Genomic DNA, 112,166 nt, shown 5'->3' on the forward strand with positions numbered 1-112,166 from the left:
GCGGCGGTGGTACCGGGGACGCCCAAACCCGCGGCGAGCGTGGGCAGCAGGTCGGCGAGCGAGCCGGTGCCGTAGGCGGGCAGGGGGGCGGAGGAGAGGGGGAGGGGCTCCGGGTCGGTGTCCCAGACTGCGGGAGGGGCGGGCGCGGGGCGCCCTCGGTCATGGGCGGCGGGGGGAGACGGGTGGGACATCAGCGGGCGGTGTCCGCGGTCGCCTCGGAGAGGGCCTGGGCGAACGTGAGGGCCTGGCGTACCGTCTCCGGGCCGTCGCCGGCCTCGCTGACGCGCAGGCTCAGGTCGTCGGCCGTCGAGCTGCCCGTGTAGCCGTGGTCGGCCTCGCAGTTGGGGTCGCCGCAGGCGGCCGGCTCCAGGTCGAGGCGGGCGACGGCGCCCCAGCCGATGGTGAGCACGATCTCGCGCGGCAGCGTGCCCGGCTTGTACGACTCCGGGTTGGCGACCACGCGGCTGACCACGATCGACGAGATCCGGCCGAGCTTGACCGACTCCGTGGACGTGGTGGCGTACGGCGTCGGGGAGGTGGTGTCCGCGGCCTGCTCGTCGGTGTGGCTGACGATGAAGCGGTTGTCGGTGAGGACGAGCACGGTGACATGCCGCCGTACCTCGTTCTGGTCGAACGTCGTCTCCTGGTGGACCAGGTACGACCGGACGGGCTCGCCGCCCACGGCGGCCTCCACCGCCTCGGCCACGAGAGCCGGGTAGTAGCCGCTGCGTTCGATCGCCGCCCGCAGCCCCTGGGTCGTCGTACTGGTCTTGGCCATGACGCCCATCCTACGGGGGACCGCCGACTGCCCGGCACCGCTCAGTACGCGGGGAGCGTACGTGGGCCGAGGTCGTCCCGCGCGGGCGGCGGGGCCAGGCGCACGGAGGCGCCCAGGACGCTGACCCCGCGCGGGGCGACGACCACCGGTTCCAGGGTGACCGCGACCACCTCGGGGTGATCGTCGACCAGTCGCGAGAGTCGCACCATCAGCTCCTCCAGCGCGGGGGTGTCGACCGGTGCGGAACCACGCCAGCCGAACAGGAGCGGCGCCGTCCGGATCGATCGCACCAGGGAGGCCGCGTCCCGGTCGGTGACCGGAATCAGCCGGTGCGCCATGTCGCCGAGCAGCTGGGAGGCGGCCCCGGCGAGACCGAAGGACAGCACGGCTCCGGCGGCGGGGTCGATGACCGCGCGTACGACGGTGTCGACTCCGCGCGGGGCCATCCGCTGCACCACCGGGCGCAGCTCCTCCGGGTCGCCGAACAGCTCCGTCAACTCGGCGTACGCCCGCCGCAGTTGTTCCTCGTCGGCGAGGTCCAGGCGGACACCGCCCAGGTCGGCGCGGTGCCGCAGATGGGGTGCGGTCGCCTTGAGGGCCACGGGGTAGCCGAGGGTGCGCGCGGCGTCGGCGGCGGCGTCGGGGCCGGGGGCGGGGAGGGCGCGGTGGACCTCGACGCCGTAGGCGCCGAGCAGGTCGCAGGTCTCGTCGGTGCCGAGGGTGAGGCCCTGCCCGCGCGCGAGCAGCCCGTCGATGAGGGCGGCGGCGCCCCGCTCGTCGATGTTCTCGTACTCCGGCACCTTGCCGGGGTCGGCGGCCTCGCGCCGCCACTGCCCGTACGCGACGGCCTGCGCGAGGGCGCGTACGGCACGCTCGGCGGCGGGGTAGGCGGGGATGAGGTGAGCGCCGTCGGGGGGTGGCTGGGGCGTCACGGAGGTGGGATTCGTCCGGGGCCGCGGCGACGGGGCGGGCGCGGAAGCGGGGCCCGTCCGGGATCGCGGTGCCGTCGCGGAAGCGGGGCCCGGCTCGGGCAGCGGCGCCGGGGCTGCCCGGTCCCGCGGTTGCGGTGCCGTGCTCGTCGCCGCCGACAGCGCCTCCGCGAGGCCGCCGAGTTCCACGTGGACCACGAGGACGGGCTTGGACGGGGTCGCGGCGGCGGCCGAGCGCAGGGCCTTGGCCAGGGCCGCGTCGCCGACCGAGGTCTCCCCCACCGCCGGGATCGCGGTCACGACGACCGCGTCGCTCGTGTCGTCGGCGAGCGCGTGCGAGAGCGCCGCGTGGAAGTCCGCGGCGGAGGCGGCGGTGGTGAGGTCCAGCGGGCGGTGCGGACGCAGCCCCTCGGCGAGGCAGGCGTCGTAGGTGAGCAGGCCCAGGGACTCGGAGTTGCCGAGGATCGCCACCCGGGGTCCGGCCGGCAGGGGCTGGCGGGCGAGCAGCAGGCCCGCGTCGACGAGCTCGGTGATGGTGTCCACGCGGATCACGCCCGCCTGCCGCAGCAGCGCGGACACGGTGGCGTGCGGCAGCCGCGTCGCCCGTACGGCATGCCCGCTGGGCCCCGCCCCATGGCGTGCGCCCTGGACCACGACCAGCGGCTTCGCCGCCGCGGTCCGGCGGGCGAGGCGGGTGAACTTGCGGGGGTTGCCGATGGACTCCAGGTACATCAGGGCGACGTCCGTGTCGGGGTCCTCGTACCAGTACTGCAGGACGTCGTTGCCGGAGACGTCGGCCCGGTTGCCGGAGGAGACGAAGGTGGACACGCCGGTGACGCCGGTGACGCCGCCGCCGCGCCGGTGCAGCCGGGACAGCAGGGCGACACCGATGGCGCCGGACTGGGCGAACAGCCCGATCCGGCCTGGGCGGGGCATCTCCGGGGCGAGCGAGGCGTTCAGGCGTATGTCCGGGGAGGTGTTGATGACGCCGAACGCGTTCGGTCCGATGATCCGCATTCCGTACGAGCGGGCCTGCCGTACGAGGGCACGCTGGCGTTCGCGGCCCTCGGGGCCGGACTCGGCGTAGCCGGCGGAGACGACGACGAGCCCCTGCACCCCGTGCTCACCGCACTCGGTGACGATCCCGGGGACCTGCTCCGCGGGCACCGCGACGACCGCGAGGTCGACCGGCCCGTCGATCTCCCGCACCGAGCGGTACGCGGCCACCCCGCCGAGCTCCTTCTCCCCCTCGCCCAGCGCGCGGTTCACGGCGTGGAGCCGGCCCGTGAACCCGGTGTCCCGCAGGTTGTCGAGGACGCTGCGGCCCACGCCGCCCGGGGTGCGGCCGGCGCCGACGACGGCGACCGATCCGGGGGCGAGCAGCCGCTGCACCGAGCGCGCCTCGGCGCGCTGTTCCCGTGCGCGCTGCACGGCCACGGAGCGGTCGGTGGGTTCGAGGCCGAACTCCAGGCGCACGACGCCGTCCTCGAAGCTGCGCTTCTGGGTGTAGCCGGCGTCGGTGAACACCTTGATCATCTTGTTGTTGGCGGGCAGCACCTCGGCCGCGAACCGGCGGATGCCGCGCTCGCGCGCGACGGCTCCGATGTGTTCGAGCAGGGCGGAGGCGACGCCGCGGCCCTGGTGGGCGTCCTGTACGAGGAAGGCGACCTCGGCCTCGTCGGCGGGCGCGGACGCGGGAGCCCCGTCGGCGCCGATCCGGTCGTAGCGTACGGTGGCGATGAACTCGCCGCCGATGGTGGCCGCGAGTCCCACCCGGTCCACGAAGTCGTGGTGCGTGAAGCGGTGGACGTCCTTGGCGGACAGACGTGGGTAGGGCGCGAAGAAGCGGTAGTACTTCGACTCGTCCGACACCTGCTCGTAGAAGCTGACCAGGCGCTCGGCGTCATCGACGGTGATGGGGCGGATGCGCGCGGTGCCGCCGTCACGCAGCACCACGTCGGCCTCCCAGTGGGCGGGGTACTCATGCCGGTCCGACGAGGTCTGCATGGGGCCCAGAGTACGGCTCGCGTACGACAACGGCGCGAGGCAGTCTGTGGAGGACGTCAGCCGGACCGAGGCCGCGGTCCGGCTGTGATCCGGAGCGGGAGCGATGCCGTTCCGGCCCTGCCCAGGGCATGCTTCACGATGTGGGAAACTGGTCTAGACAACCCTGAACACCGAAGGGCAGCAACACATGGCTGAGCGCCGCGTCAACGTCGGCTGGGCCGAGGGTCTCCACGCCCGCCCCGCCTCCATCTTCGTCCGAGCCGCCACGGCCGCAGGCGTCCCGGTGACGATCGCCAAGGCCGGGGGCGACCCCGTCAACGCGGCCTCCATGCTGGCCGTCCTGGGCCTGGGCGCCCAGGGCGGCGAGGAGATCGTCCTCGCCTCCGACGCCGAGGGTGCCGACGCCGCCCTGGACCGTCTGGCGAAGCTGGTCTCCGAGGGCCTCGAGGAACTCCCCGAGACCGTCTGAGTGACGCGTCGGCGCGGGAACGTTCTTTTACCGGACACGCGCCCACCATATCGAAAGGCCCGCCCCGACCATCGGGCGGGCCTTTTGTATTTCTCATTTCCGGGCAGCGCTGATAAGCCCCCGCGAATAACTCCTCTTTGTATACGGCAGCCGTGTTAATTCCGGAGACTCGGCATGTTTACGGGATGTTGCGGGTTCCTCACACGCTCCGTGCGGCCGGCCCGGTCGGTGCCGGCGCCGAGGCCGGGGCCGGGACGCAGCCGGTGTCCGGCGTTCGCGCGCTCGGTGTGCAGCGCGGTGACGGCCCGCGCGCGGTCGCCGTCGCCGCGCGCCACGGCGTCCACGATCGCGCCGTGCTCCGCCCAGTACTCGACCGGGTCCGGCGGGCCCTCGGCGGCGTACATCCAGGCGATCTTGTGCCGCAGCTGGGTCAGTGTCGAGGTCAGGGCCGGGCTGCCGGTGGCCTGGGCGAGTGTCTCGTGGAACCAGCCGCTCAGGGAGCGCAGATCGTCGCTGTTGCCCTGACGGGCGCGCTCCTGCCCCAGCCGGACCAGGCCGCGCAGCACCTTCAGATGGGCGTCGGTCCGCCGCTGGGCCGCGCGGGCCGCGCCGAGCGGTTCGAGGAGCATCCGCATCTCCAGCAGATCGGCGGCCTCCTGCGCCCCGGGTTCCGCGACACACGCGCCCGCGTGCCGCCGGGTCACCACGAACCCCTCGGCCTCCAGCGTGCGCAGCGCCTCCCGGACGGGGACGCGGGAGACGCCGTACCGGCGGGCGAGGACCTCCTCGGTGAGCCGGGCCCCGCGCTCGTGGACACCCGCGACGATGTCGTCCCGGATCGCCGTGCACACCGAGTGCGCGGGAATACGCATGACGAACCTCCGGCTCAATCCCCGTGAAACGTCGCCGATTGACGTGTGTTCCGCGACTCTATTGCAATCGGCGGGAATTTCCGACGGAGAGCCGGAATCCATGCCTGTTTTTTGGACAGGCATTCCCTGGAAATCACCGATGCCCCGGCTCGGGGAGCCGGGGCATCGGGAGGCGGTACGGGTCAGAGGCCGACGCCGTGCGCGCGGAGGTAGGCGACGGGGTCGAGGTCGGAGCCGTACTCGGCGGTCGTACGGGCCTCGAAGTGCAGGTGCGCGCCCGTGACGTTGCCGGTCGCGCCGGAGAGGCCGATCTGCTGCCCGGCGGTGACCTGCTGGCCCACCGAGACACCGATGGACGACAGATGCCCGTACTGGGTGTACGTGCCGTCGTTCATCCTGATGACGACCTGGTTGCCGTACGAGCCGCCCCAGCCGGCCTCGACGACGGTGCCGATGCCGACCGACTGGACGGGTGTACCGGTCGCGGCGTGGAAGTCGACCCCGGTGTGGCTGCCGGAGGACCAGACGGCGCCGCCGGTCTTGTAGCCGGTCGAGACGTACGAGCCGGGAATCGGGGAGACGAAGGTGTTGAGGCGGACGCGCTCGGCCTCCCGCGCGGCACGCTCCTTCTCCGCGCGGGCCTCCGCGGCCGCCTTGGCGGCCTTCTCGCGGGCCTGCTCCTCCGCGGCCTTGCGCGCGGCGGCCTCGGCCGCCTCGCGTGCGGCCTCGTGCTGGGCGGCCGCCTGGGCGTCGATCCGGTCGGCGACCTCGTCGCCGAGGATGACGACGGGCGTGAGACCGGTCTGTGCGGCAGCGGGTTCGGCGGCCAGTGCGGGGGCCGCGAGGGACCCGATGACGCCGGTGCCGGTGAGTGCCGCGACGCCCGCCGCGCGGACGGTGCCGCGCTGCGTGCCGCGGATACGGCGGTGCTTGCCCGGGGCGCGAGTGAACGCCATGTACAGGCTGGTCCTTTCCTTCCCTCTCGCCTACCGGGTTAGCTGACGGGTTCGGAGCAGGAAGGTCTCCTACGGACCCCCTCGCGACACACGCGGGCGTCCGATTCACCCCAGGGACTGCGATGGGTCCCCGGCTCCCCTGGCTCGCGCCTTGGGGGGACTCGGCGATGACTGTCCGGTGCCGCGGATGCGGCGCACTGCCCGACGAACAGCCCGCATGACGCTAAGCGGGCCGTCTCCCGATCCTCAAACGAATCCCGGTTTTTGTAGCGCATCCCACAGACCAGACGGGCAACTTCCGTACCGATTCGGGCAAAAGGGGGCCCTGGTGACCTTCGAGTCATCAGGGCCCCCGCGCGCGACCGCGCCGTTCGCTACTCGGCGGACACGACCGTGACTTCACCGATGCCGAGGGCCTCGACGGGCGCCTTGATCTGCGCCGCGTCGCCGACGAGGATCGTCACCAGGCGGTCCACCGGGAAGGCGTTCACGACGGCCGCGGTGGCCTCCACGGTGCCGGTGGCCGCCAACTGCCGGTACAGGTCGGCCTGGTAGTGGTCGGGCAGATGCTGCTCGACCTGGTCGGCCAGGGTGCTCGCGACGGCCGCGGCGGTCTCGTACTTGAGCGGCGCCACACCCACGAGGTTCTGCACGGCGACATCACGCTCGTCGTCCGTCAGCCCGTCAGCGGCGAGCGTGCGCAGCACCGTCCACAGGTCCTCGAGGGCCGGGCCGGTGTTCGGGGTGTCCACGGAGCCGCTGATGGCCAGCATCGCCGCGCCGGTGCCGTCCGGGGCGGACCGCATGACCTGCCCGAACGACCGGACGCCGTAGGTGTATCCCTTCTCCTCGCGCAGCACGCGGTCCAGGCGGGAGGTGAGGGTGCCGCCGAGGCAGTACGTGCCGAGCACCTGCGCGGGCCACACGCGGTCGTGCCGGTCGGCGCCGATCCGGCCGATCAGCAACTGCGTCTGGACGGCGCCGGGGCGGTCCACGATCACGACGCGCCCGGTGTCGTCGGCGACCACCGGCGGCACGGGCCGCGGCTCGGCAGTGGAGCCGGTCCAGGAGCCGAGGGTGTCGCCGAGCAGCGCGTCCAGGTCGATGCCCGTGAGGTCGCCGACGACCACGGCGGTGGCCGTGGCGGGGCGGACGTGCTTCTCGTAGAAGGCGCGTACGGCCGCGGAGTCGATGCCCTCGACCGTGTCCTCGGTGCCCTGGCGCGGGCGCGACATGCGCGCACTCGCCGGGAACAGCTCCTTGGAGAGCTCCTTCGCGGCGCGGCGGGAGGGGTTCGCCAGCTCGTGCGGGATCTCGTCGAGACGGTTGCGGACCAGCCGCTCGACCTCGCTGTCGGCGAACGCCGGTGCCCTGAGCGCGTCGGCGAGCAGGCCGAGTCCCTTGGTGAGCCGGGAGGCCGGGACCTCCAGGCTGAGGCGGACGCCGGGGTGGTCGGCGTGCGCGTCCAGGGTGGCGCCGCAGCGCTCCAGTTCGGCGGCGAACTCCTCGGCGGAGTGCTTGTCGGTGCCCTCGGAGAAGGCCCGCGCCATGATCGTGGCGACACCGTCGAGACCGGCCGGCTCGGCCTCCAGGGGCGCGTCGAGGAGTACCTCCACGGCGACGACCTGCTGGCCGGGGCGGTGGCAGCGCAGTACGGTCAGGCCGTTGTCGAGGCGGCCGCGCTCGGGGGCCGGGAAGGCCCAGGGCTTGGCGTCGCCCGGCTGCGGCTGCGGGTGGAAGTCCATCGTGGCGAGCTCGGTCACTTCGCCGCCTCCTCGTTCTCGTCGGTGCCGGTTGCGGCGGCTTCCCCGGTGTCCTCTGCCTCGGCCGTGACGGGCTCATAGACCAGCACCGCGCGGTTGTCGGGGCGCAGACGGGCCTTGGCGACCTCCTGCACCTCCTCCGCCGTGACCTCCAGGACGCGCTGTACGGCGGTCAGGGCGAGCTGGGGGTCGCCGAACAGGACCGCGTACCGGCACAGTTCGTCGGCGCGGCCCGCGACCGTGCCGAGCCGGTCGAGCCACTCGCGCTCCAGCTGCGCCTGCGCGCGCTCCATCTCCTCCGCCGTGGGGCCCTGTTCCGCGAACCGGGCGAGCTCCTCGTCGATGGCGGCCTCGATGACCGGCACCTCCACGTCACCGGACGTCTTCACGTCCAGCCAGCCCAGGGAGGGTGCCCCGGCCAGCCGCAGCAGGCCGAAGCCGGCCGCCACGGCCGTACGGTCGCGCCGTACGAGCCGGTTGTAGAGACGCGAGGACTCGCCGCCGCCGAGGACGGTGAGCGCCAGGTCGACGGCGTCGCACGCGCGCGTGCCGTCCTCGGGCAGCCGGTAGGCGGCCATCAGCGCCCGCGCGGGGACCTCCTCCTCCACGACCTCGCGCAGCTGGCCGCCCATGACCTCCGGCAGCGCGCCGTCACGCGGGGCTGCCTTGCCGTCGTGGCCCGGGATGGAGCCGAAGTACTTCTCGACCCACGCGAGCGTCTGCTCCGGGTCGATGTCGCCGACCACGGACAGCACCGCGTTGTTCGGCGCGTAGTACGTGCGGAAGAACTGGCGGGCGTCCTCCAGGGTGGCCGCGTCCAGGTCCGCCATCGAGCCGATGGGCGTGTGGTGGTAAGGGTGGCCCTCCGGGTAGGCGAGGGCGGTCAGCTTCTCGAACGCCGTGCCGTAGGGCACGTTGTCGTAGCGCTGGCGGCGCTCGTTCTTGACGACGTCCCGCTGGTTCTCCATGGACTCGTCGTCCAGGGCGGTCAGCAGGGAGCCCATGCGGTCGGCCTCCAGCCAGAGGGCGAGCTCCAGCTGGTGGGCGGGCATGGTCTCGAAGTAGTTGGTGCGCTCGAAGCTGGTGGTGCCGTTGAGGGAGCCGCCGGCGCCCTGGACCAGCTCGAAGTGACCGTTGCCCTTCACCTGGGCGGAGCCCTGGAACATCAGGTGCTCGAAAAGGTGAGCCAGGCCCGTACGCCCCTTGACTTCGTGGCGCGAACCCACGTCGTACCAGAGGCACACCGCGGCGACCGGGGTCAGGTGGTCCTCGGACAGCACCACGCGCAGGCCGTTGGCCAGGCGGTGCTCGGTCGCTTTCAGGCCGCCGGAGCCTGCCTGGGCTGTGGCCGTGTGACCCATGGGCATGTACGTCCCTTCGATCGCGGAGACGGTCGTCGACCCCGCCGTTTCTACCGGTCCTGCCACTGTATGCAAGCGCGCCGACCCCCGACGAAGTTCCCACCACCCCCGAACTACGCCGAGAGCGAGACCACCCACCCACTCCACGGACACCCCCCTCCGCCCTCCCGCACACACCCGAGCGCCACACCGCCCCCGCTCCCGCGCACACCCGGGCGCCACACCCCTCCGCTCCCGCGCACACCCAGGCGCCACACCCCCTCCGCTCCCGCGGACACCCAGGCGCCACACCCCACCACTCCCGCACACACCCGGGCGCCACACCGCCTCCGCTCCCGCGGGCAGTCGTGCCGCTGGGGCGGCACGGGTGGGCGCGACGGCACCCCGCAAGCGCCGGGCCGCGCGACCAGCCCCCGCCCAGCCACCACCCCGGGCCACAAGCCCAGCCCCGCCCCGCCCGCCCCGCGAGCGGGCGCGACGGCACCCCGCAAGCGCCGGGCCGCGCGACCGGCCCCCGCCCCCGGGACCGCACCCCCCGCCCCGCCCGTCCACCCCCACGCGCCCCCGCCCGAAAACGCCCCGTACCCTTCCCACCCCAGCACCCCCTCAACCAGGTCCTGGTCCCACCTGTCAGTGCGACAGTCCACAATGGTCCGCGTCAGATCCCGTCCACACGCTTCAGCAAGGAGCCGGCAGCGATGGCCCGCCGCAGCACGAAGACCCCGCCGCCCGACGACTCGTACGAGGAGAAGATCCTCGACATCGACGTCGTCGACGAGATGCAGGGCTCCTTCCTCGAGTACGCGTACTCGGTCATCTACTCCCGCGCCCTGCCGGACGCGCGCGACGGCCTCAAGCCGGTGCACCGCCGCATCGTCTACCAGATGAACGAGATGGGCCTGCGCCCCGAACGCGGCTACGTGAAGTGCGCCCGCGTCGTCGGCGAGGTCATGGGCAAGCTGCACCCCCACGGCGACGCGTCGATCTACGACGCCCTGGTCCGCATGGCCCAGCCCTTCTCGATGCGCGTCCCCCTCGTCGACGGCCACGGCAACTTCGGCTCGCTGGGCAACGACGACCCGCCCGCGGCCATGCGGTACACCGAGTGCCGGATGGCCGAGGCCACCAGCCTGATGACCGAGTCCATCGACGAGGACACGGTCGACTTCGCGCCCAACTACGACGGCCAGGAGCAGGAACCGGTCGCGCTGCCCGCCGCGTTCCCGAACCTCCTGGTGAACGGCGCGTCGGGCATCGCCGTCGGCATGGCCACCAACATGCCGCCGCACAACCTGCGTGAGGTCGTCGCGGCCGCCCGTCATCTGATCCGGTATCCGAACGCCGACCTCGAAGCCCTGATGAAGCACGTCCCGGGCCCCGACCTGCCCACCGGCGGCCGGATCGTCGGCCTGTCCGGCGTGCGGGACGCGTACGAGACGGGCCGCGGCACGTTCAAGATCCGCGCGACGGTCACCGTGGAGGACGTGACGGCCCGCCGCAAGGGTCTCGTCGTCACCGAGCTGCCGTTCACCGTCGGCCCGGAGAAGGTCATCGGCAAGATCAAGGATCTGGTCGGCTCGAAGAGGCTCCAGGGCATCGCCGACGTGAAGGACCTCACCGACCGCGAGCACGGTCTGCGACTGGTCATCGAGATCAAGAACGGCTTCGTGCCGGAAGCGGTCCTGGAGCAGCTGTACAAGCTGACGCCGATGGAGGAGTCCTTCGGCATCAACAACGTGGCGCTGGTGGACGGCCAGCCGCTCACCCTGGGCCTCAAGGAACTCCTCGAGGTCTACCTCGACCACCGATTCAACGTCGTACGACGCCGTTCGGAGTTCCGCCGCAGCAAGCGGCGCGACCGCTTCCACCTGGTCGAGGGCCTGCTCACGGCCCTGGTGGACATCGACGAGGTCATCCGCCTCATCCGCTCCAGCGAGAACTCCGCGCAGGCGAAGGAACGCCTGATCGAGCGGTTCTCGCTGAGCGACATCCAGACCCAGTACATCCTGGACACGCCCCTGCGCCGCCTCACCAAGTACGACCGTATCGAGCTGGAGTCCGAGAAGGACCGGCTGAACACGGAGATCGAGGAGCTGACCCGGATCCTCGACTCGGACGCGGAGCTGCGCAAGCTGGTCTCCACGGAACTGGCCGCCGTGGCCAAGAAGTTCGGCAACGACCGCCGTACGCTGCTGCTGGAGTCGGGCGGTGCCCCGGCCGCCGTCGTACCGCTGCAGGTGGCGGACGACCCGTGCCGCGTGCTGCTGTCGTCCACGGGTCTGCTGGCCCGTACGGCGGACAACGAGCCGCTCGCCGACGACGGCAAGCGGGTCAAGCACGACGTCATCGTCTCCGCCGTGCCGGCGACGGCCCGTGGCGAGGTCGGCGTCGTCACCTCGGCCGGCCGTCTGCTCCGGCTGAACGTCGTGGACCTGCCGCAGCTGCCGGAGGCGATTCCGACGCCGAACCTGTCGGGCGGGGCGCCGCTGGCCGAGTTCGTGTCCCTGGAGGACGACGAACAGGTGGTGTGCCTGACCACGCTCGACGAGTCGTCCCCCGGCCTGGCGCTCGGCACGGAACAGGGTGTCGTCAAGCGTGTGGTGCCCGACTACCCCTCCAGCAAGGAGGAGCTGGAGGTCATCACGCTCAAGGAGGGCGACCGGATCATCGGGGCGATCGAGCTGCGCACGGGCGAGGAGGACCTCGTCTTCATCAGCGACGACGCACAGCTGCTGCGCTATCCGGCCGCACAGGTCCGCCCGCAGGGCCGCCCGGCGGGCGGTATGACGGGCATCAAGCTGACCGACGGAGCGAAGGTCATCTCGTTCACCGCGGTCGACCCGGCCGCGGACGCGGTGGTGTTCACGGTCGCGGGCTCGCGCGGCACGCTGGACGACTCGGTGCAGACGACGGCCAAGCTGACCCCGTTCGACCAGTATCCGCGCAAGGGCCGGGCCACCGGCGGCGTGCGCTGCCAGCGGTTCCTGAAGGGCGAGGACTGTCTGGCCTTCGCCTGGACGGGCCCGGTCCCGGCCCGTGCCGCCCAGAAGAACGGCACGGCGGTGGGCCTCCCGGAGCCCGACCCGCGCCGCGACGGCTCGGGTGTGTCCCTGCCGAAGACGGTGTGGGTGGTGGCCGGACCGGTCTAGGCCGCCGGGTCCTCCGCCGGGTCCCGCACATAGCGCAGTACGCCCCACATGCCGTGCTCGTCGGCGTGTGGGGCGCCGTCGCTCCCGCACGCCTCCAGCTCCTCGCGCAGCGCCCCCGCGTCGATGCCGGCGCCGATGAGCACGAGCTGCGTGAGCCGCTCCTCACCGGCCGGCCAGGGTTCAGGACAGAACCGCAGGAACCGTCCCACGGCATGGACCGCGTACCGGTTGCGGACGTCGTACGGGCCGAAGTCGACGTACCCCTTGATCCGGTAGAGCCCCTCGGGCCGGCTGTCCAGGAACCGCATCAGCCGCCGCGGGTCCAGCGGACGTCCGGAAACGAAGGAGAGGCTGTCGTAGGCGGCGTGGAGATGCCGGGTGTGGTCGTTCTCGTGGTGATGCAGATCGTCGAACGACAACTGCCCGACGCGCTCCTGGCTCGGCCTGCAGTCGAAGAGGAACTCGGGGTCGACCCGGCCGTGCGTGGCGGAAACGACGGCCGCCCGGTCGACGAGCGAGCGGACCAGGGTCAGCACGCGCGAGGCGTCCGTGACCCGGTCCACCTTGTTGACGACCACGAGATCCGCGAGACCGAGATGCCGGTCGATCTCGGGGTGCCGGGCCCGGGTGGCGTCGAACTCGGCGGCGTCCACGACCTCGACGAGTCCGCCGTACACGATGTCCGGGTGCTCGTTGGCGAGCACCATCCGCACGAGTTCCTGCGGTTCGGCGAGGCCGCTGGCCTCGATGACGATGACGTCGATGCCGGCGGAGGGGCGGGCGAGCCGCTCCAGGTACACGTCGAGTTCACTGCCGTCGACGGCACAGCAGAGACACCCGTTGCCCAGTGACACGGTCGAGTCCCCGAGCGCCCCGGCGACGGCCATGGCGTCGATCTCGATGGCCCCGAAGTCGTTGACGACCGCGCCGATGCGGCTGCCGCCGCTGCGGTGGAGAAGGTGGTTGAGCAGGGTGGTCTTCCCCGATCCGAGGAATCCGGCCAGTATCACGACCGGAATCCGCCGCCCGCCGCTCCGCACCACCACACGACCCCTCTCACCCCTGGGCGTACCCCGGCTCACGTCCGCGCGTACGCGCGGGAAACGACTGACGCACCAGGATACGAGCCATGAGAACGGCGGCGAAGTGAACGATTGTTAGCAGCATCCACGGGGCAGACGTTGGGCAAGGCGCCGGTTTGTGCGACCCTCGCTTCCCTCCGTGCGCCTCCTCTCCGCCTTCCCGCCGATCAGAGCCGCTCGGCACCCTGGAAGGCGGCAAGCGCCGCCCACCGCTCGCCGGTTCCCTACAGTCGACCCGCACCCCGACGACCGGCGGACGGCGGCCTGATCGGGGGTATTTGACATGGCCACACGGAACAGTGGGATACGGGGGCTCGGCTCCGCGGTCGCGGTCTGCCTGGGTATGGCGGCGGGCGCGTGTGCCGCCATGGCGGCGCAGCGACAGGCCCTGACCACGTTCAGCGAGCGTCTGGAGCACCTGGAGAAGGGTGCGGTGACACAGCGGCAGGCCAATCTGGCCATGCAGCAGCGCCAGCACTGGGAACTGCTGAGCAAGGCGATCGACGACCCGGAACTGGCCGAGGTTCTGGACCTCTACGAGGTTCCCCTCACCGCGCAGAAGCGCCGCCAGTATCTGTTCGCCAACGCCCTGTACACGAACCTGCTCTGCTACTACCGCATCGGCAACATGAGCAGGGAGGAGTTCTTCAAGCACGCTCGCGGCATGTTCCAGAGCCCGATCGTCAGGGACTACTGGTACGCGACCGGGCACCAGCGCGCGAGCCTGACGGGAACCGTCGAGGCGGAACTCGGCCAGCTGATCGACGACCTGCTGCTGCAGCTCGACGAAGCCGACACCGACGAGTGGTGGGTCGTCGGGGAACCGCCGCTCGACTCGTGAGTCATGCGTCCGGGATATCCGCTTTCGCCTTGATCAGGGTCTCCCTGGTGATCACGACAATGCGCTCGTAGTCGGCGCGGGCGGCATCCGCGGGCAGTTGGGAATCGAGCGAGTCGGTGACATCCGTACCGATGACGGCGAAGTTGCCGTCCGCCAGCTCAAAGACGTCGGGGCACGTCGCACCGGTGGAACTGCCCCGATGGCGCGGAGCGACACCGAGACGGCGGATGATCTGACTCACTGTTGAATTTCCTCTGCTCTCAAGGCACGAGCGCCTACGCCCGCTGCCGCGCGATGCGCGATCGCATCTTCGCAGGTCCAGCACACACCACAGCGCTCGCAACGCGTGCCGCATTCCTATCACTCAGCGACGTGAGGGCACCCCCGCTCCGAGGAATCATCCGCAAGAGTGAACGCGTAAGCGAAGAATCGATGATCAACCCGGTTCAGAACAATTGTCACCCGCCGGCCCGCCCTCGCGGTACGGGTGGGCCGACATGCCACGCGTGTGCAACTCAGGTTAGGCTCACCTCTGTGAGTACGTGCTCAACCGTCTCCCGCGAGCTCGACGAGCCCATCGCCGGAACCGCGGCCACCGCGAGGACCTGGCTGCTGCTCGAGCAGCCCGGCCCCTGGGGTGCCAGGGCGCTCACCTCCAGCCATCTCGACCCCGCCCTCGGCCGCGCGCTGGAGGCCGCCGCGCAGGGCACCGGGGTGCGGATCGCGCTCATAAGACGGCCCGGGCGGCACGCCGACCGCCGGATGCCCGCCACGCGCCGGGTGTACGTGGCCCACACCGTTCCCGGAAACGTGTGGCTGCACGCCGCCACCACCACCGACCCGGAGCACCTCCTCGGCCTGGACTTCGCCGCCCTCGGCAGGGGCGAACCGGAGTCCTTCGCGACCGCGCTCGGCGGCCGGCCCCACGAGGGCGATCCGCTCGCCCTCGTCTGCACCAACGGCAAACGCGACCGCTGCTGCGCCCTCCTCGGACGTCCCCTGGCTGCCGAGCTCGCCGCCTCCGGGGTCGAGGGCGTCTGGGAGGTCACCCATCTGGGCGGCCACCGCTTCTCCCCCACCGTCCTGTGCCTGCCGTACGGCTACGCGTACGGGCGGGCCGAGGCGCATGCCGTCAAGCAGGTGCTGCACAGCGCCCAGGAGGGCCGCGTCGTCGTCGAGGGATGCCGGGGCGGTTCCGCCTGGGAGCGGCCCGGTCAGGCGGCCGAGCTGGCGGTGCGGCGCGCGGTGGGCGAGTACGCCGCGGAGGCCCTGAGCGTCGTACGGACGGACGGCACGGCGCCCCGCTGGGAGGTGACCGTCGCCCACACGGACGGGCGCCGGTGGCTGGTGGAGGTCGCCCAGGGCGCCTCGCTGCCGCCCCGTCCGGAGAGCTGCGGGTCGGTGCTCGGCTCGCCGGCGCGGATGGATGTCGTGGGCGTGCGCGAGGTGACGATGACGGCGCTGGCGAGCTGACCGGACCCGTCGGGCAGGGGCCGGGAGATCCCCGCCACACCCCTGCGGCACCCCGCGCCACGCCGCGTACGGTCATGGGTATGAGCTCCACTCCCCCCGCACGCCGCCTGCGTCTCGGCCTGCCCCGGCGGGTGTTCTCGCAGGTCCTGCTGATGCAGCTGTCGATCGCCGCGGGCGTCGCCGTACTGGCCACCGGGCTGTTCCTCGCGCCGCTCGGCGACCAGCTGGACGACCAGGCGATGCGCCGCGCGCTCGCGATCGCGCAGACCACCGCCCAGCAGCCGCAGATGGCACAGGACCTGGAGGGCACCGCGCCGTCGCCGGACGGCCCGGTGCAGCGGGAGGCGGAACGGATCCGGAAGGCCACCGGCGCCGAGTACGTCGTGGTGCTGGACCTGCGGGGCGTGCGCTGGTCGCACACCGATCCGGAGCGGATCGGCGGACTGGTGTCGACCGACCCGGGGGAGGCGCTGGCCGGGCAGGACGTCATGGAGATCGACGACGGCACCCTCGGGCGCTCCGCGCGGGGCAAGGTGCCGCTGCGGAACGAGGACGGCGAGATCATCGGCGCGGTCTCGGTCGGCATCGCCTACGACAGCGTCCGGGCCCGGCTGATCCACGCCATCCCGGGACTGTTCGCGTACGCCGGCGGCGCCCTGGCCGTGGGCGCGCTCGCGGCCTGGCTGATCTCCCGGCGCGTGCAGCGGCAGACCCGTGACCTGGCCTTCTCGGACATCGCGGCGCTGCTCGCGGAGCGGGAGGCGATGCTGCACGGGATCCGGGAGGGCGTGGTCGCCCTGGACCGCGACGGCCGTGTCCGGCTGCTGAACGACGAGGCGCAACGGCTGCTGGGGATCGGTGAGGAGGCCGTCGGCCGCTCCCCCGACGCGGCGCTCGGTGCGGGACGTACCGCCGACGTACTGGCCGGGCGGGTGACCGGCACCGATCTGCTCACCGTCCGCGGCCGGCGGGTCCTGGTCGCCAACCGGATGCCGACGGACGACGGCGGCGCCGTGGCCACCCTGCGCGACCGCACGGAGCTGGACCGGCTCGGCCGGGAACTCGACTCCACGCGCGGGCTGATCGACGCGCTGCGCGCCCAGGACCACGAGCACGCGAACCGTATGCACACCCTGCTGGGACTGCTGGAGCTGGAGATGTACGACGACGCGGTGGAGTTCGTCGGCGAGGTCGTCGGTGATCACCGGGCCACGTCGGAGCAGGTGACCGAGAAGATCCGGGATCCGCTGCTCGCGGCGCTGCTGGTGGGCAAGGCGACGGTCGCGGCCGAGCGCGGAGTGGCGCTGTGGGTGTCGGACGGCACCCGGCTGCCGGACCGGCTGATCGACCCCCGGGGGCTCGTCACCGTCGTGGGCAATCTGGTGGACAACGCCCTGGACGCCGTCGCCGGTACGCCGCACGCGCGCGTGGAGGTCGAAGTGCGTACCGAGGGGCGTACGGCGGTGCTCGTGGTGCGCGACACCGGGCCCGGGATCCCGCCGGAACACCACGAGTCGATCTTCACCGAGGGCTGGTCCACCAAGGAGCCGCCGGCCCACCGCGAGCGCGGCATCGGGCTGCCGCTGGTGCGCAGGCTCGCCGAGCGGCAGGGCGGGAGCGCGGAGGTGGGCGAGGCACCGGGCGGGGGCGCGGAGTTCACCGTCGTCCTGCCCGACGCCCTGACGGAGGCGGGCGCGGAGCCCGCGCTCACCGGTGCGCCGGCCGAGGAGGAGTCGCGGTGATCGAGGTCCTGGTCGTGGACGACGACGTGCGGGTCGCGCGGGTCAACGCGGCGTACGTCGCGAAGGTGCCCGGCTTCGTCGTCACCGGGGAGGCGCACAGCGCGGCGGAGGCGCTCGCCCGGCTGGAGGCGGCACCCCGGCCGGATCTCGTCCTCATGGACCACTATCTGCCCGACGAGACGGGGCTCGCGGTGGTGCGGGAGATGCGCCGGCGCGGCCTGCAGACCGATGTGATCATGGTGACGGCGGCGCGGGACGTGTCCACGGTGCAGGCGGCGATGCGGCACGGCGCCCTGCAGTACCTGGTCAAACCGTTCGCCTTCGCCGGGCTGCGCGCCAAGCTGGAGGCGTACGCGGAGCTTCGCCGCACCCTCGACGGCGGCGGCGAGGCGGAGCAGGCGGAGGTGGACCGTATCTTCGGCGCGTTGTCGGTGTCCTCCGAGCCCCAACTGCCCAAGGGGCACTCCCCCACCACCGCCGAACTCGTACGGCGGTCGCTGATGAACGCCGACGGCCCGCTGTCGGCCCAGGAGATCGCCGAACGCACGGGGGTGAGCCGGCAGACCGCCCAGCGCTATCTGAAGCTGCTGGAACGCACGGGACGGGCCACGCTGACCCTGAAGTACGGCGACGCGGGCCGCCCGGAACACCGGTATGTGTGGGCGACCCGCGCCTGAGGCACGGCCCATGGGGGCGGGGGAAGGGAACCGTGCCCTTCCCCCATTACGGATGACGGCGCCGCCCGTCTCCGTCGTGCGCCCGCCAGACGGTGTCCGACGCATGAGCGCATGTGTCGGACACCCCCTGGGCGCTCTACACCGCGCCCGCGCCGGTCAGTGAGCGCACCTCGGTCTCCGCGTGCTTGGCCTCGTCGGGGAGCTCGGGTGAGGTGACCGTGCCCAGCCAGCCGGCCAGGAAGCCCAGCGGGATGGAGACCAGACCGGGGTTCTGCAGCGGGAAGAGCTGGAAGTCGACGCCCGGGAAGAGGGAGGCGGGACTGCCCGACACCACCGGGGAGAGCAGCACCAGCAGCACGGCGGGGACCAGACCCCCGTAGACGGACCATACGGCGCCGCGTGTGGTGAAGCCGCGCCAGAACAGCGAGTACAGCAGCACGGGCAGGTTCGCGGACGCGGCCACGGCGAACGCGAGGCCCACCAGGAACGCCACGTTGAGGTCGCGGGCGAGCAGACCGAGGGCGATCGCGACCAGTCCGACGCCGACCGAGGCGACGCGGGCCACGGCCACCTCACTGCGCGGCTTCCCGCTCCGGCGTCGCAGGGAGACGTACAGGTCGTGTGCGACGGAGGCCGAGGAGGCGAGGGTGATCCCCGCGACCACGGCGAGGATCGTCGCGAACGCCACGGCGGCGACGACCGCGAACAGGATCGTGCCGCCCGTGGAACCGGCGCCGCCGCCCAGGTCGAGGGCGAGCAGCGGAACCGCCGTGTTCCCGGACGCGTTCGACGCGCGTACGGTGTCCGGCCCGATGAGGGCGGCGGCGCCGAAGCCGAGCACGATCGTCATCAGGTAGAAGCCGCCGATGAGTCCGATCGCCCAGACCACCGACCGTCGTGCCGCCCGCGCGGTGGGGACGGTGTAGAAGCGGGACAGGATGTGCGGCAGGCCCGCCGTGCCGAGCACCAGCGCGAGACCGAGGCTGACGAAGTCGAACCGGGCGGTCCAGTCTCCGCCGTAGGCGAGTCCGGGTGCGAGGAACGCGTCGCCGTGGCCGCTGCGTTCGGCCGCGGTGAGGAGCAGGCGGTTGAAGTCGCCGTGGAAGCGCAGCAGGACGAGGACGGTCAGCACGACGGTGCCGCCGAGCAGCAGGACCGCCTTGACGATCTGGATCCAGGTGGTGGCCCTCATCCCACCGAGCGACACGTAGATCACCATGAGTACACCGACGCCGACGACGGTCCAGGCCCGGGTCGCCTCTCCCGTACCGCCGAGCAGCAGCGCGACCAGGCTGCCCGCACCCACCATCTGCGCCACCAGATACAGAACGGACACGGTGACCGAGGACGTTCCCGCCGCGATGCGCACCGGCCGCTCCCGCATGCGCGCCGCGACCACGTCGGCGAGGGTGAAACGGCCGCAGTTGCGCACCAGTTCCGCGACCAGGAACAGGACCACCAGCCAGGCCACCAGGAAGCCGACCGAGTAGAGCATCCCGTCGTAGCCGACGAGGGCGATGAGTCCGGAGATGCCGAGGAAGGAGGCGGCCGACATGTAGTCACCCGCGATGGCAAAACCATTTTCCATCGGGGAGAAGAGCCTGCCGCCCGCGTAGAACTCCTCGGCCGAACCCTGCCGGTGGCGGCTCACCCAGGTCGTGATGCCGAGGGTCACCGCGACGAACGCGGCGAACAGCAGCAGTGCCGCCGTCTGGTGATCACCCGTCATGCCGCGCCGCCTCTCCCGCGCGCGAGTTCCTGGGCGTCCCAGCGCAGTTCCAGCGCCGCCCGGTCCCGGCGCAGCCGCGCATGGCGGACGTAGGCCCAGGTGAGCAGGAACGTGGTCAGGAACTGGCCCAGTCCGGCGAGCAGGCCCAGGTTCACGGCGCCCGCGACGGGCCGGGCCATCAGTCCCGGCGCGGTCGTGGCGGTCACGACGTACGCCACGTACCAGGTGAGGAAGGCCATGACCGCGGGTACCACGAACCGCCGGTACCGGCTGCGCACCTCCTGGAAGGCCGCGCTGCGCTGTACTTCGAGGTAGACGTCGGCGGCGTCCGCGCGCGGGGTCGGTGAGGTCGTCTCCGCCGGGCCGGACGATTCGCCCCAGCCCGAGGCCAGGGCGTCGTACCAGGGATCGTCGTATCTCACGTCCCCCGAATTGCTTTGCTGCATACCCAAGGATGGACAGAACGGGAAGATCCCTGACTCTTCTTCCCGTTCCTCTTCACCCCATCAGGTGATTCGCCCCGCATGCGCCCCGCGGGGGCGCTATGCGTCGATGCGTGAGCGGTCCAGCGTCGCCGCGGAACTGGAGATGAACTCCTTGCGCGGGGCGACGTCGTTGCCCATCAGCAGGTCGAAGACCTGCTCCGCGGCCTCCAGATCGGTGAGGTTGATCCGCCGCAGGGTGCGGTGGCGCGGGTCCATGGTGGTCTCCGCCAGCTGGTCGGCGTCCATCTCGCCGAGACCCTTGTAACGCTGGATCGAGTCCTTGTAGCGGACGTTCTTGCTCTGGAACTCCAGGAGCTTGTCCCGCAGTTCCCGGTCCGAGTACGTGTAGACGTACTTGTCCTGGCCCTTCTTGGGCTGGATCAGCTCGATGCGGTGCAGCGGCGGCACCGCGGCGAACACCCGGCCGGCCTCGACCATGGGCCGCATGTAGCGGTGGAACAGGGTGAGCAGCAGGGTGCGGATGTGGGAGCCGTCGACATCGGCGTCGGTCATCATGATGATCTTGCCGTAGCGGGCCGTGTCGATGTCGAAGGTCCGGCCCGAGCCGGCCCCTATGACCTGGATGATCGCGCCGCACTCGGCGTTCTTCAGCATGTCCGTCACGGACGACTTCTGGACGTTGAGGATCTTGCCGCGGATCGGCAGCAGCGCCTGGAACTCGGAGTTCCGGGCGAGCTTGGCCGTGCCGAGCGCGGAGTCGCCCTCGACGATGAACAGTTCGCTGCGGTCGACGTCGTCGCTGCGGCAGTCGGCGAGCTTGGCCGGCAGCGAGGAGGACTCCAGGGCCGTCTTGCGGCGCTGCGCGTCCTTGTGCTGACGGGCCGCGATACGGGTCCGGGCCGCCGCGACGGCCTTCTCCATGACCACGCGGGCCTGCTGGGCGTCGTCCCGCTTGGTGGAGGTCAGGAACGCCTTGAGCTCCTTGGAGATCACGGTGTTCACGATGCGGCGGGCCGCCGAGGTGCCGAGGACCTCCTTGGTCTGGCCCTCGAACTGCGGCTCGGCCAGCCGGACCGTGACCACCGCGGTGAGGCCCTCGAGGGCGTCGTCCTTGACGATGTCGTCCTCGGCCACGCGCAGCATCTTCTTGGTGCGCAGCACCTCGTTCATCGTCTTGGCGACGGCCTGCTCGAAACCGGCGACGTGGGTACCGCCCTTGGGGGTGGCGATGATGTTGACGAAGGAGCGGAGCATGGTGTCGTAGCCCGTCCCCCAGCGCATGGCCACGTCGACGCCGAGCTCGCGGGTGACCTCGGTGGGCGTCATCTGACCGTGCTCGTCGAGGACGGGGACGGTCTCCTTGAAGGTGCCCTGTCCGGTGAAGCGGAGCGTGTCGCAGACGGGGCGGTCCGCGGCGAGGAACTCGCAGAACTCGCTGATGCCGCCGTCGAAGCGGAAGGACTCCTCGCCCTTGCTGCCGCCCTCACCGAGCCCGTACTCGTCGCGCACGACGATGGTCAGACCGGGGACCAGGAACGCGGTCTGCCGGGCGCGCTGGTGCAGCGTGTCCAGGGCGAGCTTGGCGTCCTTGAGGAAGATCTGGCGGTCGGCCCAGTAGCGCACGCGTGTGCCGCTGCGGGTCTTCGGGATCTTCTTGGCCTTGCGCAGCCCGCTCCCGGCCTCGAACTTCGCGTCCGGGCTCCCGGTGGCGAAGGCTCCCGGAACCCCGCGCCGGAAGCTGATCGCGTGGGTGTGCCCGCCCCGGTCCACCTCGACGTCCAGCCGCGCGGACAGCGCGTTGACGACGGAGGCGCCGACGCCGTGCAGACCGCCGGAGGCGGCGTAGGAGCCGCCTCCGAACTTGCCGCCGGCGTGCAGCTTGGTCATGACGACCTCGACCCCGGAGAGGCCGGTCTTGGGCTCGACGTCGACCGGGATGCCCCGGCCGTTGTCCCGGACCTCCACCGAGCCGTCGTCGTGGAGCACCACGTCGATGTGGTCGCAGTAGCCTCCGAGGGCCTCGTCCACGGAGTTGTCGATGATCTCCCAGAGGCAGTGCATCAGGCCACGGCTGTCGGTGGACCCGATGTACATACCGGGGCGCTTCCGCACGGCCTCGAGCCCCTCGAGGACGAGCAGGTGCCGCGCGGTGTAGTTGGAACCGTCCCGGTCTGCTCCTGCCAGCAGCGCTGTGGACGGCACGGACGTCTCGGCGGTCACGCGGTTCGCTCCTCGCTGAATTTCAGATGCGGCCCTCTTGGGTAAGGGCGCGGCTTCAGTCACCGGTGAGAGGGTACCGAGGCCTGGTAGAGCCGTTGTCACGCCACCCTCGCTTCAGCCCACCCTAGTCCAGGGTCGTATGCGTGTTCGATCCCTCGATGGAGTGAAGCACACATCACGTTCCCTTCCAGGCATGAACCATTTAGGCTCCGGGCACGTCCTCATGAACAACCGGCAAGCCAGCCGGGAGGGCCGACCACCGATACGAACGCGAATCCGTACGACACATCAGACACGCACTACGGCACATTCGCCGCCAACCGGCAGCAGCCAGCCGCCTCGGAAAGATTTTTTCGAGGAGAAGCCACGAGCGGGAACGTTTTCGGGCTGGTTGGATGTTGACCCTGGTACGACAGCTCGTCGAGCTAGAGAAGAGGCGACGTGACTACTGTTCTGACCCCCGCGAGCCCGCTGACGGCCGCCGATCGCTGCGACCGCTGCGGCGCCCAGGCATACCTGCGCGTCGTCCTGCTGAGCGGCGGAGAACTGCTCTTCTGCGCCCACCACGGCCGCAAGTTCGAGCCGGAACTCAAGAAGATCGCCGCCGAGATACAGGACGAGACGGAGCGGCTCACCGCCCCCGCGGCACCCGCTCCCGACGAGGAGCGCTGACCCGAAGAGCGCCGACAGAGCGCCGACACCTCGCGTCCGACGACGAGCACCCGGCACAGGCCGGTGAGCGGGCGGCCGCCTCCCTCGGGGAGGCAGCCGCCCGTCTCATGCCCGCAGGCGCCAGGGGCCGCTGAGCGGCCCGTGGGCGCCCTCCTCGTCCGCTCTCAGCCCTGCGGCCACCCGAGGGTCCGCAGGATGTCCGAGACACGTGTGTACACCCCGGGGCTGCCGGCCCAGCCGCACCCCGCTCCCCAGGAGACGAGCCCTATCAGCCGCCCCTGGGCCACCAGCGGCCCGCCACTGTCCCCCTGACAGGCGTCCCGGCCGCCTTCCACCTCGCCCGCGCACAGCATCGTCCTGGCGCGGTAGGTGCCCTCGGAACCGCCCGGATACGCCTTCTCGCACAGCGCGTCGGGCTGCACCCGCACACGCGCCGCGTGCAGGCTCCCGGCGTAGGAACCCGACCCCGTGGTGTCCCCCCATCCGTAGACGGTGGCGGGGGTGCCCGCGCGGTAGGCGGGATCACCGGTCCCGGCCATGGCTATGACGGAGTTCGAGGGCAGCGGCTCGGCCAGGCTGAGCACGGCGAAGTCGCCGGAGTTGGTGACACCGTCGTAGCGCGGGTTCACCCAGGTGTCGCGTACGGCGATCTCCTGACCGCGCTCCGAGAGCAGTTCCGTGCGCCCCGCGATCACCCTGAGGTCGCCCACCCTGTCCGCAGGCGCCCCCAGCACCTCCTCGTCCATGCAGTGGGCCGCGGTCAGCACGGTGGTCCGGCCGACCGCCACACCCCCGCAGAACTGTCCCGCCCGGGTACCTCCGAACCGGTCACGGCTGGACAGCGCCACGGTCCACGGCCCCTCCGAGACGTCCACGGGAAAGCCACCGACGACGATGCTGTCGGCGGTCGCCGGAAGGGCCGAGGCCAGCGGTATGACGGTCGCGGCGGCCGCGAGGGCCAGCGGCCGGGCCAGGGCCCGGGCAAGACGACGTCGCATGCGCGCTCCTCACACTGGGGTGATCCTTAGGCACCCACAGTGAGGGACCTCTCCCGGGCCCGCACCCGCGCGGCAGCGCGAAGGCCCGGCCCCCGCGAGCGGGAACCGGGCCTGACGCACGACTGCCCGTCGTGGCGGTCCTGCCTAGTCGAGGTAGTCGCGCAGCACCTGGGAGCGCGACGGGTGGCGCAGCTTCGACATGGTCTTGGACTCGATCTGGCGGATGCGCTCGCGCGTGACGCCGTACACCTTGCCGATCTCGTCGAGGGTCTTCGGCTGACCGTCGGTGAGACCGAAGCGCATGGAGACCACGCCGGCCTCGCGCTCGGACAGGGTGTCGAGCACGGAGTGCAGCTGCTCCTGCAGCAGCGTGAAGCTGACCGCGTCGGCCGGGACGACCGCCTCGGAGTCCTCGATGAGGTCACCGAACTCGCTGTCGCCGTCCTCGCCCAGCGGGGTGTGCAGGGAGATGGGCTCGCGGCCGTACTTCTGGACCTCGATGACCTTCTCCGGGGTCATGTCGAGTTCCTTGGCCAGCTCCTCCGGGGTGGGCTCGCGGCCCAGGTCCTGGAGCATCTGACGCTGTACGCGGGCGAGCTTGTTGATGACCTCGACCATGTGCACCGGGATACGGATGGTGCGGGCCTGGTCGGCCATCGCGCGGGTGATCGCCTGACGGATCCACCAGGTGGCGTACGTGGAGAACTTGTAGCCCTTGGTGTAGTCGAACTTCTCGACCGCGCGGATCAGACCGAGGTTGCCCTCCTGGATGAGGTCCAGGAAGAGCATGCCGCGTCCGGTGTAGCGCTTGGCCAGGGAGACCACCAGACGGAGGTTGGCCTCGAGCAGGTGGTTCTTGGCGCGGCGCCCGTCCTCGGCGATGATCTCCAGCTCGCGCTTGAGCTTCGGCGCCAGCTTGTCGGCGTTGGCCAGCTTGTCCTCGGCGAACAGACCCGCCTCGATGCGCTTGGCGAGCTCGACCTCCTGCTCGGCGTTGAGCAGGGGGACCTTTCCGATCTGCTTGAGGTAGTCCTTGACCGGGTCGGCGGTGGCACCGGCGGCGGCGACCTGCTGGGCCGGCGCGTCGTCCTCGTCCTCGTCGGAGAGCACGAAGCCGGCGCTCTCGGCACCCTCCGGCTCTTCCGCGGCCTTGGTGTCCTCGACGACCTCGTCGTCGGCCAGCTCGGCGTCGTCCTTCTTGGCCGCGGTCTTCTTGGCGGCCGTCTTCTTGGCCGTGGTCTTCTTCGCGGCCGTCTTCTTGGCGGTCGTCTTCTTGGCAGCCGCCTTCTTGGCGGGTGCCTCCTCCTCGACGGCGGGGTCGGCGGACGGGGCCGTCGGAGTCGCGGTGGCGGTGGCCTTCCGGGCGGTCGCCGTCTTGGCCGCGACCGTCTTGGTGGCGGTGCGCTTGGCGGGGCTCTTCGCTGCGACGCTCTTGCGGGTGCGCTTGGGCTCTGCGGCACTGACCATCAGCGTCACACCCTCTTCCTCGAGGATCTGGTTGAGGCTGCGCAGTACGTTCTTCCACTGAGTGGCCGGAATCTGGTCAGCTTCGAAGGCCCGACGCACGTCATCGCCGGCGATCTGCCCCTCAGCCTTTCCCCGCTCAATGAGCGCCATGACAGAGACGGACTCGGCGATCTCCGGCGGGAGCGTACGGGATGTGCTGGCCGACACGAACAACCTCTCGGAACGTTGGAAAACGGCTTCCGGCCCCGTCCACAGTGGACAGGAGCCGACCGCCGGCTTGGGGATGGGCCGACGGCGCGGGCGGGGGCCGGGGAAGTTGCACAGCGCCTTGAACGGCGTCCGTATTCCCTCCGCGGCTGTCACCTCTTAGGTCATCGCGTTCTCTCAAGGAGCGTTACGCCCATTCCGCGTGGCCCGAGTCACACCCCGTAAGCGCACAGAATCGGTCAAACAATAACTAAAGCGGTCACTCGGGGGCATGGAGGTCTCCTCTTCGAGTCTGCCACGCCTCTCCGGCCGTCGGACCCCGTGGGATCGTCGACGATCCCACGGGGTCCGACGGGGGACGGCTCAGCGGTGGGGCGCTGCCACAGGAGGGGGATGGCACGCCGGACCATGCCGTCCGCGGAACGCGGTCAGTGCTCGCGCGGGGCGGGCACCACGCGTTCCACCTCTGGGTGGACCGTGAGAAGTTGACGCATGGCCGATTCGGCCGCCGCGCCGTCCCCGCCGGCGAGGGCGTCGACGATCCGGCCGTGCTGTACCAGGGAGGCCTCGTTCGGCCGCTCACAGCCCGTGACCGGCCCGCCCGAGACCTGCAGCGCGGCGGACACGATCCCGGAGAGGTGCTCCAGCATCCGGTTACTGGCGACCTGGATGAGCAGGGAGTGGAACTCGGAGTCGGCGCGGGCGAACGTGAGGGCGTCGCCCTGCCCCATGGCGTGCCCCATGATCTCCACCATGTCGGCCAGCCGCTGCTGGACGTCCTCCCGTCCGTGCCCGGCCGCCAGGCGCGCGGCGAGCGGCTCGATCGTCCAGCGCAGCTCGCTCAGCTCACGGCGCTGGTCGTCCCGCTGCGGCCCGAAGGCCCGCCACTCGATGATGTCCGGGTCGAGCAGGTTCCAGTCGCTGACGGGGCGCACGCGCGTGCCGACGTTCGGACGGGCGCTGACCAGGCCCTTGGCCTCCAGGACGCGGAGCGACTCGCGGACTACGGTGCGGGAGACCTCGAAGCGCTGGCCGATCTCCTCCGGCACCAGCGGGCGGTCGGCGCCGAGGTCCCCTGAGACGATCATCTGGCCCAGCTGCTGGACGAGTTGGCCGTGCAGCCCGCGTCCGCGGCTGCCCGCGGACCGCCGGCCCACACGGCCCAGCTCCGGGTCCGCGCCGTCCCACGCGGGAACCCCGACGCGGTCGACGCCGGGCGCTTCGGCGTAGGGGTAGCGGTCGAGTTCGCCCGGGCTCGCGAGGCCGGAGTCTGCGGAGCGGGCGGCGGTCATCATGGTGTGCGCAAGGGTACTCACGCATCTTTTGTCGGCTTCGCTTCCAACTCCCTTGAGGTCTTTGGTGAAAAGCACACGAAAGGGTGATCGCTCACCCCGTCGCAATTGACGCCTTATCGGAAAGATGCGGACTTTTTGCGGGGAGTTGCGGCCAGCGGAGGGCCCGGCTGTTCACGGACGGTCGTCATCGGACTCTGCTTCGCAGGCCGGTGAACAGATACGCGCACAGCAGCGCCGCCAGCGACAACGTCAGGGCCCCGCCGACGGGTTGGGCGACCATGCGCAGTACGGCGTCCAGCTGCCGCTCGCCCCCGAAGGGCCACCGCAGCGGCAGACCGTCCCGCAGCCGCGACGACAGCGGGGCCGGGGTGCGCACCGACGGCCCGTCCATCGCCTTGTGCACCAGCGGCACCACGAGCAGGGGTACGGCGACGACGACGGCGAGACCGGCGGTGGTGGACCGGAACACACCCGCGGCCAGCACGCCGGCGCAGGCGCATCCCGTCACGAGGCCGAGCCAACCCGCGCTCAGGGGCAGCCAGTCGGCGGGAACCTCGACGAGCTCCCGTCCGTATACGAGATAGAGCAGTTCGGCGTCGCAGCCGACGGTGAGCACGGCCAGCACCAGCGCGGTAACGGAGGCCACGAGGAGTTTGGCGGTCAGCAGCCCCAGCCGGCGGGGCACGGTGCCGCGGTCGGCCGCCAGCGCGGGGTGGCGGAACTCGTCGCCGAAGGCCAGCGCGCCGAGCAGTCCCGCGCCGAGCGCCGCGGGGGGCAGGGGCAACTCCTGCGGCCAGGCGGCCAGCAGGCGCGGCTGCGGGGTGTGCCCTGCCCGTGCCAGCAGTACGGCGGTGAGCGCGGACACGGCGAGCACGGCCGCCCCGACGAGGAAGCCCGTGGCGACACCCGTGGCCCGGCGGATCTCGTAGCGCAGGGGGCGGAGAGGTCTGGGCGCGGCCCGGACGGCGACGGGTGGCGGCAGCCCGGCCCCGGCGTCGCGCATACGGGCGGCCCGGCGCGAGCGGTCCGGCACTTCGTCCGGCACCTGCCGGGGTTCCATCGCGGACCCGGGGGCCGCTTCGCCTGCCGGGGCGGCCGGGTGGCGGTCCGGATCGTCCTGCGTGTCGTCCGCGGGCGGTGACACGTCGGCTTCCGGCGGGGCCGATAGCGCGCCGACGCCGGCCCGGGGCGCTGGCCCGTCCGGTCCCGGGGCGCCGGCGCCCGGACCCATGTCGCCGACTTCGTCGGCCAGTTGGTGGACGACGATGCCGTGCCGGAACGCGATCTCGCCGATGTCCGCGCAGGTACTGCCGTAGACGCAGAGGCGGTTGCCGCCCTCGTGCACGACCTCCACGGACCGCCGGGCGGCCCGGGCCTCCTGCGCGAGGAGGGCGGTGAGCCGGGCGGCGTGCGGGCTGCGGACGGCGACGCGGGGGCGCAGCCGGGTGCGCGAGAAGTCCGCCACCGGCTGGTCGGCGACGAGTCTCCCCCGCTCCAGGGTGACCACATGGTCCGCGATCCGTGCGGCCTCCTTCGGGTCGGCCGTGGTGCACAGCACGGTGCCGCCCTGGGCCGCGTACGCCCGGAGCATGTCGTGCAGCCGGCGCTTCTCGGTGGTGGAGAGGCCTTTCGCGGGCTCGTCGAGAACGAGGGTGTGCGGGTCGGGCAGCAGGGCGCAGGCCAGTCCGAGGCGGCGGTCCATGCCGCGGGACAGGATGCCGAGGCGTTCGTCGCGCAGGCTCACGAGCCCCGCCGCTTCGAGCACTTCGTCGGCCCGGCGCACCGGTACACCCGCGGCGGCGCACAGCATGCGGAGGTGCCCGCGGACGGTACGGGCGGGGTGTCCCGGCACATCGCCGAGCAGTACGCCGACTTCCTGGGCGGGATGGGGGATGCGGTGCAGGGGGCGGCCTCTGAAGCAGGTGATGCCACGGCCGCGTTGGAGCTCGAGCATGAGCCGGAGCGCCGTGGTCTTGCCGGCGCCCGGCCCTCCGAGCAGCACGGTGACGCGGCCCGCGTGCGCCTCGAAGGAGACGTCGTCGACGGCGGGCGGAAGCTCTTTGCGAGGGCTGCTGGTCAGTCCGGTGGCCTGGATCACGCGATGCAACATAGCGCGCCATATGGGGTTTTTCGGGCATCGCGTGGCCCGTCGGTGAAGGTGAAGGGCGCCGTCCCGCCGGGCCCGTTGGCCTGGTCGGGCCGCCCCGCGTCAGACCTCGGGGCGCAGCATCGGGGGGTTGAGCAGGGTGGCTCCGCCGGCCCGGAAGAGCTGGGCGGGGCGGCCGCCCTGCCGTGTGGTGGTGCCACCGGTGGGAACCAGGAAGCCCGGTGTGCCCGTCACCTTGCGGTGGAAGTTGCGCGGGTCGAGCGCCACGCCCCAGACCGCCTCGTAGACCCGGCGCAGCTCGCCGACGGTGAACTCGGGCGGGCAGAAGGCCGTCGCCAGCGACGAGTACTCGATCTTGGAGCGGGCGCGCTCCACTCCGTCCGACAGAATCTGGGCGTGGTCGAAGGCGAGGGGCGCCACCGGTTCGCCGTCCCTGCCGGAACCACCCTGCTGCAGCAGTTCCTCGACATGCGCCCAGCGCGCGTTGCTGGCGTCGCCCCCCGCCCGGGGTGCGGGCAGGTCGGGGGCGAGGGCGAGGTGGGCGACGCTGACGACCCGCATCCGCGGGTCCCGCTTGGGATCACCGTACGTGGCGAGCTGTTCCAGATGAGCGCCGTTGTCCTGGGCGGGGATGGCGGGGTCGTGCACCCGCAGCCCGGTCTCCTCGGCCAGTTCCCGGGCCGCGGCCTGTGCCAGATCCTCGTCGTCCCGTACGAAGCCTCCGGGCAGTGCCCAGCACCCCTGGAACGGCGCCTCGCCCCGGCGTACCGCCAGCGCGCACAGGGCATGGCGGCGTACGGTCAGCACGACCAGGTCCACGGTGACGGCGAAGGGCGGAAAGGCTGACGGGTCGTAGGGCATGCGGCGATCATAGTCGTCTGCCTGACGATAAACACTCCCTTCGCCGACCGTATCGCCAACTGATCCACTTCGGTCGGGCGGTGCGTATCGCAGGACCCGATGTCATGTCCCGTCCGGCAGACCTCCGTTCGTTCATGCCGGGGCCCGCGTGATCCGGGGCGCGTCTGCGGCGCTCCTCATGGCGGGCCGCCGCGCCTTCGCCACCCCGGAGGCTCCCCCGGTGCCGCACGGGCGGGGTCTACGGCACCCCACCGACGCCGGCGCCCACCCGGACAGCGGGCGTCTGTCCGTCCTCCCCCGGAACGCGTCCGGTCCCCCGGCCGGCACGGCGCGGACGGCATCCCACCACCTGCCCACCAGGGCCCCGAGGAGGAGCGCCGACACGATGAACGCGACGCCGGCACTCACTCACTCCTCCCCGTCACCGTGCTGGTGGCCGGCCTGTGCGCCCGGCTGCGAGCTGCCACGGCGGCGGCGCGCGCCCGGACCGCTCATGCCGGGACCGGCCGTGCCGGGACGCGTCCCCTTCTCGCCCGCGCCACCCGGGCGCCCGCCGCAGTCCGCCGCGGGGTGCTTGCTCGACGCCGAAGCACGGGGGTGCGGCACCAAACGGCCCGGCCGGCCGCCCTCCGCGCGGGCCCGGCGCGGAAGGGCGCCGTCGGCGCCGGGCGCCCGCGTTCGAGGCCGGCGGGGCAGGGGAGGAGCCACTTCCGGGTCCGGGTCCCCGGGTTCGGCTGCCGGTGGCTCGCAGTCGCCCGGCTGACCCGGCCCTGTGCCCGTGCCGCCTCGGTCCTCGCGTGCGGACCGCAGGCAGTGACGGATCGACTCCGGGTCGAGTCCCTCGTTGCACGCCTGGTGGAGAAGCCGCGCGAAGAGGTAGTCGGGGTCGGCGCCCAGGGCCATGGCGAGGGCCTCCCGGGCCTCCAGTTCGTCACCGGCGGACCAGGCGACCCACCCGGCGAGGGTGAGGGATGCCGCGGCATGCTCGCCGTACGCGCCCACGCAGCGGCGGGACAGCGCACGCCACAGACGGAGGGCCGGTGCTGCCTCGTCGTCCTCCATCCACCCGGCCGCGCGGTCGCGGGTCGTGCGGTCCTGCAGTCCGAGAATCAGCTTCGCGGCCTCGTCGTGCCCGAGCAGTTCGTCGTCCCGCAGGTCCGCCGGGCGCACGCCGGACACGGGCCGGGCGGTGGCGAACCGGCGCAGGATCCGCTCGGCCAGCCGCAGCGTCTCCTCGGCCACCTCGGCCCGGCCCTCGGCGTCGAGAATCCTGGGGATCAGCGCCAGGCCGGCGGCGTCCAGGGCGGCCTCCTGCTCCCGGGCGGCGGAGTGCTCCCACGGCAGCAGCCGGGCGCGCAGTTCGCTCAGGGTGCCGCGGACCTGGAGGCCGGCGTAGGTGGCGGCGGCGGCCAGCACCGACGTGCCGGGCAGGCCCATCGGCGTCCCCTCGGAGGGACAGCATCCCTCGTCGTCACAGCAGTACGACCAGAAGCGGCCGCCGGAGACGCACAGGGCCTCCACCACCGGGATGTCCAGAGCACCGCACTCCAGCCGCAGGGCGCGGGCAAGCGGCCCCAGCCGTTCCTTGACCTGCCGGCCGGATTCGCCCCTGCCGGGCTCGCGGCAGAGGAAGACGACCATCTGCTCGGGCCGGACGCCGCGGCGCTCGCTGCCCTTCACCAGGCCCTGGGCCAGCTGCCGGCCGGCGGAAGGCCAATCGTCGGGACTGTCGGGGATGCCGAGGCGGGCGCGACCGCCGAACCGGCCCCGTCCGTCCTTGTCGTGCAGCGCGACCAGGACGATGCTGTCCTCCGGGCGGTAGCCCAGGAGGTAGGGCAGGGCGTCGGCGAGCTCGGCCGGGGAGCGCAAGGTGACCTGCTGCCCGTCGCCATGGCTGTCGTACGCGGTACAGGTGAGGTCCTCCGGACCCGGTGCGCGGCCCTCCGCGCCGCCGGGTGTCCGAGAAGCGGCGTCGTGGCCCGAGATGTCACCGTTCTCGGAGGATCCAGTGGATTCGCTGTGATTCGTCATGCGAAGACGATCTCGCGGATTGCCGACTTCCGCTCTGCCCTGTGGATAAGTCCGACCAGGGACATGTCACCGGGTCAGGACGGCTGCCCGGGTCCGCCGCCGCACCGCCCGCATGTCGGTGCCGTCCTGTTGTATGGACCCATGGAGAACACGAACAACGCGGACCTCCGCACGGCCGCCGACGCGGTTCTCGCCCGTCTCGTCGGGGACACCTCCGGCGAGGCCCGGCTGCGTGAGGACCAGTGGCGGGCGATCGAGGCCCTGGTCGCCGACAAGCGCCGGGCCCTGGTCGTGCAGCGCACCGGCTGGGGCAAGTCCGCGGTCTACTTCGTGGCCACCTCGCTGCTGCGCTCCCGGGGAAGCGGCCCCACCGTGATCGTCTCCCCGCTGCTCGCGCTCATGCGCAACCAGGTGGAGGCCGCCGCCAGAGCCGGTGTCCACGCCCGGACCATCAACTCCTCCAACAGCGAGGAGTGGGACTCCATCCAGGAGGAGATCGCCGCGGGCGGCGTCGACGTGCTGCTGGTGAGCCCGGAGCGGCTCAACAACCCGGACTTCCGCGACCAGGTACTGCCCAGGCTCTCCGCCGCGACCGGACTCCTGGTGGTCGACGAGGCGCACTGCATCTCCGACTGGGGGCACGACTTCCGCCCGGATTACCGCCGGTTGCGCACCATGCTCACCGACCTGCCGGAGGGCGTGCCCGTCCTCGCCACCACCGCCACCGCCAACGCCCGGGTCACCGCCGACGTCGCGGAACAGCTGGGCACGGGGGGCTCGTCGGACGCGCTGGTGCTGCGGGGCCCGCTGGACCGGGAGAGCCTGAGCCTGAGTGTGCTGCGCCTGTCGGACGCGGCACACCGGATCGCCTGGCTCGCCGACCACCTCGACGAACTCCCGGGCTCCGGGATCGTCTACACGCTCACCGTGGCCGCCGCCGAGGAGGTCACCGCCTTCCTCCGGCAGCGCGGGCACACCGTCGCCTCGTACACCGGCAGGACGGAGAACGCCGACCGGCAGCAGGCCGAGGAGGACCTGCTCGGCAACAAGGTGAAGGCCCTGGTCGCCACCTCCGCTCTCGGGATGGGCTTCGACAAGCCCGACCTGGGCTTCGTGGTGCATCTCGGCTCGCCGTCCTCCCCCATCTCCTACTACCAGCAGGTCGGCCGCGCCGGGCGCGGTGTCCGGCACGCCGAGGTGCTGCTGCTGCCGGGCAAGGAGGACGAGGCGATCTGGGAGTACTTCGCGTCGCTCGCCTTCCCGTCGGAGGAGCTGGTGCGCCGTACGCTCGACGTCCTCGCGCGCGCCGGCCGGCCCGTGTCGCTGCCGGCCCTCGAGCCGCTGGTGGAGCTGCGCCGCTCCCGGCTGGAGACCATGCTCAAGGTGCTCGACGTGGACGGGGCGGTGAAGCGGGTCAAGGGCGGCTGGATCGCGACCGGGCAGCCGTGGACGTACAACGCCGAGCGCTACGCGTGGGTGGCGCGCCAGCGCAGGACCGAACAGCAGGCGATGCGCGAGTACGCAGCGACCACCGGCTGCCGGATGGAGTTCCTGCAGCGGCAGCTGGACGACGAGGGCGCCAAGCCCTGTGGCCGCTGTGACAACTGCGCGGGCTCGCGTTTCACCGCCGGGGCCTCGGCGGCCGCGCTGGAGGCGGCCCGGGTGGACCTCGTCCGGGCGGGAGTCGAGGTGGAGCCCCGGCGGATGTGGCCGACCGGGCTCCCGGCGATCGGCATGGACCTCAAGGGGCGCATTCCGGCCGGGGAACAGGCCGCTCGGGGCAGGGCGCTGGGGCGACTGTCGGACATCGGCTGGGGCAACCGGCTGCGTCCGATGTTCGCCCCCCAGGCGCCGGACGGGCCGGTGCCGGACGATGTCGCGCGGGCCGTGGTGGAGGTGCTGGCCGACTGGGCCAAGGGGCCCGGCGGCTGGGCTCCGGGCGCGGCCGACCCACAGCCCCGGCCGGTCGGGGTGGTCACCCTCGCCTCCCGCAGCCGGCCTCGGCTGATCGGCTCGCTCGGGGCGCGCATCGCGGAGATCGGGCGGCTGCCGCTGCTGGGCTCGGTGGCGTACACGGGTGAGGCGCACTCCGCCTCGCGGAGCAACAGCGCCCAGCGGCTCAAGGCCCTCGACGGGGCGCTGACCGTGCCGCCCGACCTCGCCGCCGCGCTCGCCGGGGCACGGGGCCCGGTTCTTCTGGTGGACGACTACACGGAGACGGGCTGGACCCTCGCGGTCGCGGCGCGCCTGCTGCGCGGGGCCGGTGCACAGGGTGTGCTGCCGCTGGTGCTGGCCGTACAGGGCTGAGGGTTCGCCCCGCCCAGCGGGTGGGGATATTAGCCGTGGACCACCCGATACCGGGCCGCTGCATCAATTGCTCGTTGCCGCATCCAAGTTCGACAGGAAGAATTGAAGTCCGCACCCGCACGGCTCGCCCGCCGATCAGGTAGGGCTCTGTTGCGTGCGCGCTCCCCGAATCCGACCCTGCCCGCAGTCCGGGCGTAGCCGAAGGGAGGACCGTGACCTTCGGATTCGCTCCGTCCTCGGCGGCATCGCTGTCGAGGTCCGCCACTTCCGCCAACCGCGTGCTCGAACCCGCGGAGTGGTCCGCCGCGGGAATCCCGCTGCTGCGCAGCCCGCGGGAGGTCGTCAGCGGGCTGCACGCCCGGCATCATCCCGGTCCGGCGACGGCGGTCGTCGCCGTGCTCGATCCGGACGAACGCGTGCGGGCGAGCGCCTCGTTCACGCGACGTACGGCGTCCGCGGACGGCTGGCTGCTCCGCAATGTGCTGCTGTCCCAGTTGCGCCGGGTGATCCCGCACGATCTGCGGCGCCGTACCCCGGTGCGCACCGCCGTGCTGCTCTACTGCCGTGACGGCGACGCGCGCTGGACGGAGGAGGACGGTGCGTGGATGTGGGGGCTGCGGGACGCCTGTACGTTGCACGGGCTGCGCTGCGGGGCGTACATCACGCTGACGCGTGACGGCTGGCAGGTCCTCGGCGAGGGGCGGGGCGGCCGCCATCCCAGCACCGGTTCGGCGCCGGAGCCGTTCGCCACGTCCTCGGCGCCGCCCCGGATACCGCGCACCGGCGGAGCCGCGTCGGAGGTGCTGCGCCGCGCCGCGGCACGCTGACCTCACCGGGGTGCCGGGCGGACCGCACGGCGGCGCCGCGTCCGCACGGTGCCGGGACCGGCCCGGTACCAGGGCCGCGGAGGCATGAGACATCGGCCCCTGCGGCCCGGGTACGCCGTGTTCCCGGCCGTGCGGACGCCGCGACCGCGACGTTCGCGTCCCCCCGTCGGCGTCCGGCCGGACGCCATGGTGTCGGCTCAGACGCCCGCACCCAGCACCGAGTTGATCCGCTGCGGGTCGCCGCAGACGATCAGCAGGGCGCCGGCCCGTGCGTGCGCCACCGACAGGGCGGAGGCGGCGTCGGATTCCGGTCCTCCGTTGACGGCGACCACGACGACGGGCCGCGCGCCGGCGCGCTCGGCGACCTGGGCACTGGCGTAGAACACGTCGTCACCGGCGTCGTGTTGGGCCCAGTAAGAGGCTTCACCGAAGGACAGTTCGTGGGTCGCCCACGGGTGCGGGTCGCCGGTGGTGATCACCAGCATGTCACCGGGGGAACGGCCCGAGTCCAGCAGCAGGTCCACGGCCTCTTCGGCGGCGTCGAGCGCCCCCTCGGCAGAGGCGGGGACCAACTGGAGCTGCGGGGCGACCGCGTCGGCCGCGGGCGGGCCCGCGGGAACGGGCTTGGCCGCGTCGCGCGGCGTGCGCTGTGCCGGCGGCGCGGGCCGTGGCGGGCCCGGACGGCCGGGACGCGACGAAGCCGCGGGGCGGGGACCGGGTACGGGGCGGGGGGTCGGCGCGATGCGGGGACCCTGGGCACTCTCGTGAATCTGAGGCTCCTCGGGAATGAGAGGCATGAGCTGATTTTTATCAAACGTTGGTACGGCTAGCGCAGCCGGGTGGCACATGAGTGCGAGCGATCCGTCAGAAGTCGAAGCCGAGCTGGCCCTCGATCTCCGGAACACGCCCTTCCGTCCAGCCGCGGACCTTCTTGAGATGCCGCCACTGGGGCAGCGCATCAAGATACGCCCACGACAACCGGTGGTACGGGGTGGGTCCCCGAACCTCCAGTGCGGCCCTGTGCACGGGCGACGGGTACCCGGCGTTGTCCGCGAAACCGAAGTCTGCATGGTCGAGGCCGAGTTCGGCCATCATTTTGTCGCGCTGGACCTTGGCGATCACCGAGGCCGCCGCGACGGCCACACACGACTGGTCGCCCTTGATGACCGTACGGACCCTCCAGGGCGTTCCGAGATAGTCGTGCTTGCCGTCGAGGATCACCGCGTCCGGCCGGACCGGCAGCCCTTCCAGCGCGCGCCCCGCCGCCAGCCGCAGGGCGGCCGTCATCCCGAGGTCGTCGATCTCCTCGGGGGAGGCGTGCCCCAGGGCGTACGAGGTCACCCAGCTCCGCAGTGTCTCGGCGAGCACGGTGCGCCGCCTGATGGTCAGGAGCTTGGAGTCGGTGAGACCTTCCGGGGGCCGGCGCAGTCCGGTGACCGCCGCGCAGACGGTGACAGGGCCGGCCCAAGCGCCGCGCCCCACCTCGTCGACACCTGCAACGATCTTCGCCCCGGTCGTGGCGCGGAGTGAGCGCTCGACGGTGTGAGTAGGTGGTTCGTACGGCATGGCGCCCTTAGCGTACGCCGCCCGGCACGGCCGGCGACACCCGGTCCCCCGGGCGGCGCCGACGGCTCCGCCGCGCTCCGGTCAGGGGCCGTCCGGCCGGAGCAGCGGAACCATCAACTGGTCGATCATCTGCTCCAGATCGACGTCCGGCCATTCACTGCCGCACACCTTCGAGCGGTACATCATCATCGCCGGAACGGCGTCGAAGACATACCCGTTCGCCGCGTCGGCGCGCACCTCGCCCCGTTCGATTCCACGCTCGATCACCTTGCAGAGCATCTTGAGGGTCGGCTCGACCACCCCTTCGAAAATGACGGCGTGGAAGCGTTCCGCCTGCTCCGAGTCGCATTCGTAAATCACCGACCGGACGGCGAATCCCGACCGCGAGAACATCGCGTCGCGAGCCCGCCGGCACAGGTCCAGCAGATCGTCACGCACGCTCCCCAGATCCGGTACCTCGTCGAACCGCGGCAGTCCGGTGCGCAGGGCGTCCTCGACCAGATCCTCCTTGGACGGCCAGCGCCGGTAGACGGCGGCCTTCCCGGTCTGGGCGCCCGCGGCGACGCCCTCCATGGTCAGGCCGTTCCAGCCGACCGTGCTGAGCTGCTCCAGGGCGGCGTCGAGGATCGCGCGCTCCAGCACGGCACCGCGGCGACGGGACGCGGCGGTCTGAGCCTGGGCGGCCACCCAGCTCGAAGAAACCATCTGACTCTCTCCAACGAGCAGAGGAAGCGGGCATTCGGGGATGAAATGCGTACCGTACGGCGACTGAGGGGGACGCGCCAATGGCACCGACCTAAGTGAACGCTTGCGTTCACTGTCGGAGACTCCTACGGTTGACGCAATAGTGAACGCGGGCGTTCACTGACGCACTCGTGGGGGATCCATAGTGACAACCTCTCCTTTGATTCAGGACCGGAAGCCAGGTGCGGCCCGCCGGGACGGACGTCCCGGCCTCGCGCTCACCGTCATCGCGGCCTGCCAACTCATGGTGGTACTCGATACGACGATTGTGAACATCGCGCTGCCGCATATTCAGAACGCTCTCGAGTTCAGCACCACCGAGCTCACCTGGGTGGTCAGCGCGTACACCCTGACCTTCGGCGGCCTGCTGCTCCTGGGCGGCAGGGCCGGCGACATCCTCGGCCGCCGCCGGGTCTTCATGACCGGCATCCTGCTGTTCACCCTCGCCTCGCTGCTCGGCGGCCTCGCCCAGGAACCGTGGCAGCTGCTGGCCGCCCGTGTCCTGCAAGGCGTCGGCGGGGCCATAGCCTCGCCCACCTCGCTGGCGCTCATCACCACCACGTTCCCGGAAGGGCCCGAACGCAACCGCGCCTTCGGTATCTTCGCCGCGGTCTCCGCGGGCGGCGGCGCCATCGGCCTGCTCGCGGGCGGCATGCTCACCGAGTGGCTCGACTGGCGGTGGGTGCTCTTCGTCAATGTGCCGATCGGCCTGCTGATCGCCGTACTCACCCCGATGTACATCAACGAGTCCGAGCGGCACACCGGCCGTTTCGACATCGCGGGCGCGGTGACCTCGACGGCCGGTATGGCCTCGCTCGTCTACGGCTTCATCCGCGCGGCCGAGGAAGGCTGGCGGGACAGCGTGACCATCGGCTCCTTCGCGGCCGCCGTGGTCCTGCTGGTGGCCTTCGCGGTCATCGAGTCCCGGGCCAAGGAGCCGATCACCCCGCTGCGGATGTTCACCGACCGCAACCGGGCGGGCACGTATGTGATCATGCTCAGCCTGGCCGCGGCGATGTTCGGCATGTTCTTCTACATCGTCCTCTTCGTGCAGAACGTGCTCGGGTACAGCCCGATCGAGGCCGGTCTCGCCTTCCTGCCGGTCACCGTCGTGATCGCGCTCGGGGCGGGCCTGTCGCAGCGGTTCCTTCCCGTGTTCGGCCCCAAGCCGTTCATGCTCGTCGGCTCGGCGCTCGCCGCGACCGGACTGGCCTGGCAGACGCTGATCAGCTCCGACAGCTCCTACGTCGGCGGCATCCTCGGCCCCATGCTGATCTTCGGCTTCGGTATGGGTCTGAACTTCGTGACCCTGACGCTCACCGCGGTCTCCGGCGTGGCCCAGAACGAGGCCGGCGCCGCGTCCGGGCTGCTCAACGCGACCCAGCAGGTGGGCGGGTCGGTCGGACTCGCCCTTCTGACGACGGTGTTCGGCACGGCCAGCAAGGACGAGGCGGAGAAGCTGGTCCCGGGCTTCCTCGCCGAGGGGTCGCCGGAGCAGAAGGCGGAGTTCGCCCAGACGCACCAACTGCCCGCGCCCTGGGGCCACGAGGTCCTCGCGGAGGGCATCTCCACGGCCTTCATCCCGGCCGCCGCGATGGCCGTACTCGCCCTGGCCACCGCCTGGTTCGTCATCCGGGTCCGCAAGAGCGACCTGGAGGCCCTGTCCGGCTCGGCCGGACCGGGCATGGGCTGAGCGGCGAACAGTACGGATCCGGCCCGGCAGCCCGCCGGCCGACGTCTTCGGACTCGGCCGGCGGGCGTCGGGCCGGACCGCGTCGATCAGGACGGACAGCACGAGCAGCACCTTCACGATCACCGCCACGACCCCCTTCCGGACTCGCACCGCCACGACGGACCCGTCTACACGTGTCAGGCGTCATGTCCCGCGTCTCATGCCTCACACCGTGGATGTACGGACAACGAGCGACCGGTCACGGAGAGTTCCCGGGACGCACGGAGAGTTGTGGAACCGCTCCTCAGACCGTGGCCCGCATCCACTCCGGCAGGGGCTCGACCCGGTCGGCCCACTCTGCGGGCGGTGCTCCCGCCTTCTCGGAGGCCACCACTCCGCCCACGATGGCGCAGGTCGTGTCGACGTCTCCGCCCACCTGCGCCGTCGTCCAGAACGCCCGCTCGTAGTCGCCGAGCGCCCGGGCCGCCGACCAGAGCGCGAAGGGCACGGTGTCGTGTGCCGTCGTACGCCGTCCGCAGCCGAGGACGGCCGCGACGGTGCCCGCGTCCGCGTAGTCGAGCATGTCCCGGGCCCGGCGCAGTCCCGCGCCGACCGCGCTCCTCGCGGGCACGAGCGCGACGACCCCGTCGAGCAGGGCCTCGGCGCGGGGCGGCCCACCGGGCGCGGCGACCAGCGCGGCCGCCGCGGCAACGGCCATGGCACCGACCACAGCCTCACGGTGCTGATGCGTGGGGTAGGCGGAGATCTCGGCCTGATGGGTGGCCTGCTCCGGATCGTCCGCGTACCAGGCGCCCAACGGTGCGATCCGCATCGCGGCGCCGTTGCCCCACGACCCCTGCCCGTTGAAGAGCTCGGCGGCGAGTTCCCGCCAGTCCCCGCCTTCCCGGACCAGCCTCAGCAGCCGGTTGACCGCGGGCCCATAGCCGCGGTCGAAGTCGTGACGCGTGGCGAAGGACAGCGCGAGGGCGTCCTGATCGATCCGGTGGTGCGTGGCGAGGACGGAGACGACGGAGCACGCCATCTCGGTGTCGTCCGTCCACTGCCAGGGCCCCTGCGGCAGTTCGCGCCGCTTGAGCAGCGGGTAGTTCGCCGGTACGAAGAACTGGGACCCGAGCGCGTCCCCCACGGACACACCGCGCAGGCTGGCCAGGGCGCGCTCCAGGCGCCCGGCGGGTGAGGAATCAGCGGTCATCGCCCTGCCACTCTATCCGGTGCCCCTCTGTCATCCGGTGATCCCGTACGGCTCCGGATCCCGCCAGCGTTCGAAAGGCCGGTCGAGGGTGTACTTGTCGTTCTTCCCCAGAACGAGCATCCGCATCTCGGCGTTCCCCGGGTTGGAGAGCGACTCGAACTCCGCCACCGTCCAGTGGAACCAGCGCATGCAGAACAGCCGCATGGCCAGTCCATGGGTGACGATGAGGACGTTCGGGGGGTGGTCCGGTTCCTCGAAGCTGCGGAACAGGCTCTCCAGGAAGCCGCCGACACGGTCGTAGACGTCGGCCCCGGACTCGCCCTGGGCGAACCGGTAGAAGAAGTGCCCGTAGGCGTCGCGGTAGGCCTTCTGCAGGCGTACGTCCTCCCGCTCCTGCCAGTTGCCCCAGTCCTGCTCGCGCAGCCGGGGCTCCTCGCGTACGCGTATCCGCCCCGGGTCGAGCCGGAAGGCGCCCAGTGTCTGGTGTGTGCGGCGGTAGGGGGAGACGTAGACGCTGACGCGCTCATCGCCGAAGAGTTCCCGCAACCGCTCTCCCGTCTGCTCGGCCTGCTTCCTGCCCCGCTCGGTCAGGGCCAGGGCGTGATCGGGTTCACGCTCATAGACGGAGTCATCAACATTGCCCGTTGATTCGCCGTGTCGGACAAGGACGATGCGCCGTGGTCGTGCCATGCCGAAACCCTAGATCGAGTGACGGCCGGGCGAGCACTCGTGTGGACCCCTTACGGCGTAGGTCACACACGTTCCCCACCTCCGGTCACGCGGAGTGCACCCTTCCGCGTCCGGTCGTCAAACCGTCCAGGCCGATTCCATCTCGACGATGTCCCCCGCGAGGGCGGCGACGTCGGCCTCCGTCTGCGCCCTCAGGGCGAGACGCTCCACTCGCTCGGTGCGGTACTTGCCGTGTTCGGCGGCCGCCCGCCACATCGACAGCACCAGGAACTCGTGACCGGGCGCCTCACCGAACAGTCCCCGGATCATGCCGGGTGAGCCGGCCATGGCCGGGTTCCAGACCTTCTCCTGCATCAGCACGAAGTGTTCCGAGCGCTCCTCGTGCACGCGGCACAGCGCCACCCTGAGCAGGTCGGCGTCGGTGAACCGCGGTTCGAAACCGGTCTTCACATCGAAACGGTGGTCGAAGAGCCTGACCTGGGCGTCCTTGAACGTGCCCGACTGGGTCGCGGCGAGCCGGTCGTGGGAGCGCGCCATGAACGAGTCGTAGAAGGCACGGCTCTCCCAGAAGGAGAAGATGTGCGCCACGTCCGGCCGCCCCCGGCTCCAGCCTCCACCCTGCCCGCGAAACCCCGGCTCCCCCAGAAGCCCCGCCCACTTCCGCTGCCCCCGCTCGAACCCTCGGCGGTCCACCACGGTGCAGCGAATCCACTTGACCAGCACCGCGCCATCGTAAGGGCAGAAGGCGTGGCGCCGGTCACCCGCGCGGTGACTGCTTACCGGCGTTCGCCGCCACGCGCGTGGCAGGATGGACAACCTGTCGGCAAGGCCCGGCAGTTGCGGTGTGCGGGCAGGACGGTCACGGGGAAGGGGAAGACTGGTGGACGGCCTCAACAAGGGCATTCGCAAGGTCGAGATCGCGCTGAGGTGGGACCCGAGTCCGGCGGGGCAGCCCTCCACCGACCTGGATCTCGTCGCCGCTCCCTACCTCGCGGACGCCCCCCACGGCGAACCCGCGTACGTCGTGCACTTCGACAGCCGCTCCCCGGACGGCACCATCACGCTCGACCGGGACAGCAAGGACGGCAAGGGCTTCGGCTACGACGAGGTCATGACGCTGGAGCTGGACCGGCTCGCCCAGCGGTACGCGCGTGTGGTGGTCGGCGTGGTCATACAGCAGCACCAGGGACTGCGGACGTTCTCCGGCGTGGGCAACGCCGGGCTGCGCATCCGCGAGGGTTACACCGTGCTCGCCGAGGACGACTTCGGCGGTGTCCTCGGGGCCACCGCTGCCACGGTCGCGGAGTTCGTCCGGGACGGGGCGGGTCCCTGGGAGTTCCGCGCCGGAGTGCAGGGCTTCGAGGGCGACCCGGCGGCGTTCAGCCGCGAGATGGGGGCCTCACGCCACTCCTGACCTGCGGGAACGCCCGAGGGCGGTGGCGCCGGGACTCCGGCGCCACCGCCCTCGGGCGTTCCTCACCCCCGGGCGCCGCCCGGGGGTGTCGGCCGCGTCAGCTGCAGCCGCTGGTCGAGCCGCAGCCCTCGCAGATGTAGCAGGAACCGGCGCGCTGCATCTTCGTACCGCAGGAGAAGCACAGCGGGGCGTCGGCCTGGATGCCCAGCTGCATCTCCACCAGTTCGGCACTGGTGTGGGCCTGCTGCGGGGCCGGCTTGACCGCCTCGGCCTTCGGCGCGGCCACCGCCTTCAGCTCCTGGGTGCGCGGCGCCGACTGGGCCAGGCCCTCGACGTCGAGCTCGTCGTCGGACGGCTCGTACGAACCCGTCTCCAGGTGCCGCTGGCGCTCCTCGGCGGAGTGGATACCGAGCGCGGAGCGCGTCTCGAAGGGCAGGAAGTCCAGCGCCAGGCGGCGGAAGATGTAGTCGACGATCGACTGCGCCATCCGCACGTCCGGGTCGTCCGTCATACCGGCCGGCTCGAAACGCATGTTGGTGAACTTCGAGACGTACGTCTCCAGCGGCACGCCGTACTGGAGGCCCACCGAGACGGCGATGGAGAACGCGTCCATCATGCCCGCGAGGGTCGAGCCCTGCTTCGACATCTTCAGGAAGACCTCGCCGAGACCGTCGTCAGGGTAGGAATTGGCGGTCATGTAGCCCTCGGCGCCGCCGACCGTGAAGGAGGTGGTGATGCCGGGACGGCCCTTCGGGAGGCGCTTGCGGACCGGGCGGTACTCGACCACCTTCTCGACCGCGGCCCGGATCGTCTCCTCGGCCTTCTCGGTGACCTCGGCCTTCTCCTTCTCCTTGGTCTTCGCGGAGAGCGGCTGGCCGACCTTGCAGTTGTCGCGGTAGATGGCGAGCGCCTTGACGCCCAGCTTCCAGGCCTCGAAGTAGATCTCCTCGACCTCCTCGACGGTCGCCGTCTCCGGCATGTTGACCGTCTTGGAGATGGCGCCGGAGATCCAGGGCTGGATCGCGGCCATCATGCGGACGTGGCCCATCGGGGAGATGGCGCGCTCGCCCATGGCGCAGTCGAACACCTCGTAGTGCTCCTGCTTGAGACCAGGGGCGTCGATCACATTGCCGTTGTCGGCGATGTGGGCGACGATCGCCTCGATCTGCTCCTCCTGGTAGCCCAGGCGGCGCAGGGCCTGCGGGACGGTGCCGTTGACGATCTGCATCGAGCCGCCGCCGACCAGCTTCTTGAACTTCACCAGCGCCAGGTCGGGCTCGACACCGGTGGTGTCGCAGGACATCGCCAGGCCGATGGTGCCGGTCGGGGCGAGTACGGACGCCTGCGCGTTGCGGAAGCCGTTCTTCTCGCCGACGCGGACCACGTCCTGCCAGGCCTCGGTGGCGGCGGCCCACACGGGGGAGTCCAGGTCGTCCATGCGCACAGCGGTGGCGTTGGCGTCGGCGTGCTGCTTCATGACGCGCTTGTGGGCGTCGGCGTTGCGGGCATAGCCGTCGTACGGGCCGACGATCGCGGCGAGTTCGGCGGAGCGGCGGTACGCCGTACCCGTCATCAGGGAGGTGATGGCGCCGGCGAGGGCGCGGCCGCCCTCGGAGTCGTACGCGTGGCCGGTCGCCATCAGAAGGGCGCCCAGGTTGGCGTAGCCGATGCCGAGCTGGCGGAAGGCGCGGGTGTTCTCGCCGATCTTCTGGGTCGGGAAGTCCGCGAAGCAGATCGAGATGTCCATCGCGGTGATGACCAGCTCGACGACCTTCTGGAAGCGGTCGGCTTCGAAGGACTGGTTGCCCTGACTGTCGTCCTTGAGGAACTTCATCAGGTTCAGCGAGGCGAGGTTGCAGGACGTGTTGTCCAGGTGCATGTACTCGCTGCACGGGTTCGACGCGGTGATCCGGCCGGACTCCGGGCAGGTGTGCCAGTTGTTGATCACACCGTCGTACTGGATGCCCGGGTCGGCGCAGGCCCAGGCCGCCTCGGCGAGCTTGCGGAAGAGCGCCTTGGCGTCGACCTCCTCGATGACCTCGCCGGTCATCCGGGCGCGCAGACCGAACTTGCCGCCCTGCTCCACCGCCTGCATGAACTCGTCGTTGACACGGACCGAGTTGTTGGCGTTCTGGTACTGGACGGAGGCGATGTCGTCGCCGCCCAGGTCCATGTCGAAGCCCGCGTCGCGCAGGACGCGGATCTTCTCCTCTTCCTTCACCTTGGTCTCGATGAAGTCCTCGATGTCCGGGTGGTCCACGTCGAGGACGACCATCTTGGCCGCGCGGCGGGTGGCGCCGCCGGACTTGATGGTGCCGGCGGAGGCGTCGGCTCCGCGCATGAAGGAGACCGGGCCGGAGGCGTTGCCGCCGGAGGACAGCAGTTCCTTGGAGGAACGGATCCGGGAGAGGTTCAGGCCGGCGCCGGAGCCGCCCTTGAAGATCATGCCCTCTTCCTTGTACCAGTCGAGGATCGACTCCATCGAGTCGTCGACGGACAGGATGAAGCAGGCGGAGACCTGCTGCGGCTGAGGCGTGCCCACGTTGAACCACACGGGGCTGTTGAAGCTGAAGATCTGGTGCAGGAGGGCGTACGCCAGCTCGTGCTCGAAGATCTCGGCGTCGGCGGGCGAGGCGAAGTACCTGTGGTCCTCCCCGGCCTTCCGGTACGTCTTCACGATGCGGTCGATGAGCTGCCTGAGGCTCACCTCGCGCTGCGGGGTGCCCACAGCGCCCCGGAAGTACTTGCTGGTGACGATGTTGACCGCGTTCACCGACCAGAAGTCGGGGAACTCGACGCCGCGCTGCTCGAAGTTGACCGAGCCGTCGCGCCAGTTGGTCATCACGACGTCACGGCGCTCCCAGGCCACCTCGTCGTAGGGGTGGACTCCGGGAGTGGTGTGGATGCGCTCCACACGCAGTCCCTTGCCGGCCTTGTTGCTCTTGGCTCGGGAACTCCGTGCCGGACCGCTCGCCGTCTCTGTCATGCCGCCTCCCTGTACGGGCAAAAACGCCCTGAAGTGCCCCGATTGTTCCCGTGGCACGGTGTTCTGTCTGGTGCTGCGGGCATCACTGATCCGCCCGCAACAGGTCTTCTCATCGCCGCTCGTCGCCGCCCGGCCGGTCCCCGCGCGTAATGCGCCGGGGCCGGTCCGCCGTCAGCCGGTGGCGGGAGCGGGCAGGGGGACCTGGGCGGTCCCGCTGTCGTCTTCCTGGCCCCCCGGGGCGACTTCCTCGCCCTCCCCGTCGGCCACGGCGGGCCGCTCCGCCCGCCGGAGTTCCCCGATCGCGGCCTCGAAGTCCTCGAGCGAGTCGAACGCCCGGTAGACGGACGCGAACCGCAGATAGGCGACGAGGTCGAGTTCCTGCAACGGGCCGAGAATGGCCAGCCCCACGTCGTGGGTGGTCAGCTCGGCGCTCCCGGTGGCCCGCACCGCCTCCTCGACCCGCTGCCCGAGCTGGGCGAGGGCGTCCTCGGTGACGGGGCGACCCTGGCACGCCTTGCGCACACCGTTGATCACCTTGGTGCGGCTGAAGGGCTCGGTGACTCCGGACCGCTTGACCACCATGAGCGAACACGTCTCCACGGTCGTGAAACGACGGGAGCAGTCCGGACACTGGCGGCGCCTGCGGATCGACGTGCCGTCGTCGGTCGTACGGCTGTCGACGACACGGCTGTCGGAGTGCCTGCAGAAGGGGCAGTGCATGAAGTCCCAACCCTCCTCACAGCAGACTCATTGACCTCGCGCGGCCTCTTGGGCCTCACGAAGCAGCACCAGCATAGGCGATCGCGGAGGGCTCCGAGACCCGGGGGACCACAACTTCTGGGCTGCTGTAGCGATCCAACCACTAGATGTGGGGATTGGCTCATACATCCACACCTTGCACGCGTGTCGCGCCCGACGGGCCGGGCAGGACACACCGGGGCGCCGTGCGATGCGAAGGCGCCGTGCCGGATGCAGGGAGGGCGCGTGCGACTCCCGAAGAGGGCGGGGCCGCTTCACACGACAGGGGGCACCCGATGGCAGACTGAGGCCCAGTACCGCGAGGCCCGGCCTCGGCGGTGAAGAGTACAACAATGGCCCGTTTGTCCGGCAGGAAGCGTGGCGACCAATACACCTCGGTGAGAGATCGCGTCCAACAATTCGCGATTTTTCACTCGAACGTGTGTTTGGCGCAACCTTTCGAAAGCAACTACCGTTGTGCTGCAGGGAGACCATCGAGAGGGGCCGACGTGACCACCACCGCAGACAGTGCCGCCATCACTGCCCAGGACCGCCCCCAGGGCCGGATCGAGCCGGTGCATGCGATGAACGAAGCCACGAGTCCCGAGGGGCACAAGCGCTCCCTCCCGGGCCGACCTCCCGGCATCCGGGCCGACAGCTCGGGGCTCACCGACCGCCAGCGCCGCGTGATCGAGGTCATCAGGGACTCCGTGCAGCGGCGCGGCTACCCGCCGTCGATGCGTGAGATCGGCCAGGCGGTCGGTCTTTCCAGCACCTCGTCCGTGGCCCATCAGCTGATGGCCCTGGAGCGCAAGGGCTTCCTGCGCCGTGACCCGCACCGCCCGCGCGCGTACGAGGTGCGCGGCTCCGACCAGGCCGCCTCCGTGCAGCCCACGGACACCGCGGGCAAGCCGGCGGCGTCGTACGTGCCACTGGTCGGCCGTATCGCCGCCGGTGGGCCCATCCTCGCCGAGGAGTCCGTCGAGGACGTCTTCCCCCTGCCCCGGCAGCTCGTCGGTGACGGTGAGCTGTTCGTCCTGAAGGTCGTGGGTGACTCCATGATCGAGGCCGCCATCTGTGACGGCGACTGGGTCACGGTCCGCCGCCAGCCGGTCGCCGAGAACGGTGACATCGTGGCGGCCATGCTCGACGGCGAGGCGACCGTCAAGCGCTTCAAGCGCGAGGACGGCCATGTCTGGCTGCTCCCGCACAACGCGGCCTACGAGCCGATCCCGGGCGACGACGCGACCATTCTGGGCAAGGTGGTGGCCGTTCTGCGCCGCGTCTGAGCACGGCGCGGGGCGGCCTCGACGCCCGCCCCGCCCCTCGACCGGGCCCCGGAACCCCTGCGCCGGTTCCGGGGTCCTGTGCTGTCCGGAACTGCGGCCGGTTACGCCGGCGCGGGGATGCCCGTATCGGCGGGGACGGCGTGCGTACCCTGCCGACACGCGCCGGGCTGCCGGTCGCCCGGACGCGGGCAGGGCATACGTCTTTGCCCGCCCCGCGCTCAGGCGACCGGCCACCACGGGCTTCCGGAAGCCAGCACCCGCTGCGCGGCATCCGGGCCCCGGGGCTACGGGACCACTCAGCCGGCAATCGTGCCTACCCCCTGGCATCCGCGCCACCGCCCAACGGACATCCGGACCAGGCGGACGCCCGGCACCGCACCGCCGTCCGGCTTCCGGTCCCCGGTCACGGGCCACCCGGCGACAGACATCCGCACCTGTGACATCCATGCCACCGCCCCACGGACGACCAGCCCGACCTGGACCACACACCACGCTGTTGGGTCGGTGGGCCCGGATGGCGGAGGGCACGGAAGTCCATGGGTCGGCATGCGCACCTCGAGACGACCCGGCCGACATGGCGCCCCCTCTTATCGGCCCATCGGACACCCGGCCCCGAAGGGCGCTCGAACGTCCGGTAGCAACGCTTCCCTACGGGCGCCCGCGCTACGGCAAAGGGCGCACCGCGCCTGTCGCGCACCGCTCACTCCGCCGGCTGCTGAGCCTTCGCCGCCGCGTCGATCGCCGTCAGCGACTTCCTGACCTGGTTGCGGTCCGTGGTGTACCAGAAGTCGGGCAGCGATGCCTTCAGATAACTGCCGTAACGGGCCGTGGCCAGCCGCTGGTCCAGTACGGCCACCACGCCCCGGTCGCCCGACGCGCGTACGAGGCGTCCGGCGCCCTGTGCCATGAGCAGCGCCGCATGGGTGGCGGCGACCGCCATGAAGCCGTTGCCGCCGGCCTCCTCCACGGCCTTCTGGCGGGCGCTCATCAAGGGGTCGTCCGGGCGCGGGAAGGGGATCTTGTCCATGACCACCAGCTGGCAGCTCGGGCCCGGTACGTCCACGCCCTGCCACAGCGACAGCGTGCCGAAGAGGCACGTCTTCGGGTCGGCCGCGAAGTTCTTGATCAGTTCGCCGAGCGTCTCCTCACCCTGGAGGAGGATGGGGAACTCCGGAATGCGGGAGCGCAGCTCCTCGGCGGCGAGTTGCGCCGCCCGCATCGAGGAGAACAGCCCGAGCGTGCGGCCGCCCGCCGCCTGGATCAGTTCCGTGAGCTCGTCCAGCATGTCACCGCGATCGCCGTCACGGGCCGGGCGTGCCAGATGCTTCGCGACGTAGAGGATGCCCTGCCGGGGGTAGTCGAACGGCGACCCGACGTCGACACCCTTCCACTGGGGAAGGTCGTCCCCTTCGGTGCCCTCGGGGCCGAGCCCCAGGGACGCCCCCACCCCGTTGAAGTCGCCGCCCAGCTTCAGCGTCGCGGAGGTCAGGACCACGGAGCGGTCCGTGAAGAGCTTCTCCCGCAGCAGTCCCGAGACGGACATGGGGGCGACGCGCAGGGACGCGCCGAAGCGGTCATGCCGCTCGTACCAGACCACGTCCCATTCCGAACCGTGGGTGATCCGCTCGGCCACGTCGTGGACGCCCTCCACCGAGGCGAGTGCCTGCTTACGGACCGCGTCCTCGTCCTGGACGGACTTGTCTCGGGTGCTCCCGATCGCCGAGATCACGGTGCGGCAGGCATCGCGCAGCGCCATCAGCGCGTATGCGAGATCCTCCGGGATCTCCTCCAGCCGGCCGGGAAGAGCCAGCTCCATCAGTCGCTCGAACCCTTCGGCGGCGGTCTGGAGCTGGTCGGCCGCCTTCTCGTTGACCAGCTTCGCCGCGCGCCGCACGGCCCGGTTGACCTGCCCGGGGGTGAGCTCCCCCGTGGCGACTCCGGTGACCCTGGACACCAGCTCATGGGCCTCGTCGACGATCAGCACCTCGTGCTGCGGCAGAACCGGCGCGCCCTCGATGGCGTCGATCGCGAGCAGGGCGTGATTGGTGACGATCACCTCGGCCAGCTTGGCGCGCTCGCGGGCCGCCTCGGCGAAGCACTCGGCGCCGTAGGCGCACTTCGTGGCGCCCAGGCACTCCCGGGACGACACCGACACCTGGGACCAGGCCCGGTCGGACACGCCCGGCGTGAGGTCGTCGCGGTCTCCGGTCTCCGTCTCGTCGGACCAGTCACGCAGGCGCAGGAGGTCCTGGCCCAGTTTGCTGGTGGGCGCGGCCGCCTCGAACTGGTCGAAGAGGCCTTCCTCCTCGTCCTGGGGCACGCCCTCGTGGAGCCGGTGCAGACACAGGTAGTTCGACCGGCCCTTGAGCATCGCGAACTCCGGGCGGCGGCGCAGCAGGGGATGCAGGGCATCCACCGTGCGCGGCAGGTCTCGCTCCACCAGCTGGCGCTGCAGGGCCAGCGTGGCCGTCGCCACGACGACCCGCTCCCCCTGCGCGAGCGCGGGCACCAGATAGCCGAGTGACTTTCCGGTTCCGGTGCCGGCCTGGACCAGCAGATGGGCGCTGTCGTCGATCGCCTCGGCGACGGCTTCGGCCATGGTCACCTGGCCGGGACGCTCCGTACCGCCGACGGCGGTCACGGCAGCGTGCAGGAGTTCGGGGAGTGAGGGCTTCGTCATAGCGCGACCACCCTACGACCCGGCACTGACATTCGTGCGATCACGGCGAACGCGGGAGGTGCGATCAAGACGGGGCTCCTCTGCGAGGCGGGGCTAGGGGCGACGGGTGGGTGTGGCCCGCGGCCGGACCGCTCGTGCGGAACGGCCGGCCGGGAAATTGCCGCGGCACGAGTGGGAACCACGACGGCGCGGCCGGTGTACCACATGTGAAAGAGCAGTGACGGAGCGCTACATCAGATGACACAGGGACCGGTCGCGGACCATGAGGGCGGCTCGCTTGGTGGGCATGTCGGTCTCGGCCGAGAAGTAGAAGCCGGCGTTGAGGAAGGCGGTGACAGAGGGAATGTTGCGAAGGTCGGGCTCCGCGACGACACGTGGTGAGGCGGGCCTTCTGGCCAGGACGAGATCGGCGACCGCTCTGAGCAGGATGCTGCCCAGGCCCCGCCCGCGGTCGCCGACGGCACCGATGAGGACGTGCAGACCCGTGTCGTGCGGTCGGGCCGCATAGTGGTGGGCCAGGAGGTCGAGATCCGCGCGGTAGATCTCCCAGTAGCTCATCGGCATACCGTCCAGCACGCCTATGCACGGGACGCTGCGTCCCTCCTCGGCGAGTTGGGACCGGACGTGGTCGGCCGTCACGGCCGGCGGTCCGGCGAGTTCCCAGAACCGGGCGACAGCGGGGTCGTTCATCCACCGTGCCAGGACGGGCAGATCGCGTTCGATACGGACAGGGGCGAGCCGGAAGCGGCCCGCAGGGGTGCGGACCGGGCCCCAGTCGCCGATGTGGGCGGAGATCATGAGTGGAGGGGGTTGGTGATGGTGACATAGACGGACTGGGTGTCGACCGGGCCGACGAGTTCGTCGAGGCCGTGCAGGCGGGTCAGCAGATTCGCCTTGCAGCGCAGGACGGGTGAGTCGAGCAGGCGGGCGGGCAGCGTACTGCGCGTGCGGGCCGGCCCGATGGAGACTCCGGCGAGGAATCTGCGGAGGGCGGCGAGCAGCAGCCGTTCGTCGGCCAGGCGCTGGGATCCCAGGGCTCCGACAAGACCGAGGACGTTGTTGATGCCCAGGTAGTAGGCGAAGCGTTCGTCGGTGACATCGTCGGAGACGAAGGTGTCGCTGTGCTTGCCGATGCCGGGGAGCCGGGCGTCAAGTTCCGCGCGTCGCGACTCGCGGAAGTAGTAGCCCTGGTTGTCCCGGTAGCGGCCGCCCGCGGGCCAGCCGTCGCTGTCCAGCAGAAGGAGGGTGTTCTGCTGATGTGCCTCGAGGGCGATTCCGGCCTCTCCGTCCAGCCACAGCACGGGCCGCACCACGTGCTCGAGGTACCGCAGGAACCACTCGGCGGCAACGGCTCCGGACGGTCGTCCCGTTCGGGCGGCGAGGCGGGTGACGATCTCGGCGAGCCGGGACACCGTACGGCCGTCGGGTCGGGGGCGGGGCGAGACGAGACCGGCGACGCAGGTGACGTCGTCGTGCGGCTGGAAGGGGTTGTGCCGGATCACGGCGTCGAGTCCTGGCACGGGGTCACCGTCCGGTGTGTTCACGGCGATCCAGGCCGGGTCGCGGAGGATGTCGAAGCCCGGGTGTGCGGTCCGCCACTGCTGGGACAGTCCGGTGCGCAGGAGTCGGTGGATCTCGACACCTCGGTGGAGTTCCTTGCGGAGGTTCTCTCGGCGGGAGTTGGTGATGCGCAGGCCCAGCGACAGTTTGAGCATCGCGGGAGCGCCAGTGCGGTGGACGGTGCGTACGGAGGAGGTTGGATACCAGGGGGCGCCGTGAGCGCCGAGGTCGCGGAGCAGTCCGGCGTCCAGCAGGGAGTTGGGTTCGGAGCGGAGGTGGAGTTGGCGCAATTGCCAGGGGTGCATGGGCAGCGCGGCATAGCCGTCGGGCAGCGGCAGTCCGGTGCCGGCGAGACGTGCGGTGAGGTGGGTCGCGGTGACGGGGCGTCCGCGTTCGGTCCAGGCGGAGCCGGTGGCGAGCAGAGAGGGGGCGATGGCGATCCAGTGCAGGGGGAAGGAGCCGCGTGACTCGGGCGAGTACCGCTGTGCTTCGGCGTCGGAGAGGCCGTCACGGCTCTTCGGGTCCGGGTGCAGCGGATGCCCGAGGACGAGTGCCTGTTCCGCGGCGAGGAAGAGATCGGGGTGGTCGGCCGTGTTCTTCCGGCGGTCGCTGAGGAAGGCTGCGACTCGCCGGACGGAGTCGGCGACGCGCGCGACGAGAGCGGTGCCGTCGTCGGCCGGCGGACATACCGGTTCGTGGCTGCCGGCGTTCTCCGGGCTGCGGCCGCCGGTGTTGTTCCGGCCGAGGAGAGTGGCGGTCCCTCGGCTGTGGCTGTCGGCGTTCTCCCGGCCGAGAAGGGCGGCGTTCGCCCGACTGGGGGCTCCGGCGTGCGCCCGGCTGAGGAGGGCGGCGAGCAGGACCGCGTCGACCGGTGGCGCGGAATCCCGGGCGTCGGCCAGGCGGGGGAGGCCGAAGCGGTGCAGGCCGGTCGGCGACCAGTACAGGACGGGGACGAGCAGGGCCATGCCGTCGGCCGGGAGGAAGAGACGCAGCACGTCACCGTCCGGGGTGGCAAGACCGGTCTCGCGTACCCAGCAGCGCAGGAGATTCTCCACGGCCGCCGCCTGGGCCGCCGTGTTCGGGTCGGGGTGGTCCAGGAGGCTGGTGCCGGTGCTCGTGAGCCACTCGGTGAGGGGCGGCTTTCCGTCCTGGTGAGGCACCAGGGAATTCGTGCGGTCGGCCGGTGTGGGGGTGGTGTGCAAGGGCGTGTCCTCGGGGAGCGGTCCGGGTGGTGCGGTGAGGGTCCGGAAGCACGGTGTCTGGCCGCCGGCCCGGCCGGGCGCGACGGCGATCGGAGCCACGGGGCGTCCGGTGCGGCTGGTGAAGTGGTGACAAGGGGGAATCCGCGCGCGGGCGGCGACCCTCCACGGCTACCAACCGCGGACCGCCCGCCGGGTTACGGGATGTACCCGGATCCCTGGCCGGGTGGGCCGGCAACTCGGGGGCGCCGGCCTCAAATCGGCCGATCTCCGGACGATCGACCAGGTCAGACGGCTTGTAGCCGAACCGTTGCCGTTCCGTCGGACGTCCCCCACAGCGAGCGCATAGTGTGTGATGCCGTTCCCGAAGGCCGTGGGAGCGTCTCTCGGATCCAGTGCGGATCGGGCGGGATCACGGCCGAAGCGCCAAGTTCGTTCATTTCAGGGGGAGTCAGATCATGCGATCCATACGTCCGTCGTTCACCGCTCGGCGAGGGGGGAGGGCTCGCCGGACCTCCCCCGTTCTGGCCGCTGTCGCGCTCGCCTCTGCGCTCGCCCTCACCGCCACCGCCTGCGATTCGGGCGACGCCGACGCCGGTGGCGAGGGGGCGGCGACCGCCGCGGCCGACGACGGCAAGCTCAAGATCCCGGACGACATCAAGGACCAGCTCAAGGAACACGGGATCGACATCGACAAGTGGAAGGACGGCGCCTGGAAGGACTGGAGCAAGGACGACTGGCTGCGCGAGGCCCAGGATTACGTCAACCCGATCATCGAGGGTCTGTGGGACCCGGACCGCATGAGGGACGCCGAGGAGCCCGACCAGGGGGTCGACGAGAGCGACATCTCCGGTGACCAGGGCGTGACGGACCCGACCCCGGATCCGGTGCAGGCCGAGGCGATTCCGGCCTCGTACCACACCAACGCGCCCACGGCGGGCAAGGTGTTCTTCGACTCCCCCGAGGGCACGATGGTCTGCTCGGCGACGGTCGTGCAGGACCCGGCCAACCCGGGCAAGTCCAACATGGTGTGGACGGCGGGGCACTGCGTGCACGCGGGCAAGAAGGGCGGCTGGTACCGCAACATCGCGTTCGTGCCGTCGTACAACGACGGGGGCAAGTCGGCGAAGGAGCTGGAGACGGTCGCCAAGGAGGAAGTCGCTCCCTTCGGTGTCTGGTGGGGCGACTGGGCGCAGACCTCGGACCAGTGGATCGAGCAGGGCGGCTCGACGGGCGGTGACGGAGCCTCGTACGACTTCGCGGTCATCCATGTGACGCCGGAGAAGGGCGGCGACGGCAAGTCGCTGGAGGAGACCGTCGGTTCGGCGCTGCCGGTGGACTTCAAGGCTCCCGCTGTGCCCAAGGTGAAGGACTTGACGGCGATCGGCTACCCGGCCGCCCCGCCGTACGAGGGACAGACGCTGTACCGCTGCCAGGACAAGCCGGGACGGCTGTCGCTCAATGAGTCGGATCCGACGATGTACCGCATCGGGTGCAGCATGACCGCCGGTTCGTCCGGTGGCGGCTGGGTCACGACGGGCTCGGACGGAAAGCCGGCGCTGGTGTCCAACACCTCCATCGGCCCGGTGACGTCGGGCTGGCTGGCCGGTCCGCGACTGGGCGACGAGGCCAAGGGCGTGTACGACGCGGTCAGCGGGAAGTTCGCCGGCCAGTGACCGGTGTGCCCGGTCCCGTGCCGTCAGGCGCACGGGACCGGGCGGGGCCCCGGCAGCGGTGCCGGGCGCCCGCGCGGCAGGGCAGTCATTCGCTCAAACGGGGGGTCATCGCACCATGCGTTCCATACGTACGTCCGCGCCGGTCGGGCGTGGCCGTCGCACCGTCCTCGGCGCAGTGGGGCTCGTCGCCTCGCTGGCGCTCACGGCGACCGCGTGCGGCGGTTCGGAGGAGAACAAGGCCGACGACAAGCCCGACGCCACCGCCTCCCAGGCCGCCGACGGCGACGCAGACGGCGACGGCGGCAAGGTGACGATCCCGTCCGACATCGCGGACAAGCTCAAGAAGCACGGGATCGACGTCGACAAGTGGAAGGACGGCGGCTGGGAGGACTGGGACAAGGACAAGTGGCTCAGAGAGGCCGAGGACTTCGTCAACCCGGTGATCGAGGGCCTGTGGAAGCCGGAGCGGATGCGCTCCGCCGAGGAGGCCGACAAGACCGTCACGGTCAAGGACGCCCGAGCGGCCCAGGGGGTCAGTGACCCGGAGCCCGCTCCCGTCCGGGCGGCGGCCGAGAAGACGCCGTACCGCGACAACGCGGCACCGGTCGGCAAGCTGTTCTTCGACTCCCCGGACGGCCCGGCCGTGTGTTCCGGCACGGTCATCAAGGACGTCAACCATCCTGGCAGGTCCAACCTCGTCTGGACGGCCGGCCACTGTGTGCACGCGGGTGGCAACGGCGGCTGGTACCGCAACCTCGCCTTCGTCCCGACCTACAACGACCTCGGCAAGTCCGAGGCGGAGCTGAGCAACGCGAGCCCGGCCGAGATGGCCCCCTTCGGCAACTGGTGGGCGGACTGGGCCTCGACGTCCAACGGTTGGATCCAGGGCGGTTCGTCGTCCGGCGGCGACGGGGCGGCGTACGACTACGCCGTGCTGCATGTGAAGCCGGAGCAGGGTTCGAAGTCGCTGGAGGAGACGGTCGGCGCCGCGCTGGACGTGGACTTCTCCGCGCCGTCCGCGGCGCAGGCGGGCCGGATGGGTGCCTGGGGCTACCCGGCGGCGCCGCCCTACAACGGCCTGCAGATGTTCAAGTGCCTCGACGCTCCGGGCCGGTTCTCGCTCGGTTCGAGCCTGCCGACGATGTACCGGATCGGCTGCTCCATGACCGGCGGCTCGTCCGGCGGCGGCTGGTTCCGGGTGCTGAACGGTGAGACGGTGCTGGTCTCCAACACCTCGATCGGCCCGACGGACAACACCTGGCTGGCGGGCCCGCAGCTCGGTGAGGACGCCGAGGCGCTGTATCAGAACATGAGCAAGACCTACGGCGGTCAGTGATCCGCGCATGAGGAGGGCCCGCCTCCCTGTCGTGAGCAGGGGGCGGGCCTTCGCTCTGCCGTGCGTGGTTCAGCCGGCCGGGGTCGGGACGTACGGCGTGAGTTCCGCCGCCAGTTCCTCGTGCACCCGCACCTTGAGCAGGGTCCCCTCCGTGGTGTGCTCCTCGGAGATCACCTCGCCCTCGTCGTGGGCGCGGGCGACCAGCTTGCCGTGGGTGTAGGGCACGAGTGCCTCGATCTCCACGGACGGGCGGGGCAGTTCGTCGTCGATCAGTGCCAGCAGTTCCGTGATGCCCCGGCCGGTGCGGGCCGAGACCGCGATGGAGCGCTTCTCCACCCGCAGCAGCCGCTGCAGGGTGAGCGGGTCGGCAGCGTCGGCCTTGTTGATGACGACGATCTCGGGTACGCCGGTGGCGCCGACGTCCCTGATCACCTCGCGCACGGCAGCCAGCTGCTCCTCCGGGACCGGGTGCGAACCGTCCACCACGTGCAGGATCAGGTCGGCGTCGCCGACCTCCTCCATGGTGGAGCGGAACGCCTCGACCAGGTGGTGCGGCAGGTGCCGGACGAAGCCGACCGTGTCCGCCAGCGTGTACAGCCGTCCGCTCGGGGTCTCGGCCCGGCGCACGGTCGGGTCGAGGGTCGCGAACAGGGCGTTCTCGACCAGCACGCCCGCGCCCGTGAGGCGGTTGAGCAGCGAGGACTTGCCGGCGTTGGTGTAGCCCGCGATGGCGACGGACGGCACCTTGTGGCGCTTGCGCTCCTGGCGCTTGATCTCGCGGCCGGTCTTCATCTCCGCGATCTCCCGGCGCATCTTCGCCATCTTCTCGCGGATCCGCCGCCGGTCCGTCTCGATCTTGGTCTCACCGGGACCACGGGTGGCGAGGCCGCCGCCCTTGCCGCCGCCCATCTGCCGGGACAGCGACTGACCCCAGCCGCGCAGTCGCGGCAGCATGTACTGCATCTGCGCGAGCGCGACCTGTGCCTTGCCCTCTCGGGACTTGGCGTGCTGGGCGAAGATGTCGAGGATCAGGGCCGTACGGTCGATGACCTTGACCTTGACGACGTCCTCGAGGTGGATCAGCTGGCCGGGGCTGAGCTCACCGTCGCAGATGACGGTGTCCGCGCCCGTCTCCAGCACGACGTCGCGCAGTTCCTGCGCCTTGCCGGAGCCGATGTAGGTGGCGGCGTCGGGCTTGTCGCGGCGCTGGATCACACCGTCGAGGACGAGGGCGCCGGCCGTCTCCGCGAGGGCGGCGAGCTCCGCCAGGGAGTTCTCCGCGTCCTGCACGGTTCCCGAGGTCCACACTCCGACGAGTACGACGCGCTCCAGGCGGAGCTGCCGGTACTCGACCTCGGTGACGTCCTCGAGCTCGGTGGAGAGGCCCGCGACACGGCGCAGTGCCGCGCGCTCGGAGCGGTCGAACTGGTCGCCGTCCCGCTCTCCGTCGACATCGAGGCTCCAGGCGACGTCCTCTTCCATCAGGGCATCGGCCCGAAGACCCTCGGGGTGGGTGTGCGCGAGGCGCTTGGTGTCCTGGGAAGGGGAAGAAGAGGAGGTCATTGGGTCCTTACGTCGTCGGTGTTCCGTCGGCGACGGAGCCGGTCCGGGGGACACTCCGTCACTGTCCTCAACGTCCGGGGCACCCGGGAGATTCCCGGTCCCGTGCCGTGCGGACCTGACGATGGTCGCACGGTACGGCCCGTCTCGTCATCGTGTTATTCCCCGCTCCCGTCCGGTCGATGCCCGGGGGTGACCGGCCGCGGGGCGGGTGCCGTGGACCGGGCGTCCGACGTCCATTCGGGGTGGCCGGGCATCGGCGGGGTCGTGGTGCCGTACAGCCACGGGTGCAGGAAGCCGGTCAGGTCGCGTCCGGCGACGCTGGAGGCCAGGCGGACGAAGTCGGAGGTGCCTGCCGTGCCGTTCCGGTGGCGGGTGGTCCAGTCGCGCTCCAGGCGTTCGAAGGCGGGGCGGCCGATCGTCTCGCGCAGGGCGTACAGCACGAGGGCGGCGCCGTCGTAGACGTGGGGCCGGAAGATGCCGATCTTCCGGCCGGGCGCCGGGGGACGGGGCGCGGCCGGCGGTCCGCCGTCCGCGCGCCAGCCGTCGGACGCCTCGTAGGCGGCTTTCATGCGGTCGTCCAGGGTCCTGCCGCCCCGTTCCTCGGCGTACAGCGCCTCGTACCAGGTGGCATGGCCCTCGCCCAGCCACAGGTCGGACCAGGTGCGGGGGCTGACGCTGTTGCCGAACCACTGGTGGGCCAGTTCATGCACCATGATCGATTCGACGTACCAGGCGGGGAGGGCGGGGTCGGTGAACAGGTCCCGTTCGAAGAGGGAGAGGGTCTGGGTCTCCAGCGCGAAGCCGGTGGAGGCGTCGGCGAGGAGCAGACCGTAGGTCTCGAACGGGTACCGGCCGGCTCTCTCCTCCATCCAGGAGATCTGGGCGGGGGTCTTCGCCGGCCACTGTTCGAGGCCGGCGCGGTGGGCGGTGGGGACGACGTCCCGCAGGGGCAGCCCGTGCGGGCCGGTGCGGCGCAGGACCGTGGAGCGGCCGATGGAGACCTGGGCGAGTTCGGTGGCCATGGGGTGGCCGGTCCGGTACGTCCATGTGGCGGTCCCGCGCGTGCGCTCGACGCCGGCCGGAATGCCGCCCGCGACCACCGTCCGACTGTCGGGGGCGGTGATCCGGAAGGTGAAGATCGCCTTGTCGGAGGGATGGTCGTTGCACGGGAAGACCAGGTGGGCGGCGTCGGCCTGGTTGGCCATGGCGAGCCCGTCCGCGGTGCGCACCCAACCGCCCTCGCGGTCCTCGGCGGCGACGGGGTCGCTGGTGTGCCGGACGGTGATCCTGGTCCGCCCTCCCTCGTCCGGAACGTCCTCCGGCGTGATCACCAGGTCCTCTCCGGCACGGGTGAAGCCGGCCGGATCGCCGTCGACCTCGACCGAGCGGACCGTGCCGTGAGCGAAGTCGAGGTTGATCCGGTCCAGGACGGCGGTGATGCGGGCGTCGATCGTGGTGACGGCTTCGAGCGGCCGGTCGTTGCGCCCGGAGTAGGTGAGGGCGATGTCGTACGACTGGACGTCGTAGCCGGGGTTGCCCAGGTACGGGAAGAGCCGGTCGCCGATGCCGAGCGGAACGGCGGGACCGCTCGCGGCGACGAGGCAGACGGAGACGGCGGAGGCGGTCAGCACCGCGACCGCCCGTCGCCGCCGCGCGCGACCGCCCACGGCTCGGACACCCCGGCGCCGGGCCGCCCGACCGCGGCGTGCCCGGTCCTCGGCGGCCGGGTGGTCCGGTACCGGGACGTGGGTGGGGTGGCTGGTGGGCGTCCGGTCCTGGGGTGCGTGGCCGTCGGGCACCTGGGCTCGACGGCCACGGCTGACCGGTGGCCGGCCGTCAGGGGGATCCGCCCGGTCCCGGGGGCCGTGGTCGCAGGGTGGCTCGTCCGGCCGGTCCCGGGTTGCTGCGGGCCGGTCGGGGGAGAGGGGGCCGTCGAAGGAGCCGGTGATGCCCGGTGGCGGCTGACTGTGCGGGACATGGCCGGGTGCCGAAGGGTCCTGCGGCGCGTCGCTGCCGGGGACCGGGGCCGGGGCGGCGCGGTCGTGCGGGTCAGGCGTGTGGGGGGTGGGCATCCACCACGGCTGTCAGCGCGCGGAAGCGCCATGGGGACGGCGCGCTCCCGGAACACCCGATCGGGTAATCACACCGCCGCTTGGACGTTCCGCCCCACCGTCACGCGCCCGAGGCCTGTCGCTGGGCCCGGCTCACGTCGTAGACGCCCGCCACATCGCGCATCGCGCGCATGAGGGCGGGCAGCCGGGCGGCGTCCGGGAGCTGCACGGTGTAGGTGTGGCGTACCTGCTGCCGGTCCGGGGGCTCGACGGTCGCGGAGACGATCTCGGCGCCCTCCAGGGCCATGGCCTCGGTGAGGTCCGCGAGCAGATGCGGGCGGACGAACGACTCCGCGACCAGCGTGACCCGGCACTCGGCGCCCTCTCCCCAGCGCACGCCGACCTCCGCGCGCCCCGCGCTCTTCATCCGCGCCACCGCCGGGCACCCGGCCCGGTGCACGGTGACCGCTCCCCCGCGCACGGCGAAGCCGGTCACCTCGTCGGGCGGTACGGGCGTACAGCAGCCGGCGAGACGTACGGTCGCGCCTGCCCGGTCGGACAGGACCTGGGCGGCCGGGGGCCGGCCGGGGGCCGGGGCGGGATCGCCGGCGAGCGGCCGGGCGGGTTCCTCCGGTTCGGTCTCGGGAGCCTCGTCCGGTGCGGGGTGGGCGGACAGCCACCGCTGGATGGCGATCCGCGCGGCGGGGGTGTGGGCGTGCTCCAGCCACTCCCTGGAGGGCTCGGAGGCCGCGTCCTGGCCCATGAGCAGCTGGACGGTGTCACCGTCCTTGAGGACGGTGCTCAGTGTCGCCAGCCGGCCGTTGACCCTGGCGCCGATGCACGCGTGGGCGTCCTCGCCGTACTGCGCGTAGGCGGCGTCCACGCAGGTCGCCCCCTCGGGCAGGCCGAGCGTGCCCCCGTCGGGCCGGAAGACGGTGATCTCGCGGTCCTGGGCGAGGTCCTCGCGCAGGGTCGACCAGAAGGTGTCGGGGTCGGGCGCGGCCCGCTGCCAGTCCAGGAGCCGGGAGAGCCAGCCGGGCCGGGTGGGGTCGACACGTTCGCCGTCGCCGGCGGACTGCTCCTCGGGGGACCCGGCATAGGGGTTGCCGAGGGCGACGACTCCGGCCTCGGCGACCTTGTGCATCTGATGGGTGCGGATGAGGACCTCGACGACCTGGCCGTCCTCGCCGGCCACCGCGGTGTGCAGCGACTGGTACAGGTTGAACTTCGGTACGGCGATGAAGTCCTTGAACTCCGAGACCACCGGCGTCAGACAGGTGTGCAGCTCGCCCAGGACGCCGTAGCAGTCGGCGTCCTCGTTGACCAGGACGAGGAGGCGGCCGAAGTCGGCGCCGCTCAGCGGGCCGCGTTTGCGGGACACACGGTGCACGGAGACGAAGTGGCGGGGCCGGATGAGGACTTCGGCGGTGATGTCGGACTCGCGGAGCACCTTGCGCACGTCGTCGGCGACCTCGGCGAGCGGGTCGTCCGCGCGGGCTGCGTTGCGGACGATCAACTCCCGTGTGTGCGCGTACTCGTCGGGGTGCAGGATGGCGAAGACCAGGTCTTCCAGTTCCGTCTTGAGCGCCTGGACGCCGAGCCGTTCGGCGAGCGGGATGAGTACATCACGTGTCACCTTGGCGATGCGTTCCTGCTTCTCGGGGCGCATCACGCCGAGGGTGCGCATGTTGTGCAGCCGGTCGGCGAGTTTGATCGACATCACGCGTACGTCGTTGCCGGTGGCGACGAGCATCTTGCGGAAGGTCTCGGGCTCGGCGGCGGCGCCGTAGTCGACCTTCTCCAGCTTGGTGACACCGTCGACGAGGTAGCGGACCTCCTCGCCGAACTGCTCCCTCACCTGATCGAGGGTCACATCCGTGTCCTCGACGGTGTCGTGCAGCAGGGAGGCGGTCAACGTGGTCGTCTCGGCGCCGAGTTCGGCGAGGATCAGGGTCACGGCGAGGGGGTGCGTGATGTACGGCTCGCCGCTCTTGCGCATCTGGCCGCGGTGGGACGACTCGGCCAGCACATAGGCCCGGCGCAAGGGTTCGAGATCGGCGTCGGGGTAGTGGGCGCGATGGGCGTCGGCCACGTGCCCGATGGCGTCGGGAAGCCGGTCGCGGCCGGTGGAGCCGAGCAGCGCGGCACGGCCCAGCCGGCGCAGGTCGAGCCGGGGGCGGGACTTCCTGCGCGATCCGCTCGGTGTGACGTGGCCAGCTGTCACAGAGCCTGGGGTCGCAGGATTCGCGGCCTCCGCGTTCATGGGCACCTCCGGCTGCGTGGACCGGCGGACGGCGTGCCCCAGGGCGGACTCGGGCTCAGGAGACGGCGTTCGCCCCCCGTCCGGGCCGGTGCTTGATGCTACCGACCCGGACCCCCTCGGACCGACCGCCTCCGGCCGAGCGTGAAACGGATCACCCCTTCGAGCGATGACCTTCGGAGGCCCCTTTCACGCCATCGAACGGCGGGAACGCCATGATCTTGAAGGCGAACACCATCCCGGCCCTGCGGATGCGACCACCGGCCGGTCCGGAGGCTGTGATACCGAGCCTGCTTTCCGGTCAGCGCAGGGCGTTCTCCAGCCACTCCGATTCGATCACGCCCTCGGCGACGATCACCGCCGGACCCGTCATCTCGATCTCGCCGTCGGGCCGTTCGGTGATCACGAGGGTGCCGCCGGGCACATCCACGGTGTACGTCGCCGGGGCACCGGTGACGGCCGGGTCGGCGCCGTCGCGGCGGGCGGTGGCCACGGCGACCGCGCACGCGCCCGTGCCGCAGGAGCGGGTCTCGCCGGATCCGCGCTCATGCACCCGCAGTGCCACGTGCCGGGGACCGCGGTCGACGACGAACTCCACGTTCACCCCGTCCGGGTAGGCGGCGGCCGGGGTGAACGGAGGCGGGGTGAAGAGGTCGCCCGCGTGGGCGAGGTCGTCCACGAAGGCCACGGCGTGCGGGTTGCCCATGTTCACGTTCCTCGCGGGCCAGCTGCGCTCGCCGACGCGCACGGTGACGTCGCCGTCGGGGAGCAGTGCGCGGCCCATGCCGACGGTGATGTCACCGTCCTTGGCGATGTGCACGGTCTTCACTCCCCCGCGCGTGGCGACGGCGATGTCTCCTTCGCCGACGTGTCCGGCGCGCTGGAGGTAGCGCGCGAACACGCGCACTCCGTTGCCGCACATCTCCGCGACGGAGCCGTCGCCGTTGCGGTAGTCCATGAACCACTCGGCCTCGGCCGCCATGGACCGTGCCTCGGGGTGGGCCTCGGAACGCACCACGTGCAGCAGTCCGTCGCCGCCGATGCCGGCGTGGCGGTCGCACAGGGCGGCGACGGCGGCCGGGGGCAGGTCGAGGGCGTTCTCGGGGTCCGGGACGATCACGAAGTCGTTCTCCGTGCCGTGGCCCTTGAGGAAGGGGAGCATCCTTCGATCCTACGAGAACGCTGGAACGGCGGGGCCGCGAGGCCATGGCTCCCTGCGGACGGGTGGGGCCTGTCGCGCAGTTCTCCGCGCCCCTCAGGGGAGCTGCTCTCCCCCGCGTTGATCAGTGACCCGGCGCGCACCCGAGGGGCAGGTCGCGCCCACGCGTCGACACAGCCGAGTGCTGATCAGTGGCTCCGCGCCGGCCCGGTGGGCTTTCGGGTCGTAGTCCCGCGCCCCCAGGAGCGTTGATCAGCGGAGGCGGGCTACCCGCCATACCGCCAGGGCCACCGCCGCCGCGACCATCACCGCGTACGCGGCCACTACGCGCCAGTCGGGTCTGCGGCCCGCGCCGCGGGGCGGGAGGCCCGGCCAGGTGGAGCCGACCCTGCGGGCGGCCATCATGCCCCAGCCGGCCGCGCAGGAGCAGATCAGCAGGCCCAGCATGGCGATCACGGCGCCGCTGTCACCGAAGTCGAAGGCGAGCGGGAAGGCGAACATCAGGGAGCCGAGCGCGGCCAGTGCGACGATGGGCGCGAGCTGCCAGATGCGCAGTCTGCGCTGCGGGCGCAGCTCGACCTCGACCTCGTCCCCGCCCGCGAACATCTCGTCCGGCTCGGGGCCGTCGTCGGTCACACCGCCCTGCGTCTCGTCCGGTCCGTCCGGACTGAGACGGTCGGTCGTCTCCTGCTCCGCCGCACCCCGCTCGGTGGTGAGGTGCTCGGTGCCGTGTGCGGTGTCACGAGGGCCGGCCTCCATCGCCACGCGCCCTCCCAACTAGGACTCCACTTGGTCGATCGAAGCTCGATGATGGCACGGCGTCACCGGCCCCGATGACGGCCTGGGCGTCCCGATGCCAGGACGTGATCAGGCTGTAACCGGTCGTTCGACCAACGACGACGCGAGCTGCGGAAGTTCCGTCAGGTCCGCCGCGGCCCCACTCAACCAGTGCACCCGGGGATCGCGCCTGAACCATGAATCCTGACGGCGCGCGAAGCGCTTGGTGGCACGGACGGTCTCGTTCCGGGCCTCCTCGAGGGTGCACTCCCCGGCGAGCGCGGCGAGCACCTGCTGGTAGCCGAGTGCGCGCGACGCCGTACGCCCCTCGCGCAACCCCCGCGCCTCCAGTGCGCGCACTTCCTCCACGAGACCGGCCTCCCACATCCGGTCGACCCGGCGGGCGATGCGCTCGTCCAGCTCGGGGCGGGGCACGTCGACGCCGATCTGGACGGTGTCGTAGACCGAGTCGTGGCCGGGGAGATTCGCCGTGAAGGGTCGTCCGGTGATCTCGATGACCTCGAGCGCGCGGACGATACGGCGGCCGTTGCCCGGCAGGATCACCCTCGCGGCCTCGGGGTCCGCCACGGCGAGGCGGGCGTGCAGCGCTCCCGGGCCGCGCAGGGTGAGCTCCTCCTCCAGCCGGGCCCTGACCTCGGGGTCGGTGCCGGGGAACTCCAGGTTGTCGACGGCGCCGCGGACATAGAGGCCGGAGCCGCCGACGAGGACGGGCCAGCGTCCCTCGGCGAGCAGCGCGTCGATCCGCTCCCGGGCCAGCCGCTGGTACTCGGCGACGGACGCGGCGACGGTGACGTCCCAGACGTCGAGCAGGTGGTGCGGGACGCCACCGCGCTCGTCGGGCGTCAGTTTGGCGGTGCCGATGTCCATCCCCCGGTAGAGCTGCATGGAGTCGGCGTTGACGACTTCACCGCCGAGCCGCCGGGCCAGGAAAACGCCCAGATCGGACTTTCCGGCCGCGGTGGGACCGACGACGGCGATGACGCGGGGGGCATGGGGTGCGCTGCTCACTGATCCAGTCTCGCAAACCTCGCACCCCGTCCTCGATCGGGTTACGTGACACGGCCGCCGCCCGGTCGTTGCCCGTGGCGGGATCCCTGCCGCCCCGATCGCGGTCGCGGCGGCCCGGGTCACACGAACGGACACACCGGGCTACGCGGGATGTCACCCGCACGAGTAACGTATGGAGTGGATATGGGAGTTTTCGCACGCATTTTTCGTAGGTCGAAGACCACGGAGGAGACGCGGGCCCCGGAGGCCCGGGCCGACGAAGCGGCGGCCGGAACCGGTACGGAGGACACGACCGGGGCCGCGGAGCCGAAGGAGTCGGCCCGGGCGCCGGAGTCCACCGGGCCGGCGGAGCGGAGGGCCAAAGAGGTCACCGGTACCGACACCGTCGAGATCCCGAAGCAGCAGTCCGCCGAGGCCGCCGACAGCGAGGCAGGTGAGGGCGCCCGCACATAGCCCGGGCACCGGCCGGGCACCTGCCGCACGACCGGCCGGCATCAGCCGGGCCAACCCGGGCACACGCCCGGACACAGCCCGTTCGGAACCGGCCGCACAGCCCGCACTCAGATCGCCGCGAGGGAAGGTACAGACATGGGTCTCCTGGACAACCTGAAGGCCAGACTCGGCCCCGCCAAGGGCAAGGTCTCCGGCCTTGCGCAGCAGCACGAGGGCAAGATCCAGCAGGGCCTGGACAAGGCCGCCCGGACCGTCGACGCGCGGACCAAGGGCAAGTACAGCGACAAGATCCAGTCGGGCACGGGCAAGGCCAAGGGTGCCGTGGACCGGCTCGCGCACAAGAACGATCCCGGCGCGGAGGGGGGCGGCACGAGCACTCCGCCGCCCACGCCCTGAGCGGCTCACCGCCGGACGGCCGCGGAGCACATCGAGCGCTCCCGGCCGTCCGCCGCGCGCGCACCACGGCGGGCGGCTACGACCAGGTGGCCACGAGGTAGCCGACCCCGTAGGGGGCGTCGTCGTAGAGCAGTGTGCCGGACAGCCGGGGATTGCCGGCCGCCGCGCCGGCGAGCACCTGCCAGGGTGCCCGGCCGGACACCTTCAGCTCGCGGGCCGGTCCGGCGTCCAGTGCGCGCAGGGCCCCGGTGTCGGCCGCGCCCAGGGCGCGCGCGAGTTCCGCGTCGTAGGGGGCCGCGCGCTCGTCGAGATAGCCGGGCGCCTTGAGCGTGCGGCACGCACTGGCATCGCCCATCACCAGCAGCGCCACCCGCTCCGCCCGTCGGGCCAGGGCCTCGCCCGCCTCGGCGCACCGCTCGGGCGTGAGGTCCTCCCCCACGGCCAGTGCCTCGACGGGGGCGTCCGCCCATCCGGTGCGGCTCAGCAGCCAGGCGCCGATGGCCGGCCCGTACGGGAGTTCCCGCCCGGCCGTCCCCTCGTCCCCGGCCCTTCCCAGCCGTACGTCCATGTCGACGCCGAAGCCCCTGAAGGTCCCCGGGGTGCCCTCCGGGTAGCTCTCGGGGCCGGCGCCGCCGCCCGGTCCGACCACCACGAGCAGATCGGGCCGGGCTGCGGCGAGCACGCCCAGGGCGTCCGTGCACACGGCCCGCGCGGTGTCCAGCTCGGGGGCGGCCCCTGCGGCGACCTCGGGCACGAGCAACGGCGGGCACGGGCAGACTGCGGCGGCGACAAGCATGATCAGCAGCCTACTGCGGTGGCCGCCGACGGCACTCCCGCCACCTGGGTCAGTCGACGGCGCAGCCGCCGGTGACCGCGGGCAGCGGCTCGGGCACGCCCACCTGGGGCAGGCCGAGCAGCACACCGGCGGGCCGGGCGGCCTTCTCGGTGTTCCGCTTCTCCCAGGCGTCCCCCGCGCGGGTGCGGCGCACCTCGAGCACCGCGCCCTCAGCGAGGAGGTGGTGCGGGGCGGCGTACGTGATCTCGACGGTGACGACGTCGCCGGGGCGCACCTCCTGCTCCGGCTTGGTGAAGTGCACCAGACGGCTGTCGGGGGCGCGGCCCGAGAGGCGGTGGGTGGCGCCGTCCTTACGGCCCTCGCCCTCGGCGACCATCAGCTCCACGGTGCGGCCGACCTGCTTCCTGTTCTCCTCCCAGGAGATCTCCTCCTGGAGGGCGACGAGGCGCTCGTAGCGCTCCTGGACGACCTTCTTGGGGATCTGGCCGTCCATCTCGGCGGCCGGGGTGCCGGGACGCTTGGAGTACTGGAAGGTGAACGCCTGCGCGAAGCGGGCCTCGCGCACCACGTGCAGGGTCTGCTGGAAGTCCTCCTCGGTCTCGCCGGGGAAGCCCACGATGATGTCGGTGCTGATCGCCGCGTGCGGGATGGCGGCGCGGACCTTCTCGATGATGCCGAGGTAGCGCTCCTGGCGGTAGGAGCGGCGCATCGCCTTCAGGATCGGGTCGGAGCCGGACTGGAGCGGCATGTGGAGCTGCGGCATCACGTTCGGCGTCTCGGCCATGGCGGCGATGACGTCGTCGGTGAAGTCGCGCGGGTGCGGCGAGGTGAAGCGGACGCGCTCCAGGCCGTCGATCTTCCCGCAGGCCCGCAGCAGCTTGCTGAACGCCTCGCGGTCGCCGATGTCGGAGCCGTACGCGTTGACGTTCTGCCCGAGCAGGGTGATCTCGGAGACGCCCTCGGCGACCAGGGCCTCGATCTCGGCGAGGATGTCGCCGGGGCGGCGGTCCTTCTCCTTGCCGCGCAGCGCCGGGACGATGCAGAAGGTGCAGGTGTTGTTGCAGCCGACGGAGATGGACACCCAGGCCGCGTAGGCGCTCTCGCGCCGGGTGGGCAGCGTGGAGGGGAACGCCTCCAGCGACTCGGCGATCTCGACCTGCGCCTCCTCCTGCACGCGGGCGCGCTCCAGCAGGACGGGCAGCTTGCCGATGTTGTGCGTGCCGAAGACGACGTCGACCCAGGGGGCCCGCCTGACGATGGTGTCGCGGTCCTTCTGCGCGAGGCAGCCGCCGACCGCGATCTGCATGCCGGGGCGGCTCGCCTTCTTCGGGGCGAGGTGGCCGAGATTGCCGTAGAGCTTGTTGTCGGCGTTCTCCCGGACGGCGCAGGTGTTGAAGACGACGACGTCGGCGTCGCCGTCGGAGCCCTCGGGAGCGCGGACGTAGCCCGCGTCCTCGAGCAGTCCGGACAATCGCTCGGAGTCGTGGACGTTCATCTGGCACCCGTAGGTGCGTACTTCATAGGTGCGTGTGCCGCCCACTGACTGGCTCCGGTCGATGCTGCTCATGCCCACAAGGGTAGGCGCTGCCGCGGACCGCCCCGGCCGGGTGGGCAAGTCCCTGCCAGGCAGGTTCCTGGCCTGGCCGGATGCGGACAGCGGGGGTGGCGCGATGGTTGTCTCCTCGCAGCGGCAGGAAAGCGTGGGGAACGCGGACCGGCCCGGGGGAGCTGAAGGCACCACTGGCTCCATGCGCGGTTCACGACGCACTGACGTACGCATGGGATGGAGACCGGCATGATCCGCACCGACCGTTGTAAATGTCAGCCGGCGCTCGCAGGGTCTGAAAACATTCCGGAAGTCGGCCGGGAGGAATCCCGGATACATTCCCCAGGGAATCCCGGTCAGGAATCCCCTATCAATGGCAGGAACACGCCCTGACCGCCAAGGACGGCAAGAACGACGCCGACACCGTGTTCGAGCGCTTCGACGCCGACGAGTCGGAGACCCTCGAGGTCGCCGACGGCGCGGCGCTGCCCGAGATGGGCGCCTCCAGCGGCTCGATCGGCACCTCGTCCTCCTCGTTCACGGGGTGGCGCGCCGCCCCCTCGGCCCGGCGGTCCGTCAGCCGCGTACGGCCACGTGGTACGCGGAAACCCAGAGCACCGCGGCGCAGGCCAGGCCCACCACGAGCCGTACGTTCTCGTCCGACAGGCCGGCCACGACGAGGACGACACCGACGACCGCGACGGCGGTCAGCAGCGCGGCCGTCCACCGGTACTGCCACTGGTCGTACAGACGGGCGAGCGGGAAGAAGTGGAGCCCCACGACGAGGGCGATGCCGGCCGGGATGAACTCGGGCCGGCCGGCGGCGTTGGACGCCGCGATGACCGCGAAGACGGCCACCAGTTCGACGGTGTTGACGACACCCACGCCGCGCGCCCAGTTGGCCGGGAGGCTCACCGTCCGGGGCGAGGGGGCGGCGTCCTTGCGGTGGCCCAGATAGATCGTCGCCGCGGTGACCGCGAGGGCCGCGGCTTCTATGGACACCGGCACGAGGTCCGTGGCCGAACCCGTTCCGGAAGCGGCGGCGAAGGCCCACACCAGGGCGAAGACGGAGAGCACGAGGGTGCCCCTGCGCCGCAGTTTCCGGGTGAGTTCCAGGCACTCGGCGTCCGCCAGGGACGGGGTGGGCGGCATGGTGGGGGGAGTAGGCGTCATTGGCGGAGAGTACAACGATCATCGCGACTGCCAGATATCTTGCGGTCAGCCCTCCCCTTCCACTCAAACGGAATTGACCATTCCGAGATCTTGCCGCCGGGAGTCCCATGGAAAAGCGGCGCACGGATGTCATGAGAACCGTGACACATGTGAGCCGCCACCTCTTTCCCCTTTCGCCGCGCATTCCGGCCGCCCATGATGTGGGGCACATTTCCGAAGTCATTTGCCGTACTTTTCGGAAGGTGTGAAGGGCATGGTGGTTGACGCTCCGGAGCGTATTGCCGTGAGGCCGGATTCCGCCGACCTGACGGGGGTGCGACTCCACACCCGTATGCCGGGCACGCCCAGTTGCCTGGCTGCGTGCGGCTCTGCCGCGTAGCTGCGGGCAGTCGTGCCGCGTAGCTGCGGGCAGTCGTGCCGCTGGGGCGGCACGGGTGGGCGCAGCGGCACCCCTTCAAGCGGGGCGAGCGCTTGCCCACCCCCGTCCAGCAGCCACCCGGGGTGACGGCTGAGCAGGGGGACGTCGCGCGGCCCGGCGCCGGCGGGGTGCCGTCGCGCCCACCCGTGCCGCCCTGCGGCACGCCTGCCCGCGGAGGGGCGGAGTGCAGAGTGCGGGCACGCCTGCCCGCGGAGGGGCGGAGGGGCGGAGGCGCGCTGGGACGCGAGAGGGCGGGAACGCGGGGTCAAAGAGCAGCGGCCCCCCGCAAGCGAATCCCCGCCCAGCCGTCACGCGTCCGGCAGCCACCCCTGCCCCCGTAGTACTCCCGCCACATCCGGCGCCGCGTAGTGCTCACCCTTGAGCACCTTGCCGTCGGCCCGCCGGCTGACCGACCCGTCAGGACCCCGCTTGCTCATGTTGGACCGATGGATCTCGGCGATCACCGCGTCGAGGTCGATCCCGTGAACCAGCGCCGTCCCGTAAGCGACATACACCACATCGGCCAACTCGTGCGCCAGCCGATCGAGCGGCCCCGCCACCGACACCTCGGCAACCTCCTCCGCCTCCTCGGCGAGCAGCTCGCCCCTGTGCGCCGCGAGCTCCGGGGCGACCTCGGACGGAACATCCCGGACATCCAGCCCGAACGCACGATGAAACTCACGAACCAGTTCGGCAGGCGAAGAACTCATCCCGCGACTGTACCGACCTGGTCAGCACCCACCTCACCTGGCAGGATCGCGCACATGCCCCACTCGCTGTCCCGCATCGGCAGGCGCCGGGCCCTGCGGGCCACGACCGCCGGCCTCGTGCTGCTCGGAATCCTCCTGTGGTGGCTGGCCCCCTGGGACGAGGAACCCCCGGGCGGCACGATCACCGTCAGCACGGGCACCCGCGCGGGCGTCTACCAGAAGTACGGCGAACTCCTGCGCAGCTCACTGGGCAAGAACATGCCCGACCTCGACGTACGCCTGGAGACGAGCGACGGCTCGCAGGAGAACGTACGGCGCGTGGCGACCGGCGAGGCCGACTTCGCGATCGCCGCGGCCGACGCGGTGGAGACGTACCGGCTCGAGGACCGCCCCGGCGCCGACGGCCTGCGCGGCGTGGCACGCCTGTACGACGACTACGTACAGCTCGCCGTCGCCCGCGACTCCGGCATCCACACCGTCGACGACCTGCGCGGCAAGCACGTCGCCATAGGACCGCCCAAGTCGGGCGTACGGCTCATCGCCAACCGGGTGCTCCGCGCGGCCGGCATCGACCCGGAGACGGACATCAGGCCGTCCTCCGACGGCATCGACAAGGGCCCTGAGCGGCTCGGCCACGGTCTGGACGCCTTCTTCTGGTCGGGCGGCCTGCCCACGGACGGCCTGAAGACGCTCGCCGAGCGGAACGCGCTGCGGTTCGTGCCGATCCGCGCCGACCTGGTCGCCGAGCTGCACAAGCAGGGCGGCGCCACCCGCTACTACCGCGCCACCAACATGCCGGCGTCGGCCTACCCCGGCAGCCAGCTCGGCGCCCCTGTGCCCACGATGGCGGTGTCCAACCTCCTGATCACCCGCACGGACGCCGACCCCCGCCTCACCGAGTGGCTCACCCGCATCGTGCTCAAGAGCAGGGACGGCATCGGCGCCCACGTCCACTCCGCGCAGCTCGTCGACGTACGCACGGCGATCTACACCGATCCGCTCCTGCTGCACGAGGGCGCCCGCCGGTACTACCGGTCCGTCAAGCCCTGAGCGGCACCCGCGGGGGCGTTCCTCGGCACGGTCACGGTCACCCGCAGCCCGTGCGGCTCATGGCGTTCGTACGCGATCGAGCCGCCGCCCGCCGCGAGCAGCGCCCGTGTGATGGACAGGCCCAACCCCGAGCCCTTGATGTTCTGGTGCCGGCCGCTGCGCCAGAAGCGGTCGCCGACGCGGGCCAGCTCCTCCTCGGTCAGTCCGGGGCCGTTGTCGGTGACGACGACGGTGGACGTGCCTCCGTTCGAGGCCACGGCGACCTCGACGGTCTCGCCCTCCGGCGTGAACTTCACCGCGTTGTCGATGACCGCGTCCAGGGCGCTGGACAGCGCCACGGGATCCGCCCACGCGGTGGTCGCGGGGCAGGTCCCGGTGAGGCTGACGCCCTTGGCACCGGCGGTGGGAGCCCAGGCCGCGACGCGCTCGGAGGCCAGTGCGCCGATGTCGGTGACCTGGAGGCTGGCCTCGCTGTGCTCGGCGAGCGCCAGGTCGAGCAGGTCGTCCAGGACCTGTGCCAGCCGCTTGCCCTCGGCCTGCACGGAGGCGATCTCCTCGTTGCCCTTGGGCAGCTCCAGGGCGAGCAGCTCGATGCGCAGCAGCAGCGCCGAGAGCGGGTTGCGCAGCTGGTGCGAGGCGTCGGCGACGAAGGCGCGCTGCTGCTCCAGCACGCTCTCCACGTTGTCGGCCATCTCGTTGAACGACCGGGCGAGCCGTCTCAGTTCCGGCGGCCCGCCGGCCGCCGCCACCCGTGACTTCAGCCGTCCGGTGGCGATGTCGTGGGTGGTGGCGTCCAGGACCCTTACGGGCTTGAGAACCCAGCCGGTCAGCCGCAGTGCGGCGCCGACCGCCAGCAGCATCGCCGCCGCCTCCCCCGCCGCGATGACCAGCCAGCCCCGCAGGATGCGGGAGCGCATCTGCCCGGTCGGCGAGTCGGTGACCACGACGGCGACGACATCGCCGTCCCGGATGACCGGCGAGGCCACCACCAGACTGCGCCGCTGCCAGGGCCACACCTGCTCGGGGTCGTGGCTGCGGCGGCTGAGCAGCGCCTCCTCGAAGGCGTCGCGCACCTCACCCGTGCGGGGCAGATACCAGTCGTCCGGGGCGTGCGCCATGGGTGAGTCGTTGCGGTAGAAGACGCCCGCGCGGATGCCGTACACCGTGTAGTAGCTGCGCAGCTCGCTGCTGAGCGTCTCGCGGCGCTCGTTGATGTCCGCGCCGGACGGGCTGGTCGGCTCGGTGACGAACTGGGCGAGGGCGGCGAAGCGCGCGGTGTCGTCGATCCGGTCGACGACCACCCGCTGCTGCTCCGCGCCGGCCAGGCTGACGGCCAGCGGAACACCGAGGGCCAGCAGAACGGCCGCCATCAGGACGATGAGCAGCGGAAGCAGCCGCGTATGCACCCGGGCCCGCTACGCCGTGGGCGCGACGAGCCGGTAGCCGACTCCGCGTACGGTCTCGATGAGGGCGGGCATGCGGAGCTTGGCGCGCAGAGAGGCGACGTGCACCTCCAGGGTCCGTCCGGTGCCCTCCCAGCTGGTGCGCCACACCTCGCTGATGATCTGTTCCCGGCGGAAGACGACTCCCGGCCGCTGGGCGAGCAGGGCGAGCAGATCGAACTCCTTTCGGGTGAGCTGGACGACCGTGCCGTTGACGCTGACCTGTCGGGTCGGCAGCTCGATACGGACCGGGCCGAGCCGCAGCTCGGTCTCCGTACCGCCCGCGGCCTCCTCGTGGACGCTGCGCCGGCTGACGGCGTGGATCCGCGCGAGCAGCTCTCCCGTGTCGTACGGCTTGACCACGTAGTCGTCGGCGCCGAGGTTGAGGCCGTGGATGCGGGAGCGCACGTCGGACCGCGCGGTGACCATGATCACCGGCGTGCTGGTGCGCTTGCGGATCTTGCCGCAGACCTCGTAGCCGTCCTGGTCGGGCAGCCCCAGGTCCAGCAGGACCACGCCGAAGCCCTCCGCTTCGGGGACGAGCGCCTGGAGCGCCTCCTCGCCGCTGCGCGCGTGGGTGACGTCGAATCCGTGCCGCGCCAGCACCGCCGACAGGGCTGCGGCGACGTGGTTGTCGTCCTCGACGAGCAGCAGTCTCACCAGGGCCCCCTTCGGTTCATCGGCCGTACGCTCTCCTTGTGTAAGAAAACGCGTGCACGCGCGCGTGCACCTTGCAGTGACGCCGATGGAGGAGGACGGCGTCAAGAGGGTTCCGGTTGCTCTTTCGTACCGTTACCCGGCCGAAATCACCCCTGCTCACAAGTGCTACGACAGGTGTCCGATTGCTATCGGATCGTGATGCTCAGATTCCCCTCAGATGTAATGACGCAGGTCTGACCGATTACTACTGTCCTCCGAAACCGAGGAGGACGGAGCCTGAGAGCGATGACCGAAGTATCGGTGGCCAAGGAAGATGTGGCCGCGACCGGCGATCTGGTCGTCCTGAAGAGCGTCAACAAGCACTTCGGCGCGTTGCACGTACTCCAGGACATCGACCTGACGATCGCCCGTGGCGAAGTCGTCGTGGTCATCGGACCCTCCGGGTCCGGGAAGTCCACCCTGTGCCGCACCATCAACCGTCTGGAGACGATCGACTCCGGGTCGATCTCGATCGACGGCAAGCCCCTGCCCCACGAGGGCAAGGAGCTCGCCCGGCTGCGGGCCGACGTGGGAATGGTCTTCCAGTCCTTCAACCTCTTCGCGCACAAGACCGTGCTCGAGAACGTGATGCTGGGCCAGATCAAAGTTCGCAAGAAGGACAAGAAGGCGGCCGAGGAGCGGGCCCGTGCCCTGCTCGACCGGGTCGGCGTGGGCGCGCAGGCGGAGAAGTACCCCGCACAGCTGTCCGGTGGCCAGCAGCAGCGTGTCGCCATCGCGCGGGCCCTGGCGATGGACCCCAAGGTCATGCTGTTCGACGAGCCGACGTCGGCTCTCGACCCCGAGATGATCAACGAGGTGCTGGAGGTCATGCAGCAGCTCGCCCGGGACGGCATGACGATGATCGTCGTCACCCACGAGATGGGATTCGCCCGTTCGGCCGCAAATCGCGTGGTGTTCATGGCCGACGGCCGCATCGTCGAAGAGGCTGCGCCGGACCAGTTCTTCAGCAATCCGCGGAGCGACCGCGCCAAGGACTTCCTGTCGAAGATCCTTCACCACTGAGGCGCCTCGCGCCCTGACGACTTGCGTGACCGGACACCGACCGGGCCGCATCACTTCACCAGAGTCAAAGGATGTGCACCATGAAGCTCCGCAAGGTCACCGCCGCCACGGCCACCGTGTTCGCTCTTGCCCTGACCGCGACCGCCTGTGGCGGCGACGACGGCGGTGACAACAGCTCGTCCTCCGGGGGCGGCGGCGACAAGATCAAGATCGGCATCAAGTACGACCAGCCCGGTCTCGGTCTGAAGACGCCCGACGGTTCCTTCACCGGCTTCGACGTGGACGTGGCGACGTACGTCGCCAAGGAGCTCGGTTACAAGCCCGACCAGATCGAGTGGGTCGAGACCAAGAGCGCCGACCGCGAGAACGCCCTCTCGCGCGGGGACGTCAAGTTCATCGCGGCGACCTACTCCATCACGGACGAGCGCAAGGAGAAGGTCGACTTCGCCGGCCCGTACCTGCTGGCCCACCAGGACCTGCTGGTGAAGAAGGGCTCCGGCATCTCCGAGGCCACCGACCTGAACGACAAGAAGCTCTGCTCGGTGACCGGTTCGACCTCGGCGCAGAACGTCAAGAAGGACTTCGCCCCGGATGCCCAGCTGCGCGAGTACGGCACGTACTCGGAGTGCATCGCGGGTCTGCAGAGCGGGTCCGTCGACGCCCTGACCACCGACGACTCGATCCTCGCCGGCTTCGCCTCGCAGGAGCAGTACAAGGGCAAGTTCGAGCTCGCCGGTCTCAAGCTGAGCAACGAGAACTACGGCGTCGGTGTCAAGAAGGGCGACACCGAGACCGTGAACAAGATCAACGCCGCGCTGGAGAAGATGGTCAGCGACAAGTCCTGGGAGAAGGCGGTCGAGGCCAACTTCGGTCCCGCCGAGTACAAGAACGAGCCGGCTCCGCAGATCGGCAACATCGTCAAGTAACCCAGGACCGCCCGATAACGCGGGGTCTTGAAGGCGTGCCGCCGTCCGTCGCGATCAGGACGGCGGCGCGCCGCGTCCGCCACGTAGGCCACACACCCGGAAGCGCGGGAGATCGTGTTCGACTTTATTTCTGACTATGACGACCCAACGCTGTTGGGCGCGTTCTGGATGACGGTGAAGCTCACCGTGTTCTCGGGCGTCGGCTCCCTCATCTGGGGCACCCTGCTGGCGGCGATGCGGGTCAGCCCCGTCCCGCTGATGCGGTGGTTCGGCACCGTCTACGTGAACATCGTCCGGAACATCCCGCTGACCGTGATCATCGTCTTCACCTCGCTCGGTCTCGCCGACATCTTCGGCGTCACCATGGGAGCGCCGGACGACTTCGCGCTCCAGGGCTTCCGTCTCGCGGTGCTCGGTCTGATCGCCTACACGGCGGCCTTCGTCTGCGAGGCGCTGCGCTCCGGCATCAACACCGTGCCCGTCGGGCAGGCCGAGGCGGCCCGCGCACTCGGGCTGAACTTCACACAGGTCCTCAGCCTGATCGTGCTGCCGCAGGCGTTCCGCTCGGTGATCGGTCCGCTGGCGAACGTACTGATCGCGCTGACCAAGAACACGACGGTGGCGGCCACCATCGGTGTGGCGGAGGCAGCGCTGCTGATGAAGGAAATGATCGAGAACGAGGCACAGACGCTGCTCATCGGCGCGGTCTTCGCCTTCGGGTTCGTGGTACTGACCCTGCCCACCGGCCTGTTCCTCAACTGGCTGAGCAAGCGACTGGCGGTGAAGCGGTGACCTCCGTTCTGTACGACGCCCCCGGCCCCCGGGCCAAGCGGCGCAATGTCATCCTCTCGGTCGTCTTCGTCGCCGTCCTGGCCCTCGTCCTGTGGTGGGTCTACAAGACGATGGACGACAAGGGCCAGCTGGAGTGGTCCCTGTGGAAGCCGTTCACCCAGTCCGAGGCGTGGACGACCTATCTGCTGCCCGGCCTCGCGGACACGCTGAAGGCGGCGGCGCTGGCCATGGTCATCGCCCTCCCGCTGGGTGCGGTGCTCGGCATCGCACGGATGTCGGACCACCGGTGGGTGCGGGGACCGGCCGCCGTGGTGGTGGAGTTCTTCCGCGCCATCCCGGTACTGCTGCTGATGCTGTTCGCCAACGAGTTCTTCGCCCGGTCCACGGACGTCACCAGTGCGGACCGTCCGCTGTACGCGGTCGTCACCGGACTGGTGCTCTACAACGCCTCGGTCCTCGCCGAGGTGGTCCGGGCCGGCATCCTCTCCCTCCCCAAGGGTCAGTCCGAGGCGGCCCAGGCCATCGGCCTGCGCAAGAGCCAGGTGATGGGCAGCATCCTGCTGCCGCAGGCGGTCACGGTGATGCTCCCGGCGATCGTCAGCCAGCTGGTCGTCATCGTGAAGGACACCGCGCTCGGTGGTGTCATGCTCGGCTTCACCGAGCTGCTGAACTCGCGCGGCACGCTGGCGGCCAACTACGCCAACGTCGTCCAGAGCTTCATCGTGGTGGCGATCATCTACATCGTCCTCAACTTCATCCTCACCTCGTTCGCCTCCTGGCTCGAGGGACGCCTGCGCCGCAGCAAGCGCGGCACGGGTGCGGTGCTCGGCGTGGACGACGTCGACGAGCTCAACGCGGGCGAGGTGGGCGGCACGTTCGCCACCGGTGCGGATAAGTAGCGCCCGTCCGACGTACGACATGACTGTGGCCCGCCGTATCCCGGCGGGCCACAGTCATGTCGAGTCGCCGGACGGCCCCGGCGGTACGGAGGAGCGGTGCGTGCCGGGCTCATGTGATGAACAGTCATGTGCTGGGACGGCTTCGCCCCACTTCATGATCACCAGTGGCCTACGGTCACTTGACGCAAGCACCGGCAATAGGTTGCATACGTTCTGTGATCGTGCACCCTGCTCCATCTTCCTGTTCCTCCACGTCCCTTCAGGCGTCACTTCGAGCAGGGGGCGACGCGCCGTGGACCCGGTGATCATCGTCGGAGCGGGGCCCGTCGGACTCACGCTCGCGCTGGCCCTGGCACGCCAGGAAGTACCGAGCGTGGTCCTCGACGAAGGACCGGGCAAGGACGAGCCCCGCCCGGCGCGGACCGTCATCCTGCGCGAGGAGACGGCCGCGCTCATGGAGCGGCTGACCGGTGTGCCGCTCGCGCACGCCGGGGTCCGCTGGGCCGGATGGCGGTCGATGCGGCGCAAGCAGGTGACGTCCGAGACCGTCTTCGGCGACACCGATCCCGCTCCCCTGCACATCGCCCAGCACGTGCTGACGGGTGCGCTGCGCGCGGCCCTGGCCGGTGAACGGCTCGTCAGGATCGCCGTGGACAGCAGGCTGGACAGCATGGAGCAGGAGCCGTCGGGCGTCACCGCCCACACCCGGGGCGCCACCGGCACCTGGTGGCGCGGCAGCTACCTGGTCGGCTGCGACGGCCCGCGCTCGACCGTGCGCAAACTCCAGGACATCCGCTTCCCCGGCCGCACCGCGGTGGAACGTCACGCCGTGGCCGCCCTGCGCACCGAACTTCCCTGGTACGACGAGGCGCTGCTGCACCGCTCGCCGCCATGGCGTACGTCCGGCCCCTCGGCCGGCGAGATCAGCGCGCGTCCGCTGCCGGACGGGGTGTGGCGGCTGGACTGGCTGCTGCCGCCGGGCAAGGACCTGGTCACACCCGAACTGCTGCTGGGCCGGGTCCGCGAGACCCTGGCCGGCTGGACGGGCGGTCAGACCCCGCCGTACGAACTGCTGGACACCGGTGTGCACACGGTCCACCACCGGCTGGCCCGGCGCTGGCGGGCCGACCGGGTGTTCCTCGCCGGCGACGCCGCCCATCTGCTCGGCGCGCTGGGCACGCACGGGCTGGAGGAGGGGCTCCGCGACGCCGACAACCTCGCCTGGAAGCTGGCGCTGGCCTGGCACCACGGCCCGCACGAGGCACTGCTCGACAGCTACCAGACCGAGCGCCGCGCGATCGTCTCCGCCCGGCTGCGCGCCGCCGACCAGGCGCTGCCGCTGGTGCGCGGCGGCGGAGGGCTGCGCTCCTACGTTCCCGGCTCCGCGCGCGGGAACGACACGCTGCTGACGGACGGCCATCTGGGGCGGGGCGCGCTGGGCGCGCCGGGGACGTACGCCTCCTCGCCGCTCACCCCGGGCGGGCTGGAGGGCCAGGTCTCCATCGGGACGGCTCCCGGTTCGGCGGTGACGGACGTCCGGGTCACGGCGGAGGACGGCACCTTCGTCCGGCTGCGGGACCGGCTCGGCCGGGGCGCGCTGCTGGCGGTGCTGATCGCGCCCGGCACGGGCGTGTGGGAGCGCCGGCACTGGGTGTCCGCCGGCATCATGCCCCGGCTGGCGGCGGCCGTCTCGGCGCTGCCGCACCGGGCGGAACTGCTGGTCGCCGAGAGCTATCCGGGCGCGGCCGCCCACACCGTGCTCCTGGTACGCCCCGACGGTCACCTGGTGACGGCGCTGAGCGGGGTCCGCCCGGCGGATCTGTACACGGCGGCGGAGGCCGCCCTGGGCGGTCCCGCCACGGCGGAGGCCACGGCCGACGCGGGGGCCGGATCGCGCTGAGCGTCACCACACCGTCCATATGGTGACGTTGAGTTGAATCGGTGTGCGGCCCCGTGGTGTACTCCGCCTCGTGACCGACACCTGCGTGCACCTGTGGCGGAGGGTCCATATGGACCTCGTCCGCTATGCGGGCTGCGTGTGTCGCCCGTCCTCCTGATTCGCGTCCTCCTCCCTTCTCAGCGCGCCGCCGCGCGCGTTTCGCGAACCCTCTCCAGGACGGTGCACATGTCTGTCTCCTCCCCTGTTCCGGCTTCCGCCTCCGTCTCCGCACCCACACAGACGGAACTCCTCGACTTCGTACGGCGTACCGTCGCCGACGCCGAACTGATCGCCTCCCTTCCGCTCGACCCCGAGGGGCGTACCTGGGTGCGACTCGACGGGCCCGGTGGCAGCGAGGCCTGGCTGATCGGCTGGCCGCCCGGCACCGGTACCGGCTGGCACGACCACGCCGACAGCCTCGGTGCCTTCATGACCGCGTCGGGCGAGCTGAAGGAGAACTCGCTCGCCGCACGGCTGCCCACCGACGGCTGGAAGACCCTGGAACTCACGGACGACGTGGACCGGGGACGCCGGCTGGGCGCCGGACAGGGCCGCGCCTTCGGGCGGCACCACGTCCACGAGGTCCTCAACGAGTCCCCGGACCGACACGCGGTCTCCGTGCACGCCTACTACCCGCCACTGCCACAGATCCGCCGCTACAGTCGCAGCGGCCACACGCTCCGTCTGGAACAGGTCGAACGCCCGGAGGACTGGCAGTGAGCATCGGCATCGACGAGTTGCTGGAGCGAGTGCGCGCGGGTTACGAGCGCGTGGGAGCCCGGGAGGCGTACGAGGCCGGCCGCGCCGGTGAGGCGGTGCTGGTGGACATCCGGTACGCCGCCCTGCGGGAGCGGGACGGGCTCATTCCCGGCGCGCTCGTGGTCGAGCGCAACGAACTGGAGTGGCGCCTGGACCCACGGGGCAGCCACCGCCTCCCGGAAGCCACGGGTCATGACCTGCGCGCGATCGTGATCTGCAACGAGGGCTACGCCTCCACCCTGGCGGCGGAGTCCCTCCACCGCCTGGGCCTGCACCGCGCCACCGACCTGATCGACGGCTTCCAGGCCTGGCGGACAGCGGGCCTGCCGGTCGTACCCGCGTCCGCGTAGACACGCGCCGGGGACGGGTCCGCGTAGACACGCGCCGGGGACGGGTCCGCGCCCTGCGGACGGCGGCTGACATGCCCGTCGCCGCCGTCGCCCGCCAGGGCATGTCTGGTGCCGGGCCCTGCCAGGGCGCGGATCCGGGCGAGCGGGTTGCGAGGCTGCGGAGGGCCAGAAATGCCGATGGCGCCCGCGTGGGGCGTGGGTGCTGGAAGCAGTCGGGGCGGGGCGCGTCTCCCCTCTGGTCAGAAGCCCTCGTCGAGGGACTCCGTGTCCTCGCCCTCCTCTTCCAGGGCCTGTCGGACGACGCGCAGGGCGAGGCCTTCGGGGTAGCCCTTGCGGGCGAGCATGCCGGCGAGGCGGCGGAGGCGTTTGTCGCGGTCGAGGCCGCGGGTGGCACGGAGCTTGCGGGCGACCAGTTCGCGCGCGGTCTCCTCCTCCTGCTCGGAGTCGAGCTGGGAGACGGCGGCGTCGATCAGTGTGGAGTCGACGCCCTTGGTGCGCAGCTCCCGCGCGAGCGCGCGCCGGGCGAGACCGCGGCCGTGGTGCCGGGACTCCACCCAGGCGTCGGCGAAGGCGCCGTCGTTGATCAGTCCGACCTCCTCGAACCGGGACAGCACCTCCTCGGCGGCCTCGTCCGGGATCTCCCGCTTGCGGAGGGCGTCGGCGAGCTGTTTCCGGGTGCGCGGGGTCCCGGTGAGCAGGCGCAGACAGATTGCCCTCGCCCGCTCGACCGGGTCCGCCGGAGGTTCCTCCCGCTCGGCCCTCGACGAGGAGGAGGCGCCCCCGTCCTCCGCGGCCGCCTCGCCGAAGTTCCGGCGTCTGCGTCCGCGTCCACCGCGCGGCCCGCCGTCACGCGAGCCGCCCGTCCGTGCGCCACCTCCGGCGCGGGGGCCGCCGTCCCCGCCGGTGATGCCGTCGTACGCCGTGTCACCGTCCACGGCCGGGCCCTCGCCGCCCTCGATGCCCCTCCCCCGTGGTGCACCGGCGGCGGCGAACTCGTACTCGGCCCAGTCGGTTCGTCGCGTCACGGGTCAGCTCTTGGCCGCCGCGGCCTTGGACTTGGTCGCCTTGGCCGCCGGGGCCGGTACGGCGGCCGGCTCGGCCGCGGCGGTGCCCGTGGCGTCCGCTCCCTGCTCGGCGGCGGGCTCCTGCGGCCGTACGCCGACGCCCAGCTTCTCCTTGATCTTCTTCTCGATCTCGTTGGCGAGGTCGGGGTTGTCCTTCAGGAAGTTGCGCGCGTTCTCCTTGCCCTGGCCGAGCTGGTCGCCCTCGTACGTGTACCAGGCGCCGGCCTTGCGGACGAAGCCGTGCTCCACGCCCATGTCGATCAGGCCGCCCTCGCGGCTGATGCCCTGGCCGTAGAGGATGTCGAACTCGGCCTGCTTGAAGGGCGGCGCGACCTTGTTCTTGACGACCTTGACACGGGTGCGGTTGCCGACCGCGTCGGTGCCGTCCTTCAGCGTCTCGATGCGTCGGATGTCGAGTCGCACCGAGGCGTAGAACTTCAGCGCCCGGCCGCCGGTCGTGGTCTCCGGGGAGCCGAACATCACGCCGATCTTCTCTCGGAGCTGGTTGATGAAGATCGCGGTGGTCTTGGACTGGTTGAGCGCGCTGGTGATCTTCCGCAGGGCCTGGCTCATCAGGCGGGCCTGCAGACCCACGTGACTGTCACCCATCTCGCCCTCGATCTCCGCACGCGGGACGAGCGCGGCGACGGAGTCGATGACGATGAGGTCGAGGGCGCCGGAGCGGACCAGCATGTCCACGATCTCCAGGGCCTGCTCGCCGTTGTCGGGCTGGGACAGGATCAGGTTGTCGATGTCGACGCCGAGCTTCTGCGCGTACTCGGGGTCGAGGGCGTGCTCCGCGTCCACGAACGCGACCTGGCCGCCGGCCTTCTGCGCGTTCGCCACCGCGTGCAGGGTCAGGGTCGTCTTGCCGGAGGACTCGGGGCCGTAGACCTCGATGACACGGCCGCGCGGCAGGCCGCCGACGCCGAGGGCCACGTCGAGCGCGGTCGACCCGGTTGGGATGACCTCGATGGGCTCCTTCGACCGGTCGCCCATGCGCATGACCGCGCCCTTGCCGAATTGCCGTTCAATTTGTGCGAGCGCGGCGTCGAGCGCCTTCTCGCGGTCGGTTCCTGCCATGGGTTCCACCCGATTTGCTTGAGTCGATCGCTTCACGTCAAAGACGCTAACGCCTGCCACTGACAACGCGCCCCGACGCACCTCCAGCCTGTGGATAACCTGGGCGCAAATCTACCGATAACCGGGCAGAGCGCCTGCCGTCGAGCCTCACCGGCGCTTCCATAAGAATGGATGTTCGATTTTCGTGTCAAGCGCGCCGCGCGGCACCACGGTCCCGTGTGCCGCGCGGGGCGCCCGCCCTCAGGAGGTCCCGGTGTCTCCGCCCCGGGGCCGGGTCGCGCCGGGCCTGCGGTCCCACAGCCCGCGGACGCGCGCGAGGGCGCCCGGCCCGCCGCCGGGGCCGCCGCGGTGGCCGAGTACACGGGGGTCGTCCGTGACGTCGTACCGCCGCACGTACGCGCCGAGGAACGCCTGGAGGGTGGCGACGGCGGGGATGGCGATCAGCGCGCCGACGGCACCGAGCAGGGCGGTGCCCGCGACGACCGAGCCGAAGGCGACCGCCGGGTGGATGTCGACGGTCTTGGAGGTCAGCTTGGGCTGCAGCACGTAGTTCTCGAACTGCTGGTAGATCACCACGAAGATCAGCACCCACAGCGCGTACCAGGGGTCGACCGTGAAGGCGATCAGCATCGGCAGGGCGCCCGCGAGATAGGTGCCGATGGTGGGGATGAACTGCGACACCAGTCCCACCCACACCGCGAGGACGGGCGCGTAGGGCACCTCGAGGAACTCCAGCAGGACGTAGTGCGCCAGACCGGAGGCCAGTGCCATCAGTCCGCGCGAGTAGAGGTAGCCGCCCGTCTTGTTCACGGCGATCTCCCACGCGCGCAGCACCTCGGCCTGCCGGGCGGGCGGCAGCAGGGAGCAGACCGTGCGCCGCAGCCGCGGGCCGTCGGCGGCGAAGTAGAACGAGAACAGACCGATGGTCAGCAGCTGGAAGAGGCCGCCGAGGACCTGCGCGGACACGTCCAGAACACCGGTGGCGCTGTTCTGCACATAGTTGCGCAGCCAGTCGGAGCGCAGCAGGCCCTCCTGGATGTCCACGCGCCGCAGCTCGGTGTGGAAGTGCGTGTTGATCCAGTTGATCACGGAGTCGAGATACTCCGGGAAGTCCTCGACGATCTTGATGATCTGTCCCGCCAGCATGGACCCCAGCAGCGTCACGAAGCCGGCCGCCGCGATCAGCACGCCGAGGAAGACCAGGAAGGTGCCCAGGCCCCGGCGGACGCCGCGCGCGGCCATCCAGCTCACCGCGGGCTCGACGGCGAGCGCCAGGAAGAACGCGATGAGGACGTTGATCAGCAGGCCGATGACCTGGTGGAAGGCCCAGTTGCCCAGCTGGAACACGGCGTACAGCGTGAGGGCGAGCACCATGGCGCGCGGCAGCCAGCGCGGCATGCGGGCGCCCGGCCCGGATATGGGGGCCGTCGGGGGCCCGGCGGGCGGCGGCGCGCCGGGCGTGGTGGGGTGCCGGGCCGCCTGCCCGGTTTCGTCAGTGGGTGCCACGGACCAAGTCTCACCCACGCCGGGGGCGGCCGTGCGCCATCGGCGGTCTCTGTGACGATCAGCGCCTTTCCGCGGGGACGTCCATCACCGAGCAGACCACCTGCCAGACGCTCTTGGCGTCCCAGCCGGCCGCCAGCGCCTCGTGCACGGTGCGCCCGCCGAGCTCGGACATGACATGGTCGCGCGCGAAGTTCTCGGCATAGCCCGCGCCGAAGTGCTCCGCCATCCGCTCCCAGAAAACCGTCAACCGCATGCGTCCAGTATCCCGCCTCCGGGGACGGCTCCGGGCCGGGCCACCCGCCGGTCCCGCTCTGCGCCTACGGTCGGTGCATGGCCGACACGGAATCCGACCCCCTGTCCCCGACGCCCCGGCCGCGGGGTTCGCTCGCGCGGGCCGAGCGGTTCGTCTGGCTCACCGCGCGTGTGCTCGAGCAGCATCTCTTCGCCCACCACTTCCGGGGCGGCGCCGCCGGTCCGGTGGAGGCGGCGCTGGACGCCTACCGCAACGAGGACGGCGGGTACGGCCACGCGCTCGAACCCGATCTGCGCGGCCCGGTCAGCCAGCCGCTGCACGCCGTCCGCGCGCTGCGGGTGCTGGACGCGGTGGGGCGTTGCGGCGGCCGCCGCGCGGAGGACGTGTGCCGCTATCTGACGTCCGTCTCCACGCCGGACGGCGCGCTTCCGGGTGTCCATCCCAGTCAGCGCGGCTACCCCGCGGCGCCCTTCGTGCCGGTCGTGGACGACCCGCCCGGCGAACTGCTGGCCACCGGGCCCGTGGTGGGGCTGCTGCACCGCAACGGGGTGTGGCACGCGTGGCTGTTCCGTGCGACCGACTTCTGCTGGCGGACCGTGGAGTCGCTGGAGACGACCCATCCCTACGAGGTGCAGGCCGCCGTCACCTTCCTGGACCACGCCCCCGACCGCCCGCGCGCGCAGGCAGCCGCCGAACGGCTGGGCCGCCTGGTGCGCGAACAGCGCCTGGCCGTTCTCGATCCGGACGACCTCGACGCCTACCCGGTCGCCCCCGGCTACGCCCCGGGCGAACACCACTTCCCGCACGACTACGCGCAGACGCCGCACTCCCTGGCCCGCGCGTGGTTCACGGACGAGGAGACGACCCGTTCCCTGAACCACCTCGCGGCCGACCAACAGGAGGACGGCGGCTGGCCCATTTCCTGGCACCAGTGGTCTCCGGCTCCGGCCCTGGAAGCCCGCCCGCTGGTCACCATCAACGCTTTGCACACCCTCCAGGCATACGACCGCCCACTCACCTGAGACAGATACCGCCTGTCGGTCCACCCGCCCCCGGCCGACGCCCACCTCACCTCACCCACCCAACGCCCGCACCCCCGCCGTCACCACCACAGCGGCCCCCACGACCACCAGGAACGGCGCCCGCAGCACCAGTGCCACCGCCGCGGCCGCCACCCCCACCGCCCGGGCGTCAAGCACCAGCACCCGCCCGTCCGCGAACGTCTGCTGAGCCATCAGCGCGGCCAGCAAGGCCACCGGAAGCAACGCGGCGAGCCGCCGGACGAGCGGCCGCTCGAGAACCCCCGCCGGCACCAGCAGCCCCGCCAGCTTGACGGCGTAGCACCCCACCGCGGTCACCAGGATCGCGATCCAGATGTTCACAGCTCCCCCTCCCCCGCGTCACCGCGCGAGGCACGACGACGCCCACGCGCCCACAACACGACCGGCGCCGCGAGCGCGGCCACCAGCACCGGCACCCCCGCCGGCAGCACAGGCAGCAGCCCCAGCCCCAGCAGCACGGCCAGCCCGGCCACCATCCGCTCGGTCCCGCTCCGCAGCATCGGCGCGAGAAGTGCCAGGAAGACCGCGGGTCCCGCCGCGTCCAGCCCCCACGCGGCGGTGTCGCCGATGGCCTCCGCCCCCAGCGCGCCCAGCAGCGTGGTGAGGTTCCACAGGACGTACAGGCTCAGCCCCGTCACCACGAACCCGAGGCGCGCGGAGCGCCGCCCGGGCTGGGCGAGCGAGACGGCGGTCGTCTCGTCGATCACCCACTGCGCGGCGAACGGCCGTACCGCGCGCGGCAGCGCCAGCAGCTGCGACAGCCGCAGCCCGTAGAACGCGTTGCGCACGCCCAGGAAGAACGCGCCCGCGGCGGCCGTGAAGGGCCCTCCGCCCGCCGCCAGCGCCCCCACCAGCGCGAACTGGGACGCGCCGGTGAACACCAGCAGGCTGAGCGCACAGGTCTGGAGCAGGGTGAGCCCACTGCCCGCCGAGGTCACGCCGAAGGCGAACCCGGAGAGTCCGACGGCGACCCCGACGCCGAGGGCGTCCCGTACGACGGCGCCGTCCGGCTTCTCTCCTCCGCCGTCGCGTATGTCTGTGAGTGCTTCTGTCCGTTCCGTTGCCACACCCCGGACGGTACGGACGGACCGTCCCGCGCGTCTTGTACGTTCTTGCGCTCGCGCTGGTACGCGCCCGGCGGCACGCCCACGATGCGGCTGAAGTGCCGGTTCAGATGCGGCTGGTCGGTGAAGCCGACCGCGAAGGCCGCCTCCGACGGCGCGGTCCCCGCGTCCAGCAGCCGCCGTGCCCGCCGCACGCGCGCGTCGGTGAGCCAGGTGTGCGGGGGCATCCCGTAGGTGTCCCGGAAGGCGCGCAGCAGCGCGAACGGGCTGGTACCCAGCTCAGCGGCGAGCCGCTCCAGGGACGGCGGGCCGGCCATCCGCTCCTCGAGCACGGCACGCGCGCGTGCGGCGGTCCGGGCGCCCGCCGTGCGCACCTCGCGTCGCGGCAGGGGGCCGCCGTTCAGCCGCAGCAGCCGGGTCACCGCGACCCGGAGCAGGGTGTCGGCGGCGAGCGCGTTGCCCTCGTCGGTGGCCCGCAGCACCTGGTGCACCAGGTGGACGGTGTACGGGTCGTCGAGCACCGGCGTCGCGAACCCCGGTGTGCCGCGCAATGTGGTGGTCTCGGCGGCGATCGCGGCCACCACCTCGGGCGGCGGGTACACCGCCCCGTACCGCCATCCCTCGGGGACACCGGCGCGGCCGGTGTGCGGGGTGTCGGGGTTCACCAGGGCGAGCGCCCCGGCGCCCGCGGACACGTCGCTCCCGCCGTGGTGGAAGACCTCCACCCCGTCGGCGATGGCGGCGATCACGAAGTTCTCGTGGGTGTGCCGGACGAACGTCTTCCGGATGTACCGGGCACGCAGCAGATCGACACCGGGCAGTTCGTCGTACTGCCAGTGCCGCGCCCGCTCCTTCCGGGATTCCGCCATGGGGCCATTGTCACGCGGCCCCGGCCGGACCTCGCCCCGGCCCGATTGTCAGTGGCCGGGTGCACGATGGACGCATGGTCAGCGATCCGCACCGAGCCCTCGACGGCTTCTCCCCCGCGACCCGCGGCTGGTTCACGGGGGCGTTCTCCGCGCCCACCGCCGCCCAGGCCGGGGCGTGGGGTGCCATCGGCGCGGGCTCGGACGTGCTGGTGGTCGCCCCCACCGGTTCCGGGAAGACGCTGGCCGCCTTCCTCGCCGCCCTGGACCAGCTGGCCTCGGCCCCGCCGCCCGCCGACCCGAAGAAGCGCTGCCGTGTGCTGTACGTGTCGCCGCTGAAGGCCCTGGCGGTCGACGTCGAGCGCAACCTGCGCAGCCCGCTGACCGGCATCCGTCAGGAGGCGGTGCGCCTGGGGCTGCCGGAGCCCGAGGTGAAGGTGGGCATCCGCTCCGGCGACACCCCGCCCGCCGAGCGCCGTGCCCTGGCCACCCGTCCGCCGGACATCCTGATCACCACGCCCGAGTCCCTGTTCCTGATGCTGACGTCCGCCACGCGCGACGCGCTCACGGGCGTGGAGACGGTGATCCTGGACGAGGTGCACGCGGTCGCGGGCACCAAGCGCGGCGCGCATCTGGCACTCACCCTGGAGCGGCTGGACGAGCTGCTGCCCCGCCCGGCCCGCCGTATCGGCCTCTCGGCAACCGTGCGCCCGGTCGACGAGGTCGCCAGGTTCCTCTCCCCGCGGCGCAGGGCGGAGATCGTCCAGCCGGAGTCCGGCAAGGAGTTCGACCTGTCCGTGGTGGTCCCGGTGGAGGACCTGGGCGAGCTGGGCGGCTCCCCGGTCGCCGACGGCTCGGAGGGGGCCGAGCGGCCGTCGATCTGGCCGCATGTCGAGGAGCGGATCACCGACCTGGTGCAGGCACACCGGTCGACCATCGTGTTCGCGAACTCCCGCCGCCTCGCCGAGCGGCTGTGCAACCGGCTCAACGAGATCGCGTACGAGCGGGCCACCGGAGAGCCCCTGGACGAGCACCACTCCCCCGCCGAGCTCATGGGCGGCTCCGGGGCCGCCCAGGGTGCGCCCGCGGTCATCGCGCGTGCGCATCACGGCTCGGTGTCCAAGGAGCAGCGCGCCCTGGTCGAGGAGGACCTCAAGGCGGGCCGGCTGCCCGCGGTGGTCGCCACCTCCAGCCTGGAGCTGGGCATCGACATGGGCGCCGTCGACCTGGTGGTCCAGGTCGAGTCACCGCCGTCCGTCGCCTCCGGGCTCCAGCGCGTCGGCCGCGCGGGGCACCAGGTGGGCGCGGTCTCCACGGGCGTGGTGTTCCCCAAGTACCGCGGCGACCTGGTCCAGGCGGCCGTGGTCACCGAGCGGATGCGCACGGGCGCCATCGAGTCCCTGCGGGTCCCCGCGAACCCGCTCGACGTCCTGGCCCAGCAGATCGTCGCCATGACGGCCATGGACACGTGGCAGCTCGACGACCTGCTCGCGACGGTCCGCCGCGCCGCGCCGTTCGCGTCCCTTCCCGAGTCCGCGTTCACGGGCGTCCTGGACATGCTGGCCGGACGCTATCCGTCGGACGCGTTCGCGGAGCTGCGCCCGCGCGTGGTGTGGGACCGGGTCACGGGTGAGATCACCGGCCGTCCGGGCGCCCAGCGCCTGGCCGTCACCTCGGGGGGCACGATCCCCGACCGGGGCCTGTTCGGGGTGTTCCTCGCGGGCGCCGACCCGAAGAAGGGCGGCGGCCGGGTCGGCGAGCTGGACGAGGAGATGGTCTACGAGTCCCGCGTGGGCGACGTCTTCACGCTCGGTACCAGTTCCTGGCGTATCGAGGACATCACGCGTGACCGCGTCCTGGTCTCCCCGGCGCCGGGCGTGCCGGGCCGGCTGCCCTTCTGGAAGGGCGACCAGCTCGGCCGCCCGCTGGAGCTCGGCCGCGCGGTGGGCGCCTTCCTGCGCGAGGTGGGCTCGCTGTCCAGGGACGACGCCCGGCTGCGCCTGCTCACGGCGGGGCTGGACGCCTGGGCCGCCGACAATGTGCTGTCGTACCTCGACGAGCAGCGCGAGGCCTGCGGCCATGTCCCGGACGACCGCACCATCGTCGTGGAGCGCTTCCGCGACGAGCTGGGCGACTGGCGGGTCGTCGTGCACTCCCCGTTCGGCGCCCAGGTGCACGCCCCGTGGGCGCTCGCGCTCGGCGCCCGTCTCTCCGAGCGGTACGGCATGGACGCCCAGGTGATGCACGCCGACGACGGCATCGTGCTGCGTCTGCCGGACGCCGATCTGATGGGTCTCGACCTGCTCGACCAGGAGCCGGTGAAGGCCGGCACGGAGTACGACGCGGACCAGGCCCCCGTGGGCGCGGCCGACGTCGTCTTCGACAGGGGCGAGGTCGACCAGGTCGTCACCGACCAGGTGGGCGGCTCGGCGCTGTTCGCGTCCCGTTTCCGTGAGTGCGCCGCCCGCGCGCTGCTGCTGCCGCGCCGCAACCCCGGCCGGCGCACACCGCTGTGGCAGCAGCGCCAGCGCGCCTCCCAGCTGCTCCAGGTGGCCGGGGAGTTCGGCTCGTTCCCGATCGTCCTGGAGGCGGTCCGCGAATGCCTCCAGGACGTGTTCGACGTGCCCGGGCTGGTCGAGCTGATGGGCGACCTGGAGGCGCGCAAGGTGCGCCTGGTCGAGGTCACCACCCCGGAGCCGTCCCCCTTCGCCCGCTCCCTCCTCTTCGGCTACGTCGCGCAGTTCCTGTACGAGGGCGACTCCCCGCTCGCCGAGCGCCGCGCCGCCGCCCTGTCGCTGGACTCCCGGCTGCTGGCCGAGCTGCTCGGCCAGGCCGAACTGCGCGAGCTGCTCGACGCGGAGGTGCTGGCCGAGCTGGAGCGCGAGCTGCGGTGGCTCACCGAGGACCGGCGGGTCAAGGACGCGGAGGGCGTGGCCGACCTGCTGCGGATGCTCGGCCCGCTCACCGACGACGAGCTCGCCGAGCGGGGCGCCGAGCCGCAGTGGGCGCGGGAGCTCGCCTCCGCGCGGCGTGCCATCCGGGTGCGGGTGGCCGGCGCCGACCACTGGGCGGCGATCGAGGACGCGGGCCGGTTGCGCGACGCGCTGGGCACGGCGCTGCCGGTCGGTGTCCCCGAGGCGTTCACCGAACCGGTCAAGGACCCCCTCGGGGACCTCCTCGCGCGGTACGCGCGCACGCACGGCCCGTTCACGTCGGCGACCGCGGCGGCCCGTTTCGGGCTGGGGGTGGCGGTCACCGAGGGTGCCCTGCAGCGGCTGTCGGCGGCGGGCAGGGTCGTCCAGGGCGAGTTCCATCCGGCCGGGATCGGCCAGGAGTGGTGCGACGCGGCCGTACTGCGCCGGCTGCGCCGTCGCTCCCTGGCCGCGCTGCGGCACGAACTGGAGCCGGTGCCGCCGCCCGCCCTCGCCCAGTTCCTGCCGCAGTGGCAGCACATCGGCAAGGGACATTCCCTGCGCGGCGTCGACGGCCTGGTGCGGGCGCTCGAGCAGCTGCAGGGCGCGTCCGTGCCCGCGTCCGCCCTGGAGAAGCTGGTCCTGCCGTCCAGGGTGACGGACTACACCCCGGCGATGCTGGACGAACTGACGGCAGCCGGGGAGGTGGTGTGGGCCGGCGCCGGTTCGCTGCCCGGGAAGGACGGTTGGGTCTCCCTCTACCTCGCGGACGCGGCTCCGCTGCTGCTGCAGCCCCCGCACCCCCTGGAGCCGACCGCCGTCCACCAGTCCGTCCTGGACGCCCTCTCGGGCGGCTACGGCCTGTTCTTCCGCCAGATCGCCGACCAGGTCCGCGCCACCACCCATCCCGAGGCCACCGATCCCCAACTGGCCGACGCCCTGTGGGACCTCGCCTGGTCCGGGCGGCTGACCAACGACACGCTCTCCCCCATGCGCGCCCTGCTGGGCTCGGGCCGCACCGCCGGTGCCACGGCCCACCGCGCGAAGCGCTCCGTCCCGCGCGGGCGCTACGGCTCACTGACGGCGGCGGCCCGCGGCGCCTCCCGCACCGGACCGCCGACGGTCGGCGGGCGCTGGTCCCTGCTGCCGGGGCAGGAGTCCGATGCCACGGTCCGCGCCCACGCGCTGTCCCGCGCGCTGCTCGACCGGCACGGTGTGGTGACCCGGGGCGCGGTCTCGGCGGAGGGCGTCGAGGGCGGCTTCTCGGCGGTGTACCGCGTGCTGGCCGCCTTCGAGGAGACGGGGCAGGCGCGCCGCGGCTATGTGGTGGAAGGGCTGGGCGCCGCCCAGTTCGCGATGGACGGGGCCGTGGACCGCCTCCGCGCGGCGGCCAACGCCCGCGAGCGGGGCGACGGCCTCCCGGCCCCGGCCGCCCCCGCCGCCGGGGTGTTCGACCCCTTCGACGCCTCCGAGAGCGGCGGGGCCGACGCCCCGCAGTCCCCGCCGCCGTGGCAGAACGGCGGACGTCCCACGTACGACCCGTTCGCCGGCCGCCGTACCGGTGCGGACCGGGTCGCCCGCGCGGTGGTCCTCGCCGCCGCCGACCCGGCGAACGCGTACGGGGCCGCTCTGGGCTGGCCCGAGCCGCCGACCGGTGCCGGGCACAAGCCCGGCCGCAAGGCGGGCTCCCTGGTGGTGCTGGTGGACGGTGAGCTGACGCTCTACATGGAGCGCGGCGGCAAGACGCTGCTGGCCTGGCCCGCCGACGCCGACGGCGAACCCGCGGAGGACCCCCGGCTCCCGGCCGCCGCCGAAGCCCTCGCCTCCGCCGCCCGCGCGGGCTCTCTCGGCACGGTCACGGTGGAGCGCGTCAACGGCGTCCCGGCCCTGACGTCCCCCCTGGGCGCGCTCCTGGAGACAGCCGGCTTCGTGGCCACACCCCGAGGCCTACGCCTACGCGCCTGACCCGGCCGGAACCGTCGGCCGCGACCGGCAGGACCCTGCCCGGGTAACGCCCCGATCCCCTGTGGGCTCCGGCCCACCTCGCCGGAAGCCGCCACTCCCCCGGCATGCCACCCTTGACCCATGCCCGAAGGAGACACCGTCTGGCAGGCCGCACACCGACTGCACGACGCCCTGGCCGGCAGGACACTGACCCGCAGCGACCTCCGGGTGCCCAAGTACGCCACGGCCGATCTCACCGGCCGCACCGTCCTGGACGTCACCCCGCGCGGCAAGCATCTGCTGACCCGCGTCGAGGGCGGCCTCACCCTGCACTCGCATCTGAGGATGGACGGCTCCTGGCGGGTGTACGAGCCGGGGCAGCGCTGGAACGGCGGCCCCGCCCACCAGATCCGCGCCGTCCTCGGTACCGCCGACCGCACGGCCGTCGGCTACCGGCTCCCCGTCCTCGAACTGATCCGCACCGCCCAGGAGGACCGCGCCGTCGGCCATCTCGGCCCCGACCTCCTCGGCCCGGACTGGGATCCGGACCGCGCGCTGGCCAACCTCCTGAAGGACCCGTCCCGCGCCCTCGGCGAAGCCCTGCTGGACCAGCGCAACCTCGCCGGCATCGGCAATGTGTTCAAGAGCGAGTTGTGCTTCCTCCTCGGTGTCACCCCGTGGCTCCCCGTGGGCGACCTGCCCGCCGACCGCTCCGCGCCCCTGCCGGACCTCGCCCGGAAACTGCTGGAGTTCAACCGCGAGCGCCCGATCCGCAACACCACCGGCCGCCGCGGCCAGGACCTGTTCGTGTACGGCCGTGCCCGCCGCCCCTGTCTGCGCTGCCGCACCCCGATCCGCCTCGCCGATCAGGGCGACGGCTCCCGCGAGCGCCCCACCTACTGGTGCCCCACCTGCCAGCCGGGCCCCACCCCGTTCACACCCCGCCGCTGACCCGGCCCGCGTCGCCCTCGCACCGGGCGCACTCCCTCCACCCGCGCTCCGGCAACAGGCCGAGCCCCGCCCGCAGCCGCACCGCCGCCTTCACGCCCCGCCGCTGAGCCGGCGCGCGTCGCCCTCGCGCCAGGCCCGACGCCACCGCCCCGCCGCGAGCGCCCCCTCCGCCCGCGCCTTCGGCACACAGTGCACCGGCAGCACGCTGAGCCCCCACCCGCCGGCCACGACCGCCCCTTCCACCGCCCCGGCGCCGGGTACCAGCAGCAGTCGCACCACCGCCCACCACCACAGCGCCCCCAGTACCAGAGCGATCCCCCGGCGCACCACGGTCCCCGTCGTCACGGCCTCCTCCACCCCCGGGCCGACGCTATGAGACCGCTCGCCCCCGCGCACAGGGCGCACCGAGGGCACACGGGCGCACCCCGGCCCCTGAGGACCACGTCACCCGTTCTCGGCCTGGAACATCCAGTGCTGCTTCTCCAGGTCCGCGGTGATCGTGATGAGGATGTCCTGGCTCACCGGGTCCGGTGCGTCGGTCGCCGCGACCCGCTCCCGCATCCGGGTGATCACCGCGCCCAGCGCCTCCACGAGTGTGCCCACCGCGGTCGTGTCGTCGACCCAGCCCTCCGGTGTCACCCCGATGCCGCTGCCGACGGCCACGGTCGCGGCCCGCCCGTCGGGCGAGACGCCGAGTGCCGCGGCACGCTCCGCCACGGTGTCGGAGTGCGCACGGGCGAGGCTCACCACCTCGTCGAGCTGGAGATGCACGGACCGGAAACGCTGCCCGACCACGTTCCAGTGGATCTGTTTGGCCACCAGGGCGAGATCCACCAGGTCGACCAGGGCGCCCTGCAGCGCCTCGGACACGGTCTTCAGGTTCTCGTCGGACAACGGACTCTTCACGACGTACATCCGCACCTCCGTAGCCGGCCCCCGTCTCGTCCCTCCACGATGACCGCCGTGCGGCGCACCGGCAAACGCACCGCGACAGGGTCCAGGCATGCGAAAACCCCGGCGGCACCCCTCCTGATGTTCCGGAAGGGCCCCTGCCGGGGCATCTCACATCTTCATACCGCGTAGGCGCGGAGCATCACGCTCACGCGGCGACGACGTCCACCGCCTCGGCGGGCGCCTTGATGGTCACCCGTTCCGGTGGCACACCGGTCACCGAGACGGAACCCAGCATCGGACGAACCGGCGTGGGTACGGGCTCGCTGGGGGTCGCTGCAGCAGACTGGGCCAGTTCGGCGAGAGCGAGCTCGTCGCTCACTTCCCGCATGAGCTCGGACATCCGTACGTCCAGCGCGTCGCAGATGGCGGAGAGCAGCTCGGAGGAAGCCTCCTTCTGCCCCCGCTCCACCTCGGAGAGATAGCCGAGTGAGACTCGGGCGGACGAGGAGACTTCGCGCAGAGTACGGCCCTGGCGTTGGCGCTGCCGACGCAGCACGTCACCCAGCAGGCGACGGAGCAGAATCATCGGTGGCTCCCTCCTCGGACCGCGTAGCCGCATCCTTCTCGCCCCACCGTACCGCCTCGCGCCGCGGCCGTGCGGGGAGCGATGTCGTGTTCACTCAGGGCTGCAAACATCAAAACCCCCCGTTCCGTTCCGTATCCTGTGCCCGCTCATTTCCGGTCTGTTCGCCCACAAGCTCCGTCAGAAGCAGTGCGAGTACGCTCCGTGCACTCTCCATACGAATTTCCGCGCGGTCGCCGTTCAACCGCAGACGCTCCACTTTTCCGCCGCCGGCGGAACGCCGCCCCGGCCCGGCCGGGCCGTCCACGGCCACGAAAACCGTGCCGACGTCCTGCCCGTCCTGGGCGTCCGGACCGGCGACGCCGGTGGTGGCGATACCCCAGTCGGCACCCAGCGCCTTGCGTACGCCGGCCGCCATCTGGGCCGCCACCTGCGGATCCACCGCGCCGCGCTCCGCGAGCAGGGTGGCGTCCACGTCGAGCAGTTCCCGCTTGAGTGCGGTGGCGTACGCCGTCACCGAGCCCCGGAACACCTTGGACGCCCCCGGCACCGAAGTGATCTCGGCCGCCACGAGGCCACCGGTCAGCGACTCCGCGACGGCCAGCGTCGCACCGTTCACGGTGAGTAGTCGCACCACCTCGGCGGCTCCGGAACTCACGCTTCCGTCTCCTCCAACGCCGCCTTGCGGTCGGCGATTCCCTGCCTGCGCAGCACAATGGCCTGTTTCACATAGTCGAGCCCGGTCGCCACGGTCAGCACAACCGCCGCGGCCATGACCCACCACCGCAGCGTGGCCAGCCACCCCGTCAGCGCCAGTACGTACATACCGACGGCGATGCCCTGGGTGAGGGTCTTGAGCTTGCCCCCTCGGCTGGCCGGGATCACGCCGTAGCGAATGACCAGGAAACGCAGAAGGGTGATGCCGAGTTCCCGGCCGAGGATGATTCCCGTGACCCACCACGGCAGATCGCCCAGCGAGGAGAGACAGATCAACGCCGCGCCCATGATCGCCTTGTCGGCGATGGGGTCGGCGATCTTCCCGAAGTCGGTGACGAGGTCGTAGGTGCGCGCCAGATGACCGTCGAACAGGTCGGTGATCATGGCGATGGCGAAGGCCGCCCAGGCGAACGACCGCCACGCCGGGTCGTAGCCGCCGTCGGCGAGCATCAGCATCACGAACGCGGGAACCAGCAGCAGCCGCAGCATGGTCAGCAGGTTGGCGATGTTCCAGACGCTGGCCTGGTTGACGGCCGCCGCCACGACCTTCGCACCGCGTGCGGGCCTGGTGCCGTCCTCGGTGTCGAGGCCGTCCCGGGGCGCGGTCGCCGGGGCCGTCTCGTCGCCGTGCGCCGGGGCGCCGCCCGGGCCGTGCGCGGTGCGCCGGGCCGGTCCGCCGCCGGATGCTCCCGGGGCCGTGCCCCGGGCCTCGCGCGCGACCGTACGGCCGGACGCCGACAGACCTCCGGGGGCGGTACCCGCCGCCCTCCTCGCGGAGGGGCCACCCGCCGCCGATGCCGGGACACCCGTCATCTGCCCGCCTCCTCGCTCCACGCGGGCGCACCCTGGAACAGCGGCTCCGCCACCAGGTCGACACCTTCCGTGCCGACCACCTTCGCCTCGACCATACGGCCGACGGTCAGCCCCTCGCCGCTCGTGAGCAGCACCTGGCCGTCCGTCTCGGGCGCCTGGTGCGCCCCCCGGCCGTACACGCCCTCCGTCTCGTCGACGGACTCCACCAGCACGTGCACGGTCTCGCCGAGCCGCTCCTCGGCGCGCTGCGAGACCAGTTCCTCGGCCAGCCGGGAGACCTGGGCCAGCCGCTCGGCGACGACCTCCTCGTCCAGCTTGCGGTCGTACGTCGCGGCCTCGGTGCCCTCCTCGTCGGAGTAGCCGAAGACGCCGATGGCGTCCAGCCGCGCGTGGTTCAGGAAGCGCTCCAGCTCGGCGAAGTCGGCCTCGGACTCGCCGGGGAAGCCGACGATGAAGTTGGAGCGCACACCGGCCTGGGGGGCCTTGCTCCGGATGGTGTCGAGCAGCTCCAGGAACCGGTCGGTGTCGCCGAAGCGGCGCATCGAGCGCAGCACGTCCGGCGCGGAGTGCTGGAAGGACAGGTCGAAGTACGGGGCGACCTTCGGGGTGGAGGTCAGCACGTCGATCAGGCCGGGCCGCATCTCGGCCGGCTGGAGGTAGCTGACCCGCACCCGCTCCAGGCCGTCGACCTCGGCGAGCTCGGGCAGCAGGGACTCCAGCAGGCGGATGTCGCCCAGGTCCTTGCCGTAGGAGGTGTTGTTCTCGGAGACCAGCATGATCTCCTTGACGCCCTGTTCGGCCAGCCAGCGCGTCTCGTTCAGCACGTCGCTGGGGCGGCGCGAGATGAAGGAGCCCCGGAAGGACGGGATGGCGCAGAAGGAGCAGCGCCGGTCGCAGCCGGAGGCGAGCTTCACCGAGGCGACCGGGGAGCCGTCCAGCCGGCGGCGCAGCGGCGCGCGGGGGCCGGAGGCGGGGGCGAGGCCCTCGGGGAGGTCCACCGGGCCGTGGCCCGGAAGGGCGACGGAGGCGGCGGACTCCTGCCGCTCGGCCGGGCTGATCGGCAGCAGCTTGCGCCGGTCGCGCGGGGTGTGGGAGGCGTGGATGCCGCCGTTCAGAATGGTCTGGAGGCGGTCGGAGATGTCGGTGTAGTCGTCGAAGCCGAGCACGCCGTCGGCCTCGGGAAGCGCCTCGGCGAGTTCCTTGCCGTACCGCTCGGCCATGCAGCCCACGGCCACGACGGCCTGGGTTCTCCCGTGGCCCTTGAGGTCGTTGGCCTCCAGGAGGGCGTCGACCGAGTCCTTCTTGGCGGCCTCGACGAAGCCACAGGTGTTGACGACGGCGACGTCAGCGTCCTCGGCGTCCTCCACGAGCTGCCAGCCGTCCGCCTCCAAACGGCCTGCGAGCTCCTCCGAGTCCACCTCGTTACGGGCGCAGCCAAGGGTGACGAGTGCGACGGTACGGCGTTCAGGCATGGGCTCAAGACTACTTCGTCCCGCTGACACCCCACGTCGACGGGGTTGGCCGATCATGGCCAACCCCGCCGCGGACGCGCCCTTTGGGCCGGATCATCCCGCCTGCGGGTCGCCCTTGGTGTAGGTCAGGCGCTCGACGGCGCCCGGCTGCCAGTCGTCCTCGATCTTCTTGCCGTTCACGAACAGGTCGATCGCGCCGGCGTCACCGAGGACCAGATTGATCTTGGTGCTGTCCTGGAAGGTCTTGGAATCGCCCTGCTTGAGCAGTCCGTCGAACAGCAGTCGGCCGCTGTGGTCCTTGGCGGAGATCCAGCTGCGTCCGTCGGCGGCGCTGACCTTGACCGTCACCTTGTCCTGCGGGGCGGCGGCGATGGCGCTGTCCGACGGCTCCGGCTCGGGTGCGACGGTCTTCTCGGACTTGGGAGTGGGGGTGGCCGACTTGGAGGGCTGGGTGCCCTCGGCGACGTTCTCCTTGGCTCCGTCGTCGTCACCGCCCTTGACCATCGTGAAGCCGACGAAGCCGATCACGACGACGATCGCGGCGACCATGGCCGCGGTCCAGTTGGGTCCGCGCCGCTCGGGACGGATGCGTTCCGCCTCGAACAGCGGGGCGGCAGGGGTCGGGGCCGGACGGCCGCCGCCGTGGTCGGCCTCGAACCGTTCGATGAGCGGGTCCGGGTCGAGGCGCACGGCCTTGGCCAGGGTCCGGATGTGCCCGCGCGCGTAGACGTCGCCGCCGCAGGGCGCGAAGTCGTCGGCCTCGATGGCACGCACGATGCCGATACGGACGCGGGTGGCGGTACTGACGTCGTCGACGGTGAGCCCCGCGGCGATGCGCGCCTGCTGCAGTGCTCGGCCGACGGAGGGGCGGGCTTCCTCGGAAACGTCTTCGAAGGGACGCTCGTCTTCAGGGGAGTTGCCGATGGACACGGGGGCGCCTTTCGAGCGTGTAGCCGCCTGTGCTGGAGGTTCAGTCTAGGAGGGGTACGAGAGGGTGGGGCAACCGGGCGGTCGGACTTTGTACGCCATTGGAATGGCCCGACATCCCGATGATGGGACTGCGGTGTGCAGTTTCCCTCAACTTGACGTACGCCGACGGGAAACGGTTGCTCAATGATCGCTTACGAGGAGGTCACGATCGGCCGACCGGGATCCCGGCGGCGACGGCCGCCCCCGATTCGCCTACCCTTCAGACTCCCCCCGGATCAGCGCGAGCACGCCATCCAGGTCGTCAGGCTTCACAAGAACGTCACGAGCCTTCGAACCCTCGCTCGGTCCGACGATGTTCCGGGACTCCATGAGGTCCATCAGCCGGCCGGCCTTGGCGAAGCCGACGCGCAGCTTGCGCTGGAGCATGGACGTCGACCCGAACTGGGTGGAGACGACCAGCTCGGCCGCCTGGCACAGCAGGTCCAGGTCGTCGCCGATGTCCTCGTCGATCTCCTTCTTCTGCTTGGTCCCGACGGTGACGTCGTCCCGGAAGACGGGCGCCATCTGCTCCTTGCAGTGGCGTACGACCGCCGAGACCTCCTCCTCGGTCACGAACGCGCCCTGCATACGCGTGGGCTTGTTCGCGCCCATCGGCAGGAACAGCCCGTCGCCCTTGCCGATCAGCTTCTCGGCGCCGGCCTGGTCGAGGATGACCCGTGAGTCCGCGAGCGAGGAGGTGGCGAACGCCAGCCGGGACGGCACGTTCGCCTTGATCAGACCGGTGACCACGTCGACCGACGGCCGCTGCGTGGCGAGCACCAGATGGATACCGGCCGCCCGCGCGAGCTGGGTGATCCGCACGATGGAGTCCTCGACGTCGCGCGGGGCGACCATCATGAGGTCGGCCAGCTCGTCGACGATCACCAGCAGATACGGATACGGCTGCAGCACCCGCTCGCTGCCCTCGGGCGCCTTGGCCTTGCCCTCGCGCACCGCGCGGTTGAAGTCGTCGATGTGCCGGTAGCCGTAGGCGGCCAGGTCGTCGTAGCGCAGGTCCATCTCGCGCACGACCCACTGCAGCGCCTCGGCGGCCCGCTTGGGGTTGGTGATGATCGGCGTGATCAGGTGCGGGATGCCCTCGTACGCGGTGAGCTCCACGCGCTTGGGGTCGACCAGGATCATCCGGACGTCCTCCGGGGTCGCCCGCATCATGACCGAGGTGATCAGGCAGTTGATGCAGGACGACTTTCCCGACCCGGTGGCACCGGCGACCAGCATGTGCGGCATCTTCGCCAGCGAGTCCATGACGTAGCCGCCCTCGACGTCCTTGCCGAAGGCGACCAGCATCGGGTCGTCGTCCTCGGCGGACTCCGCGAGCCGCAGTACGTCACCGAGGTTGACCATCTCCCGGTCCGTGTTCGGGATCTCGATGCCGACCGCGGACTTGCCGGGGATCGGGCTGATGATCCGCACGTCCGGGCTGGCGACGGCGTACGCGATGTTCTTGGTGAGGGCGGTCACCCGCTCGACCTTCACGGCGGGGCCGAGTTCCACCACGTAGCGGGTGACCGTCGGGCCGCGGGTGAAGCCGGTGACGGCGGCGTCCACCTTGAACTCCGTGAAGACCTTCCGCAGCGCGTCGACGATGAGGTCGTTGGCGGCGCTGCGCGCCTTGCCGGGACCGCCGCGGGTGAGCAGGTCGAGGGAGGGCAGGGAATAGGTGATGTCGCCGGAGAGCTGGAGCTGCTCCGCGCGGGGCGGCAGGTCGCGGGGTTCCCGGGGCGGCGCCTTGGTCATGTCCAGGACGCCCGCGGGCGGCTTCTCCCGCTTCGGCTCCTCCTGCCGCGGGCGGGCGGCCGGGACCGGCGTGGGGGTCGTCGGCTCGCGGTCGCCGACGCTGACGCCCTGGGTCAGGTCGGCGACGATCGGCGAGGGCGGCATGCCGTGCAGTACGGCGCCGTCGAGCGCGGCGGCCGCGGCGGCTGCCACGTCCACGGCGTCCATCTGCCGGTCCATGGCCGGCTGCGGCACCGCGGAACTGCGGGGGCGGCCCCGGCGCCCGGACAGTGCCTCCTGCTCCGCGCCGTCCGGGTCGTACTCCTCGGGCACCGGGCGGCGCCTGCCGCGGCTCGCGGGCAGCGAGTCGCGCCACTGCCGCTCGTAGCGCTCGTCGTCCTCGCCGAACTCCTCGGGGCCGGCTTCGCGGACGATTCCGAGCCGCACTCCGAGCTGCCGCAGACGCTGCGGAATCGCGTTGACGGGGGTGGCGGTGACGACCAGCAGCCCGAAGACCGTGAGCAGCACCAGCAGCGGTACGGCGAGGACGTCGGTCATGGTGGACGACAGCGGCGTGGCCGCGCCCCAGCCGATGAGCCCGCCGGCGTCCCGTATGGCCTGCATGCCATGACTGCGCGCGGGTGAGCCGCAGGCGATGTGGATCTGCCCGAGGACGCCGATGACGAGCGCGGACAGGCCGATGACGATCCGTCCGTTGGCCTCCGGCTTCTCAGGGTGCCGGATGAACCGTACGGCGATGACGGCGACCAGGATCGGCACCAGCAGGTCGAGCCGGCCGAAGGCCCCGGTGACCAGGATCTCCACGAGGTCGCCGACGGGGCCCTTCAGGTCGGCCCAGGTGCCCGCGGCGACGATCAGGGCGACGGCGAGCAGCAGCAGCGCCAGGCCGTCCTTGCGGTGCGCGGGGTCCAGGTTCTTGGCGCCCTGTCCCAGGCCGCGGAAGACGGCGCCCACGGCGTGCGCGAGGCCCAGCCAGAGGGCGCGGACGAGCCGGTACACACCGCTGGTCGGATTCGGGGCCGGCGCGGGCGCCGGCTTCTTCGCCGCGGCCTTCTTGGCGGGGGCCTTCTTCGCCGGGGCCTTCTTGGCAGCGGCCTTCTTCGCCGGAGCCTTCGCGGAAGCGGCCGCCTTCTTCGCGGGCGGCTTCCTGGCTGCGGAGGGACGTGAGGCCATGGGTGTGAGGTTACCGGTGGAGACGGCAGGTGACACGCGTGGCGGATGCTTCACCCGTTCGTGTCGCACTTGCCGAGGCGCGGAGTTGACGCGCGGTGGGTGCGGCCTCATGCCCACGGTGGATGGGGCGCCCGGTCAACGGCCGTGCACGGGGCTTCAGTTCTGCGACGGCACCGACGACGCGCTGCCCGTACCGGGCTCCAGGGCGTCCAACGCCCGCCGCAACCCCGTGAGCTTGCGCTCCAGATGGGCCGCCGTCGCCACCGCGGCGGCGTCGGTCGACTCGTCGTTGAGCTGCTTGGTGAGAGCCTCGGCCTGCTCCTCGACGGCGGCGAGCCGCGCCGACAGCTCGGCGAGCAGACCCGCCGGCTCCTTGGACTCGACCGCGTCCTTCTCGCCGCCCTCCAACTGGAGCCGCAGCAGCGCCGCCTGCTCCCGCAGCTGACAGTTCTTCATGTACAGCTCGACGAAGACCGACACCTTCGCCCGCAGCACCCACGGGTCGAACGGCTTGGAGATGTAGTCGACCGCACCCGCCGCGTACCCACGGAAGGTGTGGTGCGGGCCGTGGTTGATCGCGGTGAGAAAGATGATCGGGATGTCCCGGGTCCGCTCCCGCCGTTTGATGTGCGCGGCGGTCTCGAAACCGTCCATGCCCGGCATCTGGACGTCCAGCAGAATGACCGCGAAATCGTCCGTGAGCAGTGCCTTGAGTGCTTCTTCCCCGGACGATGCCCGCACCAGCGTCTGATCGAGCGCCGAGAGGATGGCCTCCAGCGCGAGCAGATTCTCCGGCCGGTCATCGACCAGGAGGATCTTGGCCTTCTGCACCATGGCCCGCCCTCCTCGCCCCGGCTTGGGGCCTCCCCTGTCCGCAGGACCTGACGCCGTACCGATGCGTACCGCGCCAGGGGGCGACTCCCTTGCGCCGCCCGTCCTTGTGCCGGTCATCGTAGCCGCACCCCGCCCGCCACCACACCCTGTCACCGGGATGTCACTGTGCACGTAGCGGAAACGCTGCGGAAGACCAGAAGGTTCCCCGTTTCCCGTACTTCTACACGACTTCGCGCGCACCGCGTCGGCGACGGGGCGCCGTCACCGAAGCTGCCCGGCACTTTCGCGTGCCCTCCCGGGGCCGGTCTCACTCCCCTCGCATCCACTGCTCCATCACGGACAGCAGATGGTCGGGGTCGACCGGCTTGGTCACGTAGTCGGAGGCGCCCGACTCGATCGCCTTCTCCCGGTCGCCCTTCATCGCCTTCGCGGTGAGCGCGATGATCGGCAGACCGGCGAACTGCGGCATCCGGCGGATCGCCGTGGTCGTGGCGTACCCGTCCATCTCGGGCATCATGATGTCCATCAGGACGACCGCCACGTCGTCGTGCTGCTCCAGCACCTCAATGCCCTCGCGGCCGTTCTCCGCGTACAGCACGGACAGTCCGTGCTGCTCCAGGACGCTGGTGAGCGCGAAGACGTTGCGGATGTCGTCGTCGACGATCAGCACCTTCTGCCCGCCGAAGCGGATCCCGCGGTGCGGGCGCGGCGCCGGCTCCTGGTGCTCCACACCAGCCCACTGCTCGGTCTCGGGGGCGGGCCGGGCCTCCAGGGTGATCCTGCGGCGCCGCCGGAACAGCGCGGCCGGACCGCTGTGTGTGTCGCGGTACGACGTCACCTCGGCCGGCGCCCCGGACTCCGCCGGGTGCAGCTCGGCCGAGGCCACCAGGTCACCCGCCTCCAGCGCGGGCATGGTCTGCTGGTAGCCGTGCGGCGGCAGCTCGCTCTGGTGCAGCGGCAGATACAACGTGAACGTCGAACCGCGGCCCGGCTCGCTCTGCGCGTGGATCTCGCCGCCCAGAAGCTGCGCGATCTCCCGCGAGATCGACAGCCCCAGTCCCGTACCGCCGTACTTGCGGCTGGTGGTGCCGTCGGCCTGCTTGAACGCCTCGAAGATCACCCGCATCTTGCTGGCCGCGATGCCGATGCCCGTGTCGCTCACCGAGAACGCGATCATGTCCGCGTCCGGGTCGGTCAGCGAACCGGTCTCCAGCAACTGCTCCCTGATCCGCTGCGGGACGTCGTCCCGGGCGGGCCGGATGACCAGCTCCACCGACCCGGAGTCGGTGAACTTCACCGCGTTCGACAGCAGGTTGCGCAGCACCTGGAGCAGCCGCTGCTCGTCCGTGTGCAGCGTGGCCGGCAGCTCCGGCGACACCCGTACGGACAGGTCGAGCCCCTTCTCCGCGGTCAGCGGCCGGAAGGTCGCCTCCACGTAGTCCACCAGCTGGACCAGCGCGATACGCGTCGGGGAGACGTCCATCTTGCCCGCGTCGACCTTCGACAGGTCGAGGATGTCGTTGATGAGCTGCAGCAGGTCGGACCCGGCCCCGTGGATGGTCTCGGCGAACTCGACCTGCTTCGGCGAGAGGTTCCCCTCCGCGTTGTCGGCGAGCAACTTCGCAAGGATCAGCAGCGAGTTGAGCGGCGTACGCAGCTCGTGCGACATGTTGGCGAGGAACTCGCTCTTGTAGCGCATGGAGACCGCGAGCTGCTCGGCACGCTCCTCCAGGACCTGCCGCGCCTCCTCGATCTCGGTGTTCTTCACCTCGATGTCGCGGTTCTGCCGGGCCAGCAGCTCGGCCTTCTCCTCCAGTTCGGCGTTGGACGCCTGGAGCGCCTTCTGCCGCTGCTCCAACTCCGCCGACCGCTCGCGCAGTTGCTCGGTCAGCTCCTGGGACTGCGAGAGCAGCCGCTCGGTCCTGGTGTTGACCGAGATGGTGTTGACGCTCGTCGCGATCATCTCGGCGATCTGGTTGAGGAAGTCCTTCTGGATGTGCGTGAACGGCGTGAAGGAGGCCAGCTCGATGACTCCGAGCACCTGGCCCTCGAAGAGCACCGGCAGCACGATCACCTGCGCCGGCGGCGCCTCGCCGAGCCCGGAGGAGATCTTCAGATAGCCGCTGGGCGCGTCGTGCACGAGGATCGTGCGCTTCTCCACGGCCGCCGTCCCGATGAGCCCCTCACCGGGCCTGAACGACGTCGGCATGGACCCCATGGAATAGCCGTACGAGCCGAGCATCCGCAGTTCGAACTGGTCGTCGTCCGCGGCGCTCAGGTCCTCGCCGTCGACCAACGGCATCGTCAGGAAGAACGCGCCGTGCTGCGCGGACACCACCGGGGTCAGCTCGCTCATGATCAGCGAGGCCACGTCCTCCAGATCGCGGCGGCCCTGCATCAGCGCCGAGATACGGGCGAGATTGCCCTTGAGCCAGTCCTGCTCCTTGTTGGCGATCGTGGTGTCGCGCAGGTTGGCGATCATCTTGTTGATGTAGTCCTGGAGTTCCTGGATCTCCCCGGACGCGTCCACGTCGATCTTCAGGTTCAGGTCGCCGCGGGTCACCGCGGTCGCCACCCGCGCGATGGCACGCACCTGCCGGGTCAGATTCCCGGCCATCTCGTTCACGGACTCGGTCAGGTCCCGCCAGGTGCCGTCGACGTCCCGCACGCGTGCCTGGCCGCCCAGCTGGCCCTCGGTACCCACCTCGCGGGCCACGCGCGTGACCTCCTCGGCGAAGGAGGACAACTGGTCCACCATCGTGTTGATGGTGGTCTTCAGCTCGAGGATCTCCCCGCGCGCGTCGATGTCGATCTTCTTCGTCAGGTCGCCCTTGGCGATGGCCGTCGTCACCATGGCGATGTTGCGGACCTGACCGGTCAGATTGGACGCCATGCCGTTCACCGACTCGGTGAGGTCCTTCCAGGTGCCCGCCACACCCGGCACCTGGGCCTGCCCGCCCAGGATGCCGTCCGTGCCCACCTCACGGGCCACCTTGGTGACCTGCTCGGCGAACGCGCTCAGCGTCTTCACCATGGTGTTGATGGTGTCGGCGAGCTGCGCCACCTCACCGCGCGCCTCGATGCTGACCTGACGCGTCAGGTCGCCGTTGGCGACGGCGGCGGAGACCTGGGAGATGTTGCGCACCTGCGTGGTCAGGTTCTTGGCCATCAGGTTGACGTTGTCGCTCAGGTCCTTCCAGATGCCCGTGACACCCGGCACGTTCGCCTGACCGCCGAGGATGCCCTCGGTACCCACCTCGCGGGCCACCCGCGTCACCTGCTCGGCGAACGACGACAGCTGGTCCACCATCGTGTTGACGGTGGTCACCAGCTCGAGGATCTCGCCCTTGGCGTCGACGGTGATCTTCTTCGACAGGTCGCCCTTGGCGACCGCAGTGGTGACCTCGGCGATGTTGCGCACCTGGAGGGTCAGGTTGTTCGCCATGCCGTTCACCGACTGCGTGAGGTCCTTCCAGGTGCCGGAGACCCCCTGCACCTCGGCCTGACCGCCGAGGATGCCCTCCGTACCCACCTCACGGGCCACGCGTGTGACCTCTTCGGCGAACGACGACAGCTGGTCCACCATCGTGTTCAGCGTGTTCTTGAGTTCCAGGATCTCCCCGCGCGCGTCCACCGTAATCTTCTGCGACAGGTCACCGCGCGCCACCGCCGTCGCCACCTGGGCGATGTTGCGCACCTGGCCCGTCAGATTCGACGCCATGCCGTTCACGGAGTCCGTCAGGTCCCGCCACACACCGGCGACGCCGGGCACCTGCGCCTGACCGCCGAGACGCCCCTCGGTGCCCACCTCGCGGGCCACCCGCGTCACCTGGTCGGCGAACGACGACAGCTGGTCGACCATCGTGTTGATGGTGTTCTTCAGCTCGAGGATCTCCCCGCGCGCGTCGACGTCGATCTTCTGCGACAGGTCACCGCGCGCGACGGCCGTCGTCACCTGGGCGATGTTGCGCACCTGGCCGGTCAGATTCGACGCCATGGAGTTCACCGAGTCGGTGAGCTCCTTCCAGGTGCCGGACACACCGTCCACGCGCGCCTGACCGCCGAGACGACCCTCGGTGCCCACGTCCCGGGCCATCCGCGTGACCTGGTCGGCGAAGCTCGACAGCTGGTCCACCATGGTGTTCACGGTGTTCTTCAGCTGGAGCATCTCGCCGGAGACGTCCACGGTGACCTTCTGCGACAGGTCGCCATTGGCGACCGCCGTCGTCACCTGGGCGATGTTCCTCACCTGTCCGGTGAGGTTGCGGAACGCCGTGTTGACGGAGTCGGTGAGGTCCTTCCACGTCCCCGCCGCCCCCGGCACCTGCGCCTGGCCGCCCAGCTCGCCCTCGACACCGATCTCACGCGCCACACGCGTGACCTCGGCACCGAAGGAGGACAGCTGGTCCACCATCGTGTTGACGGTGTTCTTCAGCTCCAGCATCTCGCCGGCCACGTCCACGGTGACCTTCTGCGACAGGTCACCGTTGGCGACCGCCGTCGTCACCGCGGCGATGTCCCGCACCTGAGTGGTCAGGTTCCGGAACACCGTGTTGACGGAGTCCGTCAGGTCCTTCCACGTCCCCGCCGCGCCCGGCACGTTCGCCTGGCCGCCCAGCCGTCCCTCGGCCCCGACCTCGTTCGCCACGCGCGTGACCTCGTCCGCGAAGATCCGCAGCGTCTCGGTCATCTGGTTGATCGTCTCGGCGAGCTGCGCGACCTCGCCGCGCGCCGGCACCGTCACCTTCCGCGAGAGGTCACCGTTGGCGACCGCGGTGGTCACCTCGGCGATCCCGCGCACCTGCGCGGTGAGGTTCCCCGCCATGGTGTTGACGGAGTCGGTGAGCTCCTTCCACACACCGTCCACCCCGGGCACCTGCGCCTGACCGCCCAGGGCACCCTCGGTGCCCACCTCACGCGCGACGCGTGTCACCTCCGAGGAGAACGCGGAGAGCTGGTCCACCATCGTGTTGACGGTGTTCTTCAGCTCGAGCATCTCGCCCTCGACGTGCACGGTGACCTTGCGCGACAGATCACCCCGCGCGACGGCCGTCGTCACCAGCGCGATGTCGCGCACCTGTGCCGTCAGCCGCTCCGCCATCGTGTTGACGGAGTCCGTCAGGCCCTTCCACGATCCGGACATGCCGCGCACCTGGGCCTGCCCGCCCAGCTTGCCCTCGGTCCCCACCTCGCTGGCCACACGCGTGACCTCGTCGGTGAACGTCGACAGCTGGTCGACCAGATTGTTCACGGTCCGCGCGACCTTGAGGAACTCGCCCCGCAGCGGATGCCCGGACCCGTCCGGCGCCTGCGTCCGCAGCTCCATACGCGGCGACAGATCACCCTCCGCCACCGCCGACAGCACCCGGCTGACCTCGGACACCGGCCGCACCAGGTCGTCGACCAGCGCGTTCGAGTGGTCGATCGCGGTCGCCCAGGACCCCTCGGAGGCCCCCGTCTCCAACCGCTCCGTGAGCTTTCCCTCACGCCCGACCATGCGGCGCACCCGTGCCAGCTCACCCGTCAGATGCAGATTGCGGTCGGCCACCTCGTTGAAGACCGCCGCGATCTCCGCCATCACGCCGTCGCCGGACACCGTGAGCCGCTTGCGGAAGTTGCCGTCCCGCATCGCCACCAGCGCCGTCATCAGCCGGTTCAGGGCCGCGGTGTCCACCGTCGTGGTGCCACCCCGGGCCCGTCCCGGCTTACTCAGGGACTGTCCGCCTTTCGCGCGCGTCGTCTTCGTGCCCCGCGTCGCTGCGCCAGACTCCACTGTGTCCCTCCCGCAGGGGTCGACCGTTACCGCTGTTCTTGGGTGCTACCACGCTCGGCGGACCGGGTGATGCCGCTTTCCCGTACTGCCACCCCGGCGCGATCCGCGTGCCGGACCGCTTCCCGGGCTGCTGCCCGCTGTGGGCGACGGGCACTCGCCCCGCCCGGACGTTCGCAGGAAGCCTGCCCAGTGTTCCACCATGCCGACCAATGACCGTAACTCACTACGTCGCCCCTCGTTGAGCAGCCGGGCAGGGCTTGTCCTTCGCCGGACGCGGATCCAGCGAGAAGCGGGCCTTCGGGTCAAGCGGAGTCACAACAGTTCGGCAGCTTCTCTCGAGGCCCATCAGCCGGCCTGTGACGCGAGGCGCGTCGCATCGGTGTTCAGGGGGTATCCCCCGGAGGACGCAGGGGGATACCCCCTGAACACCGATCCACTGGCCGACTACCCTGTACCGAGCGAGCCGGGGAATCGGGCATGGAGGGGCAGGGGCCGCCGACCTATGGGGAGTTCTGTGATCACCGCGCGCGCGGCCGCCAGCTTCGAGCCCGTCGGGCGATCGGTCGCGACCGCCCGTTCCTTTGTCCGCGACACCCTCCAGGGCTGGGGCTTCGCCGACATCGTCGACGACGCCGTGGTCCTCACCAGCGAGCTGGTCACCAACGCCGTGGTCCACGCCGGCACCGCCGCCGACCTCCTCTGTCTGCGCAGCGACGAGGGCGTACGTATCGAGGTGGCCGACCGGTATCCGGAGCGGGAGATCCCCCTCCAGGGCTCGCCCGTCAACATGGGCAGCCCCGACCGCGAGGGAGGCCGGGGGCTCCAGTTGTGCGCGGCCCTGTCCGGCCACTGGGGCGTCGACTACACCCCCACCCACAAGACCGTCTGGTTCCAGCTCGACCTTCCCGCGCGCCCGGTCGGCACCCGCACCGCCGGCCCCTCCCTGCCGGCCCATCTCCTGCCCCTCGCCGACACCCGGGTCCGCGTCGCCGTCGTCCAGATCGACCGCGGCGGCTCCGTCACCGCCTGGAACGAGGACGCCGAGGAGCTCTTCGGCTACTCCGCGGAACAGGTCACCGGCAAACCGCTCACCGACCTCGCCGCCTGGCCGCACACCCCGGGCACCGGCACCGGCATCGCCGACGCGCTCCAGCTCTCCCGCTGGGAGGGCAGCTACGGCATCCGGGGCGCCCACGGCCGCGTGATCCCCGTCTACGCCTCCCACCTGCGGGTCCGCGACACCGACGGGGAACCGTCAACGGTCTGCCTCCTCGTGCGCGACCACGAAAGGGCGGTGCTGCAGACTCCGCTGCGCCGCCCCGCGACCGACACCTCCGCCACCTCCGAGGGCCAGAGCACCGACCCGTTCGAGGTCTTCATCGGCTCCCCCGCCCCGGACGACCTCGACGGGCTGCTCCAGCGCACGGTGGAACGCGCCCGTGACATGCTCGACGGCGACTCCGCCTTCCTCCTCCTCGCGACCGACGACGAGACGGAGCTGGAGGTCCGCGCCTCCACCGGCCTGCCCTCGGCCCGCCAGCGCTTCGCCCGCGTCCCCGTGGAGGCCGGCCCCGGACGGTACGGTTCCGCCCGCATGCCGGCCGTCCATGAGGACCTCACCGCCGTTCCCGGCGCGGTCCCGCTCCTCAACAGCACCGGCATGCGCTCGGTCGTCACCGTCCCGCTCAAGGTCGAGGGCCGCCTCACCGGCTCCCTCGGCGTCGCCGCCGAGGCACCCAACAGGTACTCCAACGAGGAGGCGCTGCGCCTGCAGTTCGCGGCGGACCGTATCGCCCTGGCCGTCGAGTCGGCCCGCCTGGGCGAACTGGAGCGGCTGCGCCGCGGCTCGCTCAGCTTCCTCGTCGAGGCCTCCGACCTGCTGGCCGGCACTCTGGACCGGGACCAGACGCTGGCCCTGATGGCCCAGATGACCGTGCCGACCCTCTCCACCTGGTGTGCCGTCTACACGATCGCCGACCAGGCCTCCGAGCCCTATCTGTCGTACGTCCTGCACGAGGACGAGGAGCTGATCGACGGCATCAAGTCCCTGCTGTCGAAGATCACTCCGCCCGACCCGGTCCCGACTCCCGGCGCCCGTGTCTGGACGGCCCCCGCGGAGGTCGCCCACCAGGCGGCCCTGCGCACCTCCATGCGCAGCCTGGGCCTCAGCGGCAGCCCGACGCATCAGATCACCCCGGGCATCGGTCCGACCCTCGCGACGGCTTCCGCGGTCGGCGGCGAGACGGTGGTCCTTCCACTGGTCGCCCGTAACCGGGTCATCGGCATGCTGACGCTGGGCAAGCCGACCGACGAGCACTTCCGCCAGGAGATCCTGGAACTCGCCGAGGACCTCTCCCGACGGGCCGCCCTGGCCCTGGACAACGCCCGCCTGTACTCGGAGCGCACGGCCATCAGCCAGTCACTCCAGCGCAGCCTCCTGCCACCCGAGCTGCCCACGGTGGACGGCGTCGAGGTCGAGGTCATCTATCGCGCGGCCGGCGAGGGCAACGAGGTCGGCGGCGACTTCTACGACCTCTTCCCGATCAGCGACGGCGCCTACGGTTTCGCCATCGGGGACGTCTGCGGCACCGGCCCCAACGCGGCGGCCGTCACGGGTCTGGCCCGGCACGCGCTGCGCCTGCTGGCCCGTGAGGGCCTCAGCGGCCCGGCGGTCCTGGAGCGCCTCAACTCCGCGATCCTCGACGAGGGCGCCCGCAGCCGCTTCCTGACCCTCCTCTACGGCGAGATGCGCCCGCAGGAGGACGGCAGCGCGGAACTGAAGGTGGTCTGCGCGGGACACCCCCTGCCGCTCCGGCTGCGCCAGGACGGCACGGTCGAACCGGCGGCGGAGCCGCAGCCCCTCCTCGGCGTCATCGAGGACCTGGAGCTGTACGAGCAGACGGTCACCCTCGATCCCGGTGATGTCCTCCTGTGTGTCACCGATGGCGTGACCGAACGCCGGGAGGGCCCGCGGATGCTGGGCGACGACGGGCTCACCGACGTTCTGACGACCTGTACGGGTCTGACGGCGGGGGCGGTCGCGGCCCGCATCATGCGTGCCGTGGAACGCTTCGCCTCCGAGCCGCCGTCCGACGACATGGCGATTCTCGCCATGCGCGTACCGGGCCTGCACACGGAATAGCCGGGATGCCCTCCGGAATGTCCTTCCGGAGGGCATGAGAAAGGCCCCGCCCGAATGGGCGGGGCCTTTCTGTCGGAGCCCCCAAACGGAATCGAACCGTTGACCTTCTCCTTACCATGGAGACGCTCTACCGACTGAGCTATAGGGGCCTGTTGCTTTGTGCGGGGTTCCCGCGCGGCAACGGAATAGATCATACCCCGAACAGACCCGTGCTCCCAACCGCCGCTCAGCCTGTCGGCTGGAGCAGTCCGCCCAGTGCGTTGCACACCCCCGCGATCCGCTGCATGTCCCGCTTGGTCAGCGTCGCGTCGACGGGAAGCGCGAGGGTCTCGTCGGCGGCCCGTTCGGTCTCCGGCAGCGACACGCACCGCCGGAACCCGGGCAGCCGGTGCACGGGGGTTTTCACTGGCACCCTGCACTCAATGCCCTTGCCGCGTATGGCCCGTGCGAAGGCGTCCCGGTCGGGCCTGCCGTTGCCCGGCACTCGTACGACGTACTGCTGATAGGTGTGTCCGGCGCCGCCTTCGGGTGTCCGCACGCCTCGCAGCTTCGCGTCGAGGAACGCCGCCCGCTGCCGCCGCTGGGCTATCTCGTCGTACGGCGCCTCGGACTCGCCCTGCTCCAGCACCAGCAGTCCGTGCCGTCGGCCGAGCGCGTGCAACTGCCCGATACCGGCGGGCCGGCCGAAGCGGTGTACGACAACGACGGCTGCCGTCCGGGGAGTTACGGCCGCTTCCACAGCGGCCGGCTCCAGACAGTACGTCAGCGGATCTATGTCGGCGAACACCGGCAGCGCACCTGCCGTCGCCACGGCTTCCGCGACTTCCACATTCCCGAAGGCCGGGACGACGACCTCGTCACCGATTCCGACTCCAGCGGCCCTGAGCAGCGCAGCAGTACCCATGGGGTGGATGCTCGTCGTGCGACATGAACGTCAAGTAACGGCAAACAAAAAAGGGTTGGACCCTGAACCGAAGTTCGGGGTCCAACCCTTTTGAATGATTGTTCGGCGGCGTCCTACTCTCCCACAGGGTCCCCCCTGCAGTACCATCGGCGCTGTAAGGCTTAGCTTCCGGGTTCGAAATGTAACCGGGC

88 protein-coding genes, 1 tRNA gene, 1 rRNA gene, 1 pseudogene and 1 riboswitch (1 of these 92 cut by a window edge) are annotated in these 112,166 nt (G+C 71.4%); of the genes and pseudogenes, 30 read left to right on the forward strand and 61 right to left on the reverse strand.

Annotated features, from left to right (window positions below; genetic code table 11):
- The 3 genes in view from ACGFR9_RS28985 to ACGFR9_RS28995 are tightly spaced (at most 41 nt apart) and all read right to left on the reverse strand, a layout consistent with a single transcriptional unit that may run on beyond the window.
- Positions 1–191: the start of an alkaline phosphatase family protein gene (locus ACGFR9_RS28985; RefSeq protein WP_393214052.1), read on the reverse strand. It extends 1,051 nt beyond the left edge of the window; the window shows 191 of its 1,242 coding nt (coding positions 1–191); the start codon lies at positions 189–191; the stop codon falls past the left edge of the window.
- Entirely contained in the window at positions 191–778 is a 588-nt protein-coding gene (locus ACGFR9_RS28990) for a DUF5998 family protein (protein WP_393214055.1), read from the reverse strand. Before ACGFR9_RS28990 ends, ACGFR9_RS28985 begins: the two co-directional genes overlap by 1 nt.
- A 41-nt stretch (positions 779–819) precedes the next feature.
- Complete coding sequence (locus ACGFR9_RS28995; RefSeq protein WP_393214058.1) at positions 820–3,714, reverse strand: GNAT family N-acetyltransferase; 2,895 nt, start codon at positions 3,712–3,714, stop codon at positions 820–822.
- A 187-nt stretch (positions 3,715–3,901) separates the two neighbouring features.
- Here ACGFR9_RS28995 and ACGFR9_RS29000 point away from each other — a divergent pair, with 187 nt between their 5' ends.
- Positions 3,902–4,183: an HPr family phosphocarrier protein gene (locus ACGFR9_RS29000; RefSeq protein ID WP_053637259.1), complete on the forward strand. Its 282-nt coding sequence runs from the start codon at positions 3,902–3,904 to the stop codon at positions 4,181–4,183.
- A gap of 155 nt (positions 4,184–4,338) precedes the next feature.
- On the opposite strand, the gene ACGFR9_RS29005 is transcribed toward ACGFR9_RS29000, so the two are convergent.
- The 4 genes from ACGFR9_RS29005 to ACGFR9_RS29020 all read right to left on the reverse strand — a co-directional run bounded on the left by ACGFR9_RS29005 (position 4,339) and on the right by ACGFR9_RS29020 (position 9,141).
- Entirely contained in the window at positions 4,339–5,055 is a 717-nt protein-coding gene (locus ACGFR9_RS29005) for a GntR family transcriptional regulator (RefSeq protein WP_393214061.1), read from the reverse strand.
- A gap of 182 nt (positions 5,056–5,237) precedes the next feature.
- Positions 5,238–6,011: a M23 family metallopeptidase gene (locus ACGFR9_RS29010; RefSeq protein ID WP_393214064.1), complete on the reverse strand. Its 774-nt coding sequence runs from the start codon at positions 6,009–6,011 to the stop codon at positions 5,238–5,240.
- A 12-nt stretch (positions 6,012–6,023) separates the two neighbouring features.
- A riboswitch (cyclic di-AMP (ydaO/yuaA leader) is annotated at positions 6,024–6,188 on the reverse strand.
- Between the two features lie 197 nt (positions 6,189–6,385).
- Positions 6,386–7,774, reverse strand: coding sequence for a M16 family metallopeptidase (locus ACGFR9_RS29015; RefSeq protein WP_393214066.1), 1,389 nt, complete (start codon positions 7,772–7,774; stop codon positions 6,386–6,388).
- Complete coding sequence (locus ACGFR9_RS29020; protein ID WP_393214069.1) at positions 7,771–9,141, reverse strand: M16 family metallopeptidase; 1,371 nt, start codon at positions 9,139–9,141, stop codon at positions 7,771–7,773. Before ACGFR9_RS29020 ends, ACGFR9_RS29015 begins: the two co-directional genes overlap by 4 nt.
- Positions 9,142–9,833: 692 nt before the next feature.
- Here ACGFR9_RS29020 and ACGFR9_RS29025 point away from each other — a divergent pair.
- On the forward strand, positions 9,834–12,284 hold the full coding sequence (locus ACGFR9_RS29025) for a DNA topoisomerase (ATP-hydrolyzing) subunit A (protein ID WP_393214072.1): 2,451 nt from the start codon (positions 9,834–9,836) through the stop codon (positions 12,282–12,284).
- Here the strand turns inward: ACGFR9_RS29025 and ACGFR9_RS29030 are convergent.
- The gene (locus ACGFR9_RS29030; protein WP_393214075.1) at positions 12,281–13,330 is read right to left on the reverse strand and encodes a CobW family GTP-binding protein; all 1,050 of its coding nucleotides are present in this window, start codon (positions 13,328–13,330) and stop codon (positions 12,281–12,283) included. The genes ACGFR9_RS29025 and ACGFR9_RS29030 overlap by 4 nt on opposite strands.
- A 319-nt stretch (positions 13,331–13,649) precedes the next feature.
- Between ACGFR9_RS29030 and ACGFR9_RS29035 the strand changes: the two genes are divergently transcribed.
- Entirely contained in the window at positions 13,650–14,207 is a 558-nt protein-coding gene (locus ACGFR9_RS29035) for a DUF6082 family protein (protein WP_393214078.1), read from the forward strand.
- Position 14,208: 1 nt separating this feature from the next.
- Here the strand turns inward: ACGFR9_RS29035 and ACGFR9_RS29040 are convergent, their stop codons facing one another.
- A complete protein-coding gene (locus ACGFR9_RS29040; RefSeq protein ID WP_393214081.1) occupies positions 14,209–14,448 on the reverse strand; it encodes a hypothetical protein in 240 nt (79 codons plus the stop codon).
- Positions 14,449–14,741: 293 nt separating this feature from the next.
- On the opposite strand from ACGFR9_RS29040, the gene ACGFR9_RS29045 reads away from it, so the two are divergent.
- The 3 genes from ACGFR9_RS29045 to ACGFR9_RS29055 all read left to right on the forward strand — a co-directional run bounded on the left by ACGFR9_RS29045 (position 14,742) and on the right by ACGFR9_RS29055 (position 18,099).
- Positions 14,742–15,680, forward strand: a complete 939-nt coding sequence (locus ACGFR9_RS29045) for a sucrase ferredoxin (protein ID WP_393214084.1) — start codon at positions 14,742–14,744, stop codon at positions 15,678–15,680.
- Positions 15,681–15,760: 80 nt separating this feature from the next.
- Entirely contained in the window at positions 15,761–17,422 is a 1,662-nt protein-coding gene (locus ACGFR9_RS29050) for an ATP-binding protein (RefSeq protein WP_393214087.1), read from the forward strand.
- Positions 17,419–18,099: a response regulator gene (locus tag ACGFR9_RS29055; protein ID WP_393214090.1), complete on the forward strand. Its 681-nt coding sequence runs from the start codon at positions 17,419–17,421 to the stop codon at positions 18,097–18,099. Before ACGFR9_RS29050 ends, ACGFR9_RS29055 begins: the two co-directional genes overlap by 4 nt.
- Before the next feature lie 136 nt (positions 18,100–18,235).
- Here ACGFR9_RS29055 and ACGFR9_RS29060 read toward each other — a convergent pair whose 3' ends face one another.
- From ACGFR9_RS29060 to ACGFR9_RS29070, 3 genes are all read right to left on the reverse strand, one after another.
- On the reverse strand, positions 18,236–19,828 hold the full coding sequence (locus tag ACGFR9_RS29060; RefSeq protein WP_393214093.1) for a cation acetate symporter: 1,593 nt from the start codon (positions 19,826–19,828) through the stop codon (positions 18,236–18,238).
- The gene (locus ACGFR9_RS29065) at positions 19,825–20,274 is read right to left on the reverse strand and encodes a DUF485 domain-containing protein (protein WP_393214097.1); all 450 of its coding nucleotides are present in this window, start codon (positions 20,272–20,274) and stop codon (positions 19,825–19,827) included. Before ACGFR9_RS29065 ends, ACGFR9_RS29060 begins: the two co-directional genes overlap by 4 nt.
- A gap of 96 nt (positions 20,275–20,370) precedes the next feature.
- Entirely contained in the window at positions 20,371–22,494 is a 2,124-nt protein-coding gene (locus tag ACGFR9_RS29070) for a type IIA DNA topoisomerase subunit B (protein WP_393214100.1), read from the reverse strand.
- A 441-nt stretch (positions 22,495–22,935) separates the two neighbouring features.
- On the opposite strand from ACGFR9_RS29070, the gene ACGFR9_RS29075 reads away from it, so the two are divergent.
- Entirely contained in the window at positions 22,936–23,166 is a 231-nt protein-coding gene (locus ACGFR9_RS29075; RefSeq protein ID WP_030227767.1) for a hypothetical protein, read from the forward strand.
- A gap of 164 nt (positions 23,167–23,330) precedes the next feature.
- Here the strand turns inward: ACGFR9_RS29075 and ACGFR9_RS29080 are convergent, their stop codons facing one another.
- The 6 genes from ACGFR9_RS29080 to ACGFR9_RS29105 all read right to left on the reverse strand — a co-directional run bounded on the left by ACGFR9_RS29080 (position 23,331) and on the right by ACGFR9_RS29105 (position 32,132).
- Complete coding sequence (locus tag ACGFR9_RS29080) at positions 23,331–24,164, reverse strand: S1 family peptidase (RefSeq protein ID WP_393214103.1); 834 nt, start codon at positions 24,162–24,164, stop codon at positions 23,331–23,333.
- Between the two features lie 144 nt (positions 24,165–24,308).
- Positions 24,309–25,838, reverse strand: coding sequence for an RNA polymerase sigma factor (locus ACGFR9_RS29085; protein ID WP_393214106.1), 1,530 nt, complete (start codon positions 25,836–25,838; stop codon positions 24,309–24,311).
- A gap of 428 nt (positions 25,839–26,266) precedes the next feature.
- Positions 26,267–27,154, reverse strand: a complete 888-nt coding sequence (locus ACGFR9_RS29090) for a FadR/GntR family transcriptional regulator (RefSeq protein WP_393214109.1) — start codon at positions 27,152–27,154, stop codon at positions 26,267–26,269.
- 163 nt (positions 27,155–27,317) lie between these two features.
- Positions 27,318–29,231, reverse strand: a complete 1,914-nt coding sequence (locus tag ACGFR9_RS29095) for an ATP-binding cassette domain-containing protein (RefSeq protein WP_393214111.1) — start codon at positions 29,229–29,231, stop codon at positions 27,318–27,320.
- A gap of 111 nt (positions 29,232–29,342) precedes the next feature.
- Positions 29,343–30,101: an NUDIX domain-containing protein gene (locus ACGFR9_RS29100; protein ID WP_393214113.1), complete on the reverse strand. Its 759-nt coding sequence runs from the start codon at positions 30,099–30,101 to the stop codon at positions 29,343–29,345.
- Between the two features lie 408 nt (positions 30,102–30,509).
- A complete protein-coding gene (locus tag ACGFR9_RS29105; RefSeq protein ID WP_393214116.1) occupies positions 30,510–32,132 on the reverse strand; it encodes a DUF4192 domain-containing protein in 1,623 nt (540 codons plus the stop codon).
- A 141-nt stretch (positions 32,133–32,273) separates the two neighbouring features.
- On the opposite strand from ACGFR9_RS29105, the gene ACGFR9_RS29110 reads away from it, so the two are divergent.
- Both ACGFR9_RS29110 and ACGFR9_RS29115 read left to right on the forward strand, forming a co-directional pair.
- Positions 32,274–34,439: a RecQ family ATP-dependent DNA helicase gene (locus ACGFR9_RS29110; RefSeq protein ID WP_393214119.1), complete on the forward strand. Its 2,166-nt coding sequence runs from the start codon at positions 32,274–32,276 to the stop codon at positions 34,437–34,439.
- A gap of 212 nt (positions 34,440–34,651) precedes the next feature.
- Complete coding sequence (locus tag ACGFR9_RS29115; protein WP_393214122.1) at positions 34,652–35,266, forward strand: hypothetical protein; 615 nt, start codon at positions 34,652–34,654, stop codon at positions 35,264–35,266.
- A gap of 197 nt (positions 35,267–35,463) precedes the next feature.
- On the opposite strand, the gene ACGFR9_RS29120 is transcribed toward ACGFR9_RS29115, so the two are convergent.
- From ACGFR9_RS29120 to ACGFR9_RS29130, 3 genes are all read right to left on the reverse strand, one after another.
- Positions 35,464–36,063: a hypothetical protein gene (locus ACGFR9_RS29120; RefSeq protein ID WP_393214125.1), complete on the reverse strand. Its 600-nt coding sequence runs from the start codon at positions 36,061–36,063 to the stop codon at positions 35,464–35,466.
- 67 nt (positions 36,064–36,130) lie between these two features.
- Entirely contained in the window at positions 36,131–36,832 is a 702-nt protein-coding gene (locus ACGFR9_RS29125; RefSeq protein WP_393214128.1) for a ribonuclease HII, read from the reverse strand.
- Positions 36,833–36,913: 81 nt separating this feature from the next.
- A complete protein-coding gene (locus tag ACGFR9_RS29130) occupies positions 36,914–37,537 on the reverse strand; it encodes a TetR/AcrR family transcriptional regulator (protein WP_393214131.1) in 624 nt (207 codons plus the stop codon).
- Between the two features lie 184 nt (positions 37,538–37,721).
- On the opposite strand from ACGFR9_RS29130, the gene ACGFR9_RS29135 reads away from it, so the two are divergent.
- Positions 37,722–39,269, forward strand: coding sequence for an MFS transporter (locus tag ACGFR9_RS29135; RefSeq protein ID WP_393214134.1), 1,548 nt, complete (start codon positions 37,722–37,724; stop codon positions 39,267–39,269).
- Positions 39,270–39,552: 283 nt separating this feature from the next.
- Here the strand turns inward: ACGFR9_RS29135 and ACGFR9_RS29140 are convergent, their stop codons facing one another.
- From ACGFR9_RS29140 to ACGFR9_RS29150, 3 genes are all read right to left on the reverse strand, one after another.
- Positions 39,553–40,461 carry an ADP-ribosylglycohydrolase family protein gene (locus ACGFR9_RS29140; RefSeq protein WP_393214137.1) on the reverse strand — a complete coding sequence of 303 codons (909 nt, stop codon included), beginning with the start codon at positions 40,459–40,461 and terminating at the stop codon, positions 39,553–39,555.
- A gap of 30 nt (positions 40,462–40,491) precedes the next feature.
- Positions 40,492–41,151: a histidine phosphatase family protein gene (locus ACGFR9_RS29145; RefSeq protein WP_393214140.1), complete on the reverse strand. Its 660-nt coding sequence runs from the start codon at positions 41,149–41,151 to the stop codon at positions 40,492–40,494.
- Between the two features lie 117 nt (positions 41,152–41,268).
- Entirely contained in the window at positions 41,269–41,874 is a 606-nt protein-coding gene (locus tag ACGFR9_RS29150; RefSeq protein ID WP_078621574.1) for a YdbC family protein, read from the reverse strand.
- 157 nt (positions 41,875–42,031) lie between these two features.
- Between ACGFR9_RS29150 and ACGFR9_RS29155 the strand changes: the two genes are divergently transcribed.
- Positions 42,032–42,565 (forward strand): TerD family protein, encoded by a 534-nt coding sequence (locus tag ACGFR9_RS29155; RefSeq protein WP_393214142.1) that lies wholly within the window; start codon positions 42,032–42,034, stop codon positions 42,563–42,565.
- A 97-nt stretch (positions 42,566–42,662) separates the two neighbouring features.
- On the opposite strand, the gene ACGFR9_RS29160 is transcribed toward ACGFR9_RS29155, so the two are convergent.
- Both ACGFR9_RS29160 and nrdR read right to left on the reverse strand, forming a co-directional pair.
- A complete protein-coding gene (locus ACGFR9_RS29160) occupies positions 42,663–45,551 on the reverse strand; it encodes a vitamin B12-dependent ribonucleotide reductase (protein ID WP_393214145.1) in 2,889 nt (962 codons plus the stop codon).
- A gap of 171 nt (positions 45,552–45,722) precedes the next feature.
- Positions 45,723–46,271, reverse strand: a complete 549-nt coding sequence (nrdR, locus tag ACGFR9_RS29165) for a transcriptional regulator NrdR (protein WP_393214148.1) — start codon at positions 46,269–46,271, stop codon at positions 45,723–45,725.
- Positions 46,272–46,798: 527 nt separating this feature from the next.
- Between nrdR and lexA the strand changes: the two genes are divergently transcribed.
- Positions 46,799–47,578 carry a transcriptional repressor LexA gene (lexA, locus tag ACGFR9_RS29170; RefSeq protein WP_393214151.1) on the forward strand — a complete coding sequence of 260 codons (780 nt, stop codon included), beginning with the start codon at positions 46,799–46,801 and terminating at the stop codon, positions 47,576–47,578.
- Positions 47,579–48,278: 700 nt separating this feature from the next.
- Here lexA and ACGFR9_RS29175 read toward each other — a convergent pair.
- From ACGFR9_RS29175 to ACGFR9_RS29185, 3 genes are all read right to left on the reverse strand, one after another.
- Positions 48,279–50,258, reverse strand: coding sequence for an ATP-dependent DNA helicase (locus ACGFR9_RS29175; RefSeq protein ID WP_393214154.1), 1,980 nt, complete (start codon positions 50,256–50,258; stop codon positions 48,279–48,281).
- A 228-nt stretch (positions 50,259–50,486) separates the two neighbouring features.
- Positions 50,487–51,158: a GNAT family N-acetyltransferase gene (locus tag ACGFR9_RS29180; RefSeq protein ID WP_393214274.1), complete on the reverse strand. Its 672-nt coding sequence runs from the start codon at positions 51,156–51,158 to the stop codon at positions 50,487–50,489.
- Complete coding sequence (locus ACGFR9_RS29185; protein ID WP_393214157.1) at positions 51,053–53,020, reverse strand: IucA/IucC family protein; 1,968 nt, start codon at positions 53,018–53,020, stop codon at positions 51,053–51,055. The genes ACGFR9_RS29180 and ACGFR9_RS29185 overlap by 106 nt, the downstream gene beginning before the upstream one ends.
- A 455-nt stretch (positions 53,021–53,475) precedes the next feature.
- Here ACGFR9_RS29185 and ACGFR9_RS29190 point away from each other — a divergent pair, with 455 nt between their 5' ends.
- Positions 53,476–54,693 (forward strand): trypsin-like serine peptidase, encoded by a 1,218-nt coding sequence (locus tag ACGFR9_RS29190; protein ID WP_393214159.1) that lies wholly within the window; start codon positions 53,476–53,478, stop codon positions 54,691–54,693.
- Between the two features lie 115 nt (positions 54,694–54,808).
- Positions 54,809–56,029 carry a trypsin-like serine peptidase gene (locus ACGFR9_RS29195; protein WP_393214162.1) on the forward strand — a complete coding sequence of 407 codons (1,221 nt, stop codon included), beginning with the start codon at positions 54,809–54,811 and terminating at the stop codon, positions 56,027–56,029.
- Positions 56,030–56,098: 69 nt separating this feature from the next.
- Here the strand turns inward: ACGFR9_RS29195 and hflX are convergent, their stop codons facing one another.
- The 6 genes from hflX to miaA all read right to left on the reverse strand — a co-directional run bounded on the left by hflX (position 56,099) and on the right by miaA (position 64,868).
- A complete protein-coding gene (hflX, locus tag ACGFR9_RS29200; RefSeq protein ID WP_393214165.1) occupies positions 56,099–57,592 on the reverse strand; it encodes a GTPase HflX in 1,494 nt (497 codons plus the stop codon).
- Positions 57,593–57,747: 155 nt separating this feature from the next.
- Positions 57,748–59,259, reverse strand: coding sequence for a M1 family metallopeptidase (locus ACGFR9_RS29205; protein ID WP_393214168.1), 1,512 nt, complete (start codon positions 59,257–59,259; stop codon positions 57,748–57,750).
- A 505-nt stretch (positions 59,260–59,764) separates the two neighbouring features.
- Positions 59,765–61,906 carry a RelA/SpoT family protein gene (locus ACGFR9_RS29210; RefSeq protein ID WP_393214170.1) on the reverse strand — a complete coding sequence of 714 codons (2,142 nt, stop codon included), beginning with the start codon at positions 61,904–61,906 and terminating at the stop codon, positions 59,765–59,767.
- A gap of 298 nt (positions 61,907–62,204) precedes the next feature.
- On the reverse strand, positions 62,205–63,065 hold the full coding sequence (gene dapF / locus ACGFR9_RS29215) for a diaminopimelate epimerase (RefSeq protein ID WP_393214173.1): 861 nt from the start codon (positions 63,063–63,065) through the stop codon (positions 62,205–62,207).
- Positions 63,066–63,314: 249 nt separating this feature from the next.
- Positions 63,315–63,821: a hypothetical protein gene (locus tag ACGFR9_RS29220; protein ID WP_393214276.1), complete on the reverse strand. Its 507-nt coding sequence runs from the start codon at positions 63,819–63,821 to the stop codon at positions 63,315–63,317.
- Between the two features lie 108 nt (positions 63,822–63,929).
- Entirely contained in the window at positions 63,930–64,868 is a 939-nt protein-coding gene (gene miaA, locus ACGFR9_RS29225; protein WP_393214176.1) for a tRNA (adenosine(37)-N6)-dimethylallyltransferase MiaA, read from the reverse strand.
- 183 nt (positions 64,869–65,051) lie between these two features.
- Here miaA and ACGFR9_RS29230 point away from each other — a divergent pair, with 183 nt between their 5' ends.
- Together ACGFR9_RS29230 and ACGFR9_RS29235 are read left to right on the forward strand one after the other, a co-directional pair.
- The gene (locus ACGFR9_RS29230) at positions 65,052–65,321 is read left to right on the forward strand and encodes a hypothetical protein (protein ID WP_393214179.1); all 270 of its coding nucleotides are present in this window, start codon (positions 65,052–65,054) and stop codon (positions 65,319–65,321) included.
- 135 nt (positions 65,322–65,456) lie between these two features.
- Entirely contained in the window at positions 65,457–65,717 is a 261-nt protein-coding gene (locus tag ACGFR9_RS29235; RefSeq protein ID WP_393214181.1) for an antitoxin, read from the forward strand.
- A gap of 76 nt (positions 65,718–65,793) precedes the next feature.
- On the opposite strand, the gene ACGFR9_RS29240 is transcribed toward ACGFR9_RS29235, so the two are convergent.
- Both ACGFR9_RS29240 and miaB read right to left on the reverse strand, forming a co-directional pair.
- On the reverse strand, positions 65,794–66,513 hold the full coding sequence (locus ACGFR9_RS29240; protein WP_393214184.1) for a class III extradiol dioxygenase subunit B-like domain-containing protein: 720 nt from the start codon (positions 66,511–66,513) through the stop codon (positions 65,794–65,796).
- Positions 66,514–66,562: 49 nt separating this feature from the next.
- Entirely contained in the window at positions 66,563–68,080 is a 1,518-nt protein-coding gene (miaB, locus tag ACGFR9_RS29245) for a tRNA (N6-isopentenyl adenosine(37)-C2)-methylthiotransferase MiaB (protein WP_393214187.1), read from the reverse strand.
- Between the two features lie 404 nt (positions 68,081–68,484).
- Between miaB and ACGFR9_RS29250 the strand changes: the two are divergent.
- Positions 68,485–68,583: pseudogene (locus tag ACGFR9_RS29250) on the forward strand (thiazolylpeptide-type bacteriocin); the annotation flags it as partial.
- 52 nt (positions 68,584–68,635) lie between these two features.
- On the opposite strand, the gene ACGFR9_RS29255 reads toward ACGFR9_RS29250, so the two are convergent.
- Together ACGFR9_RS29255 and ACGFR9_RS29260 are read right to left on the reverse strand one after the other, a co-directional pair.
- Positions 68,636–69,232: a DUF7010 family protein gene (locus ACGFR9_RS29255; RefSeq protein ID WP_393214190.1), complete on the reverse strand. Its 597-nt coding sequence runs from the start codon at positions 69,230–69,232 to the stop codon at positions 68,636–68,638.
- A 726-nt stretch (positions 69,233–69,958) separates the two neighbouring features.
- Positions 69,959–70,360, reverse strand: a complete 402-nt coding sequence (locus tag ACGFR9_RS29260) for a MazG nucleotide pyrophosphohydrolase domain-containing protein (RefSeq protein WP_393214192.1) — start codon at positions 70,358–70,360, stop codon at positions 69,959–69,961.
- Positions 70,361–70,414: 54 nt separating this feature from the next.
- On the opposite strand from ACGFR9_RS29260, the gene ACGFR9_RS29265 reads away from it, so the two are divergent.
- The gene (locus tag ACGFR9_RS29265; RefSeq protein WP_393214195.1) at positions 70,415–71,410 is read left to right on the forward strand and encodes a TAXI family TRAP transporter solute-binding subunit; all 996 of its coding nucleotides are present in this window, start codon (positions 70,415–70,417) and stop codon (positions 71,408–71,410) included.
- Here ACGFR9_RS29265 and ACGFR9_RS29270 read toward each other — a convergent pair.
- Together ACGFR9_RS29270 and ACGFR9_RS29275 are read right to left on the reverse strand one after the other, a co-directional pair.
- Positions 71,389–72,816: a sensor histidine kinase gene (locus ACGFR9_RS29270; RefSeq protein WP_393214198.1), complete on the reverse strand. Its 1,428-nt coding sequence runs from the start codon at positions 72,814–72,816 to the stop codon at positions 71,389–71,391. The two genes, ACGFR9_RS29265 and ACGFR9_RS29270, sit on opposite strands and share 22 nt — an antisense overlap.
- Before the next feature lie 9 nt (positions 72,817–72,825).
- The gene (locus ACGFR9_RS29275; protein WP_393214201.1) at positions 72,826–73,512 is read right to left on the reverse strand and encodes a response regulator transcription factor; all 687 of its coding nucleotides are present in this window, start codon (positions 73,510–73,512) and stop codon (positions 72,826–72,828) included.
- Between the two features lie 285 nt (positions 73,513–73,797).
- Here ACGFR9_RS29275 and ACGFR9_RS29280 point away from each other — a divergent pair, with 285 nt between their 5' ends.
- The 8 genes from ACGFR9_RS29280 to ACGFR9_RS29315 all read left to right on the forward strand — a co-directional run bounded on the left by ACGFR9_RS29280 (position 73,798) and on the right by ACGFR9_RS29315 (position 80,239).
- Positions 73,798–74,574 (forward strand): amino acid ABC transporter ATP-binding protein, encoded by a 777-nt coding sequence (locus ACGFR9_RS29280; RefSeq protein WP_030227672.1) that lies wholly within the window; start codon positions 73,798–73,800, stop codon positions 74,572–74,574.
- A gap of 80 nt (positions 74,575–74,654) precedes the next feature.
- On the forward strand, positions 74,655–75,500 hold the full coding sequence (locus ACGFR9_RS29285; RefSeq protein WP_393214204.1) for a glutamate ABC transporter substrate-binding protein: 846 nt from the start codon (positions 74,655–74,657) through the stop codon (positions 75,498–75,500).
- A 114-nt stretch (positions 75,501–75,614) separates the two neighbouring features.
- On the forward strand, positions 75,615–76,292 hold the full coding sequence (locus tag ACGFR9_RS29290; protein ID WP_030227668.1) for an amino acid ABC transporter permease: 678 nt from the start codon (positions 75,615–75,617) through the stop codon (positions 76,290–76,292).
- Positions 76,289–77,191: an amino acid ABC transporter permease gene (locus tag ACGFR9_RS29295; protein ID WP_393214207.1), complete on the forward strand. Its 903-nt coding sequence runs from the start codon at positions 76,289–76,291 to the stop codon at positions 77,189–77,191. The genes ACGFR9_RS29290 and ACGFR9_RS29295 overlap by 4 nt, the downstream gene beginning before the upstream one ends.
- Before the next feature lie 292 nt (positions 77,192–77,483).
- On the forward strand, positions 77,484–79,091 hold the full coding sequence (locus ACGFR9_RS29300) for an FAD-dependent monooxygenase (protein ID WP_393214210.1): 1,608 nt from the start codon (positions 77,484–77,486) through the stop codon (positions 79,089–79,091).
- A gap of 109 nt (positions 79,092–79,200) precedes the next feature.
- A complete protein-coding gene (locus ACGFR9_RS29305) occupies positions 79,201–79,248 on the forward strand; it encodes a hypothetical protein (RefSeq protein ID WP_387543268.1) in 48 nt (15 codons plus the stop codon).
- 68 nt (positions 79,249–79,316) lie between these two features.
- Entirely contained in the window at positions 79,317–79,850 is a 534-nt protein-coding gene (locus tag ACGFR9_RS29310) for a cysteine dioxygenase (RefSeq protein ID WP_393214213.1), read from the forward strand.
- Positions 79,841–80,239 carry a rhodanese-like domain-containing protein gene (locus tag ACGFR9_RS29315; RefSeq protein WP_393214279.1) on the forward strand — a complete coding sequence of 133 codons (399 nt, stop codon included), beginning with the start codon at positions 79,841–79,843 and terminating at the stop codon, positions 80,237–80,239. The genes ACGFR9_RS29310 and ACGFR9_RS29315 overlap by 10 nt, the downstream gene beginning before the upstream one ends.
- Positions 80,240–80,478: 239 nt before the next feature.
- On the opposite strand, the gene recX is transcribed toward ACGFR9_RS29315, so the two are convergent.
- The 4 genes from recX to ACGFR9_RS29335 all read right to left on the reverse strand — a co-directional run bounded on the left by recX (position 80,479) and on the right by ACGFR9_RS29335 (position 84,145).
- Positions 80,479–81,264 (reverse strand): recombination regulator RecX, encoded by a 786-nt coding sequence (recX, locus tag ACGFR9_RS29320; protein WP_393214216.1) that lies wholly within the window; start codon positions 81,262–81,264, stop codon positions 80,479–80,481.
- 3 nt (positions 81,265–81,267) lie between these two features.
- The gene (gene recA, locus ACGFR9_RS29325) at positions 81,268–82,386 is read right to left on the reverse strand and encodes a recombinase RecA (protein ID WP_030227652.1); all 1,119 of its coding nucleotides are present in this window, start codon (positions 82,384–82,386) and stop codon (positions 81,268–81,270) included.
- A 240-nt stretch (positions 82,387–82,626) separates the two neighbouring features.
- Positions 82,627–83,892, reverse strand: a complete 1,266-nt coding sequence (locus ACGFR9_RS29330) for an AI-2E family transporter (RefSeq protein ID WP_393214220.1) — start codon at positions 83,890–83,892, stop codon at positions 82,627–82,629.
- A 58-nt stretch (positions 83,893–83,950) separates the two neighbouring features.
- A complete protein-coding gene (locus ACGFR9_RS29335; protein ID WP_393214222.1) occupies positions 83,951–84,145 on the reverse strand; it encodes a DUF3046 domain-containing protein in 195 nt (64 codons plus the stop codon).
- A 77-nt stretch (positions 84,146–84,222) separates the two neighbouring features.
- Here ACGFR9_RS29335 and ACGFR9_RS29340 point away from each other — a divergent pair, with 77 nt between their 5' ends.
- Positions 84,223–85,167 carry a hypothetical protein gene (locus tag ACGFR9_RS29340; protein ID WP_393214225.1) on the forward strand — a complete coding sequence of 315 codons (945 nt, stop codon included), beginning with the start codon at positions 84,223–84,225 and terminating at the stop codon, positions 85,165–85,167.
- A 51-nt stretch (positions 85,168–85,218) separates the two neighbouring features.
- On the opposite strand, the gene ACGFR9_RS29345 is transcribed toward ACGFR9_RS29340, so the two are convergent.
- The 3 genes from ACGFR9_RS29345 to ACGFR9_RS29355 are packed head-to-tail and all read right to left on the reverse strand — an operon-like array spanning position 85,219 to position 87,139.
- On the reverse strand, positions 85,219–85,527 hold the full coding sequence (locus tag ACGFR9_RS29345) for an AzlD domain-containing protein (RefSeq protein ID WP_393214228.1): 309 nt from the start codon (positions 85,525–85,527) through the stop codon (positions 85,219–85,221).
- Entirely contained in the window at positions 85,524–86,240 is a 717-nt protein-coding gene (locus ACGFR9_RS29350) for an AzlC family ABC transporter permease (protein ID WP_393214281.1), read from the reverse strand. The genes ACGFR9_RS29345 and ACGFR9_RS29350 overlap by 4 nt, the downstream gene beginning before the upstream one ends.
- Complete coding sequence (locus ACGFR9_RS29355; protein WP_393214230.1) at positions 86,141–87,139, reverse strand: AraC family transcriptional regulator; 999 nt, start codon at positions 87,137–87,139, stop codon at positions 86,141–86,143. Before ACGFR9_RS29355 ends, ACGFR9_RS29350 begins: the two co-directional genes overlap by 100 nt.
- A 74-nt stretch (positions 87,140–87,213) precedes the next feature.
- Between ACGFR9_RS29355 and ACGFR9_RS29360 the strand changes: the two genes are divergently transcribed.
- A complete protein-coding gene (locus ACGFR9_RS29360; protein ID WP_393214233.1) occupies positions 87,214–92,013 on the forward strand; it encodes an ATP-dependent helicase in 4,800 nt (1,599 codons plus the stop codon).
- Positions 92,014–92,133: 120 nt separating this feature from the next.
- Positions 92,134–92,943, forward strand: a complete 810-nt coding sequence (locus tag ACGFR9_RS29365) for an Fpg/Nei family DNA glycosylase (RefSeq protein WP_030227629.1) — start codon at positions 92,134–92,136, stop codon at positions 92,941–92,943.
- Between the two features lie 90 nt (positions 92,944–93,033).
- Here the strand turns inward: ACGFR9_RS29365 and ACGFR9_RS29370 are convergent, their stop codons facing one another.
- The 10 genes from ACGFR9_RS29370 to ACGFR9_RS29415 all read right to left on the reverse strand — a co-directional run bounded on the left by ACGFR9_RS29370 (position 93,034) and on the right by ACGFR9_RS29415 (position 107,929).
- Positions 93,034–93,288, reverse strand: a complete 255-nt coding sequence (locus ACGFR9_RS29370) for a hypothetical protein (RefSeq protein ID WP_393214236.1) — start codon at positions 93,286–93,288, stop codon at positions 93,034–93,036.
- Positions 93,289–93,387: 99 nt separating this feature from the next.
- Positions 93,388–93,858: a Dps family protein gene (locus ACGFR9_RS29375; RefSeq protein WP_030227626.1), complete on the reverse strand. Its 471-nt coding sequence runs from the start codon at positions 93,856–93,858 to the stop codon at positions 93,388–93,390.
- 184 nt (positions 93,859–94,042) lie between these two features.
- Positions 94,043–94,423: a helix-turn-helix domain-containing protein gene (locus ACGFR9_RS29380; protein ID WP_003993396.1), complete on the reverse strand. Its 381-nt coding sequence runs from the start codon at positions 94,421–94,423 to the stop codon at positions 94,043–94,045.
- Between the two features lie 109 nt (positions 94,424–94,532).
- On the reverse strand, positions 94,533–95,078 hold the full coding sequence (locus ACGFR9_RS29385; protein ID WP_393214240.1) for a CinA family protein: 546 nt from the start codon (positions 95,076–95,078) through the stop codon (positions 94,533–94,535).
- Entirely contained in the window at positions 95,075–95,950 is an 876-nt protein-coding gene (gene pgsA, locus ACGFR9_RS29390; protein WP_393214243.1) for a CDP-diacylglycerol--glycerol-3-phosphate 3-phosphatidyltransferase, read from the reverse strand. The genes ACGFR9_RS29385 and pgsA overlap by 4 nt, the downstream gene beginning before the upstream one ends.
- Positions 95,947–97,422, reverse strand: a complete 1,476-nt coding sequence (gene rimO / locus ACGFR9_RS29395; RefSeq protein WP_393214246.1) for a 30S ribosomal protein S12 methylthiotransferase RimO — start codon at positions 97,420–97,422, stop codon at positions 95,947–95,949. The genes pgsA and rimO overlap by 4 nt, the downstream gene beginning before the upstream one ends.
- Before the next feature lie 93 nt (positions 97,423–97,515).
- Positions 97,516–98,352: a helix-turn-helix domain-containing protein gene (locus tag ACGFR9_RS29400; protein ID WP_393214249.1), complete on the reverse strand. Its 837-nt coding sequence runs from the start codon at positions 98,350–98,352 to the stop codon at positions 97,516–97,518.
- Positions 98,353–98,604: 252 nt separating this feature from the next.
- Positions 98,605–101,322 carry a DNA translocase FtsK gene (locus tag ACGFR9_RS29405; protein WP_393214251.1) on the reverse strand — a complete coding sequence of 906 codons (2,718 nt, stop codon included), beginning with the start codon at positions 101,320–101,322 and terminating at the stop codon, positions 98,605–98,607.
- A gap of 156 nt (positions 101,323–101,478) precedes the next feature.
- Positions 101,479–102,156 (reverse strand): two-component system response regulator, encoded by a 678-nt coding sequence (locus ACGFR9_RS29410; protein WP_393214253.1) that lies wholly within the window; start codon positions 102,154–102,156, stop codon positions 101,479–101,481.
- 307 nt (positions 102,157–102,463) lie between these two features.
- Entirely contained in the window at positions 102,464–107,929 is a 5,466-nt protein-coding gene (locus ACGFR9_RS29415; protein ID WP_393214256.1) for a HAMP domain-containing protein, read from the reverse strand.
- Between the two features lie 502 nt (positions 107,930–108,431).
- On the opposite strand from ACGFR9_RS29415, the gene ACGFR9_RS29420 reads away from it, so the two are divergent.
- Positions 108,432–111,071 carry a SpoIIE family protein phosphatase gene (locus ACGFR9_RS29420; RefSeq protein WP_393214259.1) on the forward strand — a complete coding sequence of 880 codons (2,640 nt, stop codon included), beginning with the start codon at positions 108,432–108,434 and terminating at the stop codon, positions 111,069–111,071.
- A 76-nt stretch (positions 111,072–111,147) separates the two neighbouring features.
- On the opposite strand, the gene ACGFR9_RS29425 is transcribed toward ACGFR9_RS29420, so the two are convergent.
- From ACGFR9_RS29425 to rrf, 3 genes are all read right to left on the reverse strand, one after another.
- Positions 111,148–111,220: transfer RNA gene (locus ACGFR9_RS29425), tRNA-Thr, on the reverse strand.
- Between the two features lie 77 nt (positions 111,221–111,297).
- Positions 111,298–111,960 (reverse strand): DegT/DnrJ/EryC1/StrS family aminotransferase, encoded by a 663-nt coding sequence (locus tag ACGFR9_RS29430; RefSeq protein ID WP_393214284.1) that lies wholly within the window; start codon positions 111,958–111,960, stop codon positions 111,298–111,300.
- A gap of 115 nt (positions 111,961–112,075) precedes the next feature.
- Positions 112,076–112,166: ribosomal RNA gene (gene rrf / locus ACGFR9_RS29435) — 5S ribosomal RNA — on the reverse strand; the annotation flags it as partial.

It is taken from the genome of Streptomyces sp. NPDC048584, from assembly GCF_043199595.1.
Lineage (GTDB): Bacteria > Actinomycetota > Actinomycetes > Streptomycetales > Streptomycetaceae > Streptomyces > Streptomyces edwardsiae.

What these genes read in the sequence shown, in the direction of transcription:
- ACGFR9_RS28990 (WP_393214055.1), bottom strand. Translation starts at nt 778, where the DNA reads ATGGCCAAGACCAGTACGACGACCCAGGGGCTGCGGGCGGCGATCGAA.
- ACGFR9_RS28995 (WP_393214058.1), bottom strand. Translation starts at nt 3,714, where the DNA reads ATGCAGACCTCGTCGGACCGGCATGAGTACCCCGCCCACTGGGAGGCC.
- ACGFR9_RS29000 (WP_053637259.1), top strand. Translation starts at nt 3,902, where the DNA reads ATGGCTGAGCGCCGCGTCAACGTCGGCTGGGCCGAGGGTCTCCACGCC.
- ACGFR9_RS29005 (WP_393214061.1), bottom strand. Translation starts at nt 5,055, where the DNA reads ATGCGTATTCCCGCGCACTCGGTGTGCACGGCGATCCGGGACGACATC.
- ACGFR9_RS29010 (WP_393214064.1), bottom strand. Translation starts at nt 6,011, where the DNA reads ATGGCGTTCACTCGCGCCCCGGGCAAGCACCGCCGTATCCGCGGCACG.
- ACGFR9_RS29020 (WP_393214069.1), bottom strand. Translation starts at nt 9,141, where the DNA reads ATGCCCATGGGTCACACGGCCACAGCCCAGGCAGGCTCCGGCGGCCTG.
- ACGFR9_RS29025 (WP_393214072.1), top strand. Translation starts at nt 9,834, where the DNA reads ATGGCCCGCCGCAGCACGAAGACCCCGCCGCCCGACGACTCGTACGAG.
- ACGFR9_RS29035 (WP_393214078.1), top strand. Translation starts at nt 13,650, where the DNA reads ATGGCCACACGGAACAGTGGGATACGGGGGCTCGGCTCCGCGGTCGCG.
- ACGFR9_RS29050 (WP_393214087.1), top strand. Translation starts at nt 15,761, where the DNA reads ATGAGCTCCACTCCCCCCGCACGCCGCCTGCGTCTCGGCCTGCCCCGG.
- ACGFR9_RS29060 (WP_393214093.1), bottom strand. Translation starts at nt 19,828, where the DNA reads ATGACGGGTGATCACCAGACGGCGGCACTGCTGCTGTTCGCCGCGTTC.
- ACGFR9_RS29065 (WP_393214097.1), bottom strand. Translation starts at nt 20,274, where the DNA reads ATGCAGCAAAGCAATTCGGGGGACGTGAGATACGACGATCCCTGGTAC.
- ACGFR9_RS29080 (WP_393214103.1), bottom strand. Translation starts at nt 24,164, where the DNA reads ATGCGACGTCGTCTTGCCCGGGCCCTGGCCCGGCCGCTGGCCCTCGCG.
- ACGFR9_RS29100 (WP_393214113.1), bottom strand. Translation starts at nt 30,101, where the DNA reads ATGCCCTACGACCCGTCAGCCTTTCCGCCCTTCGCCGTCACCGTGGAC.
- ACGFR9_RS29105 (WP_393214116.1), bottom strand. Translation starts at nt 32,132, where the DNA reads ATGACGAATCACAGCGAATCCACTGGATCCTCCGAGAACGGTGACATC.
- ACGFR9_RS29110 (WP_393214119.1), top strand. Translation starts at nt 32,274, where the DNA reads ATGGAGAACACGAACAACGCGGACCTCCGCACGGCCGCCGACGCGGTT.
- ACGFR9_RS29120 (WP_393214125.1), bottom strand. Translation starts at nt 36,063, where the DNA reads ATGCCTCTCATTCCCGAGGAGCCTCAGATTCACGAGAGTGCCCAGGGT.
- ACGFR9_RS29125 (WP_393214128.1), bottom strand. Translation starts at nt 36,832, where the DNA reads ATGCCGTACGAACCACCTACTCACACCGTCGAGCGCTCACTCCGCGCC.
- ACGFR9_RS29130 (WP_393214131.1), bottom strand. Translation starts at nt 37,537, where the DNA reads ATGGTTTCTTCGAGCTGGGTGGCCGCCCAGGCTCAGACCGCCGCGTCC.
- ACGFR9_RS29140 (WP_393214137.1), bottom strand. Translation starts at nt 40,461, where the DNA reads ATGACCGCTGATTCCTCACCCGCCGGGCGCCTGGAGCGCGCCCTGGCC.
- ACGFR9_RS29145 (WP_393214140.1), bottom strand. Translation starts at nt 41,151, where the DNA reads ATGGCACGACCACGGCGCATCGTCCTTGTCCGACACGGCGAATCAACG.
- ACGFR9_RS29160 (WP_393214145.1), bottom strand. Translation starts at nt 45,551, where the DNA reads ATGACAGAGACGGCGAGCGGTCCGGCACGGAGTTCCCGAGCCAAGAGC.
- nrdR (WP_393214148.1), bottom strand. Translation starts at nt 46,271, where the DNA reads ATGCACTGCCCCTTCTGCAGGCACTCCGACAGCCGTGTCGTCGACAGC.
- ACGFR9_RS29175 (WP_393214154.1), bottom strand. Translation starts at nt 50,258, where the DNA reads ATGACGAAGCCCTCACTCCCCGAACTCCTGCACGCTGCCGTGACCGCC.
- ACGFR9_RS29190 (WP_393214159.1), top strand. Translation starts at nt 53,476, where the DNA reads ATGCGATCCATACGTCCGTCGTTCACCGCTCGGCGAGGGGGGAGGGCT.
- ACGFR9_RS29195 (WP_393214162.1), top strand. Translation starts at nt 54,809, where the DNA reads ATGCGTTCCATACGTACGTCCGCGCCGGTCGGGCGTGGCCGTCGCACC.
- hflX (WP_393214165.1), bottom strand. Translation starts at nt 57,592, where the DNA reads ATGACCTCCTCTTCTTCCCCTTCCCAGGACACCAAGCGCCTCGCGCAC.
- ACGFR9_RS29210 (WP_393214170.1), bottom strand. Translation starts at nt 61,906, where the DNA reads ATGAACGCGGAGGCCGCGAATCCTGCGACCCCAGGCTCTGTGACAGCT.
- dapF (WP_393214173.1), bottom strand. Translation starts at nt 63,065, where the DNA reads ATGCTCCCCTTCCTCAAGGGCCACGGCACGGAGAACGACTTCGTGATC.
- ACGFR9_RS29220 (WP_393214276.1), bottom strand. Translation starts at nt 63,821, where the DNA reads ATGGAGGCCGGCCCTCGTGACACCGCACACGGCACCGAGCACCTCACC.
- ACGFR9_RS29230 (WP_393214179.1), top strand. Translation starts at nt 65,052, where the DNA reads ATGGGAGTTTTCGCACGCATTTTTCGTAGGTCGAAGACCACGGAGGAG.
- ACGFR9_RS29235 (WP_393214181.1), top strand. Translation starts at nt 65,457, where the DNA reads ATGGGTCTCCTGGACAACCTGAAGGCCAGACTCGGCCCCGCCAAGGGC.
- ACGFR9_RS29240 (WP_393214184.1), bottom strand. Translation starts at nt 66,513, where the DNA reads ATGCTTGTCGCCGCCGCAGTCTGCCCGTGCCCGCCGTTGCTCGTGCCC.
- miaB (WP_393214187.1), bottom strand. Translation starts at nt 68,080, where the DNA reads ATGAGCAGCATCGACCGGAGCCAGTCAGTGGGCGGCACACGCACCTAT.
- ACGFR9_RS29255 (WP_393214190.1), bottom strand. Translation starts at nt 69,232, where the DNA reads ATGACGCCTACTCCCCCCACCATGCCGCCCACCCCGTCCCTGGCGGAC.
- ACGFR9_RS29260 (WP_393214192.1), bottom strand. Translation starts at nt 70,360, where the DNA reads ATGAGTTCTTCGCCTGCCGAACTGGTTCGTGAGTTTCATCGTGCGTTC.
- ACGFR9_RS29265 (WP_393214195.1), top strand. Translation starts at nt 70,415, where the DNA reads ATGCCCCACTCGCTGTCCCGCATCGGCAGGCGCCGGGCCCTGCGGGCC.
- ACGFR9_RS29280 (WP_030227672.1), top strand. Translation starts at nt 73,798, where the DNA reads ATGACCGAAGTATCGGTGGCCAAGGAAGATGTGGCCGCGACCGGCGAT.
- ACGFR9_RS29285 (WP_393214204.1), top strand. Translation starts at nt 74,655, where the DNA reads ATGAAGCTCCGCAAGGTCACCGCCGCCACGGCCACCGTGTTCGCTCTT.
- ACGFR9_RS29310 (WP_393214213.1), top strand. Translation starts at nt 79,317, where the DNA reads ATGTCTGTCTCCTCCCCTGTTCCGGCTTCCGCCTCCGTCTCCGCACCC.
- recA (WP_030227652.1), bottom strand. Translation starts at nt 82,386, where the DNA reads ATGGCAGGAACCGACCGCGAGAAGGCGCTCGACGCCGCGCTCGCACAA.
- ACGFR9_RS29335 (WP_393214222.1), bottom strand. Translation starts at nt 84,145, where the DNA reads ATGCGGTTGACGGTTTTCTGGGAGCGGATGGCGGAGCACTTCGGCGCG.
- ACGFR9_RS29340 (WP_393214225.1), top strand. Translation starts at nt 84,223, where the DNA reads ATGGCCGACACGGAATCCGACCCCCTGTCCCCGACGCCCCGGCCGCGG.
- ACGFR9_RS29355 (WP_393214230.1), bottom strand. Translation starts at nt 87,139, where the DNA reads ATGGCGGAATCCCGGAAGGAGCGGGCGCGGCACTGGCAGTACGACGAA.
- ACGFR9_RS29360 (WP_393214233.1), top strand. Translation starts at nt 87,214, where the DNA reads ATGGTCAGCGATCCGCACCGAGCCCTCGACGGCTTCTCCCCCGCGACC.
- ACGFR9_RS29365 (WP_030227629.1), top strand. Translation starts at nt 92,134, where the DNA reads ATGCCCGAAGGAGACACCGTCTGGCAGGCCGCACACCGACTGCACGAC.
- ACGFR9_RS29375 (WP_030227626.1), bottom strand. Translation starts at nt 93,858, where the DNA reads ATGTACGTCGTGAAGAGTCCGTTGTCCGACGAGAACCTGAAGACCGTG.
- ACGFR9_RS29380 (WP_003993396.1), bottom strand. Translation starts at nt 94,423, where the DNA reads ATGATTCTGCTCCGTCGCCTGCTGGGTGACGTGCTGCGTCGGCAGCGC.
- pgsA (WP_393214243.1), bottom strand. Translation starts at nt 95,950, where the DNA reads ATGACGGGTGTCCCGGCATCGGCGGCGGGTGGCCCCTCCGCGAGGAGG.
- rimO (WP_393214246.1), bottom strand. Translation starts at nt 97,422, where the DNA reads ATGCCTGAACGCCGTACCGTCGCACTCGTCACCCTTGGCTGCGCCCGT.
- ACGFR9_RS29405 (WP_393214251.1), bottom strand. Translation starts at nt 101,322, where the DNA reads ATGGCCTCACGTCCCTCCGCAGCCAGGAAGCCGCCCGCGAAGAAGGCG.
- ACGFR9_RS29410 (WP_393214253.1), bottom strand. Translation starts at nt 102,156, where the DNA reads ATGGTGCAGAAGGCCAAGATCCTCCTGGTCGATGACCGGCCGGAGAAT.
- ACGFR9_RS29420 (WP_393214259.1), top strand. Translation starts at nt 108,432, where the DNA reads ATGGGGAGTTCTGTGATCACCGCGCGCGCGGCCGCCAGCTTCGAGCCC.